This is a genomic window from Sinomonas terricola, assembly GCF_034931225.1.
GTDB lineage: Bacteria > Actinomycetota > Actinomycetes > Actinomycetales > Micrococcaceae > Sinomonas > Sinomonas terricola.
This window is the reverse complement of record NZ_JAYGGQ010000010.1, coordinates 56471-170182: the sequence shown is the minus strand read 5'-3', so window position 1 is coordinate 170182 and position 113712 is coordinate 56471. Positions and strand designations below refer to the sequence as shown.

General features: G+C 69.4%; 105 protein-coding genes and 1 pseudogene (1 of these 106 running past the window's edge). 61 read left to right on the top strand and 45 right to left on the bottom strand.

Annotated features, from left to right (window positions below; all coding sequences use genetic code 11):
- Positions 1 to 652: 652 nt before the first annotated feature.
- Positions 653 to 1600, top strand: coding sequence for a helix-turn-helix transcriptional regulator (locus tag SPF06_RS13835; protein ID WP_323279690.1), 948 nt, complete (start codon positions 653 to 655; stop codon positions 1598 to 1600).
- A 1-nt stretch (position 1601) separates the two neighbouring features.
- Here the strand turns inward: SPF06_RS13835 and SPF06_RS13830 are convergent, their stop codons facing one another.
- Complete coding sequence (locus tag SPF06_RS13830; protein ID WP_323279689.1) at positions 1602 to 4247, bottom strand: hypothetical protein; 2646 nt, start codon at positions 4245 to 4247, stop codon at positions 1602 to 1604.
- A gap of 191 nt (positions 4248 to 4438) precedes the next feature.
- On the opposite strand from SPF06_RS13830, the gene SPF06_RS13825 reads away from it, so the two are divergent.
- A complete protein-coding gene (locus tag SPF06_RS13825; protein ID WP_323279688.1) occupies positions 4439 to 6043 on the top strand; it encodes an AMP-binding protein in 1605 nt (534 codons plus the stop codon).
- On the opposite strand, the gene SPF06_RS13820 is transcribed toward SPF06_RS13825, so the two are convergent.
- Entirely contained in the window at positions 6029 to 6832 is an 804-nt protein-coding gene (locus SPF06_RS13820; RefSeq protein ID WP_323279687.1) for a hypothetical protein, read from the bottom strand. The genes SPF06_RS13825 and SPF06_RS13820 overlap by 15 nt on opposite strands.
- A gap of 19 nt (positions 6833 to 6851) precedes the next feature.
- Positions 6852 to 7679 (bottom strand): AraC family transcriptional regulator, encoded by an 828-nt coding sequence (locus tag SPF06_RS13815; protein ID WP_323279686.1) that lies wholly within the window; start codon positions 7677 to 7679, stop codon positions 6852 to 6854.
- Positions 7680 to 7744: 65 nt separating this feature from the next.
- On the opposite strand from SPF06_RS13815, the gene SPF06_RS13810 reads away from it, so the two are divergent.
- Both SPF06_RS13810 and SPF06_RS13805 read left to right on the top strand, forming a co-directional pair.
- Positions 7745 to 8305 carry a VOC family protein gene (locus SPF06_RS13810; protein WP_323279685.1) on the top strand — a complete coding sequence of 187 codons (561 nt, stop codon included), beginning with the start codon at positions 7745 to 7747 and terminating at the stop codon, positions 8303 to 8305.
- Positions 8306 to 8649: 344 nt separating this feature from the next.
- Complete coding sequence (locus tag SPF06_RS13805) at positions 8650 to 10224, top strand: Na+/H+ antiporter (RefSeq protein WP_323279684.1); 1575 nt, start codon at positions 8650 to 8652, stop codon at positions 10222 to 10224.
- 125 nt (positions 10225 to 10349) lie between these two features.
- Here the strand turns inward: SPF06_RS13805 and SPF06_RS13800 are convergent, their stop codons facing one another.
- The 3 genes from SPF06_RS13800 to SPF06_RS13790 form a co-directional block, all read right to left on the bottom strand.
- On the bottom strand, positions 10350 to 10988 hold the full coding sequence (locus tag SPF06_RS13800) for a TetR/AcrR family transcriptional regulator (RefSeq protein ID WP_323279683.1): 639 nt from the start codon (positions 10986 to 10988) through the stop codon (positions 10350 to 10352).
- Complete coding sequence (locus SPF06_RS13795) at positions 10985 to 13504, bottom strand: beta-glucosidase family protein (RefSeq protein ID WP_323279682.1); 2520 nt, start codon at positions 13502 to 13504, stop codon at positions 10985 to 10987. Before SPF06_RS13795 ends, SPF06_RS13800 begins: the two co-directional genes overlap by 4 nt.
- 137 nt (positions 13505 to 13641) lie before the next feature.
- A complete protein-coding gene (locus SPF06_RS13790) occupies positions 13642 to 14364 on the bottom strand; it encodes a hypothetical protein (protein WP_323279681.1) in 723 nt (240 codons plus the stop codon).
- Positions 14365 to 14447: 83 nt separating this feature from the next.
- On the opposite strand from SPF06_RS13790, the gene SPF06_RS13785 reads away from it, so the two are divergent.
- A complete protein-coding gene (locus SPF06_RS13785) occupies positions 14448 to 14984 on the top strand; it encodes a MarR family winged helix-turn-helix transcriptional regulator (RefSeq protein WP_323279680.1) in 537 nt (178 codons plus the stop codon).
- Between the two features lie 28 nt (positions 14985 to 15012).
- On the opposite strand, the gene SPF06_RS13780 is transcribed toward SPF06_RS13785, so the two are convergent.
- Positions 15013 to 15510: a 2'-5' RNA ligase family protein gene (locus SPF06_RS13780; RefSeq protein WP_323279679.1), complete on the bottom strand. Its 498-nt coding sequence runs from the start codon at positions 15508 to 15510 to the stop codon at positions 15013 to 15015.
- Between the two features lie 42 nt (positions 15511 to 15552).
- Here SPF06_RS13780 and SPF06_RS13775 point away from each other — a divergent pair, with 42 nt between their 5' ends.
- The 3 genes from SPF06_RS13775 (at position 15553) to SPF06_RS13765 (ending at position 17873) form a co-directional block, all read left to right on the top strand.
- Positions 15553 to 16476 carry a D-isomer specific 2-hydroxyacid dehydrogenase family protein gene (locus tag SPF06_RS13775; protein ID WP_323279678.1) on the top strand — a complete coding sequence of 308 codons (924 nt, stop codon included), beginning with the start codon at positions 15553 to 15555 and terminating at the stop codon, positions 16474 to 16476.
- A gap of 175 nt (positions 16477 to 16651) precedes the next feature.
- The gene (locus SPF06_RS13770; protein WP_323279677.1) at positions 16652 to 17218 is read left to right on the top strand and encodes a hypothetical protein; all 567 of its coding nucleotides are present in this window, start codon (positions 16652 to 16654) and stop codon (positions 17216 to 17218) included.
- 31 nt (positions 17219 to 17249) lie between these two features.
- A complete protein-coding gene (locus SPF06_RS13765; RefSeq protein WP_323279676.1) occupies positions 17250 to 17873 on the top strand; it encodes an isochorismatase family protein in 624 nt (207 codons plus the stop codon).
- Between the two features lie 153 nt (positions 17874 to 18026).
- Here the strand turns inward: SPF06_RS13765 and SPF06_RS13760 are convergent, their stop codons facing one another.
- Positions 18027 to 18338, bottom strand: a complete 312-nt coding sequence (locus tag SPF06_RS13760; RefSeq protein WP_323279675.1) for a putative quinol monooxygenase — start codon at positions 18336 to 18338, stop codon at positions 18027 to 18029.
- A 261-nt stretch (positions 18339 to 18599) separates the two neighbouring features.
- Between SPF06_RS13760 and SPF06_RS13755 the strand changes: the two genes are divergently transcribed.
- Positions 18600 to 19013: an alpha/beta hydrolase fold domain-containing protein gene (locus tag SPF06_RS13755; protein WP_323279674.1), complete on the top strand. Its 414-nt coding sequence runs from the start codon at positions 18600 to 18602 to the stop codon at positions 19011 to 19013.
- A gap of 10 nt (positions 19014 to 19023) precedes the next feature.
- Here SPF06_RS13755 and SPF06_RS13750 read toward each other — a convergent pair whose 3' ends face one another.
- A complete protein-coding gene (locus SPF06_RS13750; RefSeq protein WP_323279673.1) occupies positions 19024 to 20511 on the bottom strand; it encodes a multicopper oxidase family protein in 1488 nt (495 codons plus the stop codon).
- Positions 20512 to 20561: 50 nt separating this feature from the next.
- On the opposite strand from SPF06_RS13750, the gene SPF06_RS13745 reads away from it, so the two are divergent.
- Together SPF06_RS13745 and SPF06_RS13740 are read left to right on the top strand one after the other, a co-directional pair.
- Complete coding sequence (locus SPF06_RS13745) at positions 20562 to 21311, top strand: NUDIX hydrolase (RefSeq protein WP_323279672.1); 750 nt, start codon at positions 20562 to 20564, stop codon at positions 21309 to 21311.
- Positions 21312 to 21500: 189 nt separating this feature from the next.
- The gene (locus SPF06_RS13740; RefSeq protein ID WP_323279671.1) at positions 21501 to 23027 is read left to right on the top strand and encodes a S8 family serine peptidase; all 1527 of its coding nucleotides are present in this window, start codon (positions 21501 to 21503) and stop codon (positions 23025 to 23027) included.
- 67 nt (positions 23028 to 23094) lie between these two features.
- On the opposite strand, the gene SPF06_RS13735 is transcribed toward SPF06_RS13740, so the two are convergent.
- Positions 23095 to 24240: an ROK family transcriptional regulator gene (locus SPF06_RS13735; RefSeq protein WP_323279670.1), complete on the bottom strand. Its 1146-nt coding sequence runs from the start codon at positions 24238 to 24240 to the stop codon at positions 23095 to 23097.
- A gap of 284 nt (positions 24241 to 24524) precedes the next feature.
- On the opposite strand from SPF06_RS13735, the gene SPF06_RS13730 reads away from it, so the two are divergent.
- The 4 genes and pseudogenes from SPF06_RS13730 to SPF06_RS13715 all read left to right on the top strand — a co-directional run bounded on the left by SPF06_RS13730 (position 24525) and on the right by SPF06_RS13715 (position 29304).
- Entirely contained in the window at positions 24525 to 26303 is a 1779-nt protein-coding gene (locus SPF06_RS13730) for a glycoside hydrolase family 13 protein (RefSeq protein ID WP_428985768.1), read from the top strand.
- Positions 26304 to 26315: 12 nt separating this feature from the next.
- The gene (locus SPF06_RS13725) at positions 26316 to 27608 is read left to right on the top strand and encodes an extracellular solute-binding protein (protein WP_323279669.1); all 1293 of its coding nucleotides are present in this window, start codon (positions 26316 to 26318) and stop codon (positions 27606 to 27608) included.
- A pseudogene (locus tag SPF06_RS22140) lies at positions 27605 to 28372 on the top strand (carbohydrate ABC transporter permease); the annotation flags it as partial. The gene SPF06_RS13725 and the pseudogene SPF06_RS22140, both read left to right, overlap by 4 nt.
- Positions 28294 to 29304, top strand: coding sequence for a glycoside hydrolase family 66 protein (locus SPF06_RS13715; protein ID WP_428985767.1), 1011 nt, complete (start codon positions 28294 to 28296; stop codon positions 29302 to 29304). The pseudogene SPF06_RS22140 and the gene SPF06_RS13715, both read left to right, overlap by 79 nt.
- Here SPF06_RS13715 and SPF06_RS13710 read toward each other — a convergent pair.
- Complete coding sequence (locus SPF06_RS13710; protein ID WP_323279665.1) at positions 29291 to 30586, bottom strand: aminotransferase-like domain-containing protein; 1296 nt, start codon at positions 30584 to 30586, stop codon at positions 29291 to 29293. The two genes, SPF06_RS13715 and SPF06_RS13710, sit on opposite strands and share 14 nt — an antisense overlap.
- 118 nt (positions 30587 to 30704) lie before the next feature.
- Between SPF06_RS13710 and SPF06_RS13705 the strand changes: the two genes are divergently transcribed.
- Entirely contained in the window at positions 30705 to 31166 is a 462-nt protein-coding gene (locus SPF06_RS13705; RefSeq protein ID WP_323279664.1) for an SRPBCC family protein, read from the top strand.
- 82 nt (positions 31167 to 31248) lie between these two features.
- Here the strand turns inward: SPF06_RS13705 and SPF06_RS13700 are convergent, their stop codons facing one another.
- The 6 genes from SPF06_RS13700 to SPF06_RS13675 form a co-directional block, all read right to left on the bottom strand.
- Positions 31249 to 32055, bottom strand: coding sequence for a creatininase family protein (locus SPF06_RS13700; protein WP_323279663.1), 807 nt, complete (start codon positions 32053 to 32055; stop codon positions 31249 to 31251).
- The gene (locus SPF06_RS13695; protein ID WP_323279662.1) at positions 32052 to 33491 is read right to left on the bottom strand and encodes an FAD-binding oxidoreductase; all 1440 of its coding nucleotides are present in this window, start codon (positions 33489 to 33491) and stop codon (positions 32052 to 32054) included. The genes SPF06_RS13700 and SPF06_RS13695 overlap by 4 nt, the downstream gene beginning before the upstream one ends.
- Positions 33492 to 33502: 11 nt before the next feature.
- Positions 33503 to 34693, bottom strand: a complete 1191-nt coding sequence (locus tag SPF06_RS13690; RefSeq protein ID WP_323279661.1) for an ABC transporter substrate-binding protein — start codon at positions 34691 to 34693, stop codon at positions 33503 to 33505.
- A gap of 80 nt (positions 34694 to 34773) precedes the next feature.
- Complete coding sequence (locus SPF06_RS13685; protein WP_323279660.1) at positions 34774 to 35643, bottom strand: ABC transporter permease; 870 nt, start codon at positions 35641 to 35643, stop codon at positions 34774 to 34776.
- A complete protein-coding gene (locus SPF06_RS13680; RefSeq protein WP_323279659.1) occupies positions 35643 to 36410 on the bottom strand; it encodes an ABC transporter ATP-binding protein in 768 nt (255 codons plus the stop codon). The genes SPF06_RS13685 and SPF06_RS13680 overlap by 1 nt, the downstream gene beginning before the upstream one ends.
- 11 nt (positions 36411 to 36421) lie before the next feature.
- Entirely contained in the window at positions 36422 to 37852 is a 1431-nt protein-coding gene (locus SPF06_RS13675) for an amidohydrolase family protein (RefSeq protein ID WP_323279658.1), read from the bottom strand.
- 152 nt (positions 37853 to 38004) lie between these two features.
- On the opposite strand from SPF06_RS13675, the gene SPF06_RS13670 reads away from it, so the two are divergent.
- The 4 genes from SPF06_RS13670 (at position 38005) to SPF06_RS13655 (ending at position 41742) form a co-directional block, all read left to right on the top strand.
- The gene (locus tag SPF06_RS13670; RefSeq protein ID WP_323279657.1) at positions 38005 to 38673 is read left to right on the top strand and encodes a helix-turn-helix domain-containing protein; all 669 of its coding nucleotides are present in this window, start codon (positions 38005 to 38007) and stop codon (positions 38671 to 38673) included.
- The gene (locus SPF06_RS13665; protein ID WP_323279656.1) at positions 38670 to 39626 is read left to right on the top strand and encodes a PDR/VanB family oxidoreductase; all 957 of its coding nucleotides are present in this window, start codon (positions 38670 to 38672) and stop codon (positions 39624 to 39626) included. Before SPF06_RS13670 ends, SPF06_RS13665 begins: the two co-directional genes overlap by 4 nt.
- A gap of 3 nt (positions 39627 to 39629) precedes the next feature.
- Entirely contained in the window at positions 39630 to 41000 is a 1371-nt protein-coding gene (locus tag SPF06_RS13660) for an amidohydrolase family protein (RefSeq protein WP_323279655.1), read from the top strand.
- 367 nt (positions 41001 to 41367) lie between these two features.
- Positions 41368 to 41742, top strand: coding sequence for a DUF1272 domain-containing protein (locus SPF06_RS13655; RefSeq protein WP_323279654.1), 375 nt, complete (start codon positions 41368 to 41370; stop codon positions 41740 to 41742).
- 121 nt (positions 41743 to 41863) lie between these two features.
- Here the strand turns inward: SPF06_RS13655 and SPF06_RS13650 are convergent, their stop codons facing one another.
- From SPF06_RS13650 to SPF06_RS13635, 4 genes are read right to left on the bottom strand one after another with little or no spacing between them, the layout of a single operon-like run.
- A complete protein-coding gene (locus tag SPF06_RS13650) occupies positions 41864 to 43144 on the bottom strand; it encodes a M20 family metallo-hydrolase (RefSeq protein ID WP_323279653.1) in 1281 nt (426 codons plus the stop codon).
- Positions 43141 to 44757 carry an amidohydrolase gene (locus tag SPF06_RS13645; protein WP_428985770.1) on the bottom strand — a complete coding sequence of 539 codons (1617 nt, stop codon included), beginning with the start codon at positions 44755 to 44757 and terminating at the stop codon, positions 43141 to 43143. Before SPF06_RS13645 ends, SPF06_RS13650 begins: the two co-directional genes overlap by 4 nt.
- 44 nt (positions 44758 to 44801) lie before the next feature.
- Positions 44802 to 46118, bottom strand: a complete 1317-nt coding sequence (locus SPF06_RS13640; RefSeq protein WP_323279651.1) for an MFS transporter — start codon at positions 46116 to 46118, stop codon at positions 44802 to 44804.
- 52 nt (positions 46119 to 46170) lie between these two features.
- Complete coding sequence (locus SPF06_RS13635) at positions 46171 to 47469, bottom strand: aminotransferase-like domain-containing protein (protein ID WP_323279649.1); 1299 nt, start codon at positions 47467 to 47469, stop codon at positions 46171 to 46173.
- 122 nt (positions 47470 to 47591) lie between these two features.
- On the opposite strand from SPF06_RS13635, the gene SPF06_RS13630 reads away from it, so the two are divergent.
- The 6 genes from SPF06_RS13630 to pip all read left to right on the top strand — a co-directional run bounded on the left by SPF06_RS13630 (position 47592) and on the right by pip (position 52511).
- Positions 47592 to 48500, top strand: a complete 909-nt coding sequence (locus SPF06_RS13630; protein ID WP_323279648.1) for a LysR family transcriptional regulator — start codon at positions 47592 to 47594, stop codon at positions 48498 to 48500.
- A gap of 113 nt (positions 48501 to 48613) precedes the next feature.
- Positions 48614 to 50011, top strand: coding sequence for an MFS transporter (locus SPF06_RS13625; RefSeq protein WP_323279647.1), 1398 nt, complete (start codon positions 48614 to 48616; stop codon positions 50009 to 50011).
- The gene (locus tag SPF06_RS13620; RefSeq protein WP_323279645.1) at positions 50011 to 50385 is read left to right on the top strand and encodes a RidA family protein; all 375 of its coding nucleotides are present in this window, start codon (positions 50011 to 50013) and stop codon (positions 50383 to 50385) included. The genes SPF06_RS13625 and SPF06_RS13620 overlap by 1 nt, the downstream gene beginning before the upstream one ends.
- Positions 50382 to 51029 carry an RraA family protein gene (locus tag SPF06_RS13615; RefSeq protein ID WP_323279644.1) on the top strand — a complete coding sequence of 216 codons (648 nt, stop codon included), beginning with the start codon at positions 50382 to 50384 and terminating at the stop codon, positions 51027 to 51029. The genes SPF06_RS13620 and SPF06_RS13615 overlap by 4 nt, the downstream gene beginning before the upstream one ends.
- A gap of 10 nt (positions 51030 to 51039) precedes the next feature.
- A complete protein-coding gene (locus SPF06_RS13610) occupies positions 51040 to 51522 on the top strand; it encodes a class I SAM-dependent methyltransferase (RefSeq protein ID WP_323279643.1) in 483 nt (160 codons plus the stop codon).
- A 17-nt stretch (positions 51523 to 51539) separates the two neighbouring features.
- Entirely contained in the window at positions 51540 to 52511 is a 972-nt protein-coding gene (pip, locus tag SPF06_RS13605; protein ID WP_323279642.1) for a prolyl aminopeptidase, read from the top strand.
- Positions 52512 to 52898: 387 nt separating this feature from the next.
- Here pip and SPF06_RS13600 read toward each other — a convergent pair whose 3' ends face one another.
- Positions 52899 to 53351, bottom strand: a complete 453-nt coding sequence (locus tag SPF06_RS13600; protein ID WP_323279641.1) for an SRPBCC family protein — start codon at positions 53349 to 53351, stop codon at positions 52899 to 52901.
- 70 nt (positions 53352 to 53421) lie between these two features.
- Between SPF06_RS13600 and SPF06_RS13595 the strand changes: the two genes are divergently transcribed.
- Entirely contained in the window at positions 53422 to 53700 is a 279-nt protein-coding gene (locus SPF06_RS13595) for a putative quinol monooxygenase (RefSeq protein ID WP_323279640.1), read from the top strand.
- Positions 53701 to 53910: 210 nt separating this feature from the next.
- Positions 53911 to 55464, top strand: coding sequence for an ABC-F family ATP-binding cassette domain-containing protein (locus SPF06_RS13590; protein ID WP_323279639.1), 1554 nt, complete (start codon positions 53911 to 53913; stop codon positions 55462 to 55464).
- 151 nt (positions 55465 to 55615) lie between these two features.
- Here the strand turns inward: SPF06_RS13590 and SPF06_RS13585 are convergent, their stop codons facing one another.
- A complete protein-coding gene (locus tag SPF06_RS13585; RefSeq protein ID WP_323279638.1) occupies positions 55616 to 55774 on the bottom strand; it encodes a hypothetical protein in 159 nt (52 codons plus the stop codon).
- A gap of 977 nt (positions 55775 to 56751) precedes the next feature.
- Here SPF06_RS13585 and SPF06_RS13580 point away from each other — a divergent pair.
- The 5 genes from SPF06_RS13580 (at position 56752) to SPF06_RS13560 (ending at position 62932) form a co-directional block, all read left to right on the top strand.
- On the top strand, positions 56752 to 58401 hold the full coding sequence (locus tag SPF06_RS13580) for a thiamine pyrophosphate-dependent enzyme (protein ID WP_323279637.1): 1650 nt from the start codon (positions 56752 to 56754) through the stop codon (positions 58399 to 58401).
- A 20-nt stretch (positions 58402 to 58421) separates the two neighbouring features.
- Positions 58422 to 59801 carry an NAD-dependent succinate-semialdehyde dehydrogenase gene (locus tag SPF06_RS13575; RefSeq protein WP_323279636.1) on the top strand — a complete coding sequence of 460 codons (1380 nt, stop codon included), beginning with the start codon at positions 58422 to 58424 and terminating at the stop codon, positions 59799 to 59801.
- Between the two features lie 22 nt (positions 59802 to 59823).
- A complete protein-coding gene (locus SPF06_RS13570) occupies positions 59824 to 60969 on the top strand; it encodes a helix-turn-helix domain-containing protein (protein WP_323279635.1) in 1146 nt (381 codons plus the stop codon).
- A 126-nt stretch (positions 60970 to 61095) separates the two neighbouring features.
- The gene (locus SPF06_RS13565; RefSeq protein ID WP_323279634.1) at positions 61096 to 62478 is read left to right on the top strand and encodes an FAD-binding oxidoreductase; all 1383 of its coding nucleotides are present in this window, start codon (positions 61096 to 61098) and stop codon (positions 62476 to 62478) included.
- A gap of 97 nt (positions 62479 to 62575) precedes the next feature.
- A complete protein-coding gene (locus tag SPF06_RS13560; protein ID WP_323279633.1) occupies positions 62576 to 62932 on the top strand; it encodes a zinc ribbon domain-containing protein YjdM in 357 nt (118 codons plus the stop codon).
- Between the two features lie 27 nt (positions 62933 to 62959).
- Here SPF06_RS13560 and SPF06_RS13555 read toward each other — a convergent pair whose 3' ends face one another.
- From SPF06_RS13555 to SPF06_RS13545, 3 genes are all read right to left on the bottom strand, one after another.
- Positions 62960 to 63097 carry a hypothetical protein gene (locus SPF06_RS13555; protein WP_323279632.1) on the bottom strand — a complete coding sequence of 46 codons (138 nt, stop codon included), beginning with the start codon at positions 63095 to 63097 and terminating at the stop codon, positions 62960 to 62962.
- Between the two features lie 176 nt (positions 63098 to 63273).
- Entirely contained in the window at positions 63274 to 65730 is a 2457-nt protein-coding gene (locus SPF06_RS13550) for a GH32 C-terminal domain-containing protein (protein WP_323279631.1), read from the bottom strand.
- A 237-nt stretch (positions 65731 to 65967) separates the two neighbouring features.
- A complete protein-coding gene (locus SPF06_RS13545; RefSeq protein WP_323279630.1) occupies positions 65968 to 67017 on the bottom strand; it encodes a LacI family DNA-binding transcriptional regulator in 1050 nt (349 codons plus the stop codon).
- Positions 67018 to 67235: 218 nt separating this feature from the next.
- On the opposite strand from SPF06_RS13545, the gene SPF06_RS13540 reads away from it, so the two are divergent.
- Both SPF06_RS13540 and SPF06_RS13535 read left to right on the top strand, forming a co-directional pair.
- The gene (locus tag SPF06_RS13540; RefSeq protein WP_323279629.1) at positions 67236 to 68672 is read left to right on the top strand and encodes a flotillin family protein; all 1437 of its coding nucleotides are present in this window, start codon (positions 67236 to 67238) and stop codon (positions 68670 to 68672) included.
- Between the two features lie 8 nt (positions 68673 to 68680).
- Positions 68681 to 68920, top strand: a complete 240-nt coding sequence (locus tag SPF06_RS13535; protein WP_323279628.1) for a hypothetical protein — start codon at positions 68681 to 68683, stop codon at positions 68918 to 68920.
- Between the two features lie 54 nt (positions 68921 to 68974).
- Here SPF06_RS13535 and SPF06_RS13530 read toward each other — a convergent pair whose 3' ends face one another.
- On the bottom strand, positions 68975 to 69538 hold the full coding sequence (locus tag SPF06_RS13530) for an NAD(P)H-dependent oxidoreductase (protein WP_323279627.1): 564 nt from the start codon (positions 69536 to 69538) through the stop codon (positions 68975 to 68977).
- Positions 69539 to 69728: 190 nt separating this feature from the next.
- Positions 69729 to 70847: an alanine dehydrogenase gene (gene ald / locus SPF06_RS13525; RefSeq protein WP_323279626.1), complete on the bottom strand. Its 1119-nt coding sequence runs from the start codon at positions 70845 to 70847 to the stop codon at positions 69729 to 69731.
- 235 nt (positions 70848 to 71082) lie between these two features.
- Between ald and SPF06_RS13520 the strand changes: the two genes are divergently transcribed.
- Positions 71083 to 72279, top strand: coding sequence for a PucR family transcriptional regulator (locus tag SPF06_RS13520; protein ID WP_323279624.1), 1197 nt, complete (start codon positions 71083 to 71085; stop codon positions 72277 to 72279).
- A 110-nt stretch (positions 72280 to 72389) separates the two neighbouring features.
- Here the strand turns inward: SPF06_RS13520 and SPF06_RS13515 are convergent, their stop codons facing one another.
- Positions 72390 to 72785, bottom strand: a complete 396-nt coding sequence (locus SPF06_RS13515) for a helix-turn-helix domain-containing protein (protein ID WP_323279623.1) — start codon at positions 72783 to 72785, stop codon at positions 72390 to 72392.
- 295 nt (positions 72786 to 73080) lie between these two features.
- Here SPF06_RS13515 and SPF06_RS13510 point away from each other — a divergent pair, with 295 nt between their 5' ends.
- Positions 73081 to 73482: a DUF4190 domain-containing protein gene (locus SPF06_RS13510; protein WP_323279622.1), complete on the top strand. Its 402-nt coding sequence runs from the start codon at positions 73081 to 73083 to the stop codon at positions 73480 to 73482.
- 118 nt (positions 73483 to 73600) lie between these two features.
- On the opposite strand, the gene SPF06_RS13505 is transcribed toward SPF06_RS13510, so the two are convergent.
- Positions 73601 to 75091 carry an amino acid permease gene (locus SPF06_RS13505; RefSeq protein ID WP_323279621.1) on the bottom strand — a complete coding sequence of 497 codons (1491 nt, stop codon included), beginning with the start codon at positions 75089 to 75091 and terminating at the stop codon, positions 73601 to 73603.
- Between the two features lie 194 nt (positions 75092 to 75285).
- Between SPF06_RS13505 and SPF06_RS13500 the strand changes: the two genes are divergently transcribed.
- Positions 75286 to 75504 carry a hypothetical protein gene (locus tag SPF06_RS13500; protein WP_323279620.1) on the top strand — a complete coding sequence of 73 codons (219 nt, stop codon included), beginning with the start codon at positions 75286 to 75288 and terminating at the stop codon, positions 75502 to 75504.
- A gap of 161 nt (positions 75505 to 75665) precedes the next feature.
- On the opposite strand, the gene SPF06_RS13495 is transcribed toward SPF06_RS13500, so the two are convergent.
- The 3 genes from SPF06_RS13495 to SPF06_RS13485 form a co-directional block, all read right to left on the bottom strand.
- Positions 75666 to 76076 carry a hypothetical protein gene (locus SPF06_RS13495; protein WP_323279619.1) on the bottom strand — a complete coding sequence of 137 codons (411 nt, stop codon included), beginning with the start codon at positions 76074 to 76076 and terminating at the stop codon, positions 75666 to 75668.
- A gap of 28 nt (positions 76077 to 76104) precedes the next feature.
- A complete protein-coding gene (locus SPF06_RS13490; protein WP_323279618.1) occupies positions 76105 to 76434 on the bottom strand; it encodes a J domain-containing protein in 330 nt (109 codons plus the stop codon).
- A gap of 73 nt (positions 76435 to 76507) precedes the next feature.
- The gene (locus SPF06_RS13485; protein WP_323279617.1) at positions 76508 to 76930 is read right to left on the bottom strand and encodes an Hsp20/alpha crystallin family protein; all 423 of its coding nucleotides are present in this window, start codon (positions 76928 to 76930) and stop codon (positions 76508 to 76510) included.
- Positions 76931 to 77061: 131 nt separating this feature from the next.
- On the opposite strand from SPF06_RS13485, the gene SPF06_RS13480 reads away from it, so the two are divergent.
- The gene (locus SPF06_RS13480; RefSeq protein WP_323279616.1) at positions 77062 to 77361 is read left to right on the top strand and encodes a MerR family transcriptional regulator; all 300 of its coding nucleotides are present in this window, start codon (positions 77062 to 77064) and stop codon (positions 77359 to 77361) included.
- Between the two features lie 53 nt (positions 77362 to 77414).
- Here SPF06_RS13480 and SPF06_RS13475 read toward each other — a convergent pair whose 3' ends face one another.
- Together SPF06_RS13475 and SPF06_RS13470 are read right to left on the bottom strand one after the other, a co-directional pair.
- Positions 77415 to 79076 carry an MDR family MFS transporter gene (locus tag SPF06_RS13475; RefSeq protein ID WP_323279615.1) on the bottom strand — a complete coding sequence of 554 codons (1662 nt, stop codon included), beginning with the start codon at positions 79074 to 79076 and terminating at the stop codon, positions 77415 to 77417.
- A 102-nt stretch (positions 79077 to 79178) separates the two neighbouring features.
- Positions 79179 to 80399, bottom strand: coding sequence for an MFS transporter (locus tag SPF06_RS13470; protein WP_323279614.1), 1221 nt, complete (start codon positions 80397 to 80399; stop codon positions 79179 to 79181).
- Positions 80400 to 80632: 233 nt separating this feature from the next.
- On the opposite strand from SPF06_RS13470, the gene SPF06_RS13465 reads away from it, so the two are divergent.
- From SPF06_RS13465 to SPF06_RS13455, 3 genes are all read left to right on the top strand, one after another.
- Positions 80633 to 82738, top strand: coding sequence for a copper-translocating P-type ATPase (locus tag SPF06_RS13465; protein ID WP_323279613.1), 2106 nt, complete (start codon positions 80633 to 80635; stop codon positions 82736 to 82738).
- A gap of 13 nt (positions 82739 to 82751) precedes the next feature.
- Positions 82752 to 83255, top strand: a complete 504-nt coding sequence (locus SPF06_RS13460; protein WP_323279612.1) for a hypothetical protein — start codon at positions 82752 to 82754, stop codon at positions 83253 to 83255.
- 91 nt (positions 83256 to 83346) lie between these two features.
- Complete coding sequence (locus SPF06_RS13455) at positions 83347 to 84009, top strand: DUF305 domain-containing protein (RefSeq protein WP_323279611.1); 663 nt, start codon at positions 83347 to 83349, stop codon at positions 84007 to 84009.
- Between the two features lie 76 nt (positions 84010 to 84085).
- On the opposite strand, the gene SPF06_RS13450 is transcribed toward SPF06_RS13455, so the two are convergent.
- Positions 84086 to 85327 (bottom strand): MFS transporter, encoded by a 1242-nt coding sequence (locus SPF06_RS13450; protein ID WP_428985766.1) that lies wholly within the window; start codon positions 85325 to 85327, stop codon positions 84086 to 84088.
- A 421-nt stretch (positions 85328 to 85748) separates the two neighbouring features.
- Between SPF06_RS13450 and SPF06_RS13445 the strand changes: the two genes are divergently transcribed.
- The 11 genes from SPF06_RS13445 (at position 85749) to SPF06_RS13395 (ending at position 97085) form a co-directional block, all read left to right on the top strand.
- The gene (locus SPF06_RS13445) at positions 85749 to 87008 is read left to right on the top strand and encodes a M24 family metallopeptidase (protein WP_323279610.1); all 1260 of its coding nucleotides are present in this window, start codon (positions 85749 to 85751) and stop codon (positions 87006 to 87008) included.
- A gap of 142 nt (positions 87009 to 87150) precedes the next feature.
- Positions 87151 to 88734 carry an ABC transporter substrate-binding protein gene (locus SPF06_RS13440; protein ID WP_323279609.1) on the top strand — a complete coding sequence of 528 codons (1584 nt, stop codon included), beginning with the start codon at positions 87151 to 87153 and terminating at the stop codon, positions 88732 to 88734.
- A 5-nt stretch (positions 88735 to 88739) separates the two neighbouring features.
- On the top strand, positions 88740 to 89777 hold the full coding sequence (locus SPF06_RS13435) for an ABC transporter permease (protein ID WP_323279608.1): 1038 nt from the start codon (positions 88740 to 88742) through the stop codon (positions 89775 to 89777).
- Between the two features lie 59 nt (positions 89778 to 89836).
- Positions 89837 to 90652 carry an ABC transporter permease gene (locus tag SPF06_RS13430; RefSeq protein WP_323279607.1) on the top strand — a complete coding sequence of 272 codons (816 nt, stop codon included), beginning with the start codon at positions 89837 to 89839 and terminating at the stop codon, positions 90650 to 90652.
- Positions 90653 to 90663: 11 nt separating this feature from the next.
- Positions 90664 to 91695 carry an ABC transporter ATP-binding protein gene (locus tag SPF06_RS13425; protein ID WP_323279606.1) on the top strand — a complete coding sequence of 344 codons (1032 nt, stop codon included), beginning with the start codon at positions 90664 to 90666 and terminating at the stop codon, positions 91693 to 91695.
- Positions 91692 to 92513, top strand: coding sequence for an ATP-binding cassette domain-containing protein (locus SPF06_RS13420; protein WP_323279605.1), 822 nt, complete (start codon positions 91692 to 91694; stop codon positions 92511 to 92513). The genes SPF06_RS13425 and SPF06_RS13420 overlap by 4 nt, the downstream gene beginning before the upstream one ends.
- Positions 92514 to 92583: 70 nt before the next feature.
- Positions 92584 to 93654, top strand: coding sequence for a sugar phosphate isomerase/epimerase family protein (locus tag SPF06_RS13415; RefSeq protein ID WP_323279604.1), 1071 nt, complete (start codon positions 92584 to 92586; stop codon positions 93652 to 93654).
- A gap of 144 nt (positions 93655 to 93798) precedes the next feature.
- Complete coding sequence (locus tag SPF06_RS13410) at positions 93799 to 94962, top strand: hypothetical protein (RefSeq protein ID WP_323279603.1); 1164 nt, start codon at positions 93799 to 93801, stop codon at positions 94960 to 94962.
- 23 nt (positions 94963 to 94985) lie between these two features.
- Entirely contained in the window at positions 94986 to 95531 is a 546-nt protein-coding gene (locus SPF06_RS13405) for a 2-oxo-4-hydroxy-4-carboxy-5-ureidoimidazoline decarboxylase (RefSeq protein WP_323279602.1), read from the top strand.
- Between the two features lie 38 nt (positions 95532 to 95569).
- On the top strand, positions 95570 to 96706 hold the full coding sequence (locus SPF06_RS13400; RefSeq protein WP_323279601.1) for a maleate cis-trans isomerase family protein: 1137 nt from the start codon (positions 95570 to 95572) through the stop codon (positions 96704 to 96706).
- A 64-nt stretch (positions 96707 to 96770) separates the two neighbouring features.
- Complete coding sequence (locus SPF06_RS13395) at positions 96771 to 97085, top strand: DUF427 domain-containing protein (RefSeq protein WP_323279600.1); 315 nt, start codon at positions 96771 to 96773, stop codon at positions 97083 to 97085.
- A gap of 12 nt (positions 97086 to 97097) precedes the next feature.
- Here SPF06_RS13395 and SPF06_RS13390 read toward each other — a convergent pair whose 3' ends face one another.
- From SPF06_RS13390 to SPF06_RS13380, 3 genes are all read right to left on the bottom strand, one after another.
- Positions 97098 to 98573 carry an NCS1 family nucleobase:cation symporter-1 gene (locus tag SPF06_RS13390; RefSeq protein WP_323279599.1) on the bottom strand — a complete coding sequence of 492 codons (1476 nt, stop codon included), beginning with the start codon at positions 98571 to 98573 and terminating at the stop codon, positions 97098 to 97100.
- A 111-nt stretch (positions 98574 to 98684) separates the two neighbouring features.
- Positions 98685 to 99359: a GntR family transcriptional regulator gene (locus tag SPF06_RS13385; protein ID WP_323279598.1), complete on the bottom strand. Its 675-nt coding sequence runs from the start codon at positions 99357 to 99359 to the stop codon at positions 98685 to 98687.
- Between the two features lie 105 nt (positions 99360 to 99464).
- Positions 99465 to 100766, bottom strand: coding sequence for an MFS transporter (locus SPF06_RS13380; RefSeq protein ID WP_323279597.1), 1302 nt, complete (start codon positions 100764 to 100766; stop codon positions 99465 to 99467).
- A 152-nt stretch (positions 100767 to 100918) separates the two neighbouring features.
- Here SPF06_RS13380 and SPF06_RS13375 point away from each other — a divergent pair, with 152 nt between their 5' ends.
- The 6 genes from SPF06_RS13375 (at position 100919) to SPF06_RS13350 (ending at position 107747) form a co-directional block, all read left to right on the top strand.
- On the top strand, positions 100919 to 102199 hold the full coding sequence (locus tag SPF06_RS13375) for an MFS transporter (RefSeq protein ID WP_323279596.1): 1281 nt from the start codon (positions 100919 to 100921) through the stop codon (positions 102197 to 102199).
- 204 nt (positions 102200 to 102403) lie between these two features.
- The gene (locus SPF06_RS13370) at positions 102404 to 103012 is read left to right on the top strand and encodes a TetR/AcrR family transcriptional regulator (RefSeq protein WP_323279595.1); all 609 of its coding nucleotides are present in this window, start codon (positions 102404 to 102406) and stop codon (positions 103010 to 103012) included.
- A 387-nt stretch (positions 103013 to 103399) separates the two neighbouring features.
- On the top strand, positions 103400 to 104599 hold the full coding sequence (locus SPF06_RS13365) for an NAD(P)-dependent malic enzyme (RefSeq protein WP_428985765.1): 1200 nt from the start codon (positions 103400 to 103402) through the stop codon (positions 104597 to 104599).
- A 175-nt stretch (positions 104600 to 104774) separates the two neighbouring features.
- Complete coding sequence (locus tag SPF06_RS13360) at positions 104775 to 105278, top strand: DUF456 domain-containing protein (RefSeq protein WP_323279594.1); 504 nt, start codon at positions 104775 to 104777, stop codon at positions 105276 to 105278.
- A 61-nt stretch (positions 105279 to 105339) separates the two neighbouring features.
- The gene (locus tag SPF06_RS13355; RefSeq protein ID WP_323279593.1) at positions 105340 to 106257 is read left to right on the top strand and encodes a hypothetical protein; all 918 of its coding nucleotides are present in this window, start codon (positions 105340 to 105342) and stop codon (positions 106255 to 106257) included.
- 146 nt (positions 106258 to 106403) lie between these two features.
- Positions 106404 to 107747 (top strand): MinD/ParA family ATP-binding protein, encoded by a 1344-nt coding sequence (locus SPF06_RS13350; protein ID WP_323279592.1) that lies wholly within the window; start codon positions 106404 to 106406, stop codon positions 107745 to 107747.
- 84 nt (positions 107748 to 107831) lie between these two features.
- On the opposite strand, the gene SPF06_RS13345 is transcribed toward SPF06_RS13350, so the two are convergent.
- Complete coding sequence (locus SPF06_RS13345; protein ID WP_323279591.1) at positions 107832 to 108326, bottom strand: hypothetical protein; 495 nt, start codon at positions 108324 to 108326, stop codon at positions 107832 to 107834.
- A 230-nt stretch (positions 108327 to 108556) separates the two neighbouring features.
- On the opposite strand from SPF06_RS13345, the gene SPF06_RS13340 reads away from it, so the two are divergent.
- Positions 108557 to 109582 (top strand): LLM class flavin-dependent oxidoreductase, encoded by a 1026-nt coding sequence (locus SPF06_RS13340; RefSeq protein ID WP_323279590.1) that lies wholly within the window; start codon positions 108557 to 108559, stop codon positions 109580 to 109582.
- Positions 109583 to 109669: 87 nt separating this feature from the next.
- Here the strand turns inward: SPF06_RS13340 and SPF06_RS13335 are convergent, their stop codons facing one another.
- The 4 genes from SPF06_RS13335 to SPF06_RS13320 all read right to left on the bottom strand — a co-directional run bounded on the left by SPF06_RS13335 (position 109670) and on the right by SPF06_RS13320 (position 111754).
- Positions 109670 to 109870 carry a hypothetical protein gene (locus SPF06_RS13335; RefSeq protein ID WP_323279589.1) on the bottom strand — a complete coding sequence of 67 codons (201 nt, stop codon included), beginning with the start codon at positions 109868 to 109870 and terminating at the stop codon, positions 109670 to 109672.
- A gap of 206 nt (positions 109871 to 110076) precedes the next feature.
- Complete coding sequence (locus tag SPF06_RS13330) at positions 110077 to 110658, bottom strand: hypothetical protein (protein WP_323279588.1); 582 nt, start codon at positions 110656 to 110658, stop codon at positions 110077 to 110079.
- A complete protein-coding gene (locus tag SPF06_RS13325; protein ID WP_323279587.1) occupies positions 110658 to 111212 on the bottom strand; it encodes a TerD family protein in 555 nt (184 codons plus the stop codon). The genes SPF06_RS13330 and SPF06_RS13325 overlap by 1 nt, the downstream gene beginning before the upstream one ends.
- Positions 111209 to 111754, bottom strand: coding sequence for a hypothetical protein (locus SPF06_RS13320; RefSeq protein WP_323279586.1), 546 nt, complete (start codon positions 111752 to 111754; stop codon positions 111209 to 111211). The genes SPF06_RS13325 and SPF06_RS13320 overlap by 4 nt, the downstream gene beginning before the upstream one ends.
- 139 nt (positions 111755 to 111893) lie before the next feature.
- Here SPF06_RS13320 and SPF06_RS13315 point away from each other — a divergent pair, with 139 nt between their 5' ends.
- On the top strand, positions 111894 to 113153 hold the full coding sequence (locus SPF06_RS13315; protein ID WP_323279585.1) for a hypothetical protein: 1260 nt from the start codon (positions 111894 to 111896) through the stop codon (positions 113151 to 113153).
- A gap of 79 nt (positions 113154 to 113232) precedes the next feature.
- On the opposite strand, the gene SPF06_RS13310 is transcribed toward SPF06_RS13315, so the two are convergent.
- On the bottom strand, positions 113233 to 113712 hold the final stretch of the coding sequence (locus SPF06_RS13310; protein ID WP_323279584.1) for a toxic anion resistance protein. 723 nt of this gene lie beyond the right edge of the window; 480 of the gene's 1203 nt are visible here — the last part of the coding sequence; its start codon lies off the right edge, out of view; its stop codon occupies positions 113233 to 113235.

Genomic DNA, 113712 nt, shown 5'->3' with positions numbered 1-113712 from the left:
CCAAACCCGCGTTCCGGAGGCACGCCGACCAGAGCCGGGGCTACCAAAGCCGGTGGCCGTGCCCGCCCGCGGCCGTCCAGGCTGACTCGCGAGCCTCGTCAATGGCTTGCGAGATGCGTGCCGCGTCGCGCCATGCGACAGCCAGTCTGGCAAGCAGGGCGCGCCCGCCTCGACTTGTGGCGTGTCCGTCAAATCGGGGCTCCACAGGTCGGGCTGTCGCGGAGTGCGGCGTCGGCGGTTCTGCTGTCGCGAGGTGCGTGTTCGGAGGTTCTGCTGCGGGCTGCGGCGTCGGCGGTTCTGCTGTCGCGAGGTGCGTGTTCGGAGGTTCTGCTGCGGGCTGCGGCGTCGGGGGTTCTGCTGTCGCGTGCGGAGCCGCGGGGTGCGCCGCTGTGGGCCAGATGCCCGTCGTGTGCCGGGCTCCGGTCGGCGGACGTTGTGCTGCCGCTTCGGCGGATTCCACTCGGTGCGTCTCGACTCGGTGAGCGGGTGTCGCTCGACGCGCGTGGCCGGTCGTGGTGCTCATGGTGCCCTCCTGGTCGGTTGCTCTCTGTCCCGGATCAAGTCTCCTCGGCGATGAGGACAGCTTCGGTCCGCTGCGATGGCCTGCGAGTTGAGGACAGATTCTGTCCGGATTGCGCGTCATCATGGGTGCATGGCAGACACGACCCAGCGAGTGCTGAGCCTGCTCAACCTCCTCCAATCGCGCCCCGTCTGGACGGGGGCCGAGCTCGCCGAGCGACTTGGCGTCACGACCCGGAGCGTGCGGAGGGACGTCGAGCGCCTTCGCGAGCTCGGCTACCCGGTGCGGGCCGAGCACGGGACGGGAGGCGGCTACCAGCTCGGCGCGGGCAAGGCTCTACCGCCGCTCCTGCTCGACGACGAGGAAGCGGTCGCCGTCGCGGTGAGTCTCCGGCTTGCGGCGGGCGGGACGGTCGCCGGCCTGGGCGAGGCCGCGGTCCGATCCCTCGCGAAGCTCGATCAGGTACTGCCCGCGAGGCTCCGCTCCGAGGTCAAGGGCGTCATCGAGGCGACCGTGAGCCTCGACAGCCCCGTGACAGCCGTTGACGCGGACGTCCTCGTCGCGCTCGCCCGCGCGATCCGCACGCCCGAGCGCGCAACCTTCGACTACACGAAGGCCGACGGCGACCGGCGCGAGCGCCGCGTCGAACCCTATCGACTCGTTGCGGCAGGTCGGCGGTGGTACCTCATGGCCTGGGACCTCGACCGCGACGACTGGCGCACGTTCCGGCTTGACCGCATGGCCGCCGCGCGCGGGACCGGCTGGCGGTTCAAGCAACGCGACGCGCCCGATGCCGTCGAGTACGTCCGTGCCTCGATCACTCAGGCGCCCTACCAGTTCGTCGCGAAGGTGCGGATTGCCGCTCCGGCGGAGGAGGTTGCGGCGCGAGTTCCCTCGACCATGGCGGTCGTCGAGTCGGACGGGAGCGGCCACTCGGTGCTCACAGCGGGAGCCGACAACCTCGACTACATCGCCTACCACGTCGTGCGGCTCGGCTGGCCTATCACGGTTCTGGACCCGCCGGAGCTGCGAGACGCCATGCGTGTGCTGGGAGAACGGTTCACTGCGGCGGGCGGCTAGGTCAGTAGCGGCTGTACTCGAGCCGCACCGAGCCGTTCTGCACGCTGACTTTGGCGCTGAACGAGACGGACGAGCTGCTCGAATCAGACTTCCACTCGGGGGTTCCGAAGCCGTAGGAACGGTCCCTCTCGAAGTCCGCCTTGGCCTCGCCGCGGTCGTCCGTCCGAAGGGTCCAGCCGGACGTGCCCGAGGCGGCGTAGTCCTGAGCGAGGCGGTAGCTCGGTTTCTTGACGAGCGCCCACCGCAGATTCCGAATCGTGCTCGACGTCGCGTAGATGCCGAACGGACAGTCCTGCGGGCGCGCCTCGGTGGACTTGAGACATTCAGCCAGATGGGCGTCCGCCTGGGCCGCGGCTTCTGTGATGAGTGCTTCCGAGGGCTCGACGTCGAGACGCGCCATGCCCGTGTAGTCGTCGATGGAAACGAGGACAACCACCTTCTGCGCCGTCAGATACTTCTCAGAGGCTGGAAGCTCGATCGTGTATTCGCCGGGCAGCACGGGCAGTTGCGGGCCCTTGAGGCTGTAGCCGTTGCTCGCGAAGGAGACCGGGATGTCTTGCCCATTGACCGTGGCCTTGTGGAGCTGGACGTCGGCGGAGATCGTCAGCTTTCCCAAGAGCGCGGAAGTCAGTTTCCAGTTGTCGCCCAGGAGGTTCGGATTGTCCTTGCGGAGCGAGAACGTCGATTCCTGTTTGCGACCGCTCTGACGTACCTCGGCCACGACGGTTGCGGAGTCTCCGTTGACCTTCGTCGAGATGATGCTGAAGCCATCGATGCGCCTGGCGGCCTTCGAGTACACAGCGTCGTCGAGGAGCACGCGCTGCTCATTCGCGACGTTGGGGTCCGACAAGGAGAGCGCTTTGGACGCCTGGCCGTCCACGAGGGCCTGAAGATAGCCGGTCACCGGCTTGTCCGGCCCGTTCGAGCCCTTGAGGACACTCAGCGTGATCGCGGCGCCGATGGCCAGGACCGCTAGCACGGCACCGGCCCCGACGGTGACGACGAGGGTGCGCTTGGCACGCGGAGACAGCGGCTTGCGCGGCGCGAGCGCCGGATGCGGGAGGGTTGCGGCCGGAGCCGATGCGCTGGCGGACGTTGCCTGCTGACCCCCGTTGACCAGCGCTCCTGCGCCCGGGGTCCCAGCTGTATCTGGGGAGGCAGCGTCGCCTGGGCTGCCGACCGCTTCAATCGCCGCGGACTGGCCCTGGCCGTTTGCGACGATCCGTCGGGCCAGCGGCAGCGGGACATACGGCGCAAGATGAGGTGCGACATAGCGTGAGGATGCTTCCACGACCAGTCCCCACGCGAGCAGTGCGAGCCCCGTGAGCGGTGTGAGCATGACGTTTCCGTGCACCGACGCGATATTTGAAAGGTCGACGGATACCGTCGCGATGCTGAGCCAGGCTGTCACGAGCCCGGCCGCGAGGTAAGCGGCCGGTAGGGGCGCCCAGCCGCGCGTCCCGTTCGTCGCGATCGGGCCCCGGCGCAGATGCCAGAAGACGGACGTGCACAGGGCCGCAGCTATTGCCAGCAGCACAAGGAGCCATCCGGCCCATGCCGGAATGCCGAACTCGGCGAGGTTCATGCCCAAGGAAAGATCCGAGCCCGAGGTGTTCGAGGACGAGGAGAACATCACGCGCGAGCTCCACGAGCGGGAGAGAGGACTCAGGTGTCCGAGCCCCACGAGATCCAGCCCCGCCGTCGGTGCCCAGAGAGATGCGGAGAGGGTCGCGGACCAGCCGAACCGAACGCCGACGACGATGATCGCTGCCGGGATGGCGATCACGAGGAACAAAGCGTAGTGCACGCCGACCGCGGCGACCGGCCGGAGCCAGCTGTGCACGACATCCCATCGGTTCGTCCGCGGAAGGAGCGAACCCCGGCCGGCCGCGAAGGCCAGCGTGGCCACGATGAACGACCCGAATACCGAGCCCACCGAGAACGCCGTGGCGGGATCGACCTTGAGGTTGGGCGCAGACAGCGGAATCGCGAGGCCGGCCGCTACGGCATTGGCGAGAACGCAGAACACGGCACCGGAGGCGAGCGCGCCGACCCATTGGGAGAGCGTCGACGCACGCGGAGTCTTCCTCGCCGTGAACCGTCCGCCCGCGAAGCAGAGCGCCGCGGAAATGGCCGTGAAGAGGAGCGGGACGCCGAACGTCGAGACCGATCCGTGGATTGACCCCATGAAGGGAACGGTCGCCTCGAGCGTCGCGCCGAGAGTGCCGAACTGGCTCATCGCCACCCATTGCGCCGCGACCTGGAAGGGAATCTGGGCCGGATCGGGGATCAGCCCCTGCGGGATCGCGCTGTTGGCAGGCGCCACGAAGCTGCCCTGCCCCATCGCCAAGCCCGCAATGGCCAGCGCCACCATCGCCAAAGCGACGACGTATGTGCCCACGAAGGCGATCGCTCCGACAGCCGCCGCGGGCAGGAGGGTCTTGAGGTCGAGTGCCGGTGGCGGGCCCGGGGTGGGCGCGCTGGCCTCGGGCTGACTTGGGTGTTCCTGTGGCGGTTGCGCCGGGTGCGCCTCCGGCTGCGCCGGGTGCGCCTGCGGCGTTGTTTGGGCAGGTACTGGCTGTGCGGGTTGCGCCTGGTGCGCCTCGGGCTGCCCCTGTTGGGCGTTCGGCTGCGGCTGATCGGTCATCATTTCTCCCCCCAGAAAGGACTACCTGTGGGAGTCTAGGCCGCGGGCCGGACGCGCACCGCCCCGAGAAGCCGACCCCCCGCGCCGTTACCGATCAGTAACAGATTCGCGGTCCTCTTGTCCTCGCCCCCATCCCCCGGTGGAATGGGGGGAGCGGCGGTTGCGCCGTCGCGCGTCGAAGGAGCCGCAAAATGTTCACGAGCCCGTTCCCGGATGTCGCAATTCCCGAGTCCACGCTCCAGGAGTACCTGTTCGGCGGCCTCGCCCCCGAGGACATGGCTCGCGTGGCCGTCGTCGACGGCACGACCGGCGCGGAGACCACGTACGGCGAACTCGTGGCCCGCATCGATGCCCTGGCCGGGTGGCTCGCGAGCCGCGGCGCCGGGCCGGGGACAACGCTGGGACTGTTCTGCCCCAACGTTCCGGCCTTCGCCGTCGTCTTCCACGGCATCCTCCGCGCGGGCGCCGCCGTGACCACGATCAACGCCCTCTATACCGCAGAGGAGGCGGGGAGGCAGCTTCAGGACGCGGGAGCAGACTGGCTCGTGACCGTGAGCCCCTTCCTCGAGCGCGCCGAAGCCGCGGCGCACGAGGCAGGCATCCCGGCCGAGCGGCTCGTCGTGCTCGACGGCGGCGAGGCTGCGGCGGCGGCCGGCCATCCGTCCCTCGCGGACGCTCTTCGAGCCGGCCTGCCCGCGCCGGAAGTGGACGTCGATCCGCACGCGGCCGCCGTCATCCCATATTCCTCGGGGACAAGCGGCACGCCGAAGGGCGTCATGCTGAGCCAGTACAACCTCGTCGCGAACGTGGCCCAGTCGAGGGCTCTCCTGGGCGTCAACCGCGACGACGCGCTCCTCGCCGTCCTGCCCTTCTTCCATATCTACGGCCTGACCGTTCTGCTCAATCTGGCGTTTGCCGAGCGAGCGAAGCTCGTCACGATGCCCAAGTTCGACCTAGCCGAGTTCCTCCGCATCACGCAGGACCACCGCTGCACGTTCCTCTTCATCGCCCCGCCCATCGCGGTGGCGCTCGCGAAGCATCCGCTCATCGACCAGTACGACCTCTCGTCGGTCCGTGCCGCGCTCTCGGGCGCTGCGCCGCTCGACGGCGAACTGGGCCACGCCGTCGCACGTCGCCTCGGGTGCGTCATGCTCCAGGGGTACGGCATGACCGAGCTCAGCCCGGTCTCGCACCTCATCCCGCTCGCCGACGCAGACCGCGTCTCGCTGGATTCCGTCGGGTTCACGGTCCCGAACACCGAGTGCAGGCTCCTCGATCCCGGAACGGAGGACGAGGTCGAGGTCCCGGCCGAGGGCGCGAGCGCGCCCGGCCAGCTCCTGGTCCGCGGGCCCCAGGTCATGCTCGGCTACCTCAACCGACCCGACGCGACGGCCGCGACGATCGACCCGGACGGCTTCCTCCGCACTGGGGACATCGCGACCGTCACGGCGGACGGGGTGGTGACGATCGTGGACCGGCTCAAGGAGCTCATCAAGTACAAGGGCTACCAGATCGCGCCCGCGGAGCTCGAGGCCGTGCTGCTCTCCCACCCCCAGATCGCCGACGCGGCCGTCATCGGCGTCCGCGCGGACGACGGCGAAGAGGTGCCCAAGGCGTTCGTCGTCCCGCAGGCGGGGGCCGAGCTGGCGGACGAGGACGTCATCGCGTTCGTAGCCGGGCACGTCGCGCCGTTCAAGCGCGTGCGGTCCGTCGAGTTCGTGGACGCGATCCCGAAGTCGGCGTCGGGCAAGATCCTGCGCAGGGAGCTTCGCGCGCGGACGTCACTCGGCGGCTGACGCGTCCGTGAGGCCCGCGAGGAACGCCGGGAAGCGCCAGCCCGCGAAGAAGCCGAGCACCTCGACCCAGCTCGCCTCCGTCTCGGCGTCCGCGGGCTGGCCGGACGCCGTCATCGAGGCCGAGAGGTCCGCAAGGCGATCCGCGAGCGAGGCGAGCATGCGCGAGGAAGCCGCGAGGGCGCCGTCGTCCGCTGCGCCGACGCGCACCCGCTCGGCGAGGTGCGCGCGGCATGGGAACCCATCGCCCCCGAGGCCGAGGCATGCGGGGCACGCGCGGCCGCTCCATTCGTCCGCGGTTGCCTCGCACCAGCGGCGCGTGTGGAGGAGAAGATTCGCCTCGGCAGCGAGCGACGCGCTGTTCGAATTCGCGTAGCCGAGCGCGAAGCCGTCCTTGAGCGGCACCTCGAGCTGCGTGCACAAGTAGCAGCGCCGGGACGGCATGAGCACCGCCTCGGGGCGCCGGCCCCAGCCGTGAGGGAGGGCGAGGCGCCGCGCGAAGTCGCGTGCGAGGAATTCGTAGAGGACGCTCACATCGAACGGCTGATGGCCGCCGCGCGCGCCGACTCCCGCCTCCCACAGCTCGATCTCCACGACCGCATAGGCCCACGTGTGCCGTGGGCAGAAGCCGAGCGAGGCCCGCAGCCACGTGCGCATGGCCGCGTTCATGATGTCGCCGTGGACGAACGCCCAGAGGAGCCGCACTTCTTCCGTCGTGAGGAGCAGGGGTGCGGCCGGCAGAAGCTCGGACGATTCGGGGATCGCCATGCCCGCCTCCTTCGGACGGCTCATTGAGGCGACTGTACCGCGCCTAGCTGACAGCTGTCGGGGGAGCCGGTGCCGCCATCTGGGCGTATTCGCGCGGCGTCACGCCGAGCACCGCGCGGAAATCGCGCGTGAGGTGCGGCTGGTCCGCATAGCCGAGATCCTGGGCGAGGCCCGCGAGGGGAGTCGCCGGGTCCGCGCGGAGGCGCTCGGCCGCGAGCTGAATCCGACGACGGCGCATGATTGCGGCGGGGGTCGGGCCGAGGAAGTCCGCGGCGAGCCGCCCGAGCGTCCGCTCGGATGCTCCCATTGCGGCCGCGAGGTCCGGGACGCGGAGGAGCCCCGGCTCGGAGTCCGCAAGATCGGCCAGGCGGTTCGCCTCGAGCCCGCGGGCGCCGGCTTCGGGGAGGCGCTCGGCGATCCAGCGGGCGACGGCGTGGGTCGCCTCGGCGAAGCGGCTCTCGGCAGGTGCCGCGCGCGTCATGGCGCGGACGACGGCGCAGTGCAGCTCGGGCGCCTCGACGTCGCGCTCCGCGTTGGCGAACCGCGCGGGACGATCCGTGAACAGCGGTGTGGCCGCGGGGCGCAGCAACGCGCCGACGGCCCACCCGGTCCCTTCGAGCACCCGTGTGCCGGCCGCCGTCGTCGGGCCGTAGATGGCGAGCCGGTCCGGCTCGGCGACGAAGTTCAGCACGGGGTAGCCGAGCACGAGCTGCCGCGACTGCTCCCCGTCGGGCAGCGACCACTCGACAACCCAGAAGTGCCTGATCGCGTGGGCTGCCCACGCCGGCGGGTTGAGGCGCGCCAGCGGGGCGCGCGGATCCGGCGTGAGCTGGCCGCGGGAGGTTGGCCTGTTCACGAATCGCCCGTCCATGAATCGATCGTAGGGTGTCGCGAATCTTCAAGCGGAGGACGTCGAGGTGTGCTTACCGTGGCGTCATGAGCGATCAGAACACTGCCTCCATCGCCCCGGCCAACGGCCAGCACACCGTCAACGGCACCCCGCGCGGCTCGACCTCCCTGACCCCCTTCATCGTGGTGGACGGCGCCGACGCCGCGATCCGCTTCTACGAATCCGTGTTCGGGGCTCGGCTCCTGAGCCGCACTGACTTCCCCGGGCCGGACGGGAAGCCGATCGTCGCCCACGCCGTGCTCGATTTCGGGAACGGCCGGCTCGAGCTCGGCGACGCGAACCCCGCGTATCACCTCGTGCTGCCGCCCGCGGGCGACGACGATTGCCTCTCCCTCGGCGTCTATCTGCCGGACGTCGACGCCGCCGTCGAACGGGCCATCGCCGCCGGCGCGACCCTCCGCGAGCCCGCCGCGACATTCGTAACGGGGGACCGGTACGCGAGCATCCGCGATCCGTTCGGGATCCGCTGGTCCGTCATGACGCGCGTCGAGGACGTCTCGGACGAGGAGGCGGCACGCCGCGTGGCCGAATGGGCGGCCGGGATGGGCGGGACGGAAGGGTCGGAGGGGTCCGCGAGCGGGGAGTAGCTGGCTCGCTTCTCCGTGGCATCCCCGCATTTCCGTGGGTCATTTCCCCCGGAGATGCGGGGAAGGACAGCAGTTTCGTCCGCGTCAGCCGCTCGCGAACGCCTCCCCGGCCAACGCGGCGCCTCCGACTTCGGCCGTTCGGCCGCGTCGGCGACAATTCCGGGTTGCCGCTGATCGAGCTGGGCATATAGACAACAGAGGGTGTGCCGTGGTCTCGGCGGCACAGCCTCCTCTTCTCATGGGCCCTTTCCCCGCGCACGAGTCTCGACGCCGACGGGGAGCCCACCGCGCCGCCGCGGCATAGAATCCAGAGCGGGAGGGGCTTGGGTGCGGAAGGGTGCGTCATGCTCGGTCTTGAACTCGTCGTCGCGCTGGGCGCCGCCGTCATCCTCGGAAGCATCGTCGCCGAGCGGATCCGGGCGAACGCGCCAGTAATCCTCCTCGTCGCCGGCGTGCTGCTCAGCTTCGTCCCGGCCTTCGGGAACGTCGGCCTGCCGCCCGAGACCGTCCTCCTCCTGTTCCTCCCCGCGCTCCTGTACTGGGAGAGCCTCACGACGTCGCTGCGCACCATCCGCACGTACATCCGCGGGGTCATGCTGAGCGCGACGCTCCTCGTCTTCGCCACGGCGTCGGCGATCGCCGTCGTCGCCCACGCCTTCGGGCTCGACTGGGGCGCGGCCTGGATCCTCGGCGCCGCGGTCGCACCGACCGATGCGACCGCAGTCTCGGCCCTCGGGCGCGGCCTCGCGCGCCGCCAGATCGCGACGCTCCGGGCCGAGAGCCTCATGAATGACGGCATGGCGCTCGTGATCTACGGCGTCGCCCTGAGCTCGGCGCTCGCGGGCACTCCGCCGGACACGCTGCAGGTCTCGGCGCAGTTCGTGTATTCCTTCGGCGGGGGAGTCCTGGTCGGTCTGGCCGTCGGGTGGATCCTGCTCGAGGCGCGGCGCCGCATCTCGAACCCCCTGTTCGGCAACGCAGGGGCGCTCCTCATTCCGTTCGTCGCGTTCCTCGGCGCCGAGCTCATCCACGCCTCGGCGGTGCTCGCCGTCGTCGCGTGCGGCCTGTACGTGGCGCACGCGTCGCCGCTCGCGATCTCCGCCTACACGCGCCAGCAGACGAGCGCCGTCTGGACGCTCGTGACGTTCCTGCTCAACGGGGCCCTCTTCGTCCTCGTCGGGCTCCAGCTCCCGTCGGTCATCGAGGGGCTCACGACCTTCGCCTTCGGCCAGGCCATCGCCATCGGCGCGGCCGTCTTCGTGACCGGGATCGCCGCCCGGTTCGCGTTCCTCGTCTCCTCGGCCTACATCATCCGCGCGATCGACAGGCGCCCGTACCAGCGCTCGCTGCGGACCACGAACCGCGCGCGGCTCGTGAGCGCCTTCGCGGGGTTCCGCGGCGCCGTCTCGCTCGCCGTCGCGCTCTCCGTCCCGATCGGCGCGGCGATCCCGGCGCGGGACACGATCGTCTTCGTGACGGCGTTCGTCGTCGTGGCCTCGCTCGTGGTCCAGGGCATGGCGCTCCCGCACGTGATCCGCTGGGCCCGGATCCCCGTCGACACGTCCGCCGCCGAAGAGCTCGCCCTCGCGAGGCGCACGGCGTCCGAGGAGGCGTTCGCCGCGATGCCCGGGATCGCGCGCGAGCTCGGCATCGAGGACGATGTGCTCGACCGCATCCGGGCCGAATACGAGGAACACCTCTCGGCCATGAACGCGGGGGACGACGGCGATGGCGACAATCCCGCCGTCGTCCGCTCTCGCCAGTACACCGAGCTCCGCCTCGCGCTCATCGCGCGGAAGCGCGCCGTCGTCGTCCGCCTCCGCGACACGCGCGCCATCGACGACACAGTCCTGCGGCAGATCCAATCACAGCTCGACCTCGAGGAGGTCCGGCTCGTGCGGCCGCAGCAGGCCGAGTGACGCGCCGCGCCGCGCCCGTGCCCCTTTCCAAACAGCGGTGCTCCTTCGCCGCTATTGGGCCGCTGACCCGCGGCACCATTGCGGGGAAGCGGCACCGGTAGCGACAAGGGGCAGACGACGGCGCGTCACGCCTTCCAGCGTGCCGTGAACGCCTCGACGAGCACCTCGAAATCCGTGGCCATGTCCTCGTACGAGCCGTCGGAGAGCCATTGGACCTGGAGGCCGTCCATCCCGGCGACGAGGCAGCGGATCATCGCCTCGACCGGCGCATCGGGGCGCAGCGTGCCGTCCTCGGCGGCCTCGCGGAACGCCGTGCGGAACATCTCGCGCGCCTGCGTATGGTGCTCGACGAGCCACGCGTTCGCGGGATGCGCAGCGTCGACTGCCTCGCCCGAGACCGTCGTGTAGAGCCGCACGATTCCCGGCTGCCCCTGATTGACCCGAACGAGTCGGACGAGGCTCTCCACGAACTCCCACCCGCGGAGCCGCTCGCCGGTCGGCGCGAGGGCGATGGCGGAGTCGAGCGCGTCCCGCCGCTCCATGACGGCCCTGAGGAGGTCTTCCTTGGTCGGGAAATAGTGCAGGAGGCCGGTCTGGCTCAGGCCGCACGCCCGCGCGATCGCGCTCATCGACGTGCCCCGGTACCCCTCCTCCGAGAACACGCGCGCCGCCGTCGCGAGGATCTCCTCACGGCGCGCCGCGCTGTCCGCGCCTTTGGGCCGGCCGCTCGAGCGGCGCGCGGGGCGGGACGACGGCGGACTCACCTCAGCGATACCCGCGCCTTCACGTCGCCGAGGCCGCGGGCGACGACGAGTTCCCCGCCGGTCAGGGGGGCCCAGCCGTTCGCGGCTTCGTCCCAGCGGCGGAAGAGCCGCGGGTCGCAGGCCACGCGCACGATGGCGGTCTCGCCGGGGGCGACGTCGACTCCCGCGTAGCCCGCGAGCCGCACCGGCTGGGCATCGTCGTCGGGGGCGAAGTAGACCTGAACGGTCTCGCGGGAGGGGCGCTGGGAGGTGTTGGTGAGCTCGACGTCGAGGACGGGCGCAGTGCCCTCTGCGGCGGGGGCGGCGAGCCGCGCTGTCCCGTACTCCCACGCGCCGTAGCCGAGGCCGTGGCCGAACCAGAACAGCGGGGCCGGGGCGGCCCCGGCGTGCCAGCCGCGGTAGCCGATCGCGGTGCCGTCGTTGTAGTCGAGGCCGAGGTCCTCAGCGGGTGTGACGTTCCATGCGGGGGCGGCGCCGTCCGCGGCGGGGTAGCTCGTGACGAGGCGGCCGGCGGGCTCGGCCTCGCCCGTGAGCGCGGCGGCGATCGCGTGGCCGCCCTCCTGGCCGGGCAGGCCCGCGATGAGGACGGCGTCGACGTCGTCGAGCCACGGCATGAGCACGGGGGTGGCGGCGTTGACGACGACGACGGTCCGCTCCGCCGCCGCGGCGACCCGCCGGACGAGCTCGTCCTGCAGGCCCGGCAGGGCGAGGGTCGCCTTGTCCGAGGCCTCGGTTTCGTCTTCTTCCGTGAGCCCCACGACGACGACGGCGGTGCCCGCCTCGCGCGCGGCGGCGACGGCGTCGTCGATCGCCTGATCGTCGGTGCGCCCGGCGGGCTCGGCGACGAACGCGACGGCGCCGAAGCCGGCCATGCTGAGAAGGTGGCTCTCGTCAGAGACGTTGACCACGGGGTGGGCGTCGAGTACGGCCCGCCAGTCGACGGGAATGAGGTCGAGGCGCGCCGTTACGGCCGCGCCTGCGGGGAGCGTGACGGCCTCGGAGAACGCGGGCGGGCGCAGCACGGCCTCGCCCGGGTCGAAGCCCGAGAAGCCGAGCTCGGCCGCGAGCTCGGTGCCCCCATCGGCGGCAATCTTCCAATTCCCGGCGCCCATGCCGCCTAGTCGCACTCGCCCGGCGTCGTTCGCGAGAGTCGCGGTGAAGACGACGGCGGCGGGTGACTCCGAGAAGTCGTCGTCCCAGCCGACGGTAATCGCGGTGCCGCCCTCATGGCGGCTCGCGATCTCGGTGCCCGCGGCGTTGAGGTAGGTGACCCGCATGCCGGGCTCGCCCGTGACGGGGTCGGTGACGAAGGCGGGGCTGGCCGGGACCGGGCGGCGGCGCACGTGCACGCCGTCGACGACCGTGACGCGTTCGCCGAACCGGGCGGTGAGGCCCTCGGCGACGGTGGACTGGTAGGGCGGGTTGACCTGGGCGGAGCCGCCGCCCATGTCCTGGGTCGCGACGGCGTGGCGGCCGATCAGGGCCACTGCGCCTGCGCCGTCGAGACCGCCCGCGAGGGGGAGCAGATCGCCGTCGTTCTTCACCACGACCATGCCGCGCGCCGCGATCCGGCGCAGCTGCTCCTTGCGGAGCTCCGAGTCGGGGGCGGGCATCCCGGGAGCGAAGGGGCGGGGGCCGGAACCGTCGCGGTCCAGGCCGCCCGTGCGCTCGGCCAGGAGCAGGAGCCGGGCGAGGTGGTCGTCCACAGTGGCCTCGGCCACGTCCCCGCGCCGCACGGCCGCGACGAGACGCTCGCCCCACGGGCCGGCCGGGCCGGGCATGACGAGGTCGAGGCCCCCGTTCGCGGACTCGACAGTCCGCTTGGTGGCGAACCAGTCGCTCATGATGAGCCCGTCCCAGCACCACTCGCCCTTGACGATCTGGTTTTGGATGTGGTCCTGCTCGGTCGCCGCGACCCCGTTGACGTCGTTGTACGCGGCCATCATCGACCACGCCCCCGCGTCCTGGACGGCCATCTCGAACGGCAGGAGGTACACCTCCCGCAGGGCCGTCTCGGTCACCCGGGAGTCCATGAAGTTCCGCAGCGTCTCGGACTCGTTCGCCACGAGGTGCTTGAGGCACGCCCCCGTGCCGTTGCCCTGCATCCCGCGCACGTATGCGGCCGCGGTGCGCCCAGTCAGGTACGGGTCCTCCGAGTACGCCTCGAATAGGCGGCCGCCGAGGGGGGAGCGGTGGAGGTTGATCGTCGGGCCCAGCACGACGTGGATGCCCTGCCGGTGTGCCTCCTCCGAGAGCATGCGCCCGACCTCCTCGGCCACCGAGTCGTCCCACGAGCCCGAGATCAGCGTCGCGTTCGGGAAGAGGGCGACGGCGTCCCCGCCCATGAACTTGAGCCCCCGCACGCCCGTGGGGCCGTCCGAGAACGCGAGTGGGGCAAGGCCGATCGTGTCGTTGCCCGGGAGCGTGAACGCCGTATCCCCCGTGAGCAGATGCACCTTCTGCTCAAGCGTCAGGCGTGCGATGAGCGGCGCGAAGGTGTGGTTGCCAAGGGACATCGGTGTCGCTCCGGAGCTCGGAATGGGTAATAGCAAGCATCAACTATTCCAGAGTGGGGCGTGGGGTGCAAGACCCCGCGGGGCGGGGTACGGCGGGGTGGAGCCCGGTGCGCGGCGCGGCGGGAGGGCAGTGCTGCTCACTCCCCGCGTCGCGGGACCTCGTGCCGATTGCGGGGAAGGGTGAAGCCGACGACGGCGAGCCACGCGAGCCCAGCGAAGCGGACGACGGGCAGGAGATAGTCGAAGGCCGGCCAGAACATGCCCAGGAACGAGATCTCGCCTGCAGCCGCAAGCACGAGGCCGGTCCACGCGAGCCACCGCGGCGTGAGGCGGAGGATGAGCGCCGGCACGGCCGTGCCCGCGATGAGCAGCCCGGCGCCCGTGGCGAAACCGAAGCCGCCAAGCGCGAAGGCGGCGTCGGCGACGAGGTGCACGAAGGCGCCCGGGGTCTCCGAGGCGGTCTGGCTGAGGGCCCAGATGACGAGGCCGGATGCGCCCTGCATGACGGAGGAGGCAATGCCGCCGAAGAATCCGATGTTCGGGCCGGGCACGCGGATCCCGAGCCGGAGGAGCCGCGCGTACGTCGTGGCGACGTAGATCCCGAGCGGCACGGAGGCGCCGAAGGCAAGGAAGCCGGTGAGGGCCGCCGAGAAGGAGTGGTCGGCGAAATAGCGGGCGACGGCGTCGGACGAGGCCGACGGCGAGGGATACAGGGCGCCCGCAGCGAGGGCCGGCAGGGCGACCGTGGCGATCGAGAGCACGAGCACGACGATCGCGAGGATTCCCGCGTTCGGTCCGTCGGGGCGGCGGGCGGGCCGCGCGGCCTTGGGGTCTGCAGTAGGTGCTGTCAGATCAGTCACGGCAGTAATTATTCATCTAGTGAATCATGCAGTCAATGCTGTATTGTGGATCCATGCCAGAGAGTTCGAGGGCAGACGCGCCCGTGCCAGATCAAGGACGTCCAGCCCGCATCGGTTTTCTGCTCTCTCAGCTCGGGGCCCACGCCGCCGAACTCTTCGCCGACCAGACGCGCGGCCTCGGCATCACGCCGTCGGAGGCCGGCGTGATCCGCATCATCGGCAGGTCCCCAGGCATCAGCCAGCGCGAGCTCGCCCAGACACTCGGCTCGGTCCAGAGCCGAGTGGTGGCGCTCATCGACCGGCTCGAGGGTGCCGGGCTCGTCACGCGGACGCGAAGCTCCGCCGACCGCAGGGTCCAAGAACTCCGGCTGACCGAGTCCGGGTCCGCCGTGCTCCGCGCCCTGCGGCACGCGGCCGAGGCGCAGGAGGCCGCGATCGTCGACGGCCTGACTCCCGATCAGGCCACCGCGCTGTTCGGGCTCCTCTCGAAGCTGAGCTCCCTGCGCGGCCTCGACGCCGAGGTCCACATCGGCTATCGAGAGGCGGCGAGCCCCGTGAAATCGACTGTCCCCACCAGCTACCACGACGCGGCGAGCCCCCTGAAATCGACTGCTCCATAACTGTCGTTTTCAGCCTTCAAAACGACAGTTACGGAGCAGTCGATGAAGTCCGCATGGCAAGTGCCGCGACCGCGACCACCTGCGGGCGACCCTGCCCGGGCCCCGGCTCCATGTCCACGAGCGCGAGCTGCGCGAGCCGCAGCCGCTGGCCCTCGACGGCGGCGCCCTTCGACGTCGTCGTGACATGCGGGCGGAAGCCCTCACCCGTGTAGCCGGGCGAATCGAACGCGATGCCGAGCGTCGCGAGCGCGCCCGCGAGGACGGCATGCATCGCGCGGACCTCGGGGGAGTCGACGAGCGCCACCGGCGTATCGTGCCGCGGGCCGAAAAGCTCGGGCGGCCCCGCGACGGCGTCGACCGGGCCATGCTGGGCGGCGACCTCGCCCATGCGCGCGGCGAGCATCGGCGTCGTCGCCCGCGTCGAGAAGACCGGCGCGACGGTCACGTGGAGCGGCCAGTCCCGCACCGCGTAGCGCTCGCCGAGCGCCATGGGCGCGAGGGGGAGGACGACGGCGAAGCGGTGCACTCCCTGATCCTACGGTTCAGGGTGCGCCGTTAAGCTGTGGCCATGACCACCACGCCCCGCATTGCGATCCACGGCGACGTCCTGCCCTTCCTCACCGATGCCATCGCGGCGGCGGGCGGCGTCGTCGTCGGCCTCGGGGAGCAGCCCGACGCCCTCGTACTCGACCACGGCAACGACAAGCACGCCCTTCAGGACATCCTCGACTCGACGCCCTCGGTCCGCTGGGTCCAGCTCCCCTCGGCGGGCATCGAATCGTACACGCACGCCCTCGCGGCGCACCCGGACAAGGTGTGGACGAGCGCGAAGGGCGCCTACGCGAAGCCCGTCGCCGAGCACGCCCTCGCGCTCACGCTCGCGCTGTACCGTCGCCTGCCCGAGCGCGCGGCCGCCCGCTCGTGGGGGCAGCCCGCGGGCACGTCGCTGCACGGGCTCACGGCCCTCGTGATCGGCGCGGGCGGGATCGGCATCGAGCTCCTGCGGCTCTTCGCGGCGTTCGACATGCAGATCGACATCGTGCGGCGCACCGATGCGCCCGTCCCCGGGGCGCGACGGACGACGACGGCGGAGCACCTCCCCGATGTTCTCCCCGAGGCTGACGTCGTCGTCGTGGCCGCGGCTCTAACGCCTGGAACCTCGAAGCTCATCGGCGAGGCCGAGCTCGCGGTCATGAAGCCCGGTTCGGTGCTCGTGAACATCGCCCGGGGCGGCCTCGTGGACACGGACGCGCTCGTTGCCGCCCTCGCCGAGGGGCGCATCCTCGGGGCCGGCCTCGACGTGACCGATCCCGAGCCGCTGCCCGACGGCCACCCCCTGTGGGACGAGCCCCGCGCGCTCATCACACCCCACACCGCAGACACCCTCGAGATGATCCGGCCGCTCCTCGGCGAACGCGTCGAGATCAACGTGCGGCGCTTCGCGATGGGGCTCCCGCTCGAGGGCCTCGTGGATCCGGCGGCGGGGTACTGAGCACTTCGGGGTACTTTCCGGGTGTGCGCGCCGTCCTCCCCGACCCTTGCGCCGTCCTCCCCACGATTCGTACGCTCCGACGGCGGAGCTCCCGCGGATTTCCGCGGCACTGCGGGCGGCGCGACGCCGGAAACTGGGCAGCTTCGCTGAAAGGCCGGGGAGGACGGCGGAGAAGATGGGGAGCCGAGCACTAGCGGGAGCGGCCGCGGTCTGGGCGCTGCTCATGGCCGCCGTCCTTACGGGCTGTTCCGACGACGGCGCGTGGGCGCAGAGGAGCCCGCAGCTGAGGGTGACTGTCGCCGCGGGGTGCCCGGCAAGTCTCGGCCCTGCCCAAGACGTCGCCAACGATCGCCAGGCAGGCGAGGCACTCGTTCCCCACGACATTCCAGACCGGGCCCTCCTGTGCATCTATGAAAGCAGGGCCTCCGAGGGGCCGGGTGCAACGGGGATCAGGAAGCAGGCTCGCCTCGCGGAAGCGGAGGCCATCGAGCTTGAGAACGCCGTGGCGGCGATCTCGCTCAAGTCACCCAAAGGACCGGCCGCGTGCCCGGCCGCGTTGCCGGGCGCCGTGGCCATCATCGACTTCCACTTCCCGAACGGCACCGACTTCGACCTCTGGTACAACACCACCGGCTGCCAGACCCTCGACAATGGCACGCGGGCAGCCTTCTCGGGCGCAAACCCTTCGTTCTATGAAGGGTTCGCCCCGGTCTATCTCAGGTTCACGGGTGTTCGTCCGTAACCCCAGCCCCGGTGTGGGAGTCTTGGCTTCCATGGCAACTTTTGCTTCCGACGTGACGCCCTACGACCCGCGGAAACTTGACGACCCGCGCGGCGGCCACGGCTTCGAGGTGGACCCGGGCCGCTGTTCCGTCCTGGTCCACGATCTGCTCCCGTACTACGTCGACGTGCTGGATCAATTGACGCGAGACTCGGTGATCGCGGGCTCGCGCAGGGTCCTCTCCTGGGCGCGGTCGCATGGCGTTCCGCTACTCGCGTCCGCCCCGCGCCCCGCGACCGGGATCGAGCAGCGTGGGCTCGGCGGGCGGCTCTGGGGCCTCGGGCCCAGTGCGGGCCAAGCCGCCGAAAGCTGCTTGCGCGAGCTCGCGGAGCGCGACGTCGTCTGGCTGGGAAAACGCAGCCTGAGCGCCTTCTTCGCGACTGACCTTGACGTCGAACTGAGGCGTACCGGGCGCGATCAGCTTGTGATCGTCGGAGTCTTCGCGTCCCAGGGGATTGTTGCGACGTCCTTCGACGCCCTCGCGCGGGACATCGAATGCATCGTCGTGAGCGACGCCGTCGCGGACTACAGGCCCGAGCTGCACAGCCTCGCGATGCACCAAGTCGCCCGCTCGACGGGCCAAGTGATCTATGCCGAGGACCTTCCGGCAGGGTGAGCCCCCGGCGACGCGCCGGAGCGATACCTGCGGCAGCTCGACTGACGCGGCTGGCCTCGCAGCCTGCGCTTCTGCTGCCCGCGGCCGCTTATCCTCGCCGGATCCGGGCAGCTGAAGCGGTCGAGGGCAGCGGGTGTCGCTGGCCCTGCTCGCTTAGAGCAGCCCCTGCTCCGGGGTGCCCGCCTCGAGCGGGGTCATGGTCGTGACGACCGTCGGGCGCGCGACGAGCGGGTCGACGACGGCCTGGAGCGCCGCGACGGCGGTGCCCCGCGCATGCGCCTTAAGGTGCTCCGCCGAGGTCCACTTCTCGATCATCGTGATCGTGCCGTCGGAGGCATCGTGGATTGCGTAGCGGAGGCAGCCCACCTCGTCGTGGACGGCGGGCATCGTGAGGCGTAGGGCCTCGACGAGCTGCTCGCGCTGGCCCTCGGCAGGGTGGAAGACGGCGGTGACGACAACGGGCATGGTTTGATCCTACCCAGCGCTCCTACACTGAGCGGACCGCGTTCGCGGTTGCAGCTCTCGGGGAGGACGGCTCCGTGGCATTGGACGAGCACGCCAAGGCGTTCCTTGAGGCGTTCCGCGCGCTTGGCCTTCCCCCGTTGAGCTCCCTGACGCCGCGCGAGGCCCGCGCGCTGGATCGCGACCTGAGCCAGTCCGCGATCGAGCCCCCGCCTATGCACAGGGTCGAGGACCTTGAGCTCGTGAGCGTCGACGGCGAGCCCTATGCCGTGCGCATCCTCACTCCCGTCGAGGCCCCCGACGCCGTCATCGTCTATTTCCACGGCGGCGGCTGGGTGCTCGGAGAAGCAGCTCGTGCTCGACCGGCAGGCGATGGAATGGTTCTGGGGCCACTACGCCCCGGTCGAGCGGCGATCCGAGCCCGAGGCGTGCCCGCTCCGTGCCACGAGTTTCGCCGGGCTGCCGCGGGCCGCTATCGCCCTGGCCGAATTCGATCCGCCCTTCGACGAGGGCCGAGCCTATGCGTCGGCCCTGAGATCCGCGGGGGTTCCGGTGACGGACCGCGTCTTCCTCGGGCAGATGCACGGTTTCATCTCGTTGTACGGAACGTTGCCGGCCTCCGCTGAGCTTCTCGAATGGATCGCGGAGCGGGTCGGGGAGACTGTCCGCCCGCACTGAGCGGCGCGACTCAGTGCTGCATTCCCTCCATCGAGAGGCTCGACGGCCCCGTGCCGTCCTCGGTCACGAGATACTGCCCCATCATCCCCTGGTCCTCGTGCGTGACAACGTGGCAGTGGTACATGTATGGCACCTTCGCGTCGGCGTACGCGGGCATCCGCATCGCGATGCGGCTCCGGTCGCCCGGGAGCAGCGGGATTGTGTCCTTCCAGCCCCGCACGTGCGCGGGCGGCGGCGTCCCGTTGACGTCGAGGAGCTGGAACTGCACGCCATGCACGTGGAAGTTGTGCTGGTAGGCGTTCGTGTTGTCCACGAGCCACACCTCGGTCGAGCCCTTCTTCACGATCTCGTCGACCCTGTTCATGTCGACCGTGTGGTTGTTGATGTTCCGCCCGTTGAGCGTGAAGCTCCGGATGTGCGCGCCGGAGACCTCAAGGGCCGGGATCACAGCGAATGCCGCGGGCAGAGCGGGCGACGGCGCGAGGGTCGCCGCGGCGTCGAGGCGTACGACGTCGAAATCCCTGCCGCCGCCGAACGCGTCCGCGGGGTTCACCGAGCCGAGTTCCGGCGCGAACGAGCGGAGCATGACCGACTCGCCCGGGGCCATCGAGACGACGATCTCCGCGCGTTCGGCCGGTGAGAGCTGCACACGGGTGACGGGAACGGGCGCGGCGAGCAGGCCGCCGTCGGACGCCACGACATGGAAGGTGCGCCCGTCCGCGAAGCCGAAGTTGAACCAGCGGCCGCCGCTCGCGTTGAGCAGCCGGAGTCGAACGCGTTGCGTCGTGACGGCCAGCGTCGCGCCGAGGACGCCGTTGGCCGCAATCGAGCTGCCGAGCGTGCCGAGTGAGTTGCCTGACGAATCGAACGTGAGCTGGCCGTTCGCGTCGAGGCGGCGGTCCTGGACGATGAGCGGGAAGTCGTCGACGCCGTACGCGTGGGGGAGGCCGCCGGGGGACTGGTCGTCGTCGATGACGAACAGGCCCACGAGCCCGAGCGAGAGCTGCTTCTCGGTGCTCCCGTGCGGGTGCGGGTGGTACCAGAGCGTCGCGGCCGGCTGGTCGATCGTCCAGGCGGGCGACCCCGTGGCGCCGGGTTCGATCGCGAGGTGCGGGCCGCCGTCGTCCGCCGCGGGGAGCCGCATGCCGTGGAAGTGGACGGTCGTGGGATCGCCGAGCTGGTTGCGGATGTCGATGCGCACGCGCTCGCCGCGGGCCGCGCGGAGCGTCGGGCCGAGGTAGGAGCCGTTGTAGCCCATCGAGTCGGCGGGCTTGCCGGGCACGAACTCGTGCTTTCCGGCCTGGGGCGCGAGGGAGAACACGCGGACGCCGCCGTCGAGCCGCGATTCGGCGAGCGGCGGCACCGGGAGCGGCGTGCCGAAGCCGACCTGGGGGACGTCCTCCGGCGCCGCGCACGAGGAGAGCGTCGAGGCGAGGGTCGGGGCCAGCACCGTGGCCGCCGCGGTGGCGCGGAGGAGCTGGCGGCGGGAAAGAAGCACGTCTTCTAGCGTACGGCGGCCGCTGCCCCGCCCCGCGCGATACTGGGTGCATGCCCGAGAGCACCGCCCCCGCCGACGCCGCGACCGTCGTCATCCTCCGTGACGGTTCCGGGCCGGACGGGGAGGCGAGGGTCGAGGTGCTGCTGCTCGAACGGCACGGCCGCGGCTCGTTCGCCGGCGCGTGGGCATTCCCGGGAGGCCGTGTGGACCCCGAGGATGCGCACCCCGGCGACCCGGCGCCGTCGCCCGCGGACGACGACGACGGCGCCGCCCCCGCCGCGGTGCCCCTCGCTGTGCGTCGTGCTGCGGTGCGCGAGACCTCGGAGGAAACGGGGCTCGCGCTACGCGACGCCGATCTCGTGGACCTCTCGTGCTGGATCCCGCCGCAGCGCGTCGAGAGGCGACTGCGCACGTGGTTCTTCCTCGCGGCGGATCCGGGCGGCGAGATCGTGCTCAACGACGCCGAGCACGTCGCGTTCGGCTGGATCACGCCGGCGACAGCCCTCAAGCGGCACGCGGCCGGCGAGCTCATGCTGTTCCCGCCCACGTGGGTCACGCTGCACGGGCTCCTCGACGCGGAGACCGCGGCGCTCGCCCTCGCCGAGGCGGCCGCGCGCCGGCCGGGGCGATACGCGAGCGTTCAGCTCTTCGGCGAGGACGGCCGGATCGAGGCCGTGATGTGGCCCGGGGACTCGCAGTACGGCGATCCCGCCGCCGCAGGAACAGCCCGGCACCGGCTCACCCTCACGGCGCTGCCGTGGGTGTACGAGCGCACTCCGCCACCATCGACTGCTCCGTAACTGTCGTTATCAGGCCCCAAAACGACAGTTGCGGAGCAGTGGATGCTTGCGAAAGGACTGAGTCAGACCTTCCGCAGTGTGACGTACGCCACTAATGTCTGTCGCGCACAGCAACGATCCTGCGCTGGCGCACACAGCATCGATCCCCGCGGGAGGGCCACCGTCCGCCGCGGGGGAACGGAGGCACCCATGCATCGCTTCACCCGCATCCTGACGCGTGTTGTCGCGCCCGTCGGCGCTGTTGCGCTCGCGGCCGCGTTCACGACGGCATCGTTCTCGCCGGCCGCGGCGGACACCGCCCCGGCGGCCTCCGGGCCCGCCCAGAACTACCTCGTCCTGTACAAATCCGGCGGCAGCGCGGCGGGGGCTTCGCTTGCCGCGATCGCCCAGGCCCGCGGAGCGGTCGTCCAGAACTACGCCCAGATCGGCGTCGCAGTCGTCTCCTCTGGCGCGTCTGGATTCGCAGCCCGCCTCCAGGCCGCCGATCCGAGCGTCGACTCCGCGGCAGCAACGGCGTCGTTCGGGGTCTCCCTCGCCGGAGATGCCGCAACGGACGCCGCGGATCCGGTCTCGCCGCCCACGCCCGCGCCCGGCTCGGACAATCTTTCGGGGCTCCAGTGGGACATGAACCAGATCCATGCGCCCGAGGCGCGCTCGATCAGCGGCGGCAGCAGTTCTGTGGTCGTGGGGGACATCGACACGGGCCTGGACTTCACGCACCCCGACCTTGCGCCGAACGTCGACTTCTCGCGCAGCGTCTCGTGCCTGGGCGGCGTGCCGGACCAGACGCCGTCGGCCTGGATGGATGACAACGGCCACGGCACGCACACCGCCGGCACGATCGCGGCCGCGAAGAACGGGATCGGCATCGTGGGCGTGGCCCCGAACGTCAAGCTGGCGGGCATCAAGGCCGGGGATGCTGCCGGGTTCTTCTTCCCCGAGGCCGTCGTGTGCGCGTTCATGTGGGCCTCCACGCACGGGATCCAGGTGACGAACAACAGCTACTTCGCGGATCCGTGGCTCTTCAACTGCAAGAACGATCCCGCTCAGCGGGCCATCTGGGAGTCCGAGCGGCGCGCGATTCGCTTCGCGCAGCAGCAGGGCACGACCGTCGTCGCGGCCCTCGGCAACTTCGCCGATGACCTCGCGCACCCGACGCAGGACCTCCAGAGCCCCGACAACACGACGCCCGTCGCGCGCGACGTGACGAATGCGTGCGCTGTGGTCCCAACCGAAATTCCCGGGGTCATCGGCGTGACGGCGGACGGGAACAAGCAGTTCAAGTCGTTCTACTCGAACTACGGGGTCGGCGCCGCAAACGTCATGGCGCCGGGCGGCGATTCGGTCCTGCAGCGGACCGCCGCGGCGGTCAATGGCCGCGTGCTCTCGACCTGGCCGGCGTCGCGCATCGGCTCGTGCCTCCGGAAGGTCTTCGACAGTGGGGCGACGTATTGCTACATCCAGGGCACGTCGATGGCGTCCCCGCACGTCGCGGGTGTCGCGGCGCTCGTGGTGAGCTCGGGCGTGACGAGTCCGGGCGCTGTCGCGGCGCAGATCATGGGCACGGCGGACCCGATCGCCTGCCCCGACACCGCGATGTACGCGTTCTTCCCGTCCGTCGACAACGGTGCGCCGCAAGTGTGCCAAGGGGGAACGGCGTACAACTCGTTCAGCGGCAACGGGCAGGTGAACGCGCTGAGGGCCATCGGAGGGTAGCGCTGGGCGCACGTCATGAGGCTTCCGCGACAAGAGCCTCGTGACGGCGCGGGGGCCGATCCGCAGGTCAGGGCTGCGGCTGCTGCATGGCCGCGAGCGCCGCACCGCGAGCCCAATAGATGTCGTCCACCTCGATGCATTCGAGGGGTATCGCGGTGGCATGCCTCTCGCGGTCTTGCCGGCGGCCGGCCTCGACAGCGTCGGCCGCCGTGTAGGCAAGGCCGACGCCTTCGCCGGTGAGGATGATCTTCTCGGGCATCGCGAAGCCCGAGGCGATGGTGAGAAGCCGGCCGAGCGCGAAGCCTGCCTGATCCACTGCGGCGCGCGCGAGCGGATCTCCTGCCTCGGCGAGCTGGAGCACCTCGTCGTACCTTACGACGCGCCCCAGAGACACTGAGGCGTGCGTCTCGATGTTCCGGATGCTCAACATGACGTTCGCGCATCCGCGATGGCCGAGGTCGCACGTGGGCCCGGTCGCGTCCAGGGGCGTGTGGCCCACCTGTCCCAGGCCTGCGTTGGCATCGTGAATGAGCTGGTTGTTGATGACTAGTCCGTAGCCGACGCCGGCGCCGATCGTGAGGATCACGAGGTTGGCCACGCCCTGCCCGGCCCCCTGCCAGTGCTCGATGAGCGTAAGGGCATTCAGGTCGTTCGTCACCGTGACCGGGATCTCGGTATGCCCGCCGAGGTATCTCGCGAAGGGGACGTTCTCCCAGTGCAGGAAGGGCGCGTAGCCCACCTCGCCGCCGTCGAGCACCTGCCCGCCCAGGCATACGCCGAGCCCCGAGACGGGGACGGGATGCTGTTCTTGGAGTTCCTTCGCCGTGAGTGCCACGAGTTCCGCGACGCGCTGAGGCTCGGTGGATTCGAGGGGGGCTTGGGCGCTGGCCAGGACGTCGGTGCGGAGGTTCACGAGCGCCGCGTACACATGGGTGCCCGTGATCTTCACGCCGATGAAGTGATGGCGGTCGGCGTCGATCTCGAGAGGCTGAGTGGGTCGGCCGGTGGGCCCCACATGGCGGTCGGGCGTCTCTCTGATCTCCCCGGAGGCCAGCAGCGGCTTGGTCACGCGGCTCAGGCTCGCGGCCGAGAGCCCGAGGCGCTCGGCGAGGGCGCTGCGGGAGAGAGGCCCCTCCACCAGCAGGCGATACAGCACATCTCGGGTAGAACCCGGCTCGCCGAGCCAACTCGGATGCACAGGCGTCGCGTCCACTGATTGCCTCCTTGCAGCTATCCCACTGCGATTCTGGCAGAAGTTAGGCTTTTGCGCCAGAACTTCGAGACCTCAGATGAGGGGGTCGGTCCGGGTTTGAATCGCCTATTGACACTCTGGAACTTCTGTGACAAAACTTTGAGTGTTGAACAGATCACATCCTGAGGTGAATCGGTCTCATCGGCGGCGCAAGGCAGAGCCAGCCCGAGACCGCGTTCCCAGCCGGGAATCAGCCCGCTTCGGCCCATCCTCTTCTCTGCGAACTTTCTGCGAAGGTGCCCCAGTTGACAGTCATCTCCCCCCAAGAACGCGAAACCGTTCCCCGCGAGCGCGATTGGTTCCGCAGCGCCGTGGTGTATCAGGTCTATCCGCGCAGCTTCGCGGACTCGAACGACGACGGCGTGGGCGACCTGCGCGGGATCATCGGCAAGCTGGACTACCTCGAGCGTCTCGGGGTCGATGTCGTCTGGCTTTCGCCCGTCTACCGGTCCCCGCATGACGACAACGGGTACGACATCAGTGACTACCAGGACATCGATCCGCTCTTCGGATCCCTCGACGACCTCGATGACCTCATTGCCGGACTCCACGGGCGAGGAATGAAGCTCGTCATGGACCTCGTGGTCAACCACACCTCGGATGAGCATCCGTGGTTCGTGGAGTCGCGGGCGTCGAAGGATTCCCCGAAGCGGGACTGGTATTGGTGGCGCCCGGCGCGTTCCGGCTTCGTTCCGGGCGAGCCCGGGGGCGAGCCGAACAACTGGGAGTCGTTCTTCTCCGGCCCGGCCTGGGAACTCGATGAAGCGAGCGGGGAGTACTACCTTCACCTGTTCTCGCGGAAGCAGCCGGACCTCAACTGGGAGAACCCCGAGGTTCGCGAATCGGTCTACGAGATGATGCGGTGGTGGCTCGACCGCGGCGTGGACGGGTTCCGGATGGACGTCATCAACTTCATCTCGAAGGACCCCGCCCTGCCAGACGGTCCCGTGCGCGACGGCCGGCCCTACGCCGACGGAACGGCATCGTTCATCTCCGGGCCGAGGATCCACGAATACCTCCGCGAGATGCACGAGCAGGTGTTCGCCGGCCGGGAAGAGGCCCTGCTGACGGTGGGCGAGATGCCCGGAGTCACAGTCGAAGACGCCGTGCTCTTCACGGACCCCGCGCGCCGCGAGGTGGACATGGTGTTCCAGTTCGAACACGTGGGCCTCGACCATGACGGAAGCAAGTGGAACCCGACCAAGCTGCGCCTCACCGACCTCAAGGCCTCCCTGGGCCGGTGGCAGGCCGGCCTTGCCGAGAGGGGCTGGAACAGCCTGTACTGGGGCAACCACGACCAGCCGCGGGTCGTCTCGCGGTTCGGGGACGAGAGCCCCGAGTACCGTGAGCTCTCCGCGAAGATGCTCGCCGGAGTGCTGCACCTGCACCGGGGCACGCCGTACGTCTACCAGGGCGAGGAACTCGGCATGACGAACATGCCCTTCGCCACGATCGACGATTACCGCGATATCGAGGTCCTCAACCACTTCCGGGAGGCGACCGAGCTGCTGGGGGAGGACCCTGCCGTCGTCCTCGCCGCACTCGCCCCGCTCAACCGGGACAACGCCCGCACGCCCGTGCAGTGGGACGCGGGCCCGAACGCGGGCTTCACGAGGGGCACGCCGTGGATCGGCGTCAATCCCAACAGCGGCGCCGTGAATGCCGAGGAGCAAATCTCGCGCGAGGACTCGGTCTTCACCTTCTACCGAACACTCATCCGCCTGCGTCACGAGCTGCCCGTCATCGCCCACGGCGACTTCACCATGCTCCTGCCCGACGACGAGGAGGTCTACGCCTACATTCGGCGCCACGAGGATCACGAGCTGCTCGTGCTCGGGAACTTCAGCGCCCACCCACGGATTGCCGAGGTCGCGGACCCTCTTTGGGCCGACGCGCGGCGGCTCCTCGGCAACTATCCCGACGCCCACGGACTGGCCCTCAGGCCATGGGAGTTCACCGCCCTGCTTCGCCCCATCCCCATCCCCGTCCCCCTTGCCCCGCTGGACACAGAAGTCCAGGCATAGAAAGGTTCCACCATGAAACGATCGCTGGTCCTGCCGACCATCGCGCTGGCTGCCCTGACCGGCCTGGCCGCCTGTGGCGTCGGCGCCGGATCATCCCAGAGCGCGCCGTCCGGCAACGAGCTCTCGCCCAGTGCGTCCGTGTCCGGCGAGATCACGTTCTGGCACGCCTACAGCGCCGGTGGCGGAGAGATCAACGCCCTCGAGAAGACCATCATCCCCAACTTCGAAAAGCTCCACCCCGGGGTCAAGGTCCACGACGTGCAGGTCCCGTCCTCCGACATGCACCAGAAGCTCATCACGGCAACAGCGGGCGGTGCGCTGCCCGACGTCGTGCGTGCGGACATCGTCACGGTTCCCGAACTGGCCAAGCTCGGGGTGCTCGCGCCGCTGAGCGACGTCATGCCCGACTTCCAGACCTGGGCGGCAAAGATGTTCCCCGGTCCGCTGGCCACCAACAAGTACAAGGACAAGTACTGGGGGCTGCCGCTCGACACCAACACGAGGGTCGTCATCTACAACCAGGATGCGCTCACGTCCCAGGGCATCAGCCAGGTCCCGAAGTCTTTGGATGACCTCAAGGCGGCGGCCAGCAAGGTGGGCGGCGGCAAGTTCATCTTCGCCGAGGGCGGATCCGGCGCCTGGAACCTCCTGCCCTTCATCTGGTCCAACGGCGGCGAGATGACCAACGCCGACGTGACCAAGGCGACTGGCTACCTCAACAGCCCCCAGACGGTCGCCGCGATCCAGATGCTCGTCGATATGTACAAGGCCAAGCAGATCCCCGGGAACATCCTCGGCGGCAGCGGCGACACCCCGACGTCGGACGGCCTTGCGAAGGGGCTCTACGACACGATCGTCGACGGCCCGTGGACCTTCCCCGGCCTGACGGCCTCGTACCCGAGCTTCAAGCCGGCTACCGAGCCGATGTTCTCGGGCTCGGCCGGGAGCATCAGCGTGGTCGGCGGCGAGGATATCGTCATGACACAGCAGTCCAAGAACAAGGCCCTCGCGGCCGAGTTCACGCGGTACATGCTCTCGCCCGACGCGCAGCAGGCGATGGGCAAGGTGGGCCAGCTCTCCGCCGAATCCGCTCTCGCTGCCGATATGGCCTCGTACGCGCCGTACTACGCGCCCTACCTCGAGCAGCTCAAGACCGCCCGCCCGCGCCCCGCAACCCCGCAGTGGGCCAAGGTCGACGACATCTTCACCAAGCAGGTCCAGCTCGCCTTCCAGGGCAAAGCGACGGTCCAGCAGGCGCTCGACTCCGCGGCCTCCCAGATTGATCCCCTCCTCGCGCAAGGATGACCATGTCCACCGAAGCGCCGTTCCGTGCCCGCACGGAACAGGTTCCCGCTCCGCCGCGGCCCTCAAAGCCGCGGCGGGGCGGGAGCTCCCGCCGCCCGGCCCACTGGTGGATCCCGTGGGCGTTCGCCGCGCCAGGCCTGGCCCTCTTCGCCCTGACCACCGGCTACCCGCTCGTCCGATCGCTGCAGATCAGCTTCTACCAGTGGTCGGTTCTTCCCGGGACGGACAGCCCGTTCGTCGGGCTCGACAACTATGCGAAGGCGCTCGGCGACCCGCAGTTCTGGACGAGCGTGGTCAACGCGGGGGCATACCTCCTCATGACAGTGCCCGCAACGATCGCCATCTCGCTCGTGTTCGCCGTCCTCCTGCACCGCCCCATGCCCGCCCGAACCCTCTTCCGGGTGCTCTACTACATCCCCGTGGTCACGAGCTGGGTCGTGGTGTCGCTCCTGTTCAAGTACCTCTTCAGCAGCGACAACGGCGCCGTGAACTGGTTCCTGCAGGACGTCCTCCACGCCGTCTCCGACCCGGTGCCCTGGCTCGAACAGCGCTGGACCGCCCTCGCAGCGGTCTCGATGCTCGGCATCTGGAAGAACCTCGGCTGGTGCATCGTCGTCTTCCTCGCGGCCCTCGGCGGAGTCCAGCAGGACCTCTACGAGGCCGCGGCGCTCGACGGCGCGAACACGTGGGCCAAGTTCGCCAACGTGACCTTCCCCGGCATCCGGGGAACCGTCATCTTCGTCGCGATCGTTCAGATCATCGGGGCGTTCAACGTCTTCCCCTCGATCCTCCTCATGACGAACGGCGGGCCCGCCGGCTCGACCGAAGTGCCCCTGACCTACATGTGGCCGCATCGTTCGTCGAGCTCATCGAACGGGCCAGGAAGGAACTGCCGGAAAGCCGTCTGGTCTTCAACAACGTCAACGACTTCCCCACGTGGGCCACCGCGGGCGCGCCACAGGACGCCGTGTACATCGAGGTCTGGCCGCCTCACACGACGCTCGGATCCCTCGCCCACGTCATCAACCGCGCGAAGGGCGCACGGCGCGGCCAGCCGATCGTCCTGGCCGCCTACCAGCACGTCTACTCATCCTCGGAGGACCAGGAAAGCGCGGACAGGGCCACCGCGCTCACGATGGCCACGGCGTTCAGCCACGGGGCCACCCAGCTCTTGGCCGGCGAGGCGGACAGGATTCTCGTGGATCCCTACTACGTCAACAACCACGTGGCCAACACCACGACCGAGCAGTTCCTGGCCCGTTGGTACGACTTCCTCGTCGAGCACGACGAACTGCTCATGGACCCGGCCATCGTGGAGGTCACGGGTTCCTACGCCGGCGGCTACAACGATGACGCCGACGCCGTCTACGCCGACACCCCCGTCTCCGACGAGCCCGCACCGGGAGCCGTGTGGCGGCGCATCACCCAGGGACCCTCAGGGCTCGTGATGCACTTGATCAACCTCAAGGGCCAGGAGGACGCCCTGTGGGACTCTCCCCGCCGCGAACCCGTCTCCCCGGGGACGGCGACTCTCAGGTATCGCCGCACCGGCCGTGGGCTCCCGCGCATCCGGGTGGCGGACCCGGACCTCGAGCCTCGCCTGACCGACGTGCACGTCGTTGTCGACGGCGATTACGTCACGGCCCAGCTTCCGGCCCCGCGCCTCTGGCAGATCGTCCAGATCACCGAAGACTAGCCGCGTTTGCCTCCACCGCGGCGCGGATCACGGGCGCGAGGCGGCGGACGCCTTCGCGGATCTGCTCGGGGGCCACGCCGCTGAACGCGAGCCGGAGCTTGTTGCTCGGAGCGTCCGACGGCGTGAACGCGGCTCCCGGGATGAAGACGACGCCCGCGTCGATCGCCTGGTAGAGCAGCGGATACGTGTCGATCCCCTCCGGAAGGGTGACCCACACGAAGAAGCCGCCATCCGGCGTCGTCCATTCCGCCTCGGCGGGGAAGTATTCGGCGAGGGCCTGGAGCATCGCCGCGCACCGCTCGGCGTACACCGCGCGGGACCCGGCGAGGTAGCCGCGCCAGTCGAAGACGCGGAAGAACTCGGTCACGAGCAGCTGTGTGAGGGACGACGGGCACAGCACGACGGCCTCGGCCGCGAGGTAGAAGCGGCGGTAGAGGTGCTTTGGCACGAGGGCCCAGCCGAGCCGGACGCCCGGGGAGAAGATCTTGGAGAACGAGCCGCAGTAGATGACGTCGTCGGGGTTGTTCGCACGGAGGGGCGTCAGCGGGTGGCCGTCGAAGCGCAGCATGCCGTAGGGGTTGTCCTCGAGCACGAGGATGTTGTGCTCGCGGCAGATGTCCACGACCCGCTGGCGGCGCTCGGCTGCGAGCGTGATGCCGGACGGGTTGTTGAAGCTCGGGATCGTGTAGAGGAGCTTGATGGTCTTGCCCTCGGCCTCGAGTTCCGCGATGCGCCGCTCGAGCTCTTCCGGCACGAGTCCCGCGGCATCCATGCCGATCGCCTCGACCTCGACTTGGTAGGCCTCGAATGTGTTGAGCGCGCCCACGTAGGTCGGGTCCTCGACGAGCACCACGTCGCCAGGGTTGCAGAACACCTTCGCTGCGATGTCCTGCGCGGACTGTGACCCGGTCGTGACGACGACGTCCTCGGACGAGGCCCCGACGATCCCCTCCTCGGCCATGATCTCGCAGATGAGCTCGCGCAGCTCTTCCGTGCCCTTGCCGCCGCCGTAGTGCAGCGCCGTCATGCCGTGCTCGGCGATGACCCGCTTCGCGGTCTCGGCGACGAGATCGACGGGGAGCTTGGCCAGGCTCGGCGAGCCGCCTGCGAGCGAGACGAGGCCGGGGCGGATGGAGATGTCGAAGACGTCGCGCACGGCGGACTGCTTGATGTTGTGGGCGCGGTCCGAGTAGAGCGCCTCGTGGCGGTGCTTGGCTTCGGCGCGCTCAAGGGCGGTCTGCGTCTCGGCGGTCAGGTCGACGGCGATGTCCTGTGAAGTCACTCACACAGCGTAGCGTGAAGTTTCCGAATATGCACCCTTTGTTGTTGACGCGACCCGGGGTGGCTGCCGCCTTCCCCCGCCCAAGGACGTCGGCGGGCGCGAAGCCTAGGATGGAGCCATGGCCGCCTTCACCGTGACTCGCAGCGCGTTCATCCCTGCCACGCCGGAGCAGATCTTCCCCCACGTCAACAACTTCCACCGGTGGACCGCGTGGTCGCCGTGGGAGGACCTCGACCCCACCCTTGAGCGCGCGTACTCAGGCGCCGAGGAGGGCGTGGGCGCCCAGTACGCATGGCAGGGGAACCGCAAGGTCGGGTCCGGCCGGATGGAGATCGTCGAATCGACCGCGTCGAGCCGCATCCGCATCCGGCTCGAGTTCATCAAGCCGTTCCCGGGCGTGAACCCCACGACCTTCACGTTCGAACCCCAGTCTGGCGGCACCCGGGTCTCGTGGACCATGGAGAGCGACCCGCAGGGCTTCGCGAAGATCTTCGCCCGGTTCATGAACATGGACAAGATGGTCGGCAAGGACTTCGAGAAGGGCCTCGCCCGGCTTTCGCAGGCTGCCGTCAAGGCTTAGCAGAGCTCAGCGGCCCAACGGTGCAGCGCCCGCCCTCAGCCCGGCAGCGTGGAGGCGCACGCCGTCAAGGCGTCGAACGGGATCATGCCGGGAGCGGTCCGGCGGCCACGCGCGCCCGGGCGTGCTCGAAGCGCGAGATCTCGCGGAGCGACGCGACGGCCTGCTCGACCGAGGCCTCCCAGAGCACGCGCCCATACTCGGCGGTGGCCTGGGTCGGATCTCCCACGACGCCGGGCGTCCCAAAGTCGTTCGAGAGCCACCCGAAGCTCACGGGCCGGCCGTTGAAGCCGATGAGCCCGAAGTCCGCGAGGTGCTCGGGCACCCACCGCTCGGCGAGCGAGAGGTCCACGAGGTCGGGCCGCAGGTGCAGCACAAGCGAGGTCTCGGCTGCGCCCCCGTGGATGCCGAGGCCGTGCTCGTCGAGGCCCTCGCCCGCGGGCGGCGCGGCCGGGGCGAGCGAGGGCATGAGGAACGTCTTAAGCCCGAAGCGCTTCCGGATCTCCCGGAGCGCGACCTGCAGCAGCGCGACATTCCCGCCGTGCCCATTCACGAACACGAGCGTTCCCGCGCCCATGAGCTCGACCGCCCGCCCCACCTCGACGACGGTCCGGAACACCGTCTCGGCGTCGAGCCACACGGTCCCCAAGGCCCAGCTGTGCTCGTCCGACTTCGTGTACGCGAGCGTCGGCAGCTGCCACACCTCGAGGCCCTCCTCCGCGGCGCGTTCGACGGCGGCGCTCCCCACGGCTTCGGCGAGCAGCACGTCCGTGACGAGGGGGAGATGCGGGCCGTGGTGCTCGATCGCGCCGGTCGGGATGACGACGATCGAGTCCTTCGTGATGCGGCTCGCGAGAGTCGGCCCCGCGAGCTCGGCGATATGACGGTTCATGCAGTCTCCTGGCTTCCTTGCTGCGCGGATCTTGATGGCTGCGCTGATCCTGTCGATCCTGTCGGCTGCGCGGATGGTGCCGGCTGCGCGGATCTTGTCGGCTGCGCCGACGCGGTCGAGTTCCCCACAGCGACGAGCTCGGGCGCGCCGAGGTGGCCGGGATTGAGCAGCCCGTCCGGGTCGGTGCGCGCCTTGAGCGCGAGGAGCTCCTCGACGCCGTGGTCCACGTAGAACTGGTGCGGGCTGTGCACGCGCACGCCGAGCCCGACGAGCTTCTCATACCCCGCGTAGACGTCCGCGGCCCCCGTGTATTCGGCCGCGAGCATGCCGATCGGGAATACGTGCGCGGCCTCGATGTGGAGCATGCCGCCGGGGTAGACGTCCTCGACCTCGTGGATGCGGTCGATGAGGGCCTCCCCGCCGACCTCGACGTGGAAGTACTCCTTGTCGGGGCTGTTCTTCTTGAGCCACCAGATGGGGTGGTTGTAGGAGAGCATCGAGACCTTGACCGTCTGCGGGGCGCCCTCGCGGACGGTCTCGACGGCGCCGCCGGCCGTCCTGACGAGGGCGGACGCGGCGTCGAGCGCCGTGGCGTCCACGATCGCGCGGAGGCTCGCGCGCCCGGCCGGGATCGCGGCGTCGGCCGGGAGCCGATCGGCGACGGCGGCCCGGTCCGCGCTCACGAGCCGCGGGGCGGGCTCGAGGCCGCGCAGCGTGCGCACCGCAACAAGCGCCTCCTCGAACGAGGGGAAGCTCGCGTAGAGGGCGCGCCAGTCCTGCGCGGGCTCGAGCTGCACGGTCGCGCGGGCGATGATCCCCGCCGTCCCGTACGTGTGCACGAACGGCTGCGCCTCCGCGCCCTCGACATGGACGAGCGTGGGCTCGGGGCCCGGGAGGGCGACGTCAAGCGAGACGACGAAGCCCTCCCAGTTCGAGCCGTGCGCGATCGACCCAGTGCCGCCCGAGCCCCCCGAGAGGAAGCCGCCCAGAGTGGACTGCGCCGTCGAGGGATACATCCACAGCTGCTGCCCGCTCGCGATCGCCGCCTGCTCGAGGAGCACCATCGGCGCGCCGGCCTCGGCGGTGATGACGCCGTCGCCCACGCCGACGACGGCGCGCGCCCGGCTCGTGTCGAGCACGAGGCCGCCGTGCAGCGGGATCCCCTGCCCGTAGTTCCCAGTGCCCTTGCCGCGCGCCGTGACGGGCACGCCGTGGCGGGTCGCTGCGGCGAGGACGGTGGCGATCTCCTCGGCGCTCGCGGGATACGCGACGAGGTCGGCGAGGCCGAGCGGGAGCTGCTCGGAGAGGATAGGGCTCATCGTCGCCTCGTCGACGGATGCACGTTCGCGGGTCTTGATGTCTGCGCTCACGCCGCGCTCGCCGAGGAGGCCGACGAGTTCGGCGCGGAGCGCCTCGAGGGATTCAGGGGCAGCCATGGTGGTCCTTCTCAGAAGCCGAAGCTGATGCTCGGGTCGAGGAACTGGTTCGTGACGAGGTCGTCCGCTGTGAGGCCGCTCTTGACGTGGCCGCCGGACGAATCGAAGATCGGGCCCGCGGCCTTGATGAGGTCCGTGACGCGTGCCGAGTCCATGGCCCCGACGTGGCCGTGGCCGGCGTCGGTCGCGATCTTGAGGTCCTTCATCTGCGCGACGGCGGCCTTGCCCACCTCGGCGTCGTACGTCCAGCCGTTGTTGTAGGCCTGGACGAGCTTGACGATGAGGTCATTCGTGGCGGCCGGGTCCTTGATGAAGTCGACGTCGGCCTGCTGCATGACCGGGACGAGCTTCTTGAGGCACGGCGAGAGCGAGGAGAGCTCGGAGCTGCGCACCGACATCGTCTCGGGGTACGGCGACCAGCCGGTCTCCGCGACGAGCTGGAACTTGAGCGGCTTGCCCCACGCCGGGACCTCGTTCTGGTACACGTACGGCTCGGCGGTCGCGAAGCCCTGCTGCGCGTCCTTGCCCTTCGCGGTGACGAACTTCGCGGGCGTGCCGTCATAGCTTCCGTCGAGGACGCTCTTGGGCAGGTAGCCGGTCTGCGACAGGTACGTCATGTAGGCGGCGCCGTTGAAGTAGCGGACCACGCCGCCGCCAGCCGCGAGCTTCGTGCCGAGGTCCTTGATCGTGGAGACGTCCGGGTACGTCTTCGGGTCCCACATGACCATCATGGGCGACTTGTCATTCTCGGCGAACACCGCCGTCGTCGGCATGTTGCCGGAGAACTCGATGGCCTCGTCCGTCGAGACGTAGCCGAGGGTGATCGACTTGTCCTGGGCCATCTGTGCCGAGACGGTCGAGAAGCCGATGGCCGGCCCGCCCGCGCGGACCTCGAGCTTGACGCCCGTGGGCTTGCCGTTCGCGTAGAGGTCGCCCGTGACGGACTTCTTGTTGGCATCGATGGTCGGGTTGGGGCCGAGCATCTGGTACACGTGCCCGTGGTCCGCCTCCGGGTTCCAGTCCGTCTGGACGACGACGGTCGCGGGGCACGCGCCCGAGAGGTCGACGGCGGGGCCCGTCGCCGCGGGGGACGGCGACTTCGCGGCGGAGTCGGCCGAGCCGCTCCCCCCACAGCCAGTGAGGGCGACGGCAAGGGCGGCTACAGCCGTGGCGACGGCGGCAGCGCGGGATCGAGTGCGCATGGGTGCTCCGTTTCTTGGGTGGGTGGGCGGGAAAGAATGGGGCGGTGGGACGGAAAAGAGGTGCGGGAAGGAAGGATGAGCTAGCTGAAGTCGAACCATCGGCCCACGGCGAGGCGGCCGAGGAGCCCGAAGACGAGGAACACGGCGATGCCGTAGAGCGAGGCGATGATGATCGTCGCGTAGAGCTCGGGGCCCATGAGGCGGGACGCGGTGACTTGGATGAGCACGCCGAGGCCCGGGTTGCCGCGCTGGAAGAACTGGTCTCCGACGATCGCCCCGATGACGGACAGCCCCGCGGACGTGCGCAGGCCCACGAAGATCGAGGGGAGGGCGGCCGGGATCTGGAGCTTGAGGAGCCGCGTGAGCGGGCCCGCCCCCTGGAGGGCGAACAGCTCGCGCTGGGCGCGGTCCGTCGCGTGGAGGCCGAACAGGGTGTTCGAGACCATGGGGAACAGCGCGATCATGACCGTGACGATCACACGCGAGACGAAGTCGTACCCGAACAGGGCGCCGATGAGCGGCACGAGCGCGAGGATCGGCACGCACTGGAGCACGACCGCGTACGGGTACAGGGCCTTCTCGAGCCCCTTGGCCTGGGCCATGACGGTGGCCCACAGCACCCCGATGACGATCGCGATCGCGAGGCCCGTGAGCGAGACAACCGTCGTGCGCCCGAGCGACGCCCACAGTTCGGGGTTGAAGCCCGTGGGGGCGCCGTTGGGCCGTGTGTCATGGATGATCGCCATGAGCACGAGGTGCGGATACGGGACGAGGTACGGGAGCTGTACCTGTTGGTCGTAATAGGCGGCGGCCGCGTACCAGAGCCCCACGAAGAGGCCGAAGACGACGACGGGCTGCCACCACGAGCCGGGCCTTCGCGGGCGGCGGGCCTTGAAGGCCGAGGCCGCGGCGGCGGTGCGGCGCGCGGCCGTCTCCTGGAGCGTGGCCATCAGCGGTGTCCTTCCCTGAGCGCGTGCGAGACTTCGCCGACGAGCTCGGCGAACTCGGGCGTGAAGCGGATGTCCGGATCGCGCGGCATGGGGAAAGGCACGTCGAAGCGCTTGACGACGGCGCCCGGCCGGCCGGACATGACGACGACCTTGGTCGAGAGGTAGACGGCCTCGGAGACCGAGTGGGTGATGAAGAGCCCCGCGAAGCGCTGCTCGACGAAGAGCCGCAGGAGCTCGTCGTTGAGCCGTTCGCGCGTGATCTCGTCGAGGGCCCCGAACGGCTCGTCGAAGAGGAACAGCTCGGGATCGAGCGTGAGGGACCGGGCGAGCGAGACGCGCATCTTCATGCCGCCCGAGAGCTGCTTCGGGAGGTGCTTCTCGAACCCGGTGAGGCCCACGAGGCCGATCGCGGCGGCGGCCTTCGCGGTCCGTTCCGCGGCGGGTGCCTTGTGGAGCTCGGCGAGCAGCTCGACGTTGCCCTGGACGGTGCGCCACGGGAGCAGCGTCGCGTCCTGGAACACGTAGCCGATGCGCTTCGCGCTCACGTCGGCAGTGCCGCTCGAGGCTGATTCGAGCCCGGACGCGATGCGCAGGAGCGTGGACTTGCCGCAGCCGCTCGGCCCCACGATCGAGACGAACTCGCCCCGGTCCACCGTGAGGTCCACGCCGCTGAGCGCGACGGTGCCGTTGGGGAAGACGAGTTCGAGGCCGCGGAAGTCGAGGAGCGTGCGGACATCGATCGGGGGAGGCGCGGTGGCGGTCGGCATGAGGGGTCCCTTCAGGAGGCGGGGGCGGCGGTGGGCACGCGGGCCGGCACAGGGGCGGGCGCGTGGGCCGGAGGGCGAGGAACGGCCGACGGCGGGACGACGGCGGGCGGGGGCGGCGCCGTCGTCGTGCGCACCGGGAAGGCCGCCGCGGGGTGCGGGTTGACGCCGCCCGGCCCGACGGCGGGGAGCGCGCGGCGCACTTCGGTGGCCGCGACGATCCGGCCGCGGTGGATCACGATGCGCTCGGCCGGGGCACTCGCGATCGCGTCGGCGAGGTTCGCGGCGCGGATCGCGAGGAAGTCGGCCTGGGCCCCGGGGGCGGCGCCCGCGGGGGCGAGGCCCATGACCTCGCGGGCCCCGTGGCTCACGAGGTCGTACGCCTCCGTTGGCGAGAGGTGGCCGGCTGTGACGAGGAGCGAGGCCGTCTCGAGCGCGTCGCTCCGGCCCACGGGGTTGAACGGATCGCGCACGTTGTCCGCCCCCGCCCCCACGCGGACCCCCGCGTCGAGGAGCTCGCGCAGCGGCGGGAGGCCGCGCGGCGTCGCGACGGGGTGCTCCCAGCCCTGGAGGTAGAGGTTCGTGATGGGCAGCGTCACGATGCCGAGGTCGGCGTCCCGCACGTCGCGGATGACGGCGCCGCGCCGCGCGGCGTCGAGCGTTCCGAGGCGCACGCAGTGGCCCGCCGTGCGGGTGCGCCCGCGCGGCCAGTTCCGCACGGCCCGCGCAAAGGCGTCGAGGGTCACGGGTCCGTCGAGGTTCTCGTCCGTGTGGAGATCTGCGCCGATCTCGCGCCATTCGGCGATCGCGAGGAGGCGCGAGAGGTCCGCCGCGGGGTCCGGGGCGAGGTGCGGCGCGCCGCCCACGAGGTCGACGCCAAGGTCGAGGACCGCTTCGACGTGGCGGTCCGGCGTCTGCGGGCCGGCGAGGGCGACGAGCTCGAGATCGAGGAGGCCCGCGAGCTCCTCGCGGACCTGAATGAGGGCGCGGGCGCCGCGCGTGGCGTGCTCGACGCTCGCGCAGCTGTTCGGCGGGCCGTCTGCGCCGAGGACGTCCACGTGGGAGCGGATTGCCGTGATGCCGGAGGCGAGCATCGCGAGGGCCTGAGCGCGTGCGCGCCCTGCGATCTCGTCGACGGTCATCGTCGCCGTGTGGGCGCGCCACGCCGCGATCGCGGACGGGAGGTCGCCGAGCGGCGGATCGATCGCGTCGAAGCTCAGCGCCTTGTCGAGATGCGCGTGCGGCTCGGCCGGCGCGGGGAGGAGGAGCCAGCCGGTGAGGTCGAGGCTCGTCTCGTCGGGGCCGGTCGTTTCGCGGGCGGCGGGCCTGCCGGCCGGGACGACGTCGCCGACTGTGCTCCCCGCGATCGAGAGGTCCACGATTCGCCCGTCGGGCAGGCTCGCATTGCGGACCGCGGTGAGCTGGCGGGGCAGCGAACCTGGCATGTGATCCTCCGAAATGGGGTGTCACGGCGTCGTGCTGGCGGATAGAATGTTGATCTCATCAACATTGTTGATGCTACGGAGTCGAGGTTTCCCATGTGTAAAGTCCCGATTTCTCTTTGTTTCCCTTGCGCGTCGGTTCTGGGACGGCGGCCGTGAGCGTCACGACCCGGCCCTCGCCGTCGGGCGCTCTGTCAGGCGACCCCACGCCGTCGCGCGTCGTCGACGAGCAGGCGCAGCGGATCGGCGGCCGCATCCGGCAGATGCGCCGCTCGCGGGGGCTCACGCTCGTGCAGCTTGCTGAGCGCACAGGGCTCTCGCATCCGTTCCTGAGCCAGCTCGAGCGTGGCCACGCGCGCCCGAGCATGGTTTCGCTCGACCGCATCGCCTCCGCCCTCGGCACCACCCAGGTGCAGCTCATCGCCGCGGGGGACCCGGGGCGCCGCGCTCCCGACGACGGCCGGCCCGACGTCCTGCGCGCCGCCGAGGGAGCCCGCACCGAGTTCCCGCACGGCGAGGTCCGGCTGCTCACGCGCGGCCGCCGCGCGTTCGATCCCATCGAATGGCGCGGCGCCAACACGGATCTCGGCGACTATTTCCGGCACCGCGAGGACGAGTTCATCTACGTCGTGAGCGGATCGCTCACGCTCGACCTCGAGCAGGACGGAATGGTGCGCCTCGAGGCGGGCGACTCCGTCTACTACCGCGGCGGGACGGCGCACCGCTGGTGCTCGCCCGACGGATCCCCGTACCACCTCGTCGTGGTCAAGCAGCAGCCCGACGCAATGAAGAAGCCCGACGACGAACCCCAGGAGGGTGCATGATCGACCTCTCGTCCCGCGCCGAGCACGACGTCGTCGTGGCGGCCAAGACCGAGGCGGCGGACGGCGTCGTCGTCCTCGACCTCGCGGCCGCCCACGGCGCCGCGCTGCCCGCGTGGAGCCCCGGCGCGCATATCGACCTCGTGCTGCCCACGGGCGAGGAGCGCCAATACTCGCTGTGCGGGCCGCTCGGCGCCGACGCGTGGCGGGTCGCCGTGCTGCGCGAAGAGCGCGGGCGCGGGGGCTCGGCGTACATCCACGACGAGCTCGGCGCGGGGACGCCGCTGCGGGCCCGAGGACCCCTCAACCACTTCGAGTTCCGCCCCGCGGAACCCGCGCTGTTCATCGCGGGCGGCATCGGGATCACGCCGCTCGTGCCGATGATCGAGGCCGCCGAGGCGAGCGGCACGCCGTGGCGCCTCGTCTACGCCGGGCGAGAGCGGGGGTCGATGGCCTTCGCGGAGGAACTCGAGGCGAAGCATCCGCAGAAGGTCGAGCTGTGGGCGAGCGGCGAGGGGCGTCGCCTCGACCTCGGCGAGCTCCTGGGCGTGCCCGTGCCCGGCATGGCCGTGTACTGCTGCGGGCCCGCCCGGCTCACCGACGCCGTCGAAGCGGCCATGCACGCGTGGCCACACGGGTCCCTGCATGTCGAGCGCTTCGTGCCGAAGGCTGTGGAGGGGGCCGCCGACGTCGAATTCGAGGTCGAGTTCGCCCTCTCGGGGGCCACGCTCACCGTGCCGCCCGGGCGCTCGGTGCTCGACGTCGCCGAGGACGCGGGGGTGCTCGTGCTCTCCTCGTGCCGCGAGGGGACGTGCGGAACGTGCGAGACGGCGATCCTTGCGGGCGCCGCCGACCACCGGGACTCGATCCTGAGCGAGGACGAGCAGGCCTCCAACCGCACTATGATGATCTGCGTCTCGCGCTCGCGCGGCGAGAAGCTCGTCCTGGAGCTCTGAGCCGTGCTCACGATCGCGAACGCCGACCGCGTCCTCGTGGACCCGTCGACGGAGCTGGGCGGCGGCCCGGACGCGCCCGAGCTCACGGTCGACGACGGGTCGCCGCACCCCAGCGTGCTCGACGCCTCGGGCTGCGTCGTCACGCCCGGCCTCGTCAACGCGCACCATCATCTCCTCCAGAGCGCGTTCCGCACGCTCCCCGGCACGCGCGGCGTACCGATGGCCGAATGGCTTCCCGCGATGGCCGCCGCGTACGCGCGCGTGGGCCATGACCCCGAGAGCTACTCGCTGGCCGCGTCCATCGGCGCCGCCGAGAGCCTCCTGTGCGGCGTCACGACCATCGCGGACCATCACTTGAACTGGCCGCACGGGGCAGCGATCGCGGACACCGTCGCTTTGGCGCGGGCGACGGCGGATGCGGTCCGCGCGCTCGGCGCGCGCCTCGTGTTCGTGCGCGGCTCGGCGCGCGACGACCCCGAGTGGGCGGCGGAATCGGCCGACGCCGTCGCGACGGCGCTTGTGCCCGACGGGGCGTTGGCAACGGGTGCCGGGGGAGAGAGCTCCGGGGGAGTGCACGCCAGCGAAGTGCGTGCCGGGGGCGTCACGGCGGACGGCATGCTTCAGGTCGCCGTCGGCCCGGCCGGGGTCCACTCGGACTCGCGGGAGACGTTTCTCGCGCTGGGCGCGGTCGCGGCCCGCCGCGGCCTGCGCCGTCGCACCCAGGCCAACGAGCAGGTCGATACCGCGATCGCGCTCGAACGCTACGGCCGCAGGCCCCTCGATCTCCTCGATGAGTGGGGCTGGCTCGAGCCGGGCGTCACTCTGGCACACCTGTGCGACATCACGCCGTCGGAGATCGCACGGCTTGCCCAGGCGGGCGTGACGGCGACGCACGCCCCGGGGTGCGACGTGCCCATGGGGTGGGGCATCGCCCCGGTCGCCGCGCTGCTCGACGCGGGAGTCGCCGTCGGCCTCGGCACGAGCGGCGGCGGAAGCAACGACGCCGGGCACCTCCTCGCGGACGCGCGACTCGCGATGCAGGTCTCGGGCCTCGCAGGGGCTCAGCTTCCCGCGCGAACCGTGCTCGGGATGGCGACCGAAGGTTCAGCGGTGGGTCTCGGCCGGCCCGAGCTCGGGCACCTCCGCGCTGGCTCGGCCGGTGATCTCTGCGTGTGGGACGTCTCCGGGGTCGCCGACGCGGGCGTGCACGATCCCGTGGCCGGGCTAGTGTGGGCCTCGCCGGGCCGGCGGCCGAGGCACGTCGTGGTCGGCGGGCGCGTGGTGGTGCGGAACTACGAGCTCGTCACCGCGTGCGAGCGGGAGCTCGCGGCGCGCCTCCGCGAGCGGCTCGCGCGGACGCCGACGGTGATCTGACAGCCAGCCCTGACGCCCGGGCCGGTGCCGGCCTGTGGCCGGCGGGTGGCCTCGGTGCGGAAGTGGACGACGGCGGCCCGTGAGGGGGCGTACGCGGGCCGCCGTCAGCTTGTGGTCACCGAGGGAGAGGATCCCTTGGCGGCGGCTCCTCACGTCGGAACCAGTAGCGCGGTTTCGCGAAGAAGATGTAGAGGAACGTGGGCGCGGCCATGACGAGATTGAACAGATTCGGCTCACGGATGGCGCGGCCGGTTGCCAGCCAGAGCGCGCTGTAGGCGACCCATAGTGCCGCCAGCTCGCGAGATAGAGGGCGGTCCGGCCCAGCCAGGTGCTTGGTGTCTTGGCCTCCGCCAACTTCATTGCTGCCATGTTCATCCCCCAAATGAAAGCTGCAGTTGGAAGTGACACTAGACGATTTTCCCCGAATTGTCACGCCGCCGCCCCTAGCGGCAGGGGCTACGCTGCTTGCGGGAGGCGCCACATGCTCGAACTTCGACCCAACTGTGAGTGCTGCGACCGCGACCTTGCGCCGAGTAATGCCGACGTCTTCATCTGCACGTTCGAGTGCACGTGGTGCGCCGACTGCGTTGCGACGTTTCCCGGGCGCGCGTGCCCCAATTGCGGCGGCAATCTCGAGCGTCGGCCGGTGCGCCCGTCCCATCTGCTCGCGACGCATCCGGCAAGCACGGTCCGCGTGACCTCGCCAGACTGCAGAGAGCGGTTCCGGGCTGTGATTCCGTAGCTCGGGGCCGGCCCGCGGTGCAGTCCGCTTCTTCGGCGCCGACACGCTGATTTCGGCCGACACGCCGCGTTCCCGACTGGTTGGGAATTCACAACCGGTCAGGAGCGCGCGGTATGCCCCCTCAGCCCTCCAGATCCCCGGCCGCGAGCCGCTCGACAACCTCGGTCAGCATCGCGACCCCGGCCACGAGGTCCTCGTCCTTCGTGTATTCGGCCTCGTTGTGCGAGATCCCCTCGACGCTCGGCACGAACAGCATGACGGTGGGCACGAGATCCTTCATGTTCGTCGAGTCGTGGCCCGCGATCGTCATGACGGGCTTGTGCACGAGGCCGAGATCCGCGGCAGCCTTCGCGGCGAGCTCGACGCCCTCGGGCTGGTACGGCATGACGGGCCACGAGTGCGACGTGCGCCGTTCGATGCGCACGCTCGCTGCGGTCTCGATCGAGGCCACACGCTCGTGCAGGAGGGCGTCGGCCGCGGCGAGCGCGTACTCGTCCGCCGACCGCAGGTCCAGGAGGAGCTCCACGCGGCTCGGCACCACGACCGGCGAGTTCGGGTACACCGAGAGCTGCCCCACCGACGTGTGCACAACGCCGGGGAACGCGTCCGCGATCTCGCGCGCCGCGACCACGAGCATCGAGGCGCCGAGGAGCGCGTCGTGCCGGTCCGCGATGACGGCCGAGCCCGTGTGCGCCTGCTCGCCGTGAACGACGAATTCGTACTTGTTCGCGGCCCAATTCGAGTGCACGAGGCCGATCGTGATCCCGTCGCGTTCCATCGAGCGCCCCTGCTCGACGTGGATCTCGGCGCAGAACGCCGCGTCCGGCCCGTCCCAGTCGCCGCGCATGCCGAGCGCGTCGAGCGCCTCGCCGACGCTGACGCCGGCCGCGTCCTGCACCGCGAGCGCGTCCTCGAGGGCGAGCTTCCCGGTGTACACGGACGAGCCCATCATGGACGGCTTGAAGCGGCTGCCCTCCTCGTTGAACCAGTTGACGACGGCGACATTCAGCACCGGGGGCCGGCCCGTCCCCCGTCCCGCACATACCTTCCACCGCTCCGCGATCCGGAACGCGGCGTGCGCGGCGGCTAGCACGCCGTACGCGCCGTCGAACTTCCCCGCGGTCGGCTGCGAGTCCATGTGCGAGCCGACGACGACGTACGGCGCGCCCGGCACGGCCTCGAGCAGCCCCCATTGGTTGCCGATCCGGTCGTAGCGCACGTCGAAGCCCCGCGCGGCCAGGAGGGATGCTAGCCAGCGCCGCTGCTCGCCGTCGGCCGTCGTCGCCGCCTGGCGGTCCACGCCGCCGCGGCCGGTCGCGCCGAAGCTGCTCATGGTCTGGAAGTCGGCAAGGAAGCACGCGTCGGAGACGTCGGCGCCCGAAAGGATGGCGGGGGTGGTCATGCTGAGACTTTCTCGAGGAGGGAATGGGTCGGAGCACCGCCGAGGAACGTGGCCTCGACGGCGAGGTCGGTTAGCTGGGGCGCGTCGAGCGGGCTGCCGGAGAGGACGACGGCGTCCGCGAGCTTCCCGGGGGACAGCGAACCTTTGAGGCGGCTGGCCCCCGTGGCCGCGGCGGCCCCGGTCGTGTAGAGCGCGAGGGCCTGGCGGCGCGTGAGCCGCTCCTCCGGGCTGCCGAAGACGGCGCCCGACGCCGTGAGCCGGTCCACGTAGGCCTGCATGCCGCGCAGCACATCGCCGTCCGCTACGGGGCGGTCCGAGCTTCCGGCGACGACGATCCCGGCCTCGACGAACGACGCCGCGCGGTACGCCCACGCGGCCCGCGCGGCGCCGAGCGAGGCCGTCATGCCGTCCCCGCCGTCGCGGAAGAAGCTCGACTGCGGAGTGACCGCGATCCCGGCCCGCGCGAGCCGCGCCACCTGATCCGGCCGCACGATCGACGCGTGCTCGATCCGGTTCGGCAGCGCGCGCCGTCCGTAGCGCGACTGGAGATCGTCGAAGATGTCGAGGGCGAGGTCGACGGCGCGGTCCCCGATCGCGTGCGCCGCGACGGCCCAGCCGGAGCGGTAGGCCGCCTCGATGGCCGCGCGGAGCGCGGCGGGATCGTCCTGGAAGTAGCCTGCGTGGGAGCCGTGCGAGCAGTACGGCTCGCTCACGGCCGCGGTCTCGCCGAGGAGAGAGCCGTCGAGGAACACCTTGGCCGGCCCGAGCGAGAGCATGTCGGAGCCGAAGCCCGAGTGGATCCCGAGGTCGAGGCCCGTCCCGAGGCCGTCTGAAGGATGCCCGGAGAGCGGGCGGAGCGCGTCGAGGACGGGCATGAGCTGCGCCCGGGCCGCGAGCGTTCCGGCCGCGGCGGCGCGCTGGAACGCGGCAAGCTCGGCGGGGCTCTGCCCGATCCAGCCCGCCCCGATTCCGGCGTCCGTGAAGCTCGTGATGCCCTGGCTCGCGTACGCGGCGGTCGCGCGTTCGACGGCGGCCTGCAGCCGTGCGAGCGGGCGCGGCTGGAAGAGGGCCTGGAAGAGTTCCTGCGCGGTCTCTTCGACGACGCCGGTGGGCCGACCTGCCGCGTCCCGCACCACGGTGCCGCCCGCGGGATCCGGCGCTCCGGCGTCGTGCAGGCCCGCGAGACGCAGCGCCGCGGTGTTGACGACGGCGAGGTGCCCCGAGTTGTGCCGCAGGAACAGCGGCACGTCCCCGGTTGCGGCGTCGAGCTCCGAAAGGTCGGGGAAGCGGCCGCCGAACAGCCGGTGATTGAAGCCCGAGGCGACGAGCCATTCGGCGGGGGCCCCATCGTCGTCGTCGTCCATCTTTTCGACAGCCCTCCGCAGGAGCGCGTACAGCTCCGGGAAGTCCGCGCAGCCCTCGACGGACGGCTCGATGAGGCCGAGGCCGAACCACGCCGTGTGGCAGTGCGCGTCGATGAAGCCGGGGACGACGGTGCGGCCGCCGAGGTCGAGGACCTCGCGGGCCCCGACGCCGTCGAGTTCCTCGTCGAGGCCCACGATCCGGCCGTGCAGCACGCCGAGGGAGCGTGCTGCGGGCCGGGCCGGGTCCATCGTGACGATGTCCGCGTTGCGGAGGATGAGGTCTAGCTTCGGGCTCACGCCTTGACGCCCGCCTGCTTGATGCTCAGGGAGGGGAGGACGACGCCCGCGAGGGCCGTGAAGAGGGCGATGCCGACGAGGAGCCACGCGCTCGGGACCCACGAGTTCGCGGTCGCGGCGAGGGTCGCCGTCGCGATGAGGGGGATGAAGCCGCTCAGGAGGCCCGCGAGGTTCGCGGAGATCGCGACGCCCGTGAAGCGCGTGCGGGTCGGGAAGAGCGCCGTGAGTGCGGCCCCGGAGACGGCGTAGGGGATCGAGAGGGCGCACACGCCCACCGTGATGCCGATGACGACGAGGACGGGGCTCTTGCTCTGGACGGCGAGGAAGACGGGGAACGCGAGGAGGGCGCTTGCGACGCCGCCGAAGATCACGACCTTGCTCGCCCCGAAGCGCTCCGCGAAACGGCCGCCGCCGATGAGGATCGGGATCTCGAAGACCGCCGCGATGAGCGGGGCGACGAGCATGAGGGTGCGGTCGAGGTGCAGCACTGTGGTGCCATAGAAGACGACGAAGGTCGTCACGAGGTAGAAGCCGCCGACGCCGAGGAGGGTCGCCGCCATGCCGACGATGATCTGCTTCCACGAGTTCTTGAGGACCCCGCGGATGGGCGCGTGCTCCGTCTCGCCCTGCTCCATGAGCGCCTCGAATTCGGGGGATTCGGAGAGCTTCGTGCGGATCCAGAGCGAGACGGCCAGGAGCGGAATCGCGAGGAGGAAGGGGATGCGCCAGCCCCACGCGTCGAAGCTCTCCTTCGTCACGAGCGCGCCGAGCAGGGCGAAGCCGCCCGAGGAGAGGATCGTGCCGAACGGCGAGCCGAGCTGCGGCATCGCGGCGTATCGCCCGCGCTTGTGCAGCGGGGCGTTCTCGACGGCGATGATCATCGCGCCGGACCACTCCCCGCCGACCGCGAGGCCTTGCACGATGCGCAGGAGGATGAGCAGGATCGGCGCGGCGATGCCGATGGCCGCGTAGTTCGGCAGGACGCCGATGAGGCCCGTGACGACGCCAATCCCCACGATCGTGATCATGAGGATCTTCTTGCGCCCCACCTTGTCGCCGAGGGCACCGAAGACGAGGCCCCCGACGGGCCGCACGATGAAGCCGATCGCGAGGGTCGCGAAGGAGAAGATGCCGGCGAGGATCGCATCCTTCGTCGCGAAGTACTGAACGTTGAACACGACCGCCGAGGCGGTGGTGAAGAGGAAGAAGTCGTACCACTCGAGGGCCGTGCCCACGAGTGCGCCGATCGCGACGCGTTTGGTGACTCGTTCGTCGATGGGGAGGGCCGCGGCTGCGGCGGTGGGCGTGCTCATGATGCTCCTGGGGGCGTGGGAGTGGGCGAACGTGATGTGGCTCTCAGGCTGGTCATTCCATCGTGACAGGAGGATCGCCCAAGGGGACTAGCTGTTTTCCCTCGGTTTCGCGGTCTGGAGTGTGCAAATGCCCAATCGCCAGGGCTTCCCTCAGGAGCTCGCCGAGGATGGCCGCGCCCTTTCGGATGTCCTGAATGGACGGGAGGCAGAAACTCAGGCGCAATTCGGAATGGCCGGCGCCATTCGTGTAGAAGGCCGTCCCCGGGACGTAGACGATGCCGCGTTCGATCGCCTCCCACACGAGTTCTTCGGTATCGATTCCGTCGGGGACCTTGACCCACAGGTAAAAACCCCCGGTCGGCCGGTTCCATGTGCATCCGGGCGGCATGACTTCGGCGAGGGTCTCGACGAGAGCTTCGAATTTGGCCTTGTAGATTCCCCGGTAGACGTCGAGGGTGTCCTTCCATGCGGCGTCGTCCAGATAGGCCGCCATGATGAGTTGATTGAAGACAGCCGGATTCAAGGCAGCGGTTTCCGCGATGTTGACGAGCTGGTCGTGGATCGAGTCCGGCGCAATCACCCAGCCAAGGCGGAGTCCGGGAGCGAACATCTTCGAGAACGACCCGAAATAGAACGTGATGTCGGGGAATTCGGGCTGGATGGCGGGCATGGTCTGGCCGTCGAAGCCGAGCAGCCCATACGGGTTGTCCTCGAAAAGCAGCATTCCGTTCTTGCGGCAGATATGCCCGATCTTGATCCGACGCTCCGGGGAGAGATTCATGCCACCGGGGTTCTGGAAATTGGGGATCGTGTAGAGCACCTTGGGGGTCTTGCCCGCGGCCCTGGCTTCATCAATGAGCCTCTCAAGCTCCGACGGAATGAGCCCGTCGCCGTCACTGGGCACGTGGACGACCTCGGCCTCGTGGCTCGTGAGGACGGACATCCCGCCCGCGTAGGAGGGGCCTTCGGCGAAGACGACGTCCCCCGGGTTGATCGTTGCATGCGCCGCGATATTGAGGGCCTGCTGCGATCCCGCCGTCACGATGACCCGGTCGGGGTGAGCGGTGACGCCCTCGAGCGCCATGACGTCGACGATGTGCTTCCGGAGCCGCGGGATGCCGTCGCTCGCCCCGTATTGAAGGGCGACGCCGCCCTGCTCGGCGAGGATGCGCCGGGCTTCCTCGGCGAGCTTGTCGAACGGCAGCGCGCCGAGGAATGGGGCTCCATTGGCGAACGAGATGATGCCAGGCCGTTGGGCCGCGCGGAAGACCTTGCGGACCTCGGAAGGCCGCCCGGCCTTGGCGCGGTCCGAAAGCGCGATCTCGAACGTTTCCTGACAGGACTGCTGCATGCTGATCCTCACGGCACTGATCGGGGGAGGGTTTTCCTCAACTATCGGCCCGGAGCTAAATGCTGTCTAAGACCTATGGGTGCTTGTTCACATGCCGTATCGGCATGATCCATGATGGAGCCATGAACTTCCGCCGCCTCCAGTACTTCTTGGCAGTGGTCGACGCCGGGACCGTGACGGCCGCTGCCGAGAGGCTGCACGTCGCCCAGCCGGCGGTGAGCCGCCAGCTCAAGACCCTCGAGCGCGAGCTGCGCCTCCAGCTCTTCGAAGCTCAGGGCAATCGCCTCGCGCTGACCTCGGCGGGGCGGGCGCTCGTGCCGACGGCGCGCCGGCTCATGGTGGAGACCCGAGGGTTCGAGGAAGCCGCGACAGTTCTTCGGACAGGTCGCGTCGAGGAACTCGTTGCCTCGACGACGAGCGCTTCCCTGCGGGTCTTCCTCGCGCCGTTCATCGCGACGACCGGCCCGGACGATCCGAAGATCATCGCCCGCGAAGTCAGCCATTTCGACATGACCGACTCGCTGCGGCTCGGCTGCGACTTCGCGATCTCGCCCGCGGCGCCCGACGGCGCGCTGCGGCACGTTCCGCTGGGCAAGGTGGCGTTGAGGGCGTTCGTCTCGCCGGATCACGAGTGGGCCCGCACGGGCGTGACGGAGCTTCCCATCTCGGCGTTCGCGGGGTCGACCGCGATCCTCGCCTCGCACCACAGCGTGAGCCGCTACATCCTCGACGACGCGCTCAGCCGCGCGGGCGTCGCTTTCCCGAGCGTGACCGAGTGTGACGACGGCCAGACCGTGGTCGCGCTCGCCGCCGCAGGGCGCGGGGTCGGCTTCGCGACCGAAGGCTCGCTCTACGGGGCGCATCCGATCGTGGTCCTCGACGACGCGCGGGCGGGTGGGGCTTCGAGGCCGCTCGCGCTGCCGCTGCACGTCGCCTGGATCCCCGGTCATTTCGCGGAAACCATCATCGAGGGGATCGCCCACAGGATTCGCGACTTCCTCACAGCGCAGGGGATCACACTCGCCGAGTGACTGTGGAAACGCACAGCGAGCTGGGCGAAAACCGCGGAATAACGTCATTGATGGCGTGAACTGCGTCACGGGAGAGTGGATTACCCCGTACCCGCATTCCCTTGGAGCCCCTCATGTCTCACGACTCCCCCGCCCCCGGGAGCCCCGCCGTCGCCCGCCTCGATCAGCGGAAGATGAACAAGATCGCCCTCGCGAGCGTCATCGGCACCACCGTCGAGTGGTACGACCTGTTCCTCTTCGGCACCGCCTCCGCGCTCGTCTTCAACAAGATCTTCTTCCCGTCCTTCGACCCCGTGGTCGGCACGATGCTCGCCTTCGGCACGTTCGCCGCCGCGTACGTGGCCCGCATGGTCGGCGCGATCATCTTCGGCCACTTCGGCGACCGACTGGGCCGCAAGTCGATGCTGCTCGTCTCGCTCCTCACGATGGGCGCCGCGACGTTCGCAATCGGCCTCGTCCCCGATTATCACGCGATCGGCGCCCTCGCACCCCTCATCCTGCTCACGCTCCGCGTCATCCAAGGCCTCGCGCTCGGCGGCGAGTGGGGCGGCGCCGTCCTCATGACCGTCGAGCACGCGCCGGCCGGCCGCCGCGGCTTCTTCGGCTCGCTCGTGCAGGTCGGCGTTCCCGCCGGGACGCTCATCGCGAACGTCGCCTTCCTCGTCGTCGCGGCAACGGTCGACGGCGCCTCGCTCACCTCGTGGGGGTGGCGCGTCCCGTTCCTCGCCTCGGCGGTCCTCGTCGCCGTCGGCCTCTACATTCGCCTCAACATCGAGGAGACGCCCTCGTTCCAGGCCGTCCGCGAGACCGGCACGAAGGCGAAGATCCCGTTCGCGGCCCTCATGCGCCGCTACTGGAAGCAGGTCGTGCTCGGCGGCGTCGCCACGCTTTCGACCGGCTCGACGTTCACGCTCATCACCGCCTCCGCCGTCGCGTACGGCAAGAAGGACCTCGGCCACAGCGACACGACGATGCTCACCGTCGTCATGGTCTCGTGCGCGCTGTGCTTCGTGCTCATCCCGTTCTTCGGGCGGCTGAGCGACCGCCTCGGGCGCAAGCCGATCATCATGGGCGGCATCGCCGCGGAGGCTCTGCTCGCGTTCCCGATGTTCTGGCTCATGGACACGAAATCGGTCGCGTTCCTGTACGCCGCGTACCTCGCCATGATGACCGCGTTCGCCGCGAACTACGGTCCTATTGCGACGTTCCTCGCGGAGCTCTTCGGCTCCAAGGTGCGCTACTCGGGCCTCTCGGTCGCGTACATGCTCTCGGGCCTCCTCGGCTCGGCCGCAACGCCGTTCGTCACGACGTGGCTGCTCGGGCTGACCCACCAGAGCTCCTCCGTGGCCTGGTACATCCTTGTCACCGCGCTCGTCTCGCTTGGGGCGTTGCTCGTGCTCACCGAGACGCGGTTCGGCAACATCGACGCTGTAGAGGAATATCCGGCGCTGCACGGCGACCCGACCTCGCGCCCACAGCCCGCCGATCGCGCGGACGCCGAGGCGCGTTGATGCAGCGGATCGCGACGGCGCCCGGGCTTCCGGGCGCCGTCGGCCCCTTCTCGCAGGCCGTAGTCGCGAACGGGTTCGTGTTCGCCTCGGGCCAGATCCCGGCGGGCCAGGGCGGGCTCGACGATCAGCCCGAGGATTTCGAGGGCCAGGTGCGGCGCACGCTTGAGAACCTCCGCTCTGTGCTTGCCGAGGCCGGCTCCGGTCTCGAGCACGTGGTCAAGTGCAACGGCTACCTCACGGCTCCCGAGCAACTCGGGCCCTACAACCGCTTGTATGCCGAGTTCTTCGGCGAGCACCGGCCCGCGCGGACGACGGTCTGCGTTAGCCTGTGGGGCGTGGCGCTCGAGATCGACTGTGTCGCGGTGGTGCCATGAGCCGCGGGGAGCTGCTTGCACGTCTGCGGGCGGTGAGCATCCCGACGCTCGGGCACTTCCTCGAGGACGGCTTCCTCGCCCCCGAGATCCGCCGCCTCGCGGGCTCCGGGACGCTCGCAGGCGTCGCCCGAACGGTGCGGATCTCCGAACAGGACGCGACGGCGATGAACCGCGCGATCCTGCGGGTCGAGCCGGGGGAGGTCCTCGTCGTGAGCATGTCCGGCGACATCCGTCACGCTCCCCTCGGCGCCGTCACCGCCGCCGCCCTGTTCGCCCGTGGTGCGGCCGGCGTCGTCGTCGACGGTGCGGTGACCGACCTCGGCGACCTCCGCGCGTCGGGCCTTAGCGTCTACGCGCGCGGCACGAGCTGCCTCACGACGAAGCGCCGCTTCGGCGACGAGTCCGAGTTGGGCGTCCCCGTCGAATGCGGCGGTGTGCTCATCCGCGACGGCGACCTCGTCCTCGGCGACGACAACGGCGTGGTGGCACTCACCGCGGAGGCCGCCTCCGCCGTCGTCGGCCTCGCCGAGGCCTCCGACGCCGCCGAGCCCGCGCTGCTCGCGCGCATCCGCGCGGGGGAGCCGCTCGCGAATCTGCTCGCGCTCGGTCCGCGCGCGACCTCCCCATCGCAGCCGGACGGATAGAGTCCCTTTCGTGAGCGAGGATCTCTTGTCGATGACGCGCAACGCTTACGACGTGGTGGCACAGAGCTACGCGAGATTGCTGCCCGATGCTTCGTATGAGGCGCCCCTCGATGCGGCGATGATCGAGCATTTCGCGACCCAGCTCGCGCCCGGGGCTCGGGTCCTCGATGCTGGCTGCGGTGCCGGGAGGATGCTTGCCCACCTCGCCTCGTTGGATCCGTCGTTGTCGTTGTCCGGGCTCGACCTCTCGCCCGCGATGGTTGCCGAGGCGCGGACGGCGAACCCTGGGATCGAGATCGCGGTGGGCGAACTGGCGGCGCTCGGGTACGAGGACAGCTCGTTCGACGGTGTGCTCGCCTGGTATTCGATCATTCACACTCCAACGGATGGCCTTGGCGCGATCTTCGACGAGTTCCACCGCGTCCTTAAGGCGGACGGCCTGCTGCTCGCGCTGTTCGCCCCGTTCGACGGTGACCCAATCGGCCCCTGCTAGAGCCGTATCGTGTCACCATGAAATACGCCCCTCTGGTGCCCTTCGATTCGGGGCTGCTCGAGCTCCATGACGGCGCGCAGCTGTACTGGGAGGCGTCGGGGAAGCGTGATGGGCTGCCCGCGCTCTGGCTGCACGGCGGCCCCGGCAGCGGACTGGGGACCGGGGGTTACCGCCGCCATTTCGATCCCGACCGGTACCTCATCGTCGGGATCGATCAGCGAGGGTGTGGGCGCAGCCGTCCGCTCGTCAGCCATGCGCCCGAAACTCTCGCGTCGAATACCACCGAGCGGCTTATCGCCGACATCGAGCAACTGCGCGAATGGCTTGGGATAGAGCACTGGGTGCTGGCAGGCGCGTCGTGGGGCTCCACGCTGGCTCTGGCCTATTCGCTGGCGCATCCTGACCGCGTGCTTGGTCTCGCGCTTGTTGCCGTGACGACTACCGGACGGGATGAAGTCGATTGGATCACGGAAGGCATTGGGCGGGTCTTTCCCGAGGCTTGGCAGGAATTCGCCGATGCCTCACAGCGTGAAGACGGCGAGAGAGTCGTCGACGCATACGCGCGACGACTTGCCTCCGCTGACCCCGTCGACCGGGCAGCCGCCGCGCTCGCGTGGGACGTATGGGAGAACATCCACATTTCTCTTGACTCCCCCGACCAGCGCGGCAGCAGACACGATGACGACTCGGAACGGCTCGGCTTCGCCATGCTCGTGACCCACTACTGGTCAAACGACGCATTCCTGCGCGGCCCCGAGGCGATTCTCGCGAGGGTCAGCGAACTCAAGCACATTCCGGCCCACCTGATCCATGGCAGGCGCGACATTAGCGGACCCGCGATCACCGCGTGGCAATTGCACCGAGAATGGCCATCGAGCACTCTGTGCATCGTCGAAGACGAAGGGCACGGTGGTCCACGCGAGATGGAACTCCTCGATGCGGCGCTTGACAGGCTCGCCGCACGTCACCCGAGTTCTCGCCAAGGCTAGCCGCAGGATTCGCCCAAGTCCGTCCCGCGACCGTTCCATCGTTGGGACCATCGTCCTGTAGGGCCCAACCGCTTTCGGGCATTGGGGTGCGGCTGTTGGGCCCTACGAACCCATTTCGACTGACACGGGAGCATTCGTTGAGCAAGAACTCCGCCGAGCCGGCGACGGCCTCGGACCCTACCGAGTCCCTTTACTCCCCAACGTCGTCCGGGACCGTCAACAGGTCGAATGAATGGGGCACCGTCCTGCCGGGACCGTGGTCGTCGCGCGCGCAGGACAAGACGGGGAATTTGCCCTTGCCTACCGGGATGTTTCGCGAGCTTGAGTGGCCGGCGCGCTGAGCGATTGCAACCAGCGCGCCGGATAGCGCTACGCCCTGAAAGATCCTCACTGGGCGGCGCCTTCGATCAGATACCGATTCCGCCTCTCGATGAGCTCCCGCAGGTATCGTGCCAGCACGAGCTTCTCGACGAGACGCCCTACCGGGCCGAACGGCGCCTCGAACTCGACCCGGTCAACCATCGTGGTGCCCGCGGAGTCCTCGTGGAACTCATGGACGTGCCGGAAGCGCCGGAACGGCCCCCTGACCTGTTCATCCGCAAAGTAGTCAGGCCATTTCATCTCGGTGATCCGGCTCGTCATCTGAAATGGGAGGCCGAAGTGCCAGGCTCGCCAGGTGACTTCCTCACCTAACGAGATGAGACCAGATGTCACGCCGGCAACTGCCTTCTCACGAGAATGAGCCAGCGACTTCTTGTGGGCATCAATGCTCCGGGCGCGGTCGAACAGCTCCGATTTGGGTGTGCTGGTCCGTGTTGTGCACTCGAAGTAGGCGCTCACCGTCCGAGTATGGCTGTTCGTTGGCGGTGAGGTCACGGTAGGAGAGGCGTTGGTGCGGGAAGATGGCTCCATGGCTGAAGTTCGTCTGAGTGGGCAACTCGTGTGCCGCGACGACAGGGATATTGCCGTCGTCGTCGAGCATCTCGGGCGCCATATCGCGTTGACGCGCGCCGAACTCGGCTGCGTCTCTTTCTGCGTGACTCCCACCGATGACCCTTTGGTGTGGCAGGTTGAGGAATTGTTCCGCGATGCCGTGGCGTTCAGAGCCCACCAAGACAGAGTCGCGAACAGCGAATGGGGACGCGTCACCGCCGGGATCGAGCGCCGCTACTTCATCGACGGGCTCTGACCCTCGCAGCCAAGCGCAAGACGACGACGAGACAACCGTTTGGCGGCCGACGTCGCATTTGAGACACTGGTGGGGTCCCCGCGAGTGCTCGCGTGTGTGAGGGGACGACGACAAGGACGAATCTTGACAGGTATCCGGAGTTCAGCAGCCCTTTCGCGCTGACGCTGCATCGCAGTGTCGGCGCATCCGCCGATACTCCGGGAGCTCACCTTGTCTACCCCTTCTTCGGTCGTCCTCGACGGCCTTTCCTTCACCTGGCCCGATGGCACACCCGCTCTGGCCAACGTCGTCGGCTCGTTCAGCCGAACCCGCACCGGGCTGGTCGGCGCCAACGGCGCCGGCAAGTCCACGCTGCTCAAGCTCATCGCAGGCGAACTGCGGCCCACGGGCGGCGCCGTCGTCACGTCGGGAACTGTCGACTACCTGCGCCAAGACGTCACGCGCGGCGCTCACACCGTCGCCGATCTGCTCGGCATCACCCCCATCCGCGATGCCCTGCGCGCCGTCGAGGGCGGTTCCACCGACCCCGATGTCTTCGACGCCGTCGGCGACGGCTGGGACATCGAGGAGCGTGCGGCTGTGGAGCTCGCCACGCTCGGGTTCCCCACGGATCTCGACCGATCAGTGTCCACGCTGTCGGGCGGCGAGGCGATGCTCACCGCGATCGCCGGCATCCAGCTCAGGGGCGCCGACATCGCTCTCCTCGACGAGCCGACCAACAACCTCGACATCGACGCACGGCAACGCCTCTACGGGATGATCGGCTCGTGGCGCGGCACTCTGATCGTGGTCAGCCACGATCTAGAGCTCCTTGACCTGCTCGACGAGACAGCCGAGCTCCGCGACGGCAATCTCATATCGTTTGGCGGTTCCTACACCGAGTATCGCGAGTGGGTCCAGACGCAGCATGATGCCGCGGTGCAGGCACTTCGGTCGGCCGAGCAGGTGCTTAAGCGAGAGAAGCGCGAGCGGGCGAAGGCCGAAGAGCGCATCGCTCATAGTGAGCGGCAGGGCCGCAAGGACCAAGAGAACCGAAAGTTCGTTCCCGCTGTGATCAACGACAGGCGAAACTCGGCCGAGAAGGCCCAAGGCTCTCGTCGGAGCGACGCGGATGCGAAGGTGAAAGCAGCCACGGCGGCCGTGGAGGCCGCCGAGCAACGAGCGCGGGGCGACGCAACCGTCCGCGTCGACCTTCCCGATCCGAAGCTTCCGCGGGGAAAGCGCGTTGCCGAGCTGCCAAGCGAGAACGGGCGCAACTACGTGATCCAGGGCCCCGAACGGGTCGGGCTCATCGGCCCCAACGGCGTTGGCAAGACGACTTTGTTGGAGGCGATGTTGCCGCATGCCTCGGCTCGTGCCGCCTACTTGCCGCAGCGGATCGTCCTAGACGACGGCGCCACGGTCCTCGATGCGGTTCGCCGGTTCGCACCGGACGTGCCGCCTGCGCACCTTCGCAACCGCTTGGCACGCCTGCTGATTCGTGGCGCGATGGTCGATCGACAGGTGGCCTCTCTCTCGGGCGGTGAGCGATTCCGGGTTGCCTTGTCTCGGCTCCTGCTCGCGGACCCGCCGCCCGAGCTGTTGGTGCTCGACGAGCCGACCAACGACCTCGACATCACGAGCGTCAACCAACTGGTCGCCGCCCTCGCTGCCTACCGAGGAGCGGTGCTGGTCGTCAGCCACGACTGGCGCTTTCTGGAACGGCTCGAACTGGACGTCGTGCTCCGGCTAGACGAGGACGGAGTCCTTTCGGCCGTGCGTTAGCGGCTTCGGTCGGTTCTGGGTCCTGCGGGCCACGTTGTAGAGGATGCCGTGAAGCCACTTCGTGCCTTCCCGGCATCCTCTACGTCCCGCAACTTCAGAAACGCGACACTAGCTCCAAAGGACACCTACGCGGACCTCCGGCCTGGCCAATTCACATTTGCGATTCCGGGATTCCGAATCGCCTCGCAACGAGTGCGTGAACGGCCCAGACTAAAGGCTGATCTTCCAGTTCAACGCCCTTGTCCCCGTAAACTACGCCCGTTTCGCTCCCCACCGCTTCGATGTCGAAAAGCCTGAGGATCTCGCTCACGCGAAACTGATACTCGGTGGAGGTCATCTGGCGGGACGTACGGACCGGGACTGGGGCGAGTGTGCGCGCGACCTCGGACCGGATGGATCCGGTCATTGGGCACGCATCGCGTTGGGTCCGCAGTGGTCGCTCACCGTCAAGATGTTCCCATCGCTTTCCACTCTCCAGTTTGCCGTCCTGGTTCCGTAGTTGAAGGCATGAGTGTAACCGCCGAAGTCCCTGTAGCGCTGGGCCGTGCCTGAGAAGAATATGGCCGATGCGCTGTACTCAGTCGTCACGTATACCCACACGACCTGACCCGAGGGGCAGCTGAGCGAGCCGCTGACGCTCGTCGTTGCTGCCTGCGCGGGCACCGCGGATGTCGTTGCCAATGCCAGTGCCGCGCAGAAGCAGACCGCGGCCGATATTAGAGCTTTCAATGCTTCCCCCTGATTGTCCGGACGGGATTCAGATGCAATCGCCGTCACTGGTTCGTGAACTCTTGCATGACTTTCGCCATTGCACAAGGGCCCGGATTATCATATGACCAGCCAGCATAATTGCTTGGTGAAGGTGCCGATTTCGCGGGAGCATACGCCTTCACGGGAAGTCTATCTACCTCCACCGAAAGACCACTTTGCGAGAGGAAGTTTCTCGGGAAGGCCGAGGGTTACAGTACAAATCTTCGCAGCCTTTCTCGTCAGCTAATTGAGCCCAACGACCTCCCCTGCTTTCGGCACATCTCCGGTGAGCACGGCATGTCGGGCAACTCCACGAGCAAGCATTTAGCTCCCAAGGGCGCGAGGGGCTCCCCCTCTCGCCGTGTCCCGGGAGTTAGCCAACCGGTTCCGCCGCCCGTGGTTCGCAGCTCGATGTCAGAGCTCGCGCCGCTCCGACCATGCCGACTCGGCATCATCTTTCTGCTCTTTATGTATTGGACAGCATCGATCGAGGCTTCTGATACTGGAGGAAAGCCCCCACAGCCCCGAGGAGTCCCCGTGACCCACAAGCCCCGCCACGCTGGCCAGGCCATCGTCGATTCCCTCGCCCTGCACGGCGTCAAACGCGTGTTCGCGGTCCCCGGCGAGAGCTACCTCGCCGTCCTCGACGGCCTCCACGGCACCGAGATCGAGACAATCGTCGTCCGCCAGGAGGGCGGCGCAGCCTACATGGCCGAGGCCCACGGCAAGTTCACGGGCGAGCCCGGCGTCGCGATGGTCACGCGCGGCCCCGGCGCCGCCAACGCGTACGTCGCCCTGCACACCGCATGGCAGGACGGCACGCCCATGGTCCTTTTCGTGGGCCTCGTCCCGATCGCCGACCGCATGCGCGAGTCCTTCCAGGAGTTCGACCCGAACGCATGGTTTGGCACCCAGACGAAGCGCGTCTTCGTGCTCGACGAGCCCGGCCGCGCGTCGGAGATCGTCGCCGAGGCCTTCTTCGCGGCGAAGTCGGGGCGGCCGGGGCCCGTCGTCGTCGGGCTTCCCGAGGACATCATCACGAAGGCGTACGACGGCGAGCTCACGGCCCCGATCTCCGTCGCCGAGGGCGCGGTGTCGCCCCGCGAGCTTGAGCAGCTCACGGCGGCCCTCGCCAAGGCCGAGAAGCCCCTCATCTACGTGGGCGGCCAACGCTGGACCCCGGACGCGGCGGCCGCGATCACGCGCTTCGCCGAACGCAACGGCATCCCGGTCGCCCAGGACTGGCACGCCTCCGACCGCGTCCCGTTCACGTCCCCGGCCAACATCGGCTCGCTCGGCTACGGCCGCGGCGCCAAGGCGGCCCAGATGTTCGACGACGCCGACGTCCTCCTCGCGATCGGCGCCCTCCCGACCGACGTGCCCACCGATGGCTTCACGCTCCGGCAGCGCCCCGACGCCGTGAACTTCCTCGTGAGCATCGACACGACGCTGCGCGGCCGGTCCGGCGCGGTCAGCTCCCACATCCTCGCGTCCCCGGTCGCGTTCGCGGAGGCCGTCGAAGGCCTCGATCTCGGCCGGACCGCGGACTGGGACGCCTGGCGGGCGAGCGGCCACGAGGCCCACCGCGCGCTCGCAACGATCGACGACGACGAACTCCCCGCCACCGCCGCGGGCACCGCCCACATGAGCGCCGTGCTCCGGGAGCTCATCGAGCGGCTGCCCGAGGACGCCGTGTGCACGATCGGCGCGGGGAACCACACGATCTGGGCGCAGCGCTTCTTCCCCACGAACGTCTTCCCGTCTCAGCTCGCGACGCGCAACGGGTCGATGGGCTACTCGATCCCGTCCGCCGTCGCGGCGGGCCTCGAAAGCCCCGAACGCCTCGTCATCGCGGTGTGCGGGGACGGCGAATTCCTCATGAATGGCCAAGAACTCGCGACGGCGGCGCAATACGGGGTGCCGGTCCTCGCCGTCGTCATGGACAACGGACAGTACGCGACGATCCGCGAGCACCAAGAGCAGCACTTCCCCGGCCGCGTGTCCGGCACGCAGCTCTCCAACCCGGACTTCGCCGCGTTCGCCCGCGCCTTCGGCGGCCACGGCGAGACGGTGACGAGCGACGCCGAGGCCGCGGGCGCCGTCGAACGCTCCCTCAAGGCGGTGACCGAGCAGCGCAGGTCCGCGCTCATCCACGTCATCACCGACCAGAAGATCAGCCTCCCCTGACCAACCCTCACGGAGAATCCATGTACAAGGTCACCAACCCAGCGACCGGCCAGCTCGAGGCCGAGTTCGCCACCGCGACCGACGCCCAGATCCAGGCTGCGATCGCCTCCGCGGACGCCGCGTTCGCCGCGCTCAAGCGCCTCGACCCGGCCGCACGCGCGGCGCTCCTCACCCGCGTCGCCGAGCTCCACGCCGAACGCCGCGACGAGCTCGCCGCGATCATCACCCGCGAGATGGGCAAGCCGATTGCCCAGGCGCTCGGCGAAGTGGATGTCGTCGTCTCCATCTACCGCTACTACGCCGAGAACGGGCCCGGCTTCCTCGCGGACGAGGTGATCGACGTCGCGGCGGGCGGGACCGCCGTCGTCCGCAAGGAAGGCCTCGGTGCGCTCCTCGGGATCATGCCGTGGAACTACCCGTACTATCAGGTGGCCCGCTTCGCCGCGCCCAATCTCATGCTCGGCAACACGATCCTGCTCAAGCCCGCGCCGCAGTGCCCCGAATCCGCGCTCGCGATGGAGGCGATCTTCCGCGACGCCGGCGCCCCCGAGGGCGCGTACGCCACCGTCTTCGCGACGAACGGGCAGATCGCGGACATCATCGCCGATCCGCGCGTTCAGGGCGTGTCCCTCACGGGCTCCGAGCGGGCGGGCGAGACCGTGGCCGAGATCGCGGGCCGGAACCTCAAGAAGGTCGTGCTCGAGCTTGGCGGTTCGGACCCGTTCGTGGTCCTCGACGCGGCGGACCTGGACGCCATCGTTGCGCGCGCCGTCTCCGGCCGCATGGGCAACGCAGGCCAGGCCTGCAACGCCGCGAAGCGCTTCATCGTGCTGGACGAGCTCTACGACGAGTTCGTCGGCAAGTTCGTCAGCGCCCTCGCCGCGATCACGCCCGGCGACCCGACGGACCCCGAGACCTTCCTCGGCCCGCTCTCGTCGCGCGCCGCGGCGGACACGCTCCAGGCACAGCTCGACGCCGCCGTCGCGGGAGGCGCCACCGTGCTCCTCGGCGGCGGGAAGCTGCCCCCCGGCGAAGCTGACAGCTCGGCGTTCTTCGCCCCGGCCGTGCTCGCGGACGTGAGCCCCGACATGGACGTTTACCGGCAGGAGCTCTTCGGCCCCGTCGCGATGGTCTTCCGCGCGGCGTCCGAGGCCGAGGCCGTGCGGATCGCCAACGACACCCCGTTCGGCCTCGGCGCCTCCGTCCACTCCGACGACCCCGAGAAGGCCGCCCGCGTCGCCGACCAGCTCACGGCGGGCATGGTCTCGATCAACGAAGCGGGCGGCTCGTCCGCCGAACTCCCGTTCGGGGGCGTCAAGCGCTCCGGCGTCGGGCGCGAGCTCGGGCGCTACGGCATGGAGGAGTTCGTGAACCGGAAGCTCATCCGCGTCCGGGCATGATGCGAACTCGTAGAGTGTGACCGTGCACAGTCCCGCAACGCCCGAGGCGAACGCGCGCTGGTCCGAGCTGCTCTCGGCCCTCGCCGAGCGGTCGGCGCAGATGGCGGACGAGTTCATCGAGCGGGTCGCCGGGATCCGCGAATACGGCACGGGCCTCGTCGCGGCCGAGGACGTGCGCGCGACCGCCGCCCACACGTTCTCCCTGCTGGTGTCCGCGCTCCGGGCCGGCGGTACGACGGACGACGGCCCCCTCGCCTACGCCCGCGAGCTCGGCGCCCGTCGCGCCCGCTCGGGGATCCCGCCGTCGTCCCTCACCTCCGCCGTCCGGCTCGACTTCAGCATCATCTGGAGCCACCTGCTCGAGCTCGCCGCGGAGGGCGACGCCGCGCTGCTCGCCTCGCGCGTCGAATCCGTGTGGCACGTGGTCGACGCGTACGCGGCCGAGACCCACACGAGCTACCTTGCCGAGCGGGTCCGCATGGCCCAGGAGGAATCGAGCGTCCAGCGCGAATTCGTCGCGCAGCTGTTCGGCCCCGAATCGCTGTCCCCGGACTCGCTCACGCGGATCGGTGCGGCGCTCCGGGTGGATCCCTCGGCGTCGTTCGTTGTGGCCGCTGGTTCTGGGGCCGCGGGCGCCGTGATCCGCGCGCTCGGCGGCGGAGTCCCGGGCCGCGTGCGCGTGCACGTGTACGAGGCCGGGAGCGCCGTGTACGGCTTCTGGCAGGAGCCCCGCAGCGGGAGCCCCGTGCCCGCGGGCCTCGCGAGAGTGCCGTGCGGGCTCGTGCGGGGCGTGTCCGGGCTCGCGGGCCTGCGCGCGTCCGCGGCGGTTGCGGCGGCGCTCGCCGACGAGGCGAACGACGACGACGCCGGTCCCCTCGAGCTCGAGGCCGCCTGGCATCGTGTGGCCCGGCGGCTGCTCGAGGACTCGGGCATCTCGCTCGCCGCGCTCCTCGACCGCTCGCTCGAGGCCTGCCGCGACTCGGAGCGCGAGCGGCTCGAGGAGACCGCGCGGACGTTCATCGCGAACGGGAGCGTGACCGAGACCGCCGCCGCGCTCTACTGCCACCGGAACACGATCCTCAACCGGCTCGCGCGGTTCCACGAGCTCACCGGGGTGGACCTGTCGGTGCCTCAGCAGGCGGCTCGGGTGCTGGTGGCGTGGGCGTGACGGCGCTCCGGCTCTGCGTCCCTGCCGGCCCGCACCGGCACCGCCCAACCACCCAGGCCACACCACACGCGCCGCCACCCCAGCCCGCACCGCCGTCTCGACCAAGCCACCACCACAAGGAATCTCATGACCGCGCGCCCGACCAGCAGGATCCTCACGGAGCTCGAGAAAGCAGTCGGCACCGCGAAGCTCAGCACTGACGCCGCCGTCCTTGCCGAGTACAGCCGCGACCTCGGGCCCACCGACGCGGCGGCGCTTCCCCTGGCCGTCGTGTTCGCCGAGTCGGTCGAGGACGTGCAGGCGACGGTCCGAACGTGCTCGGCGACGGGCACCAGAATCGTCCCGCGCGGCGCCGGCACGGGGCTTTCGGGCGGGGCGCACGCCGTCGAGAACTCGATCGTGCTGAGCCTCGAACGCATGAACCGCATTCTCGAGATCCGCCCGGATGACGAGGTCGCCGTCGTCGAGCCAGGCGTGATCAACGCGGACCTCAACACGGCGGCCGCCGAACACGGCCTCATGTACGCCCCCGACCCGGCGAGCCACAGCTTCTCGACGATCGGCGGGAACATCGGCACGAACGCGGGCGGCCTCCGGTGCGCCAAGTACGGGGTGACCCGGGATTCGGTGCTGGGCCTCGACGTCGTGCTCGCGGACGGAACGCTCATCCGCACGGGCCGCAGCACGTTCAAGGGCGTCGCGGGCTACGACCTCACGGGACTCCTCGTCGGCTCGGAGGGGACGCTCGGGATCGTGGTGCGGGCCACCGTGCGGCTTCGCTACCTCCCCGTGGACGTGCGGACGATTGCCGCGTTCTACCCCGATTTCGCGTCGGCCGCGGCGGGCGTCCTCGCGGTCGGGAGGGCGCGCGTGCAGCCCGCGATCATGGAGCTCATGGACGCCGGATCGCTCGCGGACGCCGACCGGCTCAACGGCTCCGACCTCCTGGCCCGCGGCAACGCACTCCTCCTCATCCAGACGGACGGCTTCGGCGCGGAGCGCGAGGCGGAGGTCGTGCGGCGCGTGCTGGCCGGGACGGGGGCGGCTCTGCATGCCGAGGATCCGGAGGAGGCCGAGCGCCTCGTGTTCCTCCGGCGCAACAGCCGCGGCATCGGGCGGGACAGCGAGTTCCGCGTGGGGGAGGACGTCGCGGTGCCGCGCTCGCGGCTTGTGGACTATGTGCGCGAGCTCGAGCGCATGGCCGAGGACCATCGCGTGGCGGTCAAGGTCGTCGCGCATGCCGGCGACGGCAACCTGCACCCCGAATTCTGGGTCGATTCCAAGGCGCCGGACATCCGCGAGGCCATGGCGCGCCTCGACCGCGCGCTCGACGAGTCAATCGACGTCGCCCTCGCGATGGGCGGCACGATCACGGGCGAGCACGGGATCGGCTCCTTCAAGCTGCGCTGGCTCCCGCTCGAGCACTCCGAGCGGCTGCGTGAGCTTGAGCACGGCGTGAAGGCAGTCTTCGACCCCCAAGGCATCCTGAACCCCGGCAAGGCGGTCTGATCCTCGCACAGCCAGCTCAGGCGCGCAGGCAGCACAGACGAGCGGACGACGGCGGGCGCGCACCCGCCGTCGTCCGCCCGCCCGATATCCTGAGATGGTGAGCGACACCCTTCCCCCGTGCCCCCAGTGCGGAAGCGAATACACCTACGAAAACGGAACTCTTCTCGTGTGCCCGATGTGCGGCCACGAATGGGAGGCTCTCGTGGAGGGCGAGGAAACTGCCGCCGAGGAGGCGGGCGTCATCAAGGACGCCGTGGGCAACGTGCTGAGCGACGGCGACACTGTGACCGTCGTCAAGAACCTCAAGGTCAAGGGCAGTTCGCTCGTTGTCAAGGCGGGCACGAAGGTGCGCAACATCCGCCTGGTCGACGGCGTAGGCGATCACGACATCGACTGCAAGATCGACGGCATCGGCCCGATGCAGCTCAAGTCGTCGGTGGTCAAGAAGGCCTAGCCCAGCTCGGGCCGGGCTCGAGCTGATTCAGTCCTCGTCCGGGCCTTCGGCCGGCTCCTCGGAGTGGGCGCGGATTTCCGTCGCCTCGAGATCGGTGTCACCCTCCGCGGGTGCCTCGCTGTGGACGCGGTCCTCGTCGTTTTCGATGCCTGAGAACGGTGCCATGGGGGAATCGCCTCGATTCTTTAGCGTTTGTTGGCCTTTGTCCCCACAAACCAGCCTAGAACCGCTCGTCGCGGCTGGCCATGGCCTACGCGGCGGGGTTGCGTGAGGCTCTCCCCAAGGCTGGGGGTCACGTTCCGCGGGCCGCAACCCGCGGAACGTGACCCCCAGATGGGCAGTCAGTTCCAGCTCGACTTGAGGTGCCAGGCCTGCAGGCTGTCGAGAGTTGCCGTACCGCTGTCGGCGAAGACGCTCACGCCCGTGCTCGTGGGATCCGGGAAGATCTGGTCGGTGAGCACCACCTGCCCCCGGTCCCCGAAGACCTCGACCGACGAGGCATCGATGAGGATGTGGAGCGTCACTCCGCCTTGGTCGAGCGGCAGAGGCGCCGACTTGACGCCCGCGAAGCTCGACGCGAAGTCGACCTTGCCCGAATGGGTGCGGTCCACGTAGACCTGCCCGGTTTTGGTGTCGTAGCCGATCTGGGTGTACTGGCTCTCCCCGTTCTGACCGCTGCCCGCGCGGACATTGAGCCCGAATTTCGACGCCGTTCCGGCCGAGAGGTGCGCGGTGAGCTCGAGCGTGCTGCCCGTGACGCTCAAGGGCGTCGCCGCGTTCGAGGCCGTGACGTCCTTGAGATTCGCCGCCGAACCGTTGCGCAGCTCGGCGAGACCGCTCACGGGCTGTTGGACGAGCCGCACCTTTCCACCGATGGTGCTGAGCGAGAGCGTGCGGGGGAACGTTTCAGCGCCCTTCCACGGGCTCGTCGGGACCTGTCCGGCGTAGTCCCAGTTGCTCATCCACGCGACCCCGATGCGCTCGCCGTCCGGGGTGTTGTTCCAGGTGTTGGCCGCGTAGAAGTCGGCGCCATAGTCCACCCAATGCGCGCGCTGGTTGGCGCTGAGCGCGGTGTCGTCGCTGAGGCTGAAGGCGTCGGCCAGGATGTGCCCCCACCCGCCCGTGCTGTGATCGACGACCTGGAGCTGCGCCTGCTTGCCCATGAGGTCCTGGAGGTCCCAAGAGGCCCAGTCGAGGCTTTCGCTGTTGGCGCCCGTCGCCGATCGCACGACCTGACCGCCGACGACGAGGTTCACCGACGTCTGGGTGTCCCACGGCTTGGCGGCGGCGTCCGCGAAGATGATGTCGCCGACCATGAGGTGGCCCCAGCCCATGGAGCCGTCGTTGTCATCGACGACTTGGATCTGGGCCTGCTGGCCCTGGTACTGGGTCACGTCCCAGTTCGTGAACGTCAGGTCGGGGCTGTTGTTGCCGGTCGTCGTGGCGACGACTTTGCCACCGACGACGAGGTTGACCGCCGTCGGGTTCGCCTGGCCCCACGGGTGGTTGCCGCCCGCAACCTGCAGATCGATGAACGGGCTGGTGACCGTGAACGACGGCGACGTGATGGTGCCCTTGCCGGGATCGCCGTCGGGCGCGTAGGTGTCGAGCGCCTTCGGCCCGAGCTGGTTCGGAAGGCTTTCCGTGGACGGACCGGAGTTCGCGAAGGATCCTGTGGCCGTCCAGCCTGTTCCGTAGGTCGTGCCGGAGAAGTCCGCGAAGACCTGGCCCGCCGGCAGAGTCCCGAACGGTGCCGCTCCGGGGATGTAGGGGTGGTTACCGCCGCCCACGAGGAAGTTGAGGTGAGGCTTCGTGATCGTGAAGGTCGTAGAGCTCAGGGTGCCCGTTGACCCGTCGCCGCCGTTGAAGCTGTTGACGAGGTACGTGCCGGGGTAGCCGGAGACGGTCTGCTGATTCGGCAGCGTGCCCGCGGCAGGGGCCGTGCCGAACGCCGTGCCGGTCGCGGTCCAGGTGCCGTAGCTCCCCGACTCGAACGTGTCGAGGGGAGTTCCCGCGGGCGGGGTGTAGGTGGCGGGCTCGTCGGGCGTGAAGTTCGTGCCGTCGAATTGGCCGACGAGGTACTGCACCCCGGTGCCGCCGACGCTCAGGCTGAGGACCCACTTCGTGTTCTGCGTGTTCCCGTCGACGGGCAGCTGATAGAGGTCGGGCATCTCCCACACGCCGCTCGTGGATCCGGCGGGGCCAAAGTCGCTCACATGGGACCAGTTCTTGAGGTCCGGGGAACGGTAGAACGAGACCTTGTGCTGATCGGACAGCGCGATGACCATCATCCAGCTGTGCGTCGGCGCGTACCAGAACACCTTGGGGTCGCGGAAGTTCACGGAGTGGAGGTCGAGGACGGGATTGCCGGCGTACTTCGTCCACGTCTTGCCCTGGTCGGTGCTGTACGCGATCGACTGCTTCTCGACGTCGGTGCCCTTCTCGACGCTCGTGTACATCGCGACCATGGGCGGGTTCCCCGGGGTGCCGAAGCCGCTCGTGTTGTCCTTGTCGACGACGGCGCTGCCCGAGAAGAACGCGCTGCTGCCGGGGTCTCGTTGTGGTTCGGTCACGGGAATGTCGTTCCAATGCACGAGGTCGGTGCTCGTGGCGCCTTGCCACGTTCCGTAGCTGTACAGGTAGTAGCGGCCGTCGCGGTAGACGAGGCCGTTGGGGTCGCCCATCCAGTTCTGCGGGAGGGTGAAGTGGAACTGCGGCCGGTACGGCTCGTCGTAGGTGGACGGTGCGGGTGCCAAGCTTGCCGCGGTGATCGCGGGGAGCGCTAGCGCAGTGGCCATCGCCACGGCCGTCGTGGATGCTGCGCGGCGTCGCCGTTGAGAGGGGAACATCAGGAACCTCTTTGTTCGAAGGGGGACACTCCCGGCGCTCTCGAGTGGTAACTCGATTTATCACGAGGAGCTGAGATGGTCGAAGTGAGTGATAACTCGATTTATCAGGAGTGTGAGCCCGGCCACGCGAGAAGGCAAGATGTTCAGGAACTGTTACCGGCGCCGTCCCGGATTATGACCGAACTGTCACCGTGGAGCCGGCGGGGCCACCGAGCCCCGTTCGATGAGCTCGCCGCGCACGTTCTGCCGCGCGGGCACGGCCTCGCCGTCGATGAGTGCGAGCAGGGCCTTGGTCCCCAGCTCTCCCATGCGGTAGTGCGGCAGGCTCACAGTGGTCAGCGCCGGGCGGACACGATCGGCGAGTTCTTCCTGATCGTCGTAGCCGACGAGGGACACGTCGCGCGGTACTTCGAGTCCGAGGGCTTGGGCCGCGAGCAGCGCCCCGACCGCTATGCGGTCATTGCCGCACAGAAGCGCGCTCGGCCTGTTCGTGCCGCTGAGGACGGCTGTGGCGCGCTCGTAGCCCGAATCGATCATGTATGGGCCGAAGGTCACGGCGTCGTCGGAGACCGGCAAGCCGGCTGCGCGCATGCGGTCCCGGAACGCTTGGGTCCGCTCGAGCGTGGCCCACTCGCGCTCGTCGCCCGCAAGGTAGACGATCTCGCGGTGCCCTGCGTCGATGAGGCACTGTGCTGCGAGCTCGCCTCCGTGCCGTTCGTCCGGTACGACGGCGGGGAGCTGCGGCGACCCGCTCCGCGCCAAAGCGTTGACCAGAACTGCCGGAAGGCTTGCCATCTCCGGCGGAACCGCTCTCTCCCGCATGACGGTCCCCGCGTAGATGAGGCCGTCCACGCGCCGGTCGACCAGCTCGCGAACCGCCGCGGCCTCGACGTCGGCATCTCCCATCGTGTTCACGAGGAAGACGAGCCGCCCAGTTGCCCACGCGACGTCGTGCGCTGCCCGCACGATCTGCCCCGCAAACGGTGAGGAGGCAATCCCGTCGGTGATGAATCCGATGGTCTCTGTGCGCCGCAATCTCAGCTGCCGCGCCGTCACATCGGGCCGGAAGCCGAGATCCTCGACGGCGGCAAGGATCCGGGCGCGCGCCTCCTTGCCGATGCGGGCGTCGCTGCGGTCGTTGAGCACGAAGGAGACGGCGGTCGGCGAAACTCCGGCCGCCCGCGCCACATCCCGCATAGTCGGACGGCGCCCGCCGGCTCCGCGTCCCTTAGTCACCAGACCTCCACCGCGCGCTGAATCGGACCCCCCCAGCCTAAAGGGCGCCGGGCTCTCAGACTGGATGAACGGACTCTCCCGGGTTCGTGCATCGCGCGACGGTCGACGGCGCCGCCTGCCTCCCGCGCGGGCGGTTCGGCATCGCTGGACTACGGGAACGGACCACAGCAGACTGGCTACACGAGACCCCCGAGTGCTTGCCGTTGAAAGGACAGTCAATGCTCGACCTCTTGGTCTACCTGCCCCTTCTTGTGACCGTAGTGGGCGTCGTCGTCGCCGTTGCCGTCATCAGGCTGCTCATCAAATTGATGTGGAAAGTGGCGGAACCGAACGAGGCGCTGATCATTTCCGGCCTGACCCGGGGAAATGCGGATACCACGGACGGCATGGACTTCAAGATCGTCACCGGGAAGGGCGCGCTCGTGGTTCCCGGACTCCAGACGGTCAGGACATTGTCGCTCACGCTCAACGAAACAGAGCTTCAGGTCAACTGCGTGACCTCGCAGGGGATTCAGGTGATCGTGGAGGGCGTCGTCATCTACAAGATCGGCGATTCCGCACCCTTCATCGCGAATGCGGCGAGGAGGTTTCTCGGCCAACAGCCAAAAATGGAAAGCCAGGTCTACAACGTTTTTGAGGGCCACCTGCGCTCGATCATTGGCAGCATGACGATGGAAGAAATCATCCGTGAGCGCGACAAGCTCGCCTCTTTGGTCCGCAGCGCGAGCGGCACGGAAATGGAGAAGCTCGGTCTCGTGGTCGATTCCCTCCAGATCAAAGACCTGCAGGACCCCACGGGCTACATCCAGAACCTGGCCAAGCCGCATATCGCTCAGGTCAAGATGGAGGCCAGGATCGCCGAGGCGACGAGGAACCGCGAAGCCGCGGAGAAGGAAGCAGAAGCTGCGGCGCAGATCGCCGATGCCCAGAGCCTTTCCGCGATCAGGCAATCGGCGGCCCAAGCCAATGCGGAGACCGCCAGGGCCAACGCCGCTCAGGCGGGCCCGCTGGCCGAGGCCACGGCACGGCAGAAAGTCGTGGTCCAGGAGACCGAGGTCGCAAAGCTGGAGGCCGACCGCGAGGAGCAGAAGCTGCAGACGTCCATTCGCAAGCCCGCCGACGCCAAAGCCTATGCCCTGCGTACGGAGGCGGAAGCCCAGAAGGCCGCCGACATCAGCGCGTCCGAGGCGCGGGCACGTCGCACGGAGCTAGAGGCTCAGGCGAACGCCCGCAAGGTGGAGGTCGAGGCGCAGGCCAACGCCAGCGCCGCGGCCGCCATGGCGGGGGCCACCAAGGTCACCGGTGAGGCAGAAGCGGCTGCGACGAAGGCGCGCGGAGACGCCGCAGCCTCTGCGATCAAGGCAAAGTCCTTGGCGGAGGCGGACGGCATCAAGGCGCGCGCCGAAGCTCTGGGAGCCAACCAGGAGGCAGTCATCTCCCAGCAGCTTGCCGAGAATATGCCCGCGATCGTGGCCGCCGCTGCCGAGCCCTTCGCCCACGTTGATCAGCTGACCGTCCTGAACGGCGGCGAAGGGCTCAACAGCATGGTGGGCGGGATTTTGGCGCAGGTCGGCAATTTCCTGCCATCGATCACCGGGGCGCTCAAGAACGGCAAGGTGCCGCCGTCGCGACCCAACAAAGCTCCCGAGGCGTAGCGACGCCGATGCACAAGGATGTTGACCGCAGCCTGACCGGCAAGATCGGGCGGGTCACGGGACGGATCGGGCCGGGCACGGTCGGAGAGGTCATGTTGCCATTCCACGGCGGCACGAGCGCCTTCCACGCGCACCCCTACGACAAGACCAGCGTGTTCGATGTGGGTGACCAGGTGCTGGTCATCTATTACGAGCCGCCGCAGACGGTTTTCGTCGAGGAGCTGCCGGACGTGCTGAGGGGAGCTTAAAAGAGTGACGTCCCGTGGGTCGTGACCCACGGGACGTCACCTCTGAGCGACGAGTTAGTTGGCGGCGGCGAGCTCGGCAGCCGCGAGGGTCGCGACAACGCCGCGGATGCCGTCGACGACCTCGACGTCGTCCTGGGGCTCGACGGCGGCGAAGCGCTGGTAGGAGCCGCCGACGGCGAGCTTCGCGTCGTCAAGCACCGTCGCGCCGGCGACCTTGAGGGACTTGCGGATGTCGTCGTGGCTCCAGACCCCGCCGTACTGGCCGGCCGACGTGCCGATGACCGCGGCGAGCGTGCCGACGGCCGCGCCCTGACCGAACGGGCGGGAGATCCAGTCGATCGCGTTGTTGAGGACGGCCGGCATCGTGCCGTTGTACTCGGGGGAGACGAACAGGATGCTGTCCGCGGCGGCGACTGCAGCGCGGAGCTCGGCGGCCTTGGCCGGGACCTTGCCCTCGACGTCGAGGTCCTCGTTGTAGAACGGGATCTCCTCGAGCCCGGCGAACGTCGTCACCGTGGTGCCCTCGGGCGCCGTCTCGGCGGCGATCTGGGCGAACTTGCTGTTCACGGACTCGGCACGCAGGCTGCCGACGAGGGTCAGGATGGTCTTCTCGGCCACGGGCTCTCCTTGGTTGAGGGTGTCACGCCATTGTCGGCGTTTCTGTGATGTGTCAACCAATTATGAAGTCCCCGCCATTCCGGCCCGCATTATGAGCTTCGTCACATCCTGCGTCGTCTGCCCGTGACGGCCAGAAGCGGACGACGACGACGCTCGCCGCGCGCCGTCGTCGTCCGCTTACCCGAGGTGCCTACGCCGCGACGAGCCCGTGCCAGTCCGAGGCGAGGGGCAGTCCGTGGGCTTCCGAGACGGAGCGGTTCGTCACGCGGCCGCCCGCGACGTTGAGCCCCTGGGCCAGCGCGGGGTTCTTCTCGAACGCCGTCTCGACGCCGAGGTCCGCGAGCTGCACGGCGTAGCGGAGCGTGACGTTCGTGAGCGCATAAGTCGACGTGTTCGGCACGGCGCCTGGCATGTTCGCGACGCAGTAGAAGATCGAGTTGTGGACGCGGAAGGTGGGGTCCTGATGTGTCGTGGGGTGCGAGTCCTCGAAGCACCCGCCCTGGTCGATCGCGATGTCGACGAGCACCGAGCCGGGCTTCATGCGGGACACGAGCTCGTTGGTCACGAGCTTCGGCGCCTTCGCGCCGGGCACGAGGACGGAGCCGATCACGAGATCCGCCTCGACGAGCGACTTCTCGATCTCGTACTTGTTCGATGCGACAGTCTTGAGCCGGCTGCCGTAGAGCGCGTCGAGCTCCTGGAGCCGCGCGATGTTGATGTCGAGGATCGTCACGTCCGCCCCGAGTCCCATCGCGACGACGGCGGCGTTCGTCCCCGCGACGCCCGCCCCGAGCACCACGACCTTTGCGGGCCGAACGCCCGGGACGCCGCCGAGCAGCACGCCCTTGCCGCCGTTCGGCGCGAGGAGCGCCTGCGCGCCCACCTGCACGGAGAGCCGGCCCGCGACCTCGGACATCGGGGCGAGGAGCGGGAGCGAACGGCCCTCCTGGACCGTCTCGTACGCGATGGCCGTGACGCCCGCGTCGAGCAGTGCGCGCGTGAGCGCGGGCTCGGCGGCGAGGTGGAGATACGTGAACAGGATGAGGCCCTTGCGGAAGTGGTGGTATTCGGAGGCGATCGGCTCCTTGACCTTCATGATCATGTCGGCGCGCGCCCAGACGTCCGCGGCGTCGGGGACGATCTCGGCGCCTGCCACGCGGTACTCGTCGTCGGTGATGCCCGAGCCGAGACCTGCCCCGCCCTCGACGAGCACGGTGTGCCCGCGGGCGACGAACTCGTGCACGCCCGCGGCCGTGATGGCCACGCGGAACTCGTTGTTCTTGATCTCCTGGGGGACTCCGATGATCATTGTCGTCTCCGTTGCTCGAGGCCATGGTGGGCCGCTCGTAGGGGTGCTGTCCGGGGGCTTCCGCGGTGCTTCCAGCGTAGGCACGCTGTGAGGCAAGCAACAGCGATCTTGCGCGCCCCCTCGAGGCGACTTCCGCGGAATTCCGGGGATCTCGCCGTCGTCCGTTCGACAGATGTCCCACATTGGAGCGGCAAATGTCCCCTCGTGTGCGGTGCCCTCCCGTATGCTGGAGGGCATGCGCGAAGGGGTCGACGAGCTCGTCGAGAAGGCAGCCAAGAAGCTCGGCCGGGGGCTCTCCGTCGAGGATCTCGACGGGCTGCTCGTCGCCTACTCGTCGAACCAGGCACACGCCGACCCTGTGCGCGTCAACTTCCTGCTCAGCAAGCGCGTCCCGGCCGACGTGAGCGCGTGGCAGCTCTCGCACGGGATCGCGACGGCGGTCCGTCCCGTCGCGGTGCCGCCCAACCCCGGGCTCGGCATGTACGGGCGCGTGTGCGTGCCGCTGCTCGTGCGCGGCTTCCGCGTGGGCTACCTGTGGGTCCAGCAGGAGCCTGACGAGCAGAGTGCGACGGCGATCCTCGCCGCGCTGCCTAGTGTCCGGCTCGAGATCGAGCTCATCGCCGGGCTCCTGCTGGATTCGAACACGGCGGCCTCGGCCCATCGGCGCGAGCGGGAATCGACGTTCCTCGCCGCGGCGCGGGGCGACAAGGCCGCGCTCTCGGAGATCGCGGGCTGGCGCGAGGTGCACGGGCACGCCCCGTGGCAGGTCGCGACGCTCCTCGACCCCGACGGCGTCAGCCCCGAGGACCCGCAGGCCGCCGTCGTCGCGACGAGCACGGCTGCGATGCTCGCTACGGCGGGCATCGATCCCGCCCTGTTCACGGCGGGAGCCGAGACGCACTCCGTCGTCCTCTTCGTCCACTCGACCGGCCGCGCGAGCCACGCCGCCGTCCTGACCCACTACGAACGCGAGCTCGCGAAGCGCTCGGGACGCCCCGCGGGGCGCGTCCTCGTGGGGATCAGCGAGCCGTTCACCTCGCTGCGCGGGCTTCCCGACGCCTACGCCCAGTCGAAGGTCGCGGCGCAGGCGGCAGCCGTGGACCCGCCGCTTGGGGAGCTCGTCGACGTCCGGTCGGTCGGCGTGTACCAGCTCATGGGGGCGCTCGACTCGGAGCCCTCGAGCGTCTTCGCCGACCTGGTCGCGGAGGAGGACCGCGACGGCGAGCTCCTGCCCGTCCTCGAAGAGCTCTACGACAGCGACGGCGCCGTGCAGGCCGTTGCCGACCGGCTGCACGTGCACCGGTCGACCGTGTACCACCGGATCGCGCGCGTGCGGAAGCTCCTCGGCGCCGATCCGCTCGGCGGGCGCGTGCGGCAGGAGCTGCACCTCGCGCTCAAGGCCCGCCGCTGGGCAGGGCGGCCCCGGATCTGAACTGGCCACGCGTGGGCGAGAGGTGGCCACGCGTGGGCGAGAGGTGGCCACGCGTGGGCGAGAGGTGGCCACGCGTGGCCACCCGACGCGTGGCCACGTCTCGCCTGGGATCAGGCGCCGGGCTCGCCCCTCCCTGTCTTGTGCGCAGCCTTCTGCGCGGCGACCCACTCAAGCACGTCCTCGCGGCGGATCCGGCGATGCGTCCCCCGGTACTCGACCGGCCACACGCCCAGGTCCGTGAGCTTGCGGACGTACGAGTGGCTGATCCCCGCGAGCTCCGCCGCCTGCGCGACGGTGAGGACGTCCTCGGCGCTGCTCACCGTGGCGGATTCTCCCCGGGCGAGCCGGGCGAGGAGGTCGAGGACGGCGTCGCGCGCTTCATCCGGGAGCCGGTAGGCCGTCCCGTCGGCGAAGATCGTGACGTCGCCGGCGCTGAGGGCGCGGGCGAGCGAGGCGGCGTCATCGGCGCCGAGGGCGGGAGCGGTGCGCGGGGCGAAGCGGCTCATGCCGCCCAGCGTATGAGGTGAGCTGCGTCGCCGTCGCCCCTTGTCGCTGAGTCATCCCCGGCGCCGAGCTCCCCAGTTTCCGTCTTCCCCACGTTCCGATCTCCCCAACTTCGCGGACGACGACGGCGCGACCCGCCGCGATTTCGCCGCGCGAACCAGCTGGGGTCCCCAAAACTTGGGGAGCTCGGCCCGGATGCGTCGCAGAAGCTGGGGAAACCGGCGGCCCCGCCCTATCGCCGGGAGCGCACGACTGCCCGCATCCCCCTTCTTCGCACCGACGAGAGGGAGATGAACGGTGAGCCAGACGCCCCCGGAGCAGCAGGGCCAAAACCCTTACAGCCAAAACCCTTACAGCCAGCAGCCCAGCTATGCCCAGCCCCACCCATACTCCCAGACGCACCCGTACGCAGCACCAGCCCCGGGCTATGCGGTGATCTTGCCCCAGCCGAAGGGCTGTTCGGTGGCGTCGATGGTGCTGGGCCTCGTGAGCATCTTCTTCGGCTGGACGTTCATCGCCCCGACGATCGGGTTCATTCTCGGCCTTGTCGGACTTCGTCGCGAGCCCGCCGGCCGTGGCATGGCGGTCGCGGGAATCGTCCTCAACGGGATCATGCTCTTGGGCTGGGCCCTGCTCGTGCTGTTCGTCTTTGGCCTGTTCGGCGCGTTGATTGGGGCCGGGTCTGCCTACTCGCATTGAGCTGGCTATCTGGCTCCCGGTGCTGCAACCATCCAGACGGCTTGTCGCCGGGAGGACGCACTCAGGCCGTCCTTTCCGGCGACAATCCGTGTCGCGGAGGCCTGTTCCGGGCCGGGCGTCAGGCGACGGGGGTGTCCTCCCGGAGGGCGTCGCCGTGCGCCGCGATGCGCGCCTGGTGCAGCGGCGAGCGGCGCAGCACAAGCCACGCGACGGTGAGGATCGCGAACCAGATCGGCGTGACCAGCAGAGCAGTGAGGGTGTCCGGCTGCGTCGTGAGGGCCCACACGAGGAACGCGAAGAACGCGTACGTGGCCCAGATCATCACAGGCCCGCCCGGCATCTTGTACGTCGAGGCGACATGCAGCTCGGGGCGGCGCTTCCGGTACACGAGGTAGCTCGCGAGGATGATCGACCACACGAACATGAAGCACACGGCGGAGACGGTGGTCACCATGTCGAACGCCGTGCCGATGTCCTTGCCCGCGTAGAGAAGCACGACGCCGGAGAGCAGCAGCGTGCACGAGAGGAACAGCGCGTTCCGGGGCACCTTGCGCGAGGAGAGGCGCCCGAAGACCGACGGCGCGTCCCCTTCCTGCGCGAGCCCGAACACCATGCGGGACGTCGAGTAGATGCCCGAGTTCGCGCTCGACATGGCCGACGTCAGAACCACGAGGTTCACGAGCGTTGCCGCGGCGCCGAGGCCCGCGAGGGAGAACATGCCGATGAACGGCGAGTGCCCGGCCCGGAACTCGGTCCACGGCGTGACGGACATGAGGATCACGAGCGCGCCCACGTAGAACAGGCCCACTCGGACGGGGATCGCGTTGATCGCCTTGGGCAGGTTCCGTTCGGGGTTCTTCGTCTCGGCGGCAGCGGTGCCGACGAGCTCGATCCCCACGAACGCGAACACCGCGATCTGGAACCCGGCCACGAAGCCCATGAACTCCTTCGGGAACAGGCCGCCGTGCTGCCACAGGTTCCCGAACGAAGCCGTGCCCGCGGGGGAGTGGAAGCCCGAGAAGATCATGACGAGGCCGGTCACGATGAGCGCGAGGATGGCCACGATCTTGATGAGCGCGAACCAGAACTCGACCTCGCCGAACGCCTTGACGGTGGGCAGGTTGAGCGCGAGGAGGATGAGGATCGTTGCGACGCCGGGGATCCAGAGCGGGATGCCGGGCCACAGGGTGTCCGCGTACCCGGCGATGGCCACGACGTCGGCCACGCCCGTCACGACCCAGCAGAACCAGTAGGTCCACCCGGTGAAGAACGCGGCCCACGGGCCGAGCAGATCGCCCGCGAAGTCGCTGAACGTCTTGTAGTTGAGGTTGCTCAGGAGCAGCTCGCCCATCGCCCGCATGACGAAGAACAGCATGAAGCCGATGATCATGTAGACGAAGATGACGGAGGGCCCGGCGACCGAAATGGTCTTGCCCGATCCCATGAACAGTCCCGTGCCGATAGCCCCGCCGATCGCGAGGAGCTGGATGTGCCGATTGGAGAGGCCGCGGCTGAGGTGTGGCTCGCCGTGCTGCCCGATGCCGTCTGGCCCGGTGGGGCGCGCCGTCGAGCCCTCGGAGGCAGCTCCAGAAGGTGTGAGCTTAGTCATAGTGCTAAGGCCTTTGTCGTGTGGAGGAAAAATGTGATGCCCGTAACAGGACAAGGCCTAGCCTACAGCTACCTTCCAACGGATCTTGCCGTGCAAGGTGCCATCTCGTGCTGCCCCCCTTGTCTGATGACCCGGGTTCAGGCTTACGATGAATGTTCCGACCTTTTTGACTTGACCACGGAAGGAGAGTGCGCATGTCCCCCGATGTGCACCATCACCGTAGCCTGCGGGTCGTCGTCGACCATGCCCATGAGCTCGACGACGTCCTCGGCTCGGCGATTGAGAAACTACAGCACACTGCCGCCAGCAACCCCTGCTGCGGCATCCTCGTAACCCGCGAGGCAGCCGGTGAATACGTCGTCGCGCACGACGAGAGCGTCCCCTACGGGACCACTCACCAGCGCATCGCGTAAGTCCTGAAGCGGCCGACCCCCAGCGGCCGCTCCGGCCCCTCGGCGTCACGCCGGGCGCGCAGCGCTAAAACGACGGCGCGGGGTGTCTTCCCAAACGGAAGGCACCCCGCGCCGTCGTCGTCTGAGCTGGAGCGGGGGCCAAGCTCCTGTCCTTCGCCTCGTCACATGGCGGCTAGGCCATAGATGAATTCCTCGGCGTGGGCGACGGCTTTCTTGAACGAGTCGTTGCGGAGCGCGATCGCGTGCTCGCTGGCCGCGGTGCCGTTGGCGATGGCCTCGACGTAGCTCCCTAGGCCCGCGGGCCGCAGCACCCAGATGCCCCCGTGTGGGGGGAGGTAGAAGACGGCGAACGAGCGGGCCGCGGCGTCGTCCTCCCAGACGGGGACGACGGCGACCGCGGCGCCGGTGTCTACATTGATCCATTGGGCGCGGGGCCGGGGCTGGTCCTCGTCGTAGACGCTCGGATCCAGGAACGGCGCCGTCCCTGCTCCCCACTTCTCCTCGAACCTCTCATGGAATACCGGGAACAGGGTGCTGTCGTAGCGGCGCCACCCGCCGCGCGCAGTGTTCACAGCTCATCCTCCTCGCACGGTTCCCCGGTCAGGGAAACCACCTGTGGAATAGCGTTCGAAGCATCTCCGGATCGTCGAAGACGTACCAGCCGGGCCGGGATGGCCGCGGAAACTCCACCCATAGCGGCGATGTGGCCTCCGCCCGACGCAGCGCCTTGTCGTAGACCGCACGCCGATCAGCGTGGCTCAGAACCGAGTACGCCTCGAGCACCTCGTGCAGCCGCTCCGGGTCAGCGCCGCGGCCGGCCGGCCCGTCCGGATGGAGGTCCCGGACGAGGCGTCGGAAGGCCCGCCGGATCTCCTCCTGGGTGGCCGCGCGGTCGATTCCCAGCGCGGCGTAGAAGTCAGCGGCACGCATGGCGGCCCCACTTCCGTATGGCCGGCTGCTCCGGCAGGGCCCAGCTGCGCGGCCCTGCCGGAGCGGCGAAGGCTCAGGCAGCGATCTCCTTTTTCTCCTTCTTCGTCGTGACACTGATCTTGCGCGGCTTGGCCTCCTCGGCGACCGGGATGCGCAAGGTCAGGACCCCGTCGGCGTAGTCCGCGCTGACGTTCGATGTATCGAGCGCATCGCCCAGGATCAGCTCACGCCCGAACGTGCCCTCGGGACGCTCGGCGGCGATGACCTCGGCCTGGTCCGGGCGATGCGAGCGCCGCTGCGCCCGCACGGTCAGGACGTTGCGCTCGACGTCGACATCGATCGTGTCCGCGTCCACCCCCGGGAGGTCGAACTCGACCACGAACTCCCCGTCCTCGCGCCAAGCCTCCATCGGCATCGTTGTTGGTCTGGCCGAAGTACCGAAGACCTGCTCGGTCAGGCGGTCGAGCTCGCGGAAGGGATCGGTTCGCATCAGCATCACTGCCACCTCCAATGGTTCGATATAGGATCAGATGATGTGGTTCTCGGTCGGCACCTAATCTGCTTCTCGAGACACAGATATAATAAGTCAACCCACGTAGGTCAAGGCAAGAGGCGTGAGGAGGTGGCATGGCCCGCAGACGCGACTCGTCCGACGGCGTCTACGCCATCTCGGTAGCCGCCGAACTCTCAGGCATGGGTCTGTCCAGCCTCCGTCTCTACGAACGCAAGGGCCTTCTGACCCCGTCCCGCACCGACGGCGGGACCCGCCGCTACAGCGAAGACGACATGGACCGGCTCCGGCGCATCAGCGAACTTGTCGAGGTCGGGCTGAACATCGAGGGCATCCGACTTGTCCTCGCTCTCGAGGACGAAAACGCTCGCCTCCGGGTGCAGCTCGCCAAGGCACGCGCCGCCAGCGGCCGCTGACTCCCACGTCGGCCAGCGGAAGGCGCCCCGCGCCGTCGTCGTCTGCTGTGAGCCTACGCCGCGGCCGGCTCCTTGAGCGCGGCCTTCGGATCACGTAGCCTCGCGTTCGGCAGGGCAAGCGTGATGAGGAACGCAACGGCAATGAGCACCGCCGCGGTGAGCATCACGCCGTCGACCGCCTGCGAGAAGCCGTCCTTGATCGGATGGGTCAGCACGGAGTTCGCGTTCTTGAGCCAGCTCGTGTCGTTGAGGCTGTCCGAGCTGAGCCCCGACGAGCCGCCGCCCTTGAACAGGTCGAAGAGCGGCTTGTTCGCAGGGTCCGCGAGGACCGCGGGATCGCGCATGGTCCTGAGGAAGTCCGCCTGGGTCACGGCGTCCTTCATCGCGCCCGTGATCTTGTCCGCCGCGAGGCTGAAGAGCATCGAGATGAACACGGCGGTGCCGACCGCGCCTCCCATGGAGCGGAAGAACGCCGCCGTCGACGTGCCCACGCCCATGTCCCGCGGCGGAACCGAGGTCTGCATCGCGAGGACGAGCGGCTGCATGCAGCAACCGAGGCCCATCCCGAAGAACACCGCCACGACGCCTGGGACCCACAGCGGCGAATCGACGTTGAGAACGAGCCCCATCGTGAGGGCAGCACCCGCGAGCAGGAGCGTCCCGATGACGGGGAAGATCTTGAACATGCCAGTCTTCGAGATCGTGCGGCCCGCGATGATCGACGCGGACATGATGCCCACCGTGAAAGTGATCATGAGCAGGCCGGCCTCGGTCGGAGTGAGGCCCTTGACGAGCTGGAGGTACATCGGAAGCATCGCGATCGCGCCGAACATCCCGATGCCGATGATGAAGTTGAGCACGGCCGAGAGGCTGAACTGCGGGTTCTTGAACAGGCGGAGGGGGATGAGGGCGTAATCGCCCGCGCGCTTCTCGAACAGGATGAAGAGCGCGAGGCCCGCGGCGCCGATGGCGTAGCACGCGATCGAATTCGCGGACGCCCAGCCCCAGCCGCGTCCCTGTTCGGCAACGAGGAGCAGCGGCACGAGGCCTACGCTGATGGCCGCCGCGCCGAGGTAGTCGATCTTCTGGCGCGTGTGGCGCGCGGGCAGGTGCAGGAAGAAGAACACCGTGGCGAGCGCCGCGATGGCCACGGGCACGTTGATGTAGAAGACCCAGCGCCAGCCCGTGATCCACAGGATCTGGTTCGCGCCCGCGAACGCGCCGCCCACCACGGGGCCTAGTACCGAGGAGACACCGAACACGGACATGAAGTAGCCCTGGTACTTCGAGCGCTCAGAGAGCGGCACAATGTCACCGATGATCGCGAGCGCGAGGGCCATGAGGCCGCCCGCGCCGAGGCCCTGGATGCCGCGGGCGACGGCGAGCTCGGCCATCGAGTGCACGGAGCCGGCGAAGAGCGAGCCCGCGAGGAAGATCGCGATCGCGGCGATGTAGAGGGGGCGGCGGCCGAAGATGTCGGAGAGCTTGCCGTAGAGCGGCGTGCTCACGGTCGACGTGATGAGGTAAGCCGTCGTGGCCCAGGCCTGGAGGCTCAGGCCGTCAAGGTCATTGGCGACCGTGTAGATCGCCGTCGAGACGATCGTCTGGTCGAGCGAGGCGAGGAACATGCCGAGCATGAGCCCCGTCATGACGCCCGTGATCTGGCGTCTGGAGAGCGCGCCCGAGGGGGCGGCGGATGGTGTGGCGTGAGACACGGAAGGCTCCCAAGGAGACGGCGGGGGACTAGATCGTTGCTTTCCGTAACTATCTTAGGGTCGGTTTCATTCCGCGTCCGCGCACGTTTTTTGGGACTTTTCTCAGGCCCTTTTGGCCTGGTCCAATCCCGCCCTCGACGGGCGCGCCTCCGCGCTCCGCCGCGTGATCCGCCACACGACGCCGATCGCGACGAGCGCCGCGAGCGTGAGCGCCCCGCAGACCAGGAATGCGCCCGCGTAGCCGCCCAAGGTCGAACCGAACGCAATGATCGCGCCCGAGGCGATCGCGCCCAGCCGCCGCGTGTTGGCGAACAGCCCCGACGCGAGCCCCGGCCGGGGGATGATCTGCTGGAAGAATGTGAGCCCGACGCCTGCGATGACCGCGAAGAACCACGCGTTGAGCACCTGCGCGGCGACCAGCGCCACCGGGCTCGCCACGAACGCCATCGTGGCGTAGTAGCCGATCCCCACCACGCAGCCGCTCGCGATGAGGCCGAGGCTCGAGAACCGACGCGTGAGCTTCCCGATCGCGAACAGCGCCGGAATCTCGAGCGCCGCTGCGACGCCGAGCGCGATGCCGCCCCACTCGATGCCGAGGCCGAGGCTCCGCGTCGTGAAGAGCGCCATGATCGAGACGACGACGTTGTTTGTCGCCTGGAGCGCGACGAAGGCGAAGACGACGACGGCGACGGCCGCGCGCGGGAGTACGGCGCCGTCGTCGTCGGTCGCCTTGCCGCCGTGAGCGGCGGGTGCGGGCCCGCTCCGGGAGCGGAGCGCCGCCGTCGTCGTGAAGGCGAGGACCGCGATGAGCGCGATCGCGGCGAGGATCGAATGCTCGCCGAGTGCGCCGATGAGGAACGCCGCGAGCGGCGGCCCGGCGACCCACGCGAAGGAGACGATCGCGCGCGTGTTCATCATCTGGGCCGGGGGCGTCCCGTTCGCCTTGAGATGGGCGAACAGGAGCGACGACCCGACGCCCGCCGGGCCGCCGAGCGCCACGAGGACGACGACGGCGACCGGCAGCGACGCGGCGAAGAACAGGATCGCGGCGACGGCCAGGGTCAAGGCGCTGCACGCGAGCATGGGGCGGAGGTAGTCGCGCGTGCGGTCGGCGTAGGCCGGGACGACGAGCGACGCGACGAAACCGCTCGCGTTGTACAGGGCCAGCGTGAGCCCGACTTCGGCGTCGCTCGCGTGGAACAGCGCCACGAGGAGGAGCGCAAGCGCCGGATTGAGGAACGCGAACTGCAGGCCCCAGAGGAGCGCGGCGGACGGGACTAGGAGGCGGGGCCCGGTTGCGCCAGCTAGTCGGGTGTCATCCATCGTGACGTCCTTTCATCGGTTCCGTGCTGACGCTACGCGCACCCGCGCCGACGAAGGAGGCCCTGTCAGTGCGCCCTTCAGTCCCCAGCTCCCGAGGGCGGACGCTTGCCAGCAATACCCCCTAGGGGTATATTCGGAGCTGCTGTCAGCGATGTACACGGTCCGGGCCCCGCCCGCCACCGCCGATCGACCACAGCGCGACCCATCCGCACAACGGAAGGACGACGCTGGCCATGACTGGTCACAGCGACCATCACCCGCACGCCGGGACGGCTCAGCACGAGCACGCCCACCGAACGACTCCCGGGCACACGGCCGCCGCTGAGCACGAAGGCCACGGCCAGCACCAAGGCCACGGCCAGCACGAAGGCCACAGCGTCGCCATGTTCCGCGGCAGGTTCTGGCTCACGCTCGCGCTCACCGCCGTCGTCGTCCTCTTCAGCCCGATGTTCTGGCACCTCTTCGGCGCGATGCCGCCCGAATTCCCCGGCAGCGCGTGGGTCCCGCCGCTTCTCGGGACGGTGATCTTCGTCTATGGGGGGCAGCCGTTCCTCGTCGGCGGCGTGCGTGAACTCCGCGAGCGCCAGCCTGGGATGATGCTGCTCATCTCGATGGCCATCACGGTCGCGTTCGTCGCGTCCTGGGCCACAAGCCTGCGGATTGGCGGCTTCGACCTCGACTTCTGGTGGGAGCTCGCGCTCCTCGTCACGATCATGCTCCTCGGGCACTGGCTCGAGATGCGCGCCCTCGGCGCCACGCGAGGCGCCCTTGAAGCGCTCGCCGCCCTGCTTCCCGACGAGGCGGAGCGCATCCGCGACGAGGACACCGAAACCGTTCCGGCCGCGAGCCTCGCGCCGGGGGACCTCGTCCTCGTCCGTGCGGGCGGGAGGCTTCCCGCGGACGGCCGGATCGAGGCGGGAACCGCGGAGATCGACGAGTCCATGATCACGGGCGAATCCAAGGCGGTGAGCCGGGGGCCCGGCGCCACGGTGGTCGCCGGGACAGTCGTGACCGATACGAGCATCCGGGTGCGGGTCGAGGCGGTGGGGGAGTCGACGGCGCTCGCGGGCATCCAGCGCATGGTCGCCGAGGCGCAGGCCTCCTCGAGCCGGGCCCAGGCGCTCGCGGACCGCGCCGCGGCGTTCCTCTTCTACTTCGCGACCGCGGCCGGCATCCTCACCTTCGTCGCGTGGGCCCTGCTCGGAAGCGTTGACGACGCCGTGACCCGCACCGTGACGGTGCTCGTCATCGCGTGCCCCCACGCGCTCGGCCTCGCGATCCCGCTTGTCATCGCGATCTCGACCGAACGCGCCGCGAAGGGCGGGGTCCTCGTCAAGGACCGCCTCGCACTCGAGCGCCTCCGCACGGTGGACGCCGTCCTGTTCGACAAGACCGGCACGCTCACGCGGGGCGAGCCAGACGTCGTCGGCCTCGCGTCCGTCGGTATCCCCGAGGGCAAGCTGCTCGCCCTAGCTGCCGCGGCCGAATCGGAGAGCGAGCATCCCGTTGCGCGGGCCATCGTGCGGGCGGCGGCGCAGCGCGGGGTCGCCGTCCCGGCAGCGGCGGGCTTCGCGGCCCGGCCGGGCCACGGCGTCGAGGCAGCGGTCGACGGCGAGCGGGTCGCGGTGGGCGGACCCGCCCTGCTTGCGCGCGAGGGGCTTGGCACGCCCGCGGACCTGGCCGACGACGTCGACCGCTGGACGGCGCGCGGCGCGTCCGTCCTGCACGTCGTCCGCGACGGTCGGGTGGTGGGCGCGCTCGCGCTCGAGGACGCGGTGCGGGAGGAGTCCCGGGCCGCGGTGGGGGCTCTCCAGGCCCGCGGGGTGCGGGTCGTCATGATCACGGGCGACGCGCGGCAGGTGGCCAGCTCCGTCGCCGCCGACCTCGGGATCGACGAGGTGTTCGCCGAGGTCCTCCCGCAGGACAAGGGGCAGAAGGTCGCCGAGCTCCAGCGCCGCGGCCTCAAGGTCGCGATGGTCGGCGACGGCGTCAACGACGCTCCCGCGCTCGCCCGCGCCGACGTCGGCATCGCGATCGGCGCTGGCACCGACGTCGCGATCGAGTCCGCGGGCGTCGTGCTCGCGGGCAACGACCCCCGCTCGGTCGTCTCCGTCATCGAGCTCTCGCGCGCGAGCTACCGGAAGATGTGGGAGAACCTTGCGTGGGCCACGGGGTACAACGTCCTCGCGGTGCCGCTCGCGGCGGGCGTCCTCGCGTTCGCGGGCGTCGCCCTCTCGCCGGCCGCCGGCGCCGTGCTCATGTCCCTCTCCACGATCGTGGTCGCGCTCAACGCACAGCTCCTCCGCCGACTCGAAGTGGACCCCGCGCGTGTCGGATAGCAGGATGGGGAGCGTGCCCCAGCGCCTCGCCCCGGTTCGGGCTGCCCTCCTCGCGCTCGTCGTCTTCCTCGTGACGGCGGGATTCGTGGGCATGCACGTCCTCGCGGCCCACGAGGCTCACGCGGCGGCACCCGCCCACGGTACAGAATCGGCGGCGCCCGCTGTGGGCGCCTCGCCCGTCGAGCGGACGACGTCGGAGCACGCCGACGCGATGGGCCTCGCTGAGGCGTGGCCCGCCCAGGCACGGGGTCCCGCCGAGGCAGGGCACGCTCGCGTGCAGGGCCTCGCCGAGGCTCGGCCCGCCGACGCCGCGTGCCACGCGGGGTACCCGCCATCCGGCGTCGCGCATACGACGGACTGCACGCCCGCGCCGGGAGTTCCCGCCCCGGTGCCGCCCGCCGTCGTCGTCCTCGCCCGCTCGGACGCGCGGCCGCTGGGTTCCCCCGACGGGCCTCCCAGTGCGCTCGCGGCGCCGCGAGCGCCGAACCTCATCGCCCTCTCGATCAGCAGAACGTAGGCCGGATCCGGCTCCGCGCACCCCGCTTCCTGGCCGGGTGCTCCTTTTCGCGCGCCTTCGCGCGGATGACGCTGATTCGACAGGAGAAACCATGACCACGAACTCTTCCAGCACGTCCCCCCAGAAGCGCCGCGCCTGGGCCAGGCTTGCCCTCGTCGGCGGTCTCGCCGTCGTCGGACTCGCGCTCGCAGGATGCGGGGCCGCGGCCTCCGAGGCGAAGCCCTCGTCGAGCTCCGACGCGCACGCGGGCCATTCGATGCCGATGGGCTCGGCCGCGTCGCCGACGGGGACTGGCGCCTTCAACTCGGCGGACGCGATGTTCGCGCAGATGATGATCCCGCATCACGAGCAGGCGGTCGAGATGAGCGACATCGTGCTCGCCAAGCCCGGCCTCGACTCGAGGATCACGGCGCTCGCCCAGCAGGTCAAGGGCGCTCAGGCTCCCGAGATCGCGACCCTCAAGGGATGGCTCACGGCGTGGGCACAGCCGCTCTCCATGCCGAGCGGCTCCGGCCACGGGATGGACGGCATGATGAGCGCTGCCGATCTGGACGAGCTCAAGTCCGCCGACGCGGCGAAGGCCTCGAAGCTGTACCTCTCGCAGATGATCGCGCATCACGAGGGTGCCGTGGCGATGGCCGAGACCGAGAAGGGTGCCGGGCGGCACGAGGGGGCCGTCGCGATGGCTGGGTCCATCGTCTCGTCCCAGACGAAGGAGATCGCGGAGATGAAGAGCCTTCTCGCGGGGATGTAGCCCGGTTCTGCCGGGGCTGCCGCGCCTTGTGGGTGCGGCAGCCCCAACAGCTCGATTCGCGGCCCCCCTGTTCCGCTCAGTCCGCGTGGACGTCCTGCGCCGGGACGAGCCGAACGGCGGCGAGGGGCGCGATCGCGACGAGGCAGAACGCGAGCGGGTAGCCGACTGCGGCAATGAGCGCGCCGACCGCGGGTCCAACCCCCGAGGCCGCGATGAACTGCCCCGTGTTCTGCGCTCCGAGGGCCGTTCCTGACCAGCGCGGGCCGGCCGCCTCTGCGACGGACGTGAAGGCCAGGCCGTTGTCCGCGACGCTCACGATGGTGGCGGCCACGAACGCCACGGCCGCCGCCGCCCGGATTGACGCGATGTCCGCGACGGCGGCGAGCACCATCGTCGCGGCGGCCGCCACGGCCACCCAGCGCAAGAGCTTCACTCGGCTCCCGAGCCGGTCGCTCCAGACGCCGACCCCGATACGGCCCAAGGCCCCCACGACCTGAGCCCCGCCCACGACCGCCCCCGCCGCAACGCCGTCCATTCCGGCGTCGGCCATGAGCCACACGAGGCCGAATGTCGAGAGCGTGAACTGCGGCACGACCAGCAGGACCGATACCGCGTGGATCCGCCACAGGAACGATCCGCTCCGATAGGGATTCTGCCCGGCTTCTGCCACGGCGCCCGAGGGCTGCGCCGAACGTGGAGGATTCTCGATTCCGATCGCACAGAGGATCGCGAGGACGCCGTTGAGGACGGCCGGCAGGATCATCGCCACGGCCGGTCCGTACGCTGCGGCGGTAGTGGGCACGGTCATGGCCGCGACCGTGACGCCAAGCGGCTGGGCCATCTGCCGGATCCCCATCGCCAGTCCGCGCCTGTTGCGCGGGAACCACCCCACGACCACCCGGCCGCTCGCCGCGTTCGTGCTCGCCGCGGCGGCGCCGCCGAGCAGGCCGAACGCGCCGAGTGCGGCGTAGCCGGGAACGACGACGGCGCCGAGCGCGGCGAGGGTCGTGAGCGCGAGTCCCGCGGAGATCACCCAGCGCTCGCCGACGCGATCGGCGAGGGCGCCCCACGCGATGAGCGTGAACACCATCCCGATCGTGGGCGCCGCTGCGAGCAGCCCGGCCTCGGCGAGGGGCATTCCGAGTTGCGTATGCAGCTCCGGGATGAGGAACGCCGGCGCACTCACGAAGGCGGTGCCCGAAGTCTGGGCGCCGACGCCGAGGGCGAGCATGAGCCAGGCCTTGGGGGGCGTCGTGGGGGGCGTAGGGCTCTGCGCCGCCGCGGCTGCAAGGTCGCTCTTCGGGTGATTCGTGTTCATGCTTCTCCCGTCCCGTTTCTCCCTTTGCGCGGTCCTCCGATACACGGACCTCCGAGAACATCGTGTATCGGAGTCCAGAATGTGAGCATTCTTGTCTCATATATTGGAAACTCATGATCAGAGACGGATGCCTCGGCGTTCGCCGGTCGCTGGCGAGCCCTCGTCCACCGTGCGGACTTGGCATGCCAGCTCCGGTATCCCAGATCAGCCTTTGAGGGCAATCGCGTAAATGTTCGCCCACCCTCTTGTGCAATCTGGGATCCCAGGTCTACCTTGTATACCAAGCGATGAGACATCGGTCACACCCTTCACCGGGCACTCCTCGCGGGCCGGCAGGAACAGCCGGACATGCTGAGCCTCTCTCAGGCAGTCAGCGGACACTTCTGCGGCGTGTGCCGCAACCACCCACCGAAAGCAAACCATGAACAGCAATCAGGGCACGTTTGCCCGGCCGCTGGATGTGCGCCATGGCGAACCGCAGCCCCGGGTCTCCGAGCTAGCCCTCCGGACCCGGATACAGCGAGTCCGGGACGCCATGACGACCGAGGGCCTTGCCGCGCTTGTCGTCTTCGGCAGCCCTCGGGCGTTAGGCTCGCGATCGCGAACGGCGGGGTACATCCAGTACCTGGCCGGTTGGATGTCCCGACCCACGGCCGCGGCCTTGGTGCTGCCCCGTGATGGTGCGGCGAGCATCCTCACGTTGGGGCCCCACGACACCCGGGAATTCGCGCTGAGATCGTCGTGGCTGGGGGACGTCATCCGGACAGGCGACGTGTTGCGGCACGGAACAGCGGCTGCCGAGGCACTAGTGCGCGCGGGGATCGAACCGGGTTCGCGGATAGGACTCGTCGGCGTGGACGAGCTTCCCCATCCGGCATATCGGGCTGTTGAAGCCGCCCTCGGGCCCTATGAGCTGATTGATGCCGAAGGCCTGCTCGATCGTCTGAGGCTCACGAGGGACCCCGAGGAAGTTGACATGCTGCGCGTGTCGGCCCGGATCTCGGATGCCATGATCGCGGCGGGAATGGCCGAAGCCTCGAGGCCTGGCGCATCGGGCCCGTCGATCATGGCCGAGGTCGAACATCGCGGACGTCTGCTCGGCGCCGATCCGGCTGCCTGTTGGCTCGCGGTTGGGGAGGCGCCACCCACGACCTACTTCGAGTTCATGGAACTGCCGAACGGTGTCGGGCCGTCCGACCGTGTCCAGATCGGCACGACGGCGGCCTACGAAGGCTATTTCGGCCAATGCCTCAGAATGGGGGTCAGGGGCCGGGCCTCCGCCCAGCTCACGGAATTCTCGGACATCCTGCTGAGCATCCAAGATGCTGCGCTCGAGGCGATGAAGCCGGGAACCCCGCTTCATGTTGTGAGCGACGTCATCGAGTCCATGATCGACGAACACGCCCCCTACTCGCGGAGTTCGGACCCTTTTCGATTCCAGTCCTGCCACGGGCTCGGCCTGAGCTACTCGGAACCGGGAATGGCCGAAAGCCTCAGCCCGGCGAGAGATCGCTCGCGCGACGCTTCGGGAATTTGCCTTGAGCCAAATATGGTCATCGAGGTGCACCCCAACTTCACTGTGCCGGGGCTCGGCTGCATTGTCGCCGGCGATATGGCGCTCGTAACTGCCCAGGGTGCCGAGTGGATCACGGAATCCCCTCGCGGATTGTGGGCAATCTAGCCGCCGAATTCGTCCGAACACCTCCCCGCATTTCCTTCCCTCGTTCCTCCGGGAGCTGAAGCTCCCGCATCCCTGATTCGCTGCGCCCAAAAACCCGTTTCACCGGCGTCCATTCGCCGACCCTCAATTCAGGAGGCACTCCGTGTCCACCACTTCACCGCATCGCTCCAAGAGCTCTGCCAGGCTCGCCTTCTATGCCGCCCCCTTGGCTGCCGCCCTCCTCGCGGGGTGCACCGCCGGCGGGAGTTCCGGCGGGGCCGCAGCCGCCGACGGCGGGTCGTCGTCGATCGTCGTCGCCTTCAAGCATGAAGTGAACACCCTCGATCCCCTTCGCGCCGACTATGCCCAGACCAACATGATCGACAACGCGATCTACGAGCCCCTCGTGAAGTTCGACGGCAGCAACAAGCTCGTCGGCCAGCTCGCGAGCGAGTTCACCGTCGCTCCCGATTCCTCCTCGGTCAGCTTCTCCCTGCGGAGTGGGGTCACGTTCCACGACGGGTCGCCGCTCATAGCCGCGGACGTCAAGTACAGCCTGGATCGCTATATTCGGCTGGGCCAGGGCATTGCCTCCGCGCTCAGCGGGTATCAATCGACGACCGTCACCGATGACAGCCACGTCGTGGTCCACCTCAAGGCGCCGAACGCGTATTTCGTCAATGGCCTTGCCAACGTCTACATCGTCGAGGCGGCTCTCGTGACGAAGAACGCGGGGACGGATGACGCGCAGGGATGGCTCCAGGCGCATGACGCGGGAACCGGCCCGTTCCAGAGCGACGGCCAGGCGGGAACCGATGGAGCCGCGCTGAGCCGCTACGACAAGTACTGGGCGTTCGACGCCAAGCGTCCCAGCCACATTGTGTTCCGCCGCATCGACGAGAGCGCCACGGAACGCGACGAACTCAAGGCAGGGAACGTCGATATTGCTCTCGGGCTCTCGGCGACCGACGCCGCATCGCTCAAGGGAACTGACAAAGAGGTTGCCTTCCTGAAGACCGCCGGCCAGACGCAGCTGTTCTTCAACACCTCTTCGGGGCCGACGGCGAATCCGCAGCTTCGGCAGGGCCTGCAGCTTGCGTTCGACTACAAGGGAGGATTCGACAAGATCCTCAATTCGAATGGGAGCATCGCCTCGGGAATTCTGTCCGACACCCTCTCCTGCCGGCCGGACTCCGTGACGTCCTCCCAGCAGATCGACAAGGCAAAGCAGCTCATTTCCCAATCCGGCTTGGGCTCACAGGCGCTCGAGCTTCGCTTCCAGCCCTCTGATCCCGTCCAGACCCAGCTCGCGACGCTCTTCCAGTCGAACCTGCGCGACATCGGCGTGACGGTCAACCTTGTTCCGATTGCCTTCCCCGACTACCTCAAGAGCCTCGGGAGCGCGGCCACGATTCCGTCCATGATGCTCCTCAACGACTACGCGCTCACCCCTGACCCGGGCTCGACGCTGGACAAGCTCTACAACTCGAAGAACATCGGCAGCACGAACAAGGCCGCCTACAAGAACGCCACGGTCGACGGCCTGCTGAACCAGACCCGGACCCTCGCCGACGTCACGAAGCGGTGCGATCTCTACAAGCAGATCCAGGACCAGGTGAGCAAGGACGCCGCATCGGTCAACATGTACCAGGTGGCGTTCCCCGTCGGCTACCGCGACGGCCTGAGCGGAATCACCCCTGACTGGTCGGTGACGCCGATGTCCGTCTTCAACGTGAGGGTTGGCTGAGTCCCGTGGCAGGATCACGTCAGCAGACGCTGAGATTCCTCCTGCGCAAGGCCGTTTCCTCGGCAGTCACCCTGTTCGGCCTCGCGGCCATCGTGTTCCTCATGGTCAAGCTCATCCCGGGCGACGAGGCAAAAGTCGCTGCGGGCGAGAGCGCCAGTCCTGAACAGGTCGAAGCCATGCGCCACAGCCTGGGGCTCGACCAGCCTCTCCCGGTGCAGTTCGCGTCCTTCCTGGCGAGGCTCATCCACGGCGACCTGGGGATGTCGATCACGACGCACGTCTCCGTGACCAACGGAATCCAGCAGGTCCTTCCGCAGACGATCGAATTGGTTGTCGTGGCGGTCATCGTGATGATCACCGTAGTCCTCCCGCTCGCAACCGTCTCGGCCCTTCGCAGGGACGGCCGTACCGATCTGCTCTTCCGGGTCATGGTCGTCGTCAGCGCGGGCCTCCCGACCTTCTGGCTCGCGCTCCTCACGCAGTTCCTCTTCGGAACCAAGCTCGCCGTGTTCCCGATCTCGGGCCGGCTCTCCCGCGGGATCAGCGTGCCGCATCGAACCGGCTCGGTGGTGCTGGACTCGCTCCTCGCTGGGAACCTGTTCGCCACGTGGGATGCCCTCCAGCACCTGATCCTTCCCGCCATCGTGCTCGCGCTTCCCTTCGGGGCCCAGCTCTACAGGGTCCTGCGGGCAGAGCTCATCCGGGTCCTCGCACGGGAGCACCTCACCGTCGCCCGGGCCAAGGGGATCCCGCAAGGGTCCCTGGTCCGACGGCACCTCCTTCCGAACGCGATCGGTCCCGCGATCACGGTCGTCGGCATCCAGTTCGGGGCGATGGTGGGGGCCGCGGTCCTCGTGGAATCCGTCTTCGGCCTCGTCGGCATCGGCTCGTTCCTGACCAATGCCGTGGGCCAGAAGGACACCTTCGCGGTCCTTGGCGGGGTGCTCGTGATCGGCACTTTGGTCGTCGTATCCAACTTCGTCGTCGATGTCGTGCAGCTCATCCGGGATCCGCGTCTGCGCGCCGGACAGATAGGAGCCTGATCCACATGGCCACTGTGTTTCCTCAGTTCGTGACCAACGGGGGGCTTCGTCTTCGCTCGATGACCAAGCTGCCCGGTATGCAGCTCGGGGTGATCGCCGTCGTCGTCCTCCTGCTCCTCCTCGCAGTGTTCGGCCCCCTGATTGCCCCGGACTCCGTCTTCCGGTCGGACATCCTGGACGCCCTGGCGCCACCCGGCAGCGCGCATTGGCTGGGGACCGACGAACAGGGGCGCGACGTCCTCTGGCGCATCGTGGTGGGAGCCAGGTTCTCCCTCCTCTCCGCTGTCGCCGTCGTCACCGGGTTCTCGGTGCTCGGCATCCTGATCGCGACCCTCGCGACCTTGGGCGGGCGGTTCGTCGACGAAGTCATCATGCGGATCGTGGATGCGGCCCTCGCGTTCCCGCCGATCATCTTCGCCCTCGGCGTCGCGGCCGCGCTCGGCCCGAGCCTGAACTCGGCGATCATCGCCATGATCGCCACGGGCTGGCCGTTCACGGCCCGGCTCCTGCGGGGAGTGATGCGCGAAACCATGGCGCAGACCTTCGTCGAGAATGCCCGAGTCCTCGGGGTCTCGCGGACCCGGCTGATGCTCCGCCATGTGCTGCCCAACTCGCTTGACGTCCTGCTCGTCAAATGGGCGGGCGACATCGGGAACTCGATTCTCATCCTCGGCGGCCTCTCCTTCGTGGGGGTCGGGGCCCAGCCCCCGAGCGCCGAGTGGGGAGCCATGGTCACGAGCGCCAAGGGCGTCATCTCGACGGCCTGGTGGGCCGCCCTCGCACCCGGCATCGCCATCGCGATCACGGCGACGGCGTTCGGCCTCCTGGGCGACATCCTCCAAGTCCGTTTCAATCCAGAGCTTCGCAAGCGGTGAGGACCACCACGATGAAAACGTTGATCGGCACGTCGCCACAGCGCAACGGCGAGGGAACGCCCGACGGCGCCACCCTCCTCTCGGTGCGGGATCTCGTGATCGAGGCCGGACCCAAGGAATCCCGTCTGCGGCTCGTGGACGGCTTCAGCCTGGACCTCGCGGCGGGCGACCGGGTGGCGCTCGTGGGGGAATCGGGGTCCGGCAAATCCGTCACGGCGCGAGCCATCATGCGGCTCGACCCCGAGTTCACGCTCGCGGGATCCATCGCGCTGAACGGGAAGAACCTTCTCGAACTCAGCGAGAAGGAAATGGTCCGAGTGCGGGGCCGTCAGATCGGCATGGTGTTCCAGGATCCCATGGGGGCCCTGAATCCCCTCATGACGATCGGGGAACAGGTTGCGGAACCCCTGAGGTCCACGGGTTTGCGGCGCGCGGAAGCGGAGCGCCGGGCCCAAGCCGTCCTCGAGGAACTCGGCGTGGCCAACGCGGCGGCCCGGATGCGTGCCTACCCCCACGAGTTCTCGGGCGGCATGCGGCAGCGCGTGGTGCTCGCGATGGCCCTCGTCTGCGAGCCCGCGCTCATCATCGCGGACGAGCCGACGACCGCCCTTGACGTCCGGGTGCAGGAGCAGGTGCTGACTCTCATGGACAGGGTCTCGAAGGAACGCGGTCTCGCGATGCTCCTCATCACCCACGACCTCGCCACGGTCGCGGGCTTCACGGAGCGGGTGGCGGTGATGTACTCCGGCCGCAAGGTCGACGAAGCCGCTGTGGACACCTTGTTCACCCACCCTGCGCACCCCTACACGCAGGGTCTGCTCCAAGCGGTGCCCCGCATCGACCAGAGCACCCGGAGGCTCCTGACGATCAGCGGGGCGCCGCCTCACCCGGCCGACCGGCCGACGGGATGCACGTTCCATCCTCGCTGCCCGCGGGCTTTCGACCTGTGCTCCGTCGAAGTTCCCGAGCTCAGGCCCGCACCCCAGGGCGGCATGGTCGCCTGCCATCTCTACCCCGAGCCCGGAAAGGTCGTGGAGCAGTGAGCCTCTTGGAATTGCGAGACGTCTGCAAGACGTTCCGCGCACTCGGCAGGGAGCCCGTCGTCGCCCTCAACAACGTGAACCTGACGGCGGAAGCCGGAGCGATCACAGGCCTCGTGGGCGAATCGGGATCGGGCAAGACGACCATCATCCGGAGCATCATGGGCCTCGAGCGGCCCACGAGCGGTTCGGTCGGCTACGACGGGATCAACATCCCGACGGCGAAGGGCAGCGACCTGAGGCGGATCCGGCGCGAAATCCAGTTCGTCTTCCAGGACCCAACGTCGAGCCTCAACCCGCGCATGACGGTCGAGGCCCTCGTGGGCGAGGGGCTCGTGGTGCACAAGCTGGTTCCCGACAAGGCGCGGCGGCGCGAACGGGTCGTCGAGCTCCTTCAGATGGTCGGACTCAACGAACGAGACATCTACCGGCATCCGAGGTCGTTCTCAGGCGGCCAGCGCCAGCGCATTGCCATCGCCAGGGCGCTCGCCGTGCAGCCCAAGCTCCTGATCTGCGACGAACCGGTCTCGGCGCTCGACGTGTCGGTGCAGGCCCAAGTGCTCAATCTGCTGCAGGACATGCAGGAGGAGCTGGGATTCACCGTCCTCTTCATTGCCCATGATCTGGCAGTCGTGAAGCAGATCTGCTCTCGCGTCGCGGTCATCCAGGCCGGGCACATCGTGGAGGAGGGGCCATCCGCCGAAGTCCTCGCCTCGCCGACCCATCCGTACACGAAGGCGCTCCTCGCGGCCGTGCCGATGCCGGATCCCGTCGTCGCACGAGAGCGGGCGCTTGCCCGCATCGCGGAGCACGTGGCGTGACCTGCCCCGTCCCCATCAGGGGCCCCATTCCTCATCAACGACTGAAAGCACTTCGAGAAAGGTCCAGGCCATGCGAATAGGAGTCGACGGGCGAAAGATCCCCGAATCGGCGAAACGCGGCCCCCTCGCCACGGTAGACCACGCCCACGAGCTGGGGATGGAAGGCCTCTTCTTCAGGACCGTGCTCGACATGAGCCCGTCCCTCGATCTCGGCGAACTGCGGGAGATTCGAGGCCGCGCCGACGAACTCGGGCTCTACCTGGAGACGGGGCTCGGCAAGGTCAACCCCTACGCCAACCCTGAGTCCCCTGAGCTGAGAACGATCGGCGACGGCGACATCGTCCTGGGCTTCCGCAGGATGATGGAGGCCTGCGCCGAGATCGACTGCCGGGAGCTCTGGGTGGCCACGGCGAACTTCAAGGGATCGTTCTTCGGGCGCTTCGCCTATGACCGCTTCCGGACCGACGTCGACTGGGCCGATCAGCTCGCGGCCACGGCACGCTTCCTCCGCAAGCTTGCCCCCATCGCCCGCGATCTCGGAATCCACATGAACCTCGAGACGCACGAGGAGGTCACGAGCTTCGAGCTCGTACGGCTCGTCGAGGAGGTCGGACCTGACACCACGGGAATCGTGTTCGACACGGCCAACATCCTCCAGCGGCTCGAGCACCCCGTGTTCGCCGCGCGGCGAGTCGCCCCTTATGTGCGCCAGACACACCTCAAGGACGCGTACGTGGCCCATGGCGAGGGGGGCCTCGTGTATCAGCTTCGGCCGTGCGGGGAGGGCGTCGTCGATTTCGCGCAGGTTGTGCCGATCATCGTTGAGGCGAATCCGTCCATCAATCTCACGATCGAGAACGCCCAGTCGTACCTCGACAAGAAGCCGAGCCCGACGCCGAGGGTCATCGAGGCATTCCATCCGGAGTTCCTCGCCGGGCATCCGGATTTGACGGTCGAAGAGTACGCCGCCTACCTCGACATGATCGAACGCTACCGGCGCCGCCTCGAATCGGGGGAGGTTCCCGGTTGGGAGGCCTACCTGTCCCAGCCCTATGGATACGACGAGGCGGTCAGTTCCATTCAGAAGGCCGCCGCTCTGACCCGGTCAATTCTCGGTGACCGCGTCCTGACCGAGGTGTAGAGGAGAAGCATTGTGATAAATCCAGACCGGAAGTTCAGGGTCGAGGGAAGCCATTGGGTCAGCCCGGTCAATTTCGACGACGAAGTGACCAGGGACTTCGACTTCCCCCGTCCCCTCGGACTCATCGACAGCACCCTTCGTAAGATGAATTACACCGCCGGCGCGACCGTCTCGATCGACGGGTTCTTGCGGGTGGCGCAAGCCCTCGAGGATATCGGCATCCGGGACGAGAGCCTCAACCTCGATTGGTGGGGCGACGATCGCCCCAACGCACGGGAATTGGAGCTCGTGCGGGAAGTCCTGGCCGGCCGCTTCAGCTTCACGTCCAATGTGTACGCGGATACCCTGCTCGGGAATGGGCAGGGCGAGCCGACAATCGACCCGCGGTCGACCGTGGACCTCCTGTTGTCTCTGGGTGCCCGCGTCATCGCGCCGGGCATCGTCGAAGCTGCGTCGTCCGAGAATGAGTCGCGGCAGCTGCGCCAGCTTGCGGGGGTGGTCGGCTACGCGCAGTCCTGCGGGCTTTCCTGGACCGTGACACTGGCACAGGCCGGCCGGCGCGATTTCGAGAGCATGGTCCGGGTCGCCAACGAGGCGGTCGCGTTGGGCGCCCAGCGGATCGATCTCATGGACTCGACGAGCAGCCTCGGGCCCGAGGCCATGCGCGTCTTCATCCGGCGGTTCCGATCGCGGCTGGCCGAGCCGGTGCCGATCACCATGCACGTGCATGACGACTTCGGCCTCGGAACCGCAGCGGCCATCGCTGCCGCCGCGGCAGGCGCCGGCCCCGACGTCTCGGTGAACGGTGTTTCCTATCGCTGCGGATTCCCTCCGCTCGAGGAGGTCGCAACGAGCCTCGAAGTCCTCTACGGCGTGGACACGGGAATCAAGCTCGAACGCCTCCAGTCTCTGTCCGACCTGGTCGCCGAGGAGATCGGCATTCCGAATCCGGCACTCAAGCCCGTGACGGGGGGCTACGCCTACCTCAAGAGCACGGCCGCGGATGTGCTCGCGAGCCTCCGCGACGGCGTGCGCACCTTCCCGCCCATTTCGGGCTGCGTCCACGCCGATGTGGTCGGCGCGGACATCAGGTGGGTGTGGGATCGCCTCAGCACGCGGGCCATGGTGCGCCAGCTCGGCACGAATCTCGGCTTCGAACTCGATCTGGAAGAGGTCGAGGCGGTCTACAAGGCGCTCAACGATGCGGTGGATGCGATCGCCGAATATCCGCGGTGGCTCACGCCAGAGCGGGCAGAAGACCTCTGCCGGCTCACCGTTGAGCGCGCGCGTCTGGGGGTGCGGGCATGATGGCCCGAGCGGAGGGAGAGTCCTTGGTCCTCGACGCGTCGAGGCGCGGCCTCGCGGTCTTCAACGAGCTGTCCGAGTCCGATGCGAAGGCCGCGGTGGCGAGCTGCTGTCCGTGGCCTGAATGGGGCGAGAGCGTGGTGGCGCTGCGTCCGTATGGCGACGCGTCAGAGCTTGAGCTCGCGGCGGCGGACGCCATCGCGGCGATCTCGGACGGAGACCTCCCGCTGGTGTTGAACCAGTTTCCGCCGATCGCGGTGGATGGGGGCGCGCGAACACGTGCGGCCCAGTGGTCGCGCGAGGAGGAGTCTGGGGTGCACGGGTCCGAGGCCAGTCTGAAGGAGAGCCTCATACGGACAGGCGCGGAGTACCGGGAACGCTTCGGGTACACCTTCGTCGTCGCCGCCACAGGCTTGGAGGGGACCGACGTCCTTTCCGTGATGCGGGAGAGGCTGACGTCCGATCCAAAGGACGAACTCGCCGAGTCCCGTCGCCAGCTTGACCGGATCTGCCGCATGAGAGTCGCGAAGCTCCTTCCCCAGCTGGACCCCAGGGCCAACGCCGCGCACTGAATGGCCCTGCGGTGCTGACGAAGAGAGGAGGGTTTTCCATGGAGCGAAGGGCCGAATGCCCGCGTCTTGGCATGATTGTGCCGACGTCCAATACGTGCGTCGAGCCAGTCACCTACCGACTGCTCGGGGGAACTCACGACGTGAGCGTCCATTTCGCGCGGGTCGATATCGCCCATCCCGATTTCTCCTCGCCATCGGGCGGGCAGGGGATGACATCGGCAGCGCGCCAATTGGCCGACGCCGAAGTCGATGCGGTGATCTGGAACGGCAGCAGCGGGTCGTGGCTTGGCATCGAGCGGGACAGGGACCTCTGTGAAAACCTCTCGAGGATCTGCAACGCCCCCGCGACGAGTTCGACTCTCGCGCTCCTGGAGTCCTGCCGCGTGTACGGCGTAAGCAAGCTCGGCCTAGCCACGCCGTACACGGCGGAGGTCAACGCCAAGATCGCCCGGGAGTACGCCGGGTGCGGTGTCGACGTCGTCGCCGAATCCCATCTGGGAATCACGGACAACGCGGAATACGCGCGCGTCCCCGAAGAAGTCGTGGCCGAGGGAGTCAGGGCGGTGGCCCCCAACGCCCACGCCGCGACCATCCTGTGCACGAATCTCAACGGTGCCTTCCTCGCGCCGGGGCTCGAAAGGGAGCTGGGGATCCCGGTCTTCGACAGCGTTGCCGTCACCCTCTGGCACGCGCTGCGGCTCGTGGCGCCGACATCGATCGGCGGCTTCGGCACCCTGCTCCGGGACGGCGCCCTGTTCGCCCTTCTCCAAGATCTGTGCGACTCGCTCAGGTCCGAGGTCGGCGCTGACCGCATCGTGCTTCAGCTGGACCTTCCCGAACTGGGCCTGTGGGCGCGGTTTCCCACGGTCGAATCGGTGCGCCCCGGGATGCGTTCGCTGCACGAAGGCAGTGCCGTTGATTCCGATCGCACGCGCGCCGGGTCCGTGCCGGGGTGGTCGCTCAGGAATTTCGTGCCGGGCGCCACCGCCCAGCTCTTCGAGTCGATCAAGGTCGACGGCTCGTTGATCGGGCTCATGTCGGTTCAGAGCGTTTCGGAGCACTCGTGGACAATGTCGGACCAGGCGGCAAAAGACGCCACCCGACGTGCTGCCGGGGAGGTCGCCTCAATCCTCGGAAGATGCTCGCCCGTTCCGGCGGTCGGCGCGCCGCTGTGAGTCCGGGCGGAGGTGCGATGGGGCTACCGGATGGAAATGACGACAATGCGAGAGCAGGCCTGTCTTGATCAAGGCACAATGGAACGGCGCCGTCGTGGCGGAATCCGACGAGACGATCGTTGTCGAAGGCAATCACTATTTCCCGGCTGACTCCGTGAATTCGGGCTATCTGCGGGCGAGCGCGACCTCCTCCCTGTGTTCGTGGAAAGGCCAGGCCGCCTACTACAGCTTGGAAGTAGGCGGCCAGCGGAACGAAGACGCCGCCTGGTTCTACCCGGAGCCTGAAGCGGCCGCCGCACACATCGCAGGCCGCATCGCCTTCTGGCGCGGCGTCACGATCGATGAGATTGATGAGGCACAGCACCGCGCCGAAGGATGAGCGATCCGGGCGTTACGCCGTCCGCGCCTGCGGCGGCTGCGCGCCGGCCTCCTCTGCCATCGCAGCCCGTACCGACTCGGCAATGCGCGGGTCGTTGCGGGAGATCAGGTAGTGCACGACGGCGGCGATGGCCGCGCCGATGAACCACGAGAACGCGGACAAGACCGCGAACGTGGGAACGAGTGCGATGATCACCGCCGGCACCGCCGAGACGACGAACGAGAGGACCGCTTTGGGGTTCCACCCGCCCGAATACGTGTAGAAGCCTTCCTCGCGGAACAGGTCATGGACCACGACGTGCTGGTGCCGCAGCACGTAGTAGTCGATCATGATGATGCCGAAGAGGGGGCCGAGAAGAGCCCCGAGGCCTCCGAGGAAGAGGTTGATCACCACGGGGGTGTTGAACAGGTTCCACGGCGTGATCACGAGGGCGACGACGGCGGCGATGAGGCCCCCGCGCCGGAAGTCGATCTTCGACGGCCACACGTTGGCGAGGTCGTAGGCCGGCGAGACGAAGTTGGCGACGACGTTGATCCCGAGCGTAGCGATCGCGAACGTCACGGCGCCCAGCAGGAGGGCCCAGATGCTGTTGATACGGCCCACGACGTCGACCGGATCGTAGATGTACTGGCCGTACACCTTGAACGTTCCCGCGGTGACGACGACCGACACGACGGAGAACGCGATGAAGTTCACCGGGAGGCCCCACACGTTCGCTGTGCCCACGGCCCTGCGGGTCGGCGCGAAGCGGGAGAAGTCGCAGAAGTTGAGCAGCAGCGTGGAGAAATAGGTGACCGTGAGCGAAACGGCGGCGAGGAAGGCCTGCGTGACGCCCCACGTGGCGGTTCCGCCGGGAAGGTCGAGCGAGATGTTCCAGCCCGCGTTGGCGAGGATGTAGACGACGAGGAGCGCCATGACCACCCAGACGGCGGGGCCGGCCCAGTCCTGGAACCTCCGGATGGTGTCCATTCCGTTGCGGAGGAGCAGGAGCTGAAGCGCCCACACGAGGAGGAACGCGAGCCAACCGAGGGTCGATTCGCCGAGGAAGTTGTTGCCCGTGAGCCCTTTCAGGTCGGGCCAGACTTTGAGGACGATGACAATGACGGCGCGCGACGCGAGCCATGTCTGAATTCCATACCACGCAATTGCCACAAGGGCTCGGATGAGGGCGGGTAGGTTCGCGCCGAATGTGCCGAACGAGATCCTCGCGAGGACGGGATAGGGCACACCCATCTTCTGGCCCGCGAATCCCGAGAGGTTCATGAGGAAGAAGACGATGATGATTCCGACGGCGAGCGCGAGGAAGACCTGCCACGCGCCGAGGCCCAGGGCGAACAGGCCTGCCGCGAAGGTGTAGCCGCCGAGCGAGTGGATGTCTGACATCCACATGGCGAACAGCGAATAGAAGCCCCATTTGCGGTGTTCGGCCGGTGCGAGGTCTTCATTGTGGAGACGCGGGCTTGTGCCCGTAGGGATTGAAGGGGACATCGTCAACGCTCCCGTCCCAAGAATTTCCGGGGGGAAATTTCCCTCTTAAATTACGAAAAAATGGTATGCCGCAATTAATCGAGGGTCAAGGTTTCGGTGAGTGGTCTCACGCTATTTCGGGAGCCGCCCCGCGAGGCCGTCGAGGACCGGCTGGCGGCCCAGCTCGACGTGCGCGGCGGCGAGGGTTTCGGCGAGCTGCGCCCGGCCGGCGAGGATCGCCTCGCGGATCTCCTCGTGCTCGATCGTGTTGAGCTCCATCGGGCGGCTCACGCCGAGGCCGAAGATCCAGCGGACGAGGCCTTGGAGGGGCCGGAGCGAGCGCGCGAGCAGCCGATGGCCCGAGACGTTGACGATCTCGGCGTGGAACTCGGTATTGAGGTCGGACGCCCGCTCGATGTCGCCCGCGTCGGCCGCTTCCTTGGCGAGCTCGAGGAGCTCGGTGAGCCGACCGGCGTCGGCCCCTGCGGCGACCCGCTCGGCTGCGCGGCGCGCGGCGAAAGATTCGAGCATGACGCGCAGGTCGAAGACCTCGTCGACGTCGGTCAGGGTCAGGCTCCGCACGACGGCGCCGCGGCGGGGCGCGGTGACGATGAAGCCGTCCTGCTCGAGCCGGTGCAGGGCCTCGCGCACGGGGATGCGGGAGACGCTGTGCTGCTCGGAGAGCTCGCGCTCGCGAAGGCGCTGACCCGGGGCAAGGCGGCCCGCCACGATGTCCTCGAGAATGAGCTGGTAGACGTGGCTTGCGAATGCCTCATCCGGGGCAAGGGCCTGCGGCGGGGTCTCCATGGGGAGAGGATATCGTCCGCGGTATATACGGGGCGTGGGGGGCGCGCCCGAACGGACGACGACGCAGCCGTGCGGAGCTGAGCTCAGTCGATCGTTCTCCGGCAGCTACCGCACCTCGGGGCCGCGCACCGCAAGCGCCCCGAGACCGGCGAGGACGACGGCGGCCACCGCCATCCCGACGAAAGGCGCCGCCCATCCGCCCGTGGTTCCGTGGGCCCAGCCCGCGGCGAACGGCCCGACGGACGCGAGCGCGAAGCCGGCCCCCTGGGCGAGGGCGGAGAGCCGCCCCGCGGTGACGGCGTCGTGGGATCGGACCACGATGAGCGTGAACGCGAACGCGAGCGTGCTGCCCTGCGAGAAGCCGAGCGCCGCGATCGCGAGGGGCATGATCGAGAGGGGGCCCGCAAGGACCCACACGAGGCATGCCGCGATCGCGAGTCCGATCCCCGGCCCGACGATCCGCGCGCCGCGCCGCCGGCCCACGATCACGGGCACGACGAAGCTCGCGGGCAGCCCCGCGACGCTGAACCACGCGAGCAGCCCGGACGCCGCGGCCGCGTTCGAGCCGCGGTCCGCGAGATACGTCGCCAGCCACGACGTCACCGCGAAGTAGAGCAGCGCCTGCACCCCGAAGTAGGCCGTGATCGCCAGGGCCGTGCGGTGGCGGAGGAGCCGAGGGCGTCGCGGGGATGCCCCGGCGGACGACGGCGCCGCTACCGCGCGTGCGATCTCACCCGAGCCCGGGGCTGGCGACGGCACGGCGGACGACGGCGGCGCCTCCTCCCGTGGGGCGGCCGACTCCCGGCGAGGCCGCAGGCTGGCCCATGCGACGGCCCCGGCCGCGACGGCGGGCAGCGCCCACGCGCCGAGGGCTCCCGGAAGGCCCCACCACGTGGCCGACGGGATGAGGAGTGCCGCGCCGATCGCGGCTCCGCCGGCCATGCCCATCGTCGTGACACCGGAGAGCCACGTCGAGCCGCCGCTGGCCTTGACGAGCTGGGGGATGAGGACGCTTCCGACCATGATCGCGCACCCCGCGACCACGGTTCCGGGCAGGAGCAGCGCGGGGCTCGCGACGCGCAGCGCGAGGGCCGCCGCGAGGGCGAGCATCGACGTCGTGAGCGCGGGGGCGAGCCCCCAGCGGCGGGCGAGCCACGGGCCGAGGGGAGCGGAAAGGCCGAAGGCGAGGATCGGTGCCGACCCGAGCGCCGCGAGCCACGGCGAGCCTGGTGCGTACGCCGACCCGAAAGCGCCCGCGAGGGCCGGGAAGGCGGCCGCGACGCTCGTGATGGCGGGGCGCAGATTGAGCGAGATGAGCAGGGCCGTGATGGCGGCCGCCCAGGGTACGCGCCTCGGGGCTGAGCCGTGGGCTGGTGCTTGTCGGGACAGCTCGGCGCGGATGCTCATGGGACTCCTTTTGGTATACCAAAACCATACCCTCCGCGGCCCGAGTCTCAAAATCCCAAACGGCGCCCCGCGGGCTAATCTGAGATCGACCCGTCACCCCCGACCCTCGCCGGGATACGGCGGAGGAGACGATCAGGAGCCGGGAGCCGTCCATGACCACCGAGGCCTCGCACCAGAACGAAGTCCCCGAGTCGGCGCTCGCCGAGCCCGTCCGCCGGGTCGGCGGGCTGTGGGTCACGGGCCTTGTGCTCGTCAACATCGGGATCAATGCGGCGTTCTTCGGGCCCATCCAAGTGCTGCTCGGCCTCCAGGCCCAGGCCTTCGATCCGGGCCAGAAGGAAGCGATCCTCGCGCTCGTCACGGGAGCGGGCGCCGCCGTCGCCCTCGTCGCGAACCCGCTCTTCGGGGCGTTCTCGGACCGCACGTGGAGCCGTTTCGGGCGCCGTCGTCCGTGGGTGCTCATCGGCGCGCTGCTCGGGACGGTCGCGCTCGTCGCGCTCGCGGGCGCCCCGAACGTCGCCCTGGCCACGGTCCTGTGGTGCCTCGTGCAGCTCGGCTGCAACGGGGCCTATGCGGCGATCACGGCCGCTATCCCGGATCGCGCCCCGGTCGATCAGCGCGGCGTCGTCGGCGGCCTCGCGGCGATGGGGCAGACGGCCGGGATCCTCCTCGGCGCGGTGATCGCCGCCGTCGTCTCAGGCAACTTCGCGCTCGGCTACATCATCTGCGCGGCGGCTCTCGTGCTCGGCGTCGTCCTCTATCTCGTGACGGCCGCCGACGATCCCCTCCCGCGGGGCGCGATCGAGCAGTTCTCGCTCGCGCGCTTCCTCGCCGGCTTCTGGATCAACCCCGTCCGCTACCCCGACTTCGCGTGGGCATGGATCACGCGGCTGCTCGTGAACATCGGCAACCACATGGTCACGCTCTACCTCCTCTTCTTCCTCGCGGACGACGTGCGGCTCAAGGAGACGCAGGGCATCGACCCCCCGACGGGCGTCCTCATCCTCACAGGGCTCTACGCGGTGTTCGTCATCGTCACGAGCGTCATCGGCGGAAAGCTCTCCGATCGCATGGGGCGCCGCAAGCCGCTCGTCATCGGATCCTCGATCGTCATCGCGATCGCCTCGCTCACCCTCGGCTTCTTCCCCGTGTGGCCGGGCGCCATCGCGGGCGCGTGCATCCTCGGCGTCGGCTTCGGGACCTATCTCGCGGTCGACTTCGCGCTCATCACGCAGGTTCTTCCCCAGGCCGTGAGCCGCGGCAAGGACCTCGGCGTCATCAACATCGCGAACTCGCTCCCGCAGGTGATCGCCCCGGCCATCGCGGCGCCCTTCGTCACGCTGTGGGGAGGCTACATCTCGCTCTACGTCGCGGCCGCTGTCATCGGTCTGCTGGGCGCCGTCTTCGTGACGCGCATCCGCTCCGTCGCGTAGCCGGGCTCCGCGCGCGGCCGTCTAGCCGTGCGCGTAAGTGCGTCGAGAGTGGCGCGAAAGTGCTCTCGCCGGCCAGGCGAATCGGCCGCTGGCGTATAGTTGTGGGGACCCCACCACGTTGCCCGGAAGCGAGTCCGCACACCTCGCCGCCGCCGGCTTCGGGGTATCACGTACAGCCATATCGCCGACGAAAGCTGCTGCGCCGTGCTCGAACTGCCCAAGGACCTGGTGTCGATGGAGGCCGCGCCCACGACCCCTCGTCTGGCCGAGCGCTACGGCAGGATGCTTGAGGCCACCGCCGACTTCGCGCGGCTCGAGTACCCCGAGGTTGAGGTTTCGGCCGTCGCCGAGCGCGCCGGGGTCTCGGCCAGCACCGCCTACCGGTACTTCCCCTCCGCCGCGCACCTCCTGCTCGCTCTCCACCGCCGCCAGCTCATCGAGCTCCGCGAGCGCGTCGCGAAGCGCTCGCGCTCCTACGCGAGCCGCGAGGTGCGCACGAGGCACCTCACGGGTGCGGCCGTCGAGCTGCTCCAGATGCGCCTCTCGCAGCCCGCGGTCAACAGCTGCCTCGACGAGCTCGTCGTGCCGGCCGACCACGAGCTCGCGCGGCTCATCGGGGAGGTCGACGAGCTCTCGTGGTCCGTCCTCGGGCGTCTCGGCGGCGGGGCCGCGCGTGGCAAGAGCATCGTGCTCATGGTGTCCGGGCTCGTGGCCGCGATCCGTACCGGGCGCCTGCTCCCGGTCGAGGCCGAGCAGCAGCTCAAGGATGCGTGTGCCCTCCTTGAGCCGACGACGACGGCGCGGCTCGCCTGAGCGAGCGGCCCTCCTGCGGCGGCATCTGGCCACGCGTGGGCGACATGTGGCCACGCGTTGAGACCGGCCCAACCCGTGGCCACCTCTCGCCCAACCCGTGGCCACCTCTCGCCCAACCCGGCGTGAGACTCATCACTTCCGTGTTGCGGAAACCCTGTCTCGTCACGCACGATGGGTGTACCTCATTCCCTGAGACCATGATCCGCGCGGACATCCTCGTGCGGCCGGTCTCCCGGAAGCGCCGCATCCGGCGCAGACCCCCGGAACCCGTTGCCGATCACGCGGTCGCGACTCGCTCTGCCCGACGAAGCTCAGAGTGACTCGCCCGCCCGCGTGCGCGTCGCCGTCGACCGCTGTGCCGTCGGCTCGATCCAGGAGACCAGTGCCGTGTCCTCTTCCACTCTGAACCCGACGTCCGTCGCCCCCGAGGCCCTCGCCGGGCCCATCACCGATGAGGAGATCTTCGCCGCGCATGAGGGCGGGAAGCTCTCGGTCGCCGTCGACCGCCCGCTCGAGACGAAGCGCGACCTCTCGATCGCGTACACGCCCGGCGTCGCGCAGGTGAGCCGCGCCATCGCCGCGGACCCGGCCGTTGCCCGGACGCACACGTGGGCGTCGCGGCTCGTCGCCGTCGTGTCGGACGGCACTGCCGTGCTGGGCCTCGGCAATATCGGGCCGAGCGCGTCGCTGCCCGTCATGGAGGGCAAGAGCGCCCTGTTCAAGACGTTCGCCGGGCTCGACTCGATCCCGATCGTCCTCAACACGACCGATGTCGACGAGATCGTCGAGACCATCGTGCGCATCGCGCCGAGCTTCGGGGCCGTGAACCTCGAGGACATCTCCGCGCCGCGCTGCTTCGAGCTTGAGCGCCGCCTCATCGAGGCCCTCGACATGCCCGTCATGCACGACGACCAGCACGGCACGGCCGTCGTGGCCCTCGCCGCGCTCACGAACGCGGCGAAAGTGGTGGGCAAGGAGCTGGGCTCGCTGCGCGTCGTGATCGCGGGGGCGGGCGCGGCGGGCATCGCCGTCGCCGAGATCCTGCTCACGGCGGGGATCTCCGACGTCGTGCTCATCGACTCCAAGGGCACCCTCCATACCGGGCGCGAGGACCTCGAGGGCATGAAGCGCGAGTTCGCCGAGCGCACGAACCCGCGGGCCGTGGCCGGCGGGGTCGCGCACGCGCTCGAGGGCGCGGACGTGTTCATCGGCGTCTCGTCGTCCAGTGTCCCGGAGGAGCACATCGCCGCGATGGCCGAGGGCTCGATCGTCTTCGCGCTGTCCAATCCGGACCCGGAGGTCGAGCCCGATGTCGCGCGGCGGCACGCCGCCGTCGTCGCCACCGGGCGCAGCGACTTCCCGAACCAGATCAACAACGTCCTCGCGTTCCCGGGCATCTTCCGTGGCGCGCTCGACGCCGGCGCCCGCCGAATCACCCCGGCGATGAAGCTCGCCGCGGCCCGCGCGATCGCCGAGCTCGCCGAGGACGAGCTCTCGGCCGACTACATCGTCCCGAGCCCCCTCGACCCGCGCGTCGCGCCGGCGGTGACGGCGGCGGTGGCGGACGCCGTCGTGGCGGGCGAGTAGGCGCCGCGGCCGCGATGGCCGTCCCTCAGTGACATAACCGTCTGGTAGCGACATAACCGTCCCTGAAACCCGGGTCCAAGGGACGGTTATGTTGCCGAGGGACGGCCATGCTGCGCACGGGGCGGCCAAGTCGCGCACGGGACGGTCATGCTGCGAGAGGCTAGGCTGGGGTGCCGTGGATGGACCTGCTCTCGCCGCCCTGCTGACCGGCCTAGCCCTCGCCGTCGCGGTTGCCGGAACGATCGTTCCGGTGCTGCCCGGGAGTGTGCTTGGCATCCTCGCGCTGCTTGAGTGGGCGCTGTTCGGGGGCTCGGGAGCGGGCGGCTGGATCGTGTTCGCGATCGGGACCACGTTCTTCGCCGCCGGGATGGCCGCCTCGTACGTCCTCACAGGGCGGAGGCTCGCGGCGCGTCAGGTTCCGGGGAGGTCCGTCGTCGTCGCGACGGCGGCGGCGGTCGTAGGCCTGTTCGCCGTGCCGGTCGTAGGGCTGTTCGTCGGCTTCGCCGCGGGACTGCTCGGAAGCGAATGGGCGAGGACGCGGGATTTCCGGGCGGCCTCGTCGTCGTCCCTCGCGGCCCTCAAAGCCCTCGGACTGGGGCGCCTCGTCGAGTTCGCGTGCGCGGCCGTCGCGGTGACGGTGTGGGTCATCGGAGCGTGGACCTATTTTTCGAACCGATGAGGGCCGTAGCAACCACCAAGGGCCGCCGCAGGCGATGACCGGGATGGCTAGCATGGAGGCCATGGCTTCCGGCGAGGTGGACCGCCAGCGCGCGTTCCACGACCCGCGCGACCTCACGCCCTTCCGCGGCGTGCGGGTGGCCGCGCCTGTCCGCGGGATCCTCGGCCGGCTCGGCCGCTCCGGCCCGACGCCGCGCCTCCGCCGCTTCCCCGCGAAGGTCGAGCGGGCCGTGCACGACGCCGTCTTCCGCACCCAGGAGCCCGAGCGTCTCGTGGTGCTCGCCCGTTCTCACCCCGGATGGTCGGGCCTCTGCTACGTCATGGCGGGTCTCATCGCCTATCGCTCGCATCAGCACGCCCAGGCGGCCGAGCTGCTGCAGCGCGGGCTTGGCGGCGAGAACGAGCTGGCCGCCGCCCAGTTCGCGGCGGACTATCTCTCAAGCTGGCAGCAGTGGATCGAAGTGGCCGAGGGCGTGACCGTCCACGTCGTGTTCAGCGAGGAGGCTGTGTGCCTCGCGCTGGCCCACAGCCTCCGCGAGATCGGGCACCCCCGCGACGCCCTAGCGGCCCTCTCGCCCCTTCCCCCGTCGCTTCCGGCCTCGCTCGCGGCATGCCGCCTCGCCGAGATCCTGGGCCGCCCGGCGGATATCGTCGCGTGGACGGACGGCCTCACCAACCGCGACGACCTCGCCGCCGCCCTCCTCATCCTCCGCGCCCGCGCGCTCCGCACGCTGGGGCGCCGCGCGGAAGCCCAGGACGCCGTGCGCGAGGTGATGCGGCGCCGTCGGACGTCCCTCGCCTTGCGCCACACCGCTATGACCGAGCGGGCGCTGCTCGCCTTGGGCATGGGGCGTCGCCCGTCGTTCGGCAAGGACGACGACGGCGCCGCCCGCCCCCGTGCCAAGCGCACCAAGGACGCCGAGGTCAAGGAGCTGTGGCTGCGCGACTTCGAGCGGCTCACGGGGGAGCGTCCCGAGTAGCACGCCCCCCGTGCCACTCATGTGACATGCACGTGCCTCGGATATCTGCAAGAATCCCGGCTCGGCTGGTCGTTCCACGAAAGTGGTGCACATCCAGCGTGGCCGTGACGGCCAGTGTGGCAGTGATGGGGAGAGAGAAGTTACGGATGACTCAGATCAACGCCCGCCTGTCCGCAAGTGGGGAGGCCGAGATCACGGGATCCAATGGTCGGACGTGGAACACGAGCTACGGAGACCTCGAGGCGGCCCGGCAGTCGGTTCAGGAGACGGCCGCGGCGACGGCTGCCGCAATCGATGCGCCCGTGCAGCTCGTGATCTCGGATCCGGCGGGCGAGCGCCGCATGCTCGTGTTCGCAAACGGGGACTCCCAGGCCGAGGGGGCGCACGCGGCGGCCCCGGAACTGCGCGGGCCGGGCCTGCGCACTCCGGACCTGGGCGGAGTGGACTTGCGCGCGCCGCACGCGGCCGCGCCGGGCCCGGGCGTGCCGGGCGTCGGTTCGGAGGAACCGGCGGGGCTCTCCCTGCGGCGGCGGCGCCGCCCGACGGCAGCGGACTTCGCGGCGTCTCGCCCGGCAGCCCCGCGGAGCCCCGCGCAGGAGGGATGGCAGGGGGCTGTGAACAGCGTCTCGGGCGGCGCGCTGCGCCTCGCTCCCGGCGCGCGGGAGGTGGCGCGCCGCGAGTGGCGCGCCTCGGCGCAGCGGGGCCTCCCGGGGCACAAGACGGTCGTCTTCGTGAACCTCAAGGGCGGCGCGTCGAAGACGACGGCGTGCTACCTCGCGGCGGCGACCCTCGGCCGCGTGCGCGGCGGCAACGTGCTCGCGTGGGACAACAACGAGAACAAGGGGACGCTCGGCGACCGGGCGATGCCCGCGAGCCACGACCACACGGCCATCGATCTCCTCGCGAACGTGGACCGCTTCGCGACCCCGTCGAACGCCCACGAACTCGTGAACTACGTGCGGGCCCAGGGCGAGAACAAGTTCCACGTGCTGGCGTCGCAGAACCAGGCGGGGGACAAAGAGGTCATCGACGGGGCTGCGTTCGTGCAGCTCCACTCGGTGCTCCGGCAGTTCTACCACCTCGCGCTCGTCGACACCGGAAACGCGTCGACGGCCGGCACGTGGCAGGCCGCCGTGGAGATCGCGGACGAGATCGTCCTCGTCGCGATGAACAAGGAGGACTCGTCCAAGACCCTCGCGGCGACCGTCGACACGCTCGTCGAGATGGGCTTCGCCGACAAGCTCGCGCGCGGCGTCCTGCTCGTGACCCAGCCTCCCGTGCCCTCGAAGAACCGCAAGCACCGCCTTGCTGCGAACGAGGAGCGGCTCAACCGGATCCGCGAGCACTTCGGCCATTACGTGCGCAAGATCGTGATCGCGCCATACGACGAGGCCCTCGACGACGGCGCCGACATCATCTTCGAGAACCTCTCGCCGGCCACCCAGGAGGCGTACCTCGAGGCCACCGCCGCCATCGTGGACGGCCTCTGAGCGGTTCGGGCGGGCACAGGGGAAGGGCCCCGATCCGGCTCGCTTGCGACACGAGCGGTTCAGGGCCCTCGACGGGGGCTGAGGTCAGCCGGCTTTGACGAGCGGCTGGGGCGATGTGAACGGGCCGGTGCGGTCCGAATACGCGAGGGTGAGACTTGGCTTCTCCGACTTGGCGGGCTTCGCCGCCGGGGGCTCCTCGCTGCGCTCCGCCCCGGGCGCCGCGTCGTCGGGAGCCTCGTCGTCGGGAGCCTCGGCCGAGGCCTCCTGGGCGGCACGGACCTGGGCCGCGCGGATCTGGCCGGTTCGGGCCTCGGCGATGATCGCGTCCGCCTTGGCGACCACGGCGTTGCGCACGTGGTCCTCCATGCGATCGGGCGCCGTCGTCGTCTGCTCTGGGCGGTAGACGAAGAGCCTGGCGCCGAGCTTGACGCCCAGCCTGACCAGGAGCGCGCCGATCTGCGCGACGCCGGCCATGAACATCGTGCCGAGGAGCGCAAACGCGACGACGACAAGCATGACGCCGCCGATCACAAGCGTGCCAAAGTACACGAGGTTCGTTACGAGAAGTCCGTCGTCCACGCCATCTCCCATCCCCAGAGATCGTCGAGAAGAACCCGGGGCTGCGAGCCTTCCCGGGACATCGTCCATTCTTCCCCACGCCCCGAGGGGCAGTTCAACCGCACCGCCGTGATGTTGTGGAAAAGCAATGGAGACGTTATCGAACGTCCACTTCGGTCTCAGCGGCCGTGACACGGCCCACATTGGGCAGGTGCGGGAACAAGCCGCGCCGGCGAGGGGTTGCCGCCCACGTGACTGTGCTCTCGCTTCTCGACCTCGTCCCGATCGTCCAGGGCTCGGACGTCTCCGACGCCTTCGCGAGCGCCACGCGCCTCGCGCGCCTCGCGGAGGAGGCCGGCTACGCGCGGCTCTGGTATGCGGAGCACCACAACACGGAAGCGCTCGCCTCGAACGCGACGGCCCTCCTCATCGCCAACGCCGCCGCGAACACCTCGACCCTCCGCGTCGGCTCAGGCGGGATCATGCTGCCCAACCACGCGCCCCTCGCCGTCGCCGAGGCTTTCGGGACCCTCGCGAACCTCTATGGCCCGCGCATCGACCTGGGCCTCGGGCGCGCGCCGGGAACCGATCCGCGCACGGCCGCCGTCCTGCGGCGCGGGGCGAGGGACGACGACGAACAGCACTTCGCGCGCAGCATCCGGCTGCTCGCGTGGTACTTCGGGGAACAGGAGCTTGACGCGGAGTCAGTCGAGCTCTCTGCCGGAGTTCGCGCCGCCGTGGCCCGCGGGACGAACGTGCCGCTGTGGGTCCTCGGAAGCTCGACGGCGGGCGCGGCCATCGCGGGCCAGCTCGGCCTTCCGTTCGCGGCGGCGAGCCACTTCGCTCCCTTCCAGCTGCGCGAGGCGATCTGGACCTACCGGGAGTCGTTCAACCCGTCCGCCGCAACGGCGCAGATCGCCGCGCCGTACGTGATGGCGGGCGCAAACCTCATGGTCGCGCCGACGCGCGAGGAAGCCGAGTACCTCTTCACGTCCCACCAGCAGATGTTCCTCGCGATCCGCCGCGGCGAGCGCGGTCCCATTCGGCCGCCGGTCCGCGAGATCGCGTGGGCGCCGCACGAGGAGCAGATGGCCTCCTCGGCGCTGCGGGTCTCGGCTGTCGGCACGCCGTCCGAGGCCGCCGAGTTCCTGCGGACGTTCGCGGCCTCCTACGGAGTCGATGAGGTGATCCTCACGGGCTACGCTCACGATCCCGCGCTCCGCGAACGGAGCTTCCGCCTGCTCGCCGAGGAGTGGGACGGGGTGCGGGTCGCGTAACGCCATAACTCACGGCCCAAACGGCGCCGAATTGCGTCCGATCGCCCGCGAATTGTGGCGTTCCGCACGCCACGGAGGGGAGCCGTCTCAGAGGCCCAGCGTGCGCGCCGCGATCCTCACCCCGAGGTCTTCCAGCTCGTCCGCCAATGAGGCAGCGACCCAGACGTGGTTGCGGGTTCTCCCGGTGAGAGGACGGATGACCCCAGCGTCCTTGAGGCGAGCGATCGCCGCGTAGACCGAAGATGCGGCTCCGCCGACGCTCAGCTCCGCCTCATCGGCAGAAAACACGGGCGCGTTGAGAAGGCTGCGGACGAGCCTTGCGGCTGCGCTGCCTGCTCCGGGGCCGTCCGGTCCTGCTCGCTATTCCGACTTAGTGGTGCTAAGTCGGAATAACGAGGTCGCTATTCCGACTTGGCGCCGTGCGGGGCCCCGCACCACCCGCGGAGCGCGCCGAGGAAGCGCTGGGCCGCGCGGGGCGCTGCTACGGCCTGCGGCTACCGCCGCCCGAGCCCGATCGTCATCGAGAATCCGAACTCGCGCCAGATCTGCCCGTCGTCCCACTCGTGGGGCACGGACTCGGCGCGGAGCTCGAGCATCGAGCCGATCCGCAGGAGCGTGAGGACGGTGCGCTGGCCTTCGCCGAGAGAGCTGGCGACGGCGGTCGCGGAGCCGTCGAAGGTCTGAACCGCGAGCGGCCCCCCGCCTGCGATGAACAGGGCCCGGCGGAGGAGCCGGACGTGCCGCAGCACGACGACCGCGTCCCGGTTGACGTACCCGACGAGCGGCCGCCCGCCCGCCGTCGGCACCACGGTGCCGATCTGCTCGCGATGCACGCTCTGCGCCCCGCTCACCCGCGAGACGTCTTCCCAGGCCGCGCCCCGCGAGCCCGTGACGAAGAGCGAGCCGATCGCGGATTGGCGGGGGTTGAGGCGGACGACGGCGCCGCGTGCCGAGAGCTGGGCGACCTCGCCCAACTCGGGGGCCCGGTAGAGGCGGGATTCGAGCGGCGCCGCGGGGGCGCCTGCCGGGTCCGGCCGGCCGAGTGTGAGGCCATCGTCGGGGAGCTGCTCGGCCATCAGACGTCCAGCCCGAAATCGCGGCTCACGCCGGCGAGGCCGTTCTCGTACCCGCGGCCGACGGCGCGGAACGCCCACGCACCGCCATGCCGGAACAGCTCGCCGAAGAGCATCGCCTGCGTGGTCTCGGCCCCCGCGGTGGGGGCCTCGAAGCGGGCGATCTCGGTGCCGTCGGGCTCGGCAACGCTCACGTGTGCGCCGCGCAAGGGCGCGAAGGTCCCCGGCCCGCGCACTTCCGGGTCGATGTACGTGACGATCGCGATGCTCGCGACGTCCTCGGGAAGCCGCGCGAAGTCCACCTCGATCTGTCCCGCCCCGGACCGCCCTCCCTCGGCGGGGGAGAAGGCCACGCCGGGTGCCGCCGTCGTCGGCTGATTGAAGAACACGACGTGCTCGGGGCTCAGGGCCCTGCCGTTCTCGCCGCACACGATCCCGAGCGGCACGGGCTCGGCCTGCGGGCCAGGGCCCGGCTCGAGGGACCAGCCCACGCGGACCACGACGCCGTGGCCGGCCGCAGTGAGCTCGATCGTCGTCCCCGGGACGAGCGACATCATTCCCCATGCTCCTTCGTGGGCTCGTCGTGGGACTTTCGCCGTTGGGCAATGCGCACGCCGTCGACGTCGAATTTGTCGCGCAGGAAGCGGCCGTGCGCGCTCAGTTCGGCGATCGCGCCGGTGCGGACCTGATGGTCGAGGTCGAGGGCGGTCGCGTGGAGGATGTCGAGCTGTTCGAGGAGCTTCTCGGTCTCGGGGCTCTCGTCCACCTGCGTCTCGGGCGGCAGCGCCCGGTATACGCGCAGCGACGTGGGGAGGTAATCGGCCGTGATCGAGTGAAGGAGCACTCGCTGCTCGGTCGAGGCGCCGTGCTCGGCGACGTAGTCGATGAGGAGTCGCAGGACGTCGTCGATCTGGCGCATGTTCGAGGACGCGACGGTCGGCAGGAGCGAGCCCGCGCGGCGGATCGAGCTGCGCAGCTCGGCGAGGGCGGCGCGCGTCTGCTCGAGCTCCTCAGCTTGGGTGCGGGGGAGTTCGTCGTCGACGATCCGCTCGGGTTCCCGCCCGCCGCCGAAGAGCGAGCCGAAGAACTTCGACACCATGGATTCACCTTAGCGGGTGCGGCCGCCGCGGATGGGGCGAAGTTCCAGCCCCCGACGCCGCCGGAACCGTGCGCGACAAGCCCGCGCGTCGGGTTGTGGCGGTGCTGCTCCGGGAGCGGCCGCGGCGTACCCTCGTCACATGCCCAAGAGCCGCACCCGCAAGCCCAAGAACAAGAACCGCGCGACCGGTCCCGTGGAACGGCGCCGCCGGCGGATCGAAAAGCTTATCGACGGGCTCGCGGCCGAGTACAGCACGTGGGCCGTCGGAGAGCTCGGCGTCGCCGAGGATCCGGTCGGGGAAGAGGTCGAGGCTTTTTCGGTCGGCCAGCTCGGCGTCGTCAAGGTGTTCTACGTGTTCCTCGAAGCCGACGACCGGCCCGCTGCCGGGCTGCGCATCGATCCGCAGGGCGTCCCCGACGCGCTCGATGCACTCCTCGACACGGACGACGTCGACACCCTCCGCTACTACATCGGGACCCTCATCGACTGGGTCACCTTCCTTGAGGAGACAGGGCGATGGGAGGGCACGGCCCCCGAGCTCGAGGCCCTCACGGACCTGCTCGACGCCGAGGCCGAAGCGGTTGGGGGCATCGTCGACGCGTCGCCCGGCGAGCCCGGCGGGCCCCGGCGCGAGCCCACCGAGGAGGAGGCGCTCGAGTTTGCGATCGCCTCGCCGCTCGTGCGGCACGCGCTCGCAGTGCTCAACTTTGTCGGCGACGGCCGGGCGGTGGACGCCGACGGCGAACTCGCGGAGGCCGACTTCGTCGCCATGGCAGCTCTCATCGGCTCGGACTCTGCGGATGCCGGCCGGCGCCTTTCGCGGCTGTGGTCGGCCATGGTCAACGCGGAGATCATCGAGATCGAGGGCGTTTCCGTCGAGGGCGGGGCTGACGGCGCCGCCGACGCGGGCGACGGCGGGGCGGCGGCACTTGCGGGCGACGGCGGGGCCGGCGCGGGTGCTGTTGCGCGCCGTGGTGAGGACGCTGCCAGGCTCGGGACCGGGGACGCCTTCGGCCGGCTCGAGGCCCAGTTCCTCGCGACCGAGTTCGTGATCGCGACGTGCGAGGGCGCGGGCGAGGGGCCTCAGGGCGAATCGGTCGGCGGCGGCCTCGCGGCGATCCTCCAGCGCGCGGCCGTCGACGATCCGCTCGAGCTCGCGGCCGTCGAGAGCCTCGCTGCGGACGCGCCCGACGGCGCCGACCCGGCCGCCCTCGAAACGGTGTCGGTGCTGCTCCTCGATGAGCTCAGGGAGCTCGCCGCGTTGGGCCTCGCGGACCTGCGGAAGGGGTTCGCCGACATCCCCGCCGCAGCGCTCGACGCGGTGTACGACGCCTTCGAAGCTCCCGACGGCGAAGGCCACGACGAGGACGACTGGGACGACGAAGGGTGGGCCGACTAGAAACAGCGGCTGCCCACGCTCTCGCGCCGCAGCGCGTAGGGTGAGGCCGCCGTCGTGCGCTGCTGCTCGCCGTCGTGCGCTACGGGGCGTTGCCCTCCTGCCGGCGGACCCGCTCGATGTGCGGGCGCGCCTTCTCGAGCCCCTCTTCGAGGGCGTGCACGGTGCTCTCCATCGAGCGTGCGGCCTGCGAGCGGAACGCGTCGATGGCGTCCATCGTCTGGTAGATGTTCGCGAACGCGCGCTCGAGGGTCTCGACCGAGACGCCCGAGCTCGTGGCCTGCTGGTGGATCCGGCTCGTCTGGTCCTTGAGCATTTCGGACGTCTTGAGGATCATCGCGTTGGTCGTGGTGTTGATCGCGTCGATCTGATCGAGGACGAGCTTCTGATTGGAGAGGGCCTGCGCCGTGATGACGGCCGTGCGGAGCGCCGAGACCGTGGTCGCGCGCGCCCGGTCGACGCCCTTGATGAGCTCGTTGTTGTTCTTCCGGATGACGTCGATCGCGAGGTAGCCCTGCACCGAGACGGCGAGCTGCGTGAGGATGTCCTGGCGCCGCTGGCG

Bases quoted from the DNA above. Each gene is read 5' to 3' on its own strand.
- SPF06_RS13835 (WP_323279690.1), top strand. From the start codon at position 653: ATGGCAGACACGACCCAGCGAGTGCTGAGCCTGCTCAACCTCCTCCAA.
- SPF06_RS13830 (WP_323279689.1), bottom strand. From the start codon at position 4,247: ATGACCGATCAGCCGCAGCCGAACGCCCAACAGGGGCAGCCCGAGGCG.
- SPF06_RS13825 (WP_323279688.1), top strand. From the start codon at position 4,439: ATGTTCACGAGCCCGTTCCCGGATGTCGCAATTCCCGAGTCCACGCTC.
- SPF06_RS13820 (WP_323279687.1), bottom strand. From the start codon at position 6,832: ATGAGCCGTCCGAAGGAGGCGGGCATGGCGATCCCCGAATCGTCCGAG.
- SPF06_RS13815 (WP_323279686.1), bottom strand. From the start codon at position 7,679: ATGGACGGGCGATTCGTGAACAGGCCAACCTCCCGCGGCCAGCTCACG.
- SPF06_RS13810 (WP_323279685.1), top strand. From the start codon at position 7,745: ATGAGCGATCAGAACACTGCCTCCATCGCCCCGGCCAACGGCCAGCAC.
- SPF06_RS13805 (WP_323279684.1), top strand. From the start codon at position 8,650: ATGCTCGGTCTTGAACTCGTCGTCGCGCTGGGCGCCGCCGTCATCCTC.
- SPF06_RS13795 (WP_323279682.1), bottom strand. From the start codon at position 13,504: ATGTCCCTTGGCAACCACACCTTCGCGCCGCTCATCGCACGCCTGACG.
- SPF06_RS13775 (WP_323279678.1), top strand. From the start codon at position 15,553: ATGACCACCACGCCCCGCATTGCGATCCACGGCGACGTCCTGCCCTTC.
- SPF06_RS13770 (WP_323279677.1), top strand. From the start codon at position 16,652: ATGGGGAGCCGAGCACTAGCGGGAGCGGCCGCGGTCTGGGCGCTGCTC.
- SPF06_RS13765 (WP_323279676.1), top strand. From the start codon at position 17,250: ATGGCAACTTTTGCTTCCGACGTGACGCCCTACGACCCGCGGAAACTT.
- SPF06_RS13760 (WP_323279675.1), bottom strand. From the start codon at position 18,338: ATGCCCGTTGTCGTCACCGCCGTCTTCCACCCTGCCGAGGGCCAGCGC.
- SPF06_RS13755 (WP_323279674.1), top strand. From the start codon at position 18,600: ATGCCGTGCGCATCCTCACTCCCGTCGAGGCCCCCGACGCCGTCATCG.
- SPF06_RS13745 (WP_323279672.1), top strand. From the start codon at position 20,562: ATGCCCGAGAGCACCGCCCCCGCCGACGCCGCGACCGTCGTCATCCTC.
- SPF06_RS13740 (WP_323279671.1), top strand. From the start codon at position 21,501: ATGCATCGCTTCACCCGCATCCTGACGCGTGTTGTCGCGCCCGTCGGC.
- SPF06_RS13725 (WP_323279669.1), top strand. From the start codon at position 26,316: ATGAAACGATCGCTGGTCCTGCCGACCATCGCGCTGGCTGCCCTGACC.
- SPF06_RS13705 (WP_323279664.1), top strand. From the start codon at position 30,705: ATGGCCGCCTTCACCGTGACTCGCAGCGCGTTCATCCCTGCCACGCCG.
- SPF06_RS13700 (WP_323279663.1), bottom strand. From the start codon at position 32,055: ATGAACCGTCATATCGCCGAGCTCGCGGGGCCGACTCTCGCGAGCCGC.
- SPF06_RS13695 (WP_323279662.1), bottom strand. From the start codon at position 33,491: ATGGCTGCCCCTGAATCCCTCGAGGCGCTCCGCGCCGAACTCGTCGGC.
- SPF06_RS13690 (WP_323279661.1), bottom strand. From the start codon at position 34,693: ATGCGCACTCGATCCCGCGCTGCCGCCGTCGCCACGGCTGTAGCCGCC.
- SPF06_RS13685 (WP_323279660.1), bottom strand. From the start codon at position 35,643: ATGGCCACGCTCCAGGAGACGGCCGCGCGCCGCACCGCCGCCGCGGCC.
- SPF06_RS13680 (WP_323279659.1), bottom strand. From the start codon at position 36,410: ATGCCGACCGCCACCGCGCCTCCCCCGATCGATGTCCGCACGCTCCTC.
- SPF06_RS13675 (WP_323279658.1), bottom strand. From the start codon at position 37,852: ATGCCAGGTTCGCTGCCCCGCCAGCTCACCGCGGTCCGCAATGCGAGC.
- SPF06_RS13665 (WP_323279656.1), top strand. From the start codon at position 38,670: ATGATCGACCTCTCGTCCCGCGCCGAGCACGACGTCGTCGTGGCGGCC.
- SPF06_RS13655 (WP_323279654.1), top strand. From the start codon at position 41,368: ATGTTCATCCCCCAAATGAAAGCTGCAGTTGGAAGTGACACTAGACGA.
- SPF06_RS13650 (WP_323279653.1), bottom strand. From the start codon at position 43,144: ATGACCACCCCCGCCATCCTTTCGGGCGCCGACGTCTCCGACGCGTGC.
- SPF06_RS13645 (WP_428985770.1), bottom strand. From the start codon at position 44,757: ATGGACCCGGCCCGGCCCGCAGCACGCTCCCTCGGCGTGCTGCACGGC.
- SPF06_RS13640 (WP_323279651.1), bottom strand. From the start codon at position 46,118: ATGAGCACGCCCACCGCCGCAGCCGCGGCCCTCCCCATCGACGAACGA.
- SPF06_RS13635 (WP_323279649.1), bottom strand. From the start codon at position 47,469: ATGCAGCAGTCCTGTCAGGAAACGTTCGAGATCGCGCTTTCGGACCGC.
- SPF06_RS13630 (WP_323279648.1), top strand. From the start codon at position 47,592: ATGAACTTCCGCCGCCTCCAGTACTTCTTGGCAGTGGTCGACGCCGGG.
- SPF06_RS13625 (WP_323279647.1), top strand. From the start codon at position 48,614: ATGTCTCACGACTCCCCCGCCCCCGGGAGCCCCGCCGTCGCCCGCCTC.
- SPF06_RS13620 (WP_323279645.1), top strand. From the start codon at position 50,011: ATGCAGCGGATCGCGACGGCGCCCGGGCTTCCGGGCGCCGTCGGCCCC.
- SPF06_RS13615 (WP_323279644.1), top strand. From the start codon at position 50,382: ATGAGCCGCGGGGAGCTGCTTGCACGTCTGCGGGCGGTGAGCATCCCG.
- pip (WP_323279642.1), top strand. From the start codon at position 51,540: ATGAAATACGCCCCTCTGGTGCCCTTCGATTCGGGGCTGCTCGAGCTC.
- SPF06_RS13595 (WP_323279640.1), top strand. From the start codon at position 53,422: ATGGCTGAAGTTCGTCTGAGTGGGCAACTCGTGTGCCGCGACGACAGG.
- SPF06_RS13575 (WP_323279636.1), top strand. From the start codon at position 58,422: ATGTACAAGGTCACCAACCCAGCGACCGGCCAGCTCGAGGCCGAGTTC.
- SPF06_RS13565 (WP_323279634.1), top strand. From the start codon at position 61,096: ATGACCGCGCGCCCGACCAGCAGGATCCTCACGGAGCTCGAGAAAGCA.
- SPF06_RS13555 (WP_323279632.1), bottom strand. From the start codon at position 63,097: ATGGCACCGTTCTCAGGCATCGAAAACGACGAGGACCGCGTCCACAGC.
- SPF06_RS13550 (WP_323279631.1), bottom strand. From the start codon at position 65,730: ATGGCCACTGCGCTAGCGCTCCCCGCGATCACCGCGGCAAGCTTGGCA.
- SPF06_RS13540 (WP_323279629.1), top strand. From the start codon at position 67,236: ATGCTCGACCTCTTGGTCTACCTGCCCCTTCTTGTGACCGTAGTGGGC.
- SPF06_RS13535 (WP_323279628.1), top strand. From the start codon at position 68,681: ATGCACAAGGATGTTGACCGCAGCCTGACCGGCAAGATCGGGCGGGTC.
- ald (WP_323279626.1), bottom strand. From the start codon at position 70,847: ATGATCATCGGAGTCCCCCAGGAGATCAAGAACAACGAGTTCCGCGTG.
- SPF06_RS13520 (WP_323279624.1), top strand. From the start codon at position 71,083: ATGCGCGAAGGGGTCGACGAGCTCGTCGAGAAGGCAGCCAAGAAGCTC.
- SPF06_RS13515 (WP_323279623.1), bottom strand. From the start codon at position 72,785: ATGAGCCGCTTCGCCCCGCGCACCGCTCCCGCCCTCGGCGCCGATGAC.
- SPF06_RS13505 (WP_323279621.1), bottom strand. From the start codon at position 75,091: ATGACTAAGCTCACACCTTCTGGAGCTGCCTCCGAGGGCTCGACGGCG.
- SPF06_RS13500 (WP_323279620.1), top strand. From the start codon at position 75,286: ATGTCCCCCGATGTGCACCATCACCGTAGCCTGCGGGTCGTCGTCGAC.
- SPF06_RS13490 (WP_323279618.1), bottom strand. From the start codon at position 76,434: ATGCGTGCCGCTGACTTCTACGCCGCGCTGGGAATCGACCGCGCGGCC.
- SPF06_RS13485 (WP_323279617.1), bottom strand. From the start codon at position 76,930: ATGCTGATGCGAACCGATCCCTTCCGCGAGCTCGACCGCCTGACCGAG.
- SPF06_RS13480 (WP_323279616.1), top strand. From the start codon at position 77,062: ATGGCCCGCAGACGCGACTCGTCCGACGGCGTCTACGCCATCTCGGTA.
- SPF06_RS13470 (WP_323279614.1), bottom strand. From the start codon at position 80,399: ATGGATGACACCCGACTAGCTGGCGCAACCGGGCCCCGCCTCCTAGTC.
- SPF06_RS13465 (WP_323279613.1), top strand. From the start codon at position 80,633: ATGACTGGTCACAGCGACCATCACCCGCACGCCGGGACGGCTCAGCAC.
- SPF06_RS13455 (WP_323279611.1), top strand. From the start codon at position 83,347: ATGACCACGAACTCTTCCAGCACGTCCCCCCAGAAGCGCCGCGCCTGG.
- SPF06_RS13450 (WP_428985766.1), bottom strand. From the start codon at position 85,327: ATGAACACGAATCACCCGAAGAGCGACCTTGCAGCCGCGGCGGCGCAG.
- SPF06_RS13445 (WP_323279610.1), top strand. From the start codon at position 85,749: ATGAACAGCAATCAGGGCACGTTTGCCCGGCCGCTGGATGTGCGCCAT.
- SPF06_RS13430 (WP_323279607.1), top strand. From the start codon at position 89,837: ATGACCAAGCTGCCCGGTATGCAGCTCGGGGTGATCGCCGTCGTCGTC.
- SPF06_RS13425 (WP_323279606.1), top strand. From the start codon at position 90,664: ATGAAAACGTTGATCGGCACGTCGCCACAGCGCAACGGCGAGGGAACG.
- SPF06_RS13415 (WP_323279604.1), top strand. From the start codon at position 92,584: ATGCGAATAGGAGTCGACGGGCGAAAGATCCCCGAATCGGCGAAACGC.
- SPF06_RS13410 (WP_323279603.1), top strand. From the start codon at position 93,799: ATGAATTACACCGCCGGCGCGACCGTCTCGATCGACGGGTTCTTGCGG.
- SPF06_RS13400 (WP_323279601.1), top strand. From the start codon at position 95,570: ATGGAGCGAAGGGCCGAATGCCCGCGTCTTGGCATGATTGTGCCGACG.
- SPF06_RS13390 (WP_323279599.1), bottom strand. From the start codon at position 98,573: ATGTCCCCTTCAATCCCTACGGGCACAAGCCCGCGTCTCCACAATGAA.
- SPF06_RS13385 (WP_323279598.1), bottom strand. From the start codon at position 99,359: ATGGAGACCCCGCCGCAGGCCCTTGCCCCGGATGAGGCATTCGCAAGC.
- SPF06_RS13380 (WP_323279597.1), bottom strand. From the start codon at position 100,766: ATGAGCATCCGCGCCGAGCTGTCCCGACAAGCACCAGCCCACGGCTCA.
- SPF06_RS13375 (WP_323279596.1), top strand. From the start codon at position 100,919: ATGACCACCGAGGCCTCGCACCAGAACGAAGTCCCCGAGTCGGCGCTC.
- SPF06_RS13355 (WP_323279593.1), top strand. From the start codon at position 105,340: ATGGCTTCCGGCGAGGTGGACCGCCAGCGCGCGTTCCACGACCCGCGC.
- SPF06_RS13350 (WP_323279592.1), top strand. From the start codon at position 106,404: ATGACTCAGATCAACGCCCGCCTGTCCGCAAGTGGGGAGGCCGAGATC.
- SPF06_RS13330 (WP_323279588.1), bottom strand. From the start codon at position 110,658: ATGGCCGAGCAGCTCCCCGACGATGGCCTCACACTCGGCCGGCCGGAC.
- SPF06_RS13325 (WP_323279587.1), bottom strand. From the start codon at position 111,212: ATGATGTCGCTCGTCCCGGGGACGACGATCGAGCTCACTGCGGCCGGC.
- SPF06_RS13320 (WP_323279586.1), bottom strand. From the start codon at position 111,754: ATGGTGTCGAAGTTCTTCGGCTCGCTCTTCGGCGGCGGGCGGGAACCC.
- SPF06_RS13315 (WP_323279585.1), top strand. From the start codon at position 111,894: ATGCCCAAGAGCCGCACCCGCAAGCCCAAGAACAAGAACCGCGCGACC.